Source organism: Luteipulveratus halotolerans (assembly GCF_001247745.1).
GTDB lineage: Bacteria > Actinomycetota > Actinomycetes > Actinomycetales > Dermatophilaceae > Luteipulveratus > Luteipulveratus halotolerans.
This window is the reverse complement of sequence record NZ_LAIR01000002.1, coordinates 2,605,020-2,717,287: the sequence shown is the minus strand read 5'-3', so window position 1 is coordinate 2,717,287 and position 112,268 is coordinate 2,605,020. Positions and strand designations below refer to the sequence as shown.

Annotated in this window: 114 protein-coding genes, 1 pseudogene and 1 riboswitch (1 of these 116 only partly in view); of the genes and pseudogenes, 70 read left to right on the top strand and 45 right to left on the bottom strand. The window is 70.9% G+C overall.

Annotated features, from left to right (window positions below):
- The 7 genes from VV01_RS13650 to VV01_RS13620 all read right to left on the bottom strand — a co-directional run.
- A protein-coding gene (locus VV01_RS13650; protein WP_050670363.1) for an LLM class flavin-dependent oxidoreductase crosses the window boundary here: on the bottom strand, positions 1–584 show its 5' portion. Its footprint begins 535 nt before the window's first position; the window shows 584 of its 1,119 coding nt (coding positions 1–584); its start codon is at positions 582–584; its stop codon lies beyond the left edge, outside the window.
- The gene (locus VV01_RS13645; protein ID WP_071606385.1) at positions 574–2,487 is read right to left on the bottom strand and encodes an FAD/NAD(P)-binding protein; all 1,914 of its coding nucleotides are present in this window, start codon (positions 2,485–2,487) and stop codon (positions 574–576) included. Before VV01_RS13645 ends, VV01_RS13650 begins: the two co-directional genes overlap by 11 nt.
- The gene (locus tag VV01_RS13640) at positions 2,484–3,494 is read right to left on the bottom strand and encodes an ABC transporter substrate-binding protein (protein WP_050670361.1); all 1,011 of its coding nucleotides are present in this window, start codon (positions 3,492–3,494) and stop codon (positions 2,484–2,486) included. The genes VV01_RS13645 and VV01_RS13640 overlap by 4 nt, the downstream gene beginning before the upstream one ends.
- Before the next feature lie 24 nt (positions 3,495–3,518).
- Entirely contained in the window at positions 3,519–4,301 is a 783-nt protein-coding gene (locus VV01_RS13635) for an amino acid ABC transporter ATP-binding protein (protein WP_050670360.1), read from the bottom strand.
- Positions 4,298–5,275, bottom strand: a complete 978-nt coding sequence (locus tag VV01_RS13630; RefSeq protein WP_050670359.1) for an amino acid ABC transporter permease — start codon at positions 5,273–5,275, stop codon at positions 4,298–4,300. The genes VV01_RS13635 and VV01_RS13630 overlap by 4 nt, the downstream gene beginning before the upstream one ends.
- Before the next feature lie 223 nt (positions 5,276–5,498).
- Positions 5,499–5,610, bottom strand: a riboswitch (SAM riboswitch).
- A gap of 121 nt (positions 5,611–5,731) precedes the next feature.
- Positions 5,732–6,226: a transcription elongation factor GreA gene (greA, locus tag VV01_RS13625; protein WP_050670358.1), complete on the bottom strand. Its 495-nt coding sequence runs from the start codon at positions 6,224–6,226 to the stop codon at positions 5,732–5,734.
- Positions 6,227–6,394: 168 nt separating this feature from the next.
- Positions 6,395–6,760 carry a DUF4307 domain-containing protein gene (locus VV01_RS13620; RefSeq protein WP_050670357.1) on the bottom strand — a complete coding sequence of 122 codons (366 nt, stop codon included), beginning with the start codon at positions 6,758–6,760 and terminating at the stop codon, positions 6,395–6,397.
- Between the two features lie 168 nt (positions 6,761–6,928).
- Here VV01_RS13620 and mca point away from each other — a divergent pair, with 168 nt between their 5' ends.
- Together mca and VV01_RS13610 are read left to right on the top strand one after the other, a co-directional pair.
- Entirely contained in the window at positions 6,929–7,873 is a 945-nt protein-coding gene (gene mca, locus VV01_RS13615) for a mycothiol conjugate amidase Mca (RefSeq protein WP_050671940.1), read from the top strand.
- 1 nt (position 7,874) lies between these two features.
- Entirely contained in the window at positions 7,875–8,084 is a 210-nt protein-coding gene (locus tag VV01_RS13610; protein ID WP_050670356.1) for a hypothetical protein, read from the top strand.
- Here VV01_RS13610 and VV01_RS13605 read toward each other — a convergent pair.
- Positions 8,076–8,519 (bottom strand): HIT family protein, encoded by a 444-nt coding sequence (locus VV01_RS13605; RefSeq protein WP_050670355.1) that lies wholly within the window; start codon positions 8,517–8,519, stop codon positions 8,076–8,078. The genes VV01_RS13610 and VV01_RS13605 overlap by 9 nt on opposite strands.
- A 43-nt stretch (positions 8,520–8,562) precedes the next feature.
- Positions 8,563–9,483: a helix-turn-helix domain-containing protein gene (locus VV01_RS13600; protein WP_050670354.1), complete on the bottom strand. Its 921-nt coding sequence runs from the start codon at positions 9,481–9,483 to the stop codon at positions 8,563–8,565.
- 145 nt (positions 9,484–9,628) lie between these two features.
- Between VV01_RS13600 and VV01_RS13595 the strand changes: the two genes are divergently transcribed.
- Positions 9,629–10,021: a hypothetical protein gene (locus VV01_RS13595; RefSeq protein ID WP_050670353.1), complete on the top strand. Its 393-nt coding sequence runs from the start codon at positions 9,629–9,631 to the stop codon at positions 10,019–10,021.
- 19 nt (positions 10,022–10,040) lie between these two features.
- Here the strand turns inward: VV01_RS13595 and trhA are convergent, their stop codons facing one another.
- Positions 10,041–10,733 (bottom strand): PAQR family membrane homeostasis protein TrhA, encoded by a 693-nt coding sequence (gene trhA, locus VV01_RS13590; RefSeq protein WP_050670352.1) that lies wholly within the window; start codon positions 10,731–10,733, stop codon positions 10,041–10,043.
- Positions 10,734–10,893: 160 nt separating this feature from the next.
- On the opposite strand from trhA, the gene VV01_RS13585 reads away from it, so the two are divergent.
- From VV01_RS13585 to VV01_RS23920, 8 genes are all read left to right on the top strand, one after another.
- Positions 10,894–11,658, top strand: coding sequence for an isoprenyl transferase (locus VV01_RS13585; RefSeq protein WP_050670351.1), 765 nt, complete (start codon positions 10,894–10,896; stop codon positions 11,656–11,658).
- A 101-nt stretch (positions 11,659–11,759) separates the two neighbouring features.
- A complete protein-coding gene (locus tag VV01_RS13580) occupies positions 11,760–12,815 on the top strand; it encodes an NAD(P)-dependent alcohol dehydrogenase (protein ID WP_050670350.1) in 1,056 nt (351 codons plus the stop codon).
- Positions 12,816–13,145: 330 nt separating this feature from the next.
- Positions 13,146–14,039, top strand: coding sequence for an ectoine/hydroxyectoine ABC transporter substrate-binding protein EhuB (ehuB, locus tag VV01_RS13575; protein WP_050670349.1), 894 nt, complete (start codon positions 13,146–13,148; stop codon positions 14,037–14,039).
- Between the two features lie 37 nt (positions 14,040–14,076).
- Positions 14,077–14,775: an ectoine/hydroxyectoine ABC transporter permease subunit EhuC gene (ehuC, locus tag VV01_RS13570; RefSeq protein WP_050670348.1), complete on the top strand. Its 699-nt coding sequence runs from the start codon at positions 14,077–14,079 to the stop codon at positions 14,773–14,775.
- 5 nt (positions 14,776–14,780) lie between these two features.
- Positions 14,781–15,458 (top strand): ectoine/hydroxyectoine ABC transporter permease subunit EhuD, encoded by a 678-nt coding sequence (gene ehuD / locus VV01_RS13565; protein ID WP_050671939.1) that lies wholly within the window; start codon positions 14,781–14,783, stop codon positions 15,456–15,458.
- Between the two features lie 43 nt (positions 15,459–15,501).
- Positions 15,502–16,257, top strand: coding sequence for an amino acid ABC transporter ATP-binding protein (locus VV01_RS13560; protein WP_050670347.1), 756 nt, complete (start codon positions 15,502–15,504; stop codon positions 16,255–16,257).
- Between the two features lie 476 nt (positions 16,258–16,733).
- Positions 16,734–17,969 (top strand): PhoH family protein, encoded by a 1,236-nt coding sequence (locus tag VV01_RS13555; RefSeq protein ID WP_231635333.1) that lies wholly within the window; start codon positions 16,734–16,736, stop codon positions 17,967–17,969.
- Between the two features lie 345 nt (positions 17,970–18,314).
- Positions 18,315–19,103, top strand: coding sequence for an aggregation-promoting factor C-terminal-like domain-containing protein (locus VV01_RS23920; protein WP_197275044.1), 789 nt, complete (start codon positions 18,315–18,317; stop codon positions 19,101–19,103).
- 102 nt (positions 19,104–19,205) lie between these two features.
- Here VV01_RS23920 and VV01_RS13545 read toward each other — a convergent pair whose 3' ends face one another.
- The gene (locus tag VV01_RS13545; RefSeq protein WP_050670345.1) at positions 19,206–20,600 is read right to left on the bottom strand and encodes a class II fumarate hydratase; all 1,395 of its coding nucleotides are present in this window, start codon (positions 20,598–20,600) and stop codon (positions 19,206–19,208) included.
- A gap of 102 nt (positions 20,601–20,702) precedes the next feature.
- On the opposite strand from VV01_RS13545, the gene VV01_RS13540 reads away from it, so the two are divergent.
- Positions 20,703–21,074: a hypothetical protein gene (locus VV01_RS13540; RefSeq protein ID WP_050670344.1), complete on the top strand. Its 372-nt coding sequence runs from the start codon at positions 20,703–20,705 to the stop codon at positions 21,072–21,074.
- Positions 21,075–21,078: 4 nt separating this feature from the next.
- On the opposite strand, the gene coaA is transcribed toward VV01_RS13540, so the two are convergent.
- Positions 21,079–22,059 (bottom strand): type I pantothenate kinase, encoded by a 981-nt coding sequence (gene coaA / locus VV01_RS13535; RefSeq protein ID WP_050670343.1) that lies wholly within the window; start codon positions 22,057–22,059, stop codon positions 21,079–21,081.
- 200 nt (positions 22,060–22,259) lie between these two features.
- Between coaA and glmS the strand changes: the two genes are divergently transcribed.
- The 10 genes from glmS to VV01_RS13485 all read left to right on the top strand — a co-directional run bounded on the left by glmS (position 22,260) and on the right by VV01_RS13485 (position 32,930).
- Complete coding sequence (gene glmS, locus VV01_RS13530; protein WP_050670342.1) at positions 22,260–24,113, top strand: glutamine--fructose-6-phosphate transaminase (isomerizing); 1,854 nt, start codon at positions 22,260–22,262, stop codon at positions 24,111–24,113.
- A 7-nt stretch (positions 24,114–24,120) separates the two neighbouring features.
- The gene (locus VV01_RS13525) at positions 24,121–24,471 is read left to right on the top strand and encodes a holo-ACP synthase (protein ID WP_050670341.1); all 351 of its coding nucleotides are present in this window, start codon (positions 24,121–24,123) and stop codon (positions 24,469–24,471) included.
- Between the two features lie 10 nt (positions 24,472–24,481).
- The gene (locus VV01_RS13520; protein ID WP_050670340.1) at positions 24,482–25,939 is read left to right on the top strand and encodes a bifunctional ADP-dependent NAD(P)H-hydrate dehydratase/NAD(P)H-hydrate epimerase; all 1,458 of its coding nucleotides are present in this window, start codon (positions 24,482–24,484) and stop codon (positions 25,937–25,939) included.
- A 173-nt stretch (positions 25,940–26,112) separates the two neighbouring features.
- Positions 26,113–27,270: an alanine racemase gene (alr, locus tag VV01_RS13515; RefSeq protein ID WP_071606383.1), complete on the top strand. Its 1,158-nt coding sequence runs from the start codon at positions 26,113–26,115 to the stop codon at positions 27,268–27,270.
- 70 nt (positions 27,271–27,340) lie between these two features.
- Positions 27,341–28,510 carry an alpha/beta fold hydrolase gene (locus VV01_RS13510; protein ID WP_197275043.1) on the top strand — a complete coding sequence of 390 codons (1,170 nt, stop codon included), beginning with the start codon at positions 27,341–27,343 and terminating at the stop codon, positions 28,508–28,510.
- Between the two features lie 88 nt (positions 28,511–28,598).
- Positions 28,599–28,991, top strand: a complete 393-nt coding sequence (tsaE, locus tag VV01_RS13505; protein WP_231635332.1) for a tRNA (adenosine(37)-N6)-threonylcarbamoyltransferase complex ATPase subunit type 1 TsaE — start codon at positions 28,599–28,601, stop codon at positions 28,989–28,991.
- Between the two features lie 40 nt (positions 28,992–29,031).
- Complete coding sequence (gene tsaB / locus VV01_RS13500) at positions 29,032–29,706, top strand: tRNA (adenosine(37)-N6)-threonylcarbamoyltransferase complex dimerization subunit type 1 TsaB (protein WP_197275042.1); 675 nt, start codon at positions 29,032–29,034, stop codon at positions 29,704–29,706.
- The gene (gene rimI, locus VV01_RS13495) at positions 29,703–30,164 is read left to right on the top strand and encodes a ribosomal protein S18-alanine N-acetyltransferase (RefSeq protein ID WP_231635236.1); all 462 of its coding nucleotides are present in this window, start codon (positions 29,703–29,705) and stop codon (positions 30,162–30,164) included. The genes tsaB and rimI overlap by 4 nt, the downstream gene beginning before the upstream one ends.
- Entirely contained in the window at positions 30,157–31,203 is a 1,047-nt protein-coding gene (gene tsaD, locus VV01_RS13490) for a tRNA (adenosine(37)-N6)-threonylcarbamoyltransferase complex transferase subunit TsaD (protein ID WP_050670337.1), read from the top strand. Before rimI ends, tsaD begins: the two co-directional genes overlap by 8 nt.
- A complete protein-coding gene (locus VV01_RS13485; protein WP_082220973.1) occupies positions 31,200–32,930 on the top strand; it encodes a glycoside hydrolase family 3 protein in 1,731 nt (576 codons plus the stop codon). The genes tsaD and VV01_RS13485 overlap by 4 nt, the downstream gene beginning before the upstream one ends.
- A 125-nt stretch (positions 32,931–33,055) precedes the next feature.
- Here VV01_RS13485 and VV01_RS13480 read toward each other — a convergent pair whose 3' ends face one another.
- The 3 genes from VV01_RS13480 to VV01_RS13470 all read right to left on the bottom strand — a co-directional run bounded on the left by VV01_RS13480 (position 33,056) and on the right by VV01_RS13470 (position 35,341).
- Positions 33,056–33,274, bottom strand: coding sequence for a hypothetical protein (locus tag VV01_RS13480; RefSeq protein ID WP_050670336.1), 219 nt, complete (start codon positions 33,272–33,274; stop codon positions 33,056–33,058).
- Between the two features lie 105 nt (positions 33,275–33,379).
- A complete protein-coding gene (locus tag VV01_RS23915) occupies positions 33,380–34,087 on the bottom strand; it encodes a DUF4064 domain-containing protein (RefSeq protein ID WP_050670335.1) in 708 nt (235 codons plus the stop codon).
- A 30-nt stretch (positions 34,088–34,117) separates the two neighbouring features.
- Positions 34,118–35,341: a class I SAM-dependent methyltransferase gene (locus VV01_RS13470; protein ID WP_050670334.1), complete on the bottom strand. Its 1,224-nt coding sequence runs from the start codon at positions 35,339–35,341 to the stop codon at positions 34,118–34,120.
- Positions 35,342–35,387: 46 nt separating this feature from the next.
- Here VV01_RS13470 and VV01_RS13465 point away from each other — a divergent pair, with 46 nt between their 5' ends.
- Positions 35,388–36,746, top strand: coding sequence for a TrkH family potassium uptake protein (locus VV01_RS13465; RefSeq protein ID WP_071606382.1), 1,359 nt, complete (start codon positions 35,388–35,390; stop codon positions 36,744–36,746).
- A gap of 57 nt (positions 36,747–36,803) precedes the next feature.
- Positions 36,804–37,496, top strand: coding sequence for a potassium channel family protein (locus tag VV01_RS13460; protein WP_050670333.1), 693 nt, complete (start codon positions 36,804–36,806; stop codon positions 37,494–37,496).
- 243 nt (positions 37,497–37,739) lie between these two features.
- On the opposite strand, the gene VV01_RS23910 is transcribed toward VV01_RS13460, so the two are convergent.
- On the bottom strand, positions 37,740–38,258 hold the full coding sequence (locus VV01_RS23910) for a hypothetical protein (protein WP_197275223.1): 519 nt from the start codon (positions 38,256–38,258) through the stop codon (positions 37,740–37,742).
- Between the two features lie 18 nt (positions 38,259–38,276).
- Here VV01_RS23910 and prs point away from each other — a divergent pair.
- Positions 38,277–38,786: pseudogene (gene prs / locus VV01_RS13450) on the top strand (ribose-phosphate diphosphokinase); the annotation flags it as partial.
- A 57-nt stretch (positions 38,787–38,843) separates the two neighbouring features.
- Here prs and VV01_RS13445 read toward each other — a convergent pair.
- A complete protein-coding gene (locus VV01_RS13445; protein ID WP_050670331.1) occupies positions 38,844–39,743 on the bottom strand; it encodes an NADP-dependent oxidoreductase in 900 nt (299 codons plus the stop codon).
- Between the two features lie 82 nt (positions 39,744–39,825).
- Between VV01_RS13445 and VV01_RS13440 the strand changes: the two genes are divergently transcribed.
- The 5 genes from VV01_RS13440 (at position 39,826) to groL (ending at position 44,290) form a co-directional block, all read left to right on the top strand.
- Positions 39,826–40,260: a winged helix-turn-helix transcriptional regulator gene (locus VV01_RS13440; RefSeq protein WP_331456447.1), complete on the top strand. Its 435-nt coding sequence runs from the start codon at positions 39,826–39,828 to the stop codon at positions 40,258–40,260.
- A 33-nt stretch (positions 40,261–40,293) separates the two neighbouring features.
- Positions 40,294–41,550: a hypothetical protein gene (locus VV01_RS13435; RefSeq protein WP_050670329.1), complete on the top strand. Its 1,257-nt coding sequence runs from the start codon at positions 40,294–40,296 to the stop codon at positions 41,548–41,550.
- Positions 41,471–42,028: a hypothetical protein gene (locus VV01_RS23905; RefSeq protein WP_197275041.1), complete on the top strand. Its 558-nt coding sequence runs from the start codon at positions 41,471–41,473 to the stop codon at positions 42,026–42,028. The genes VV01_RS13435 and VV01_RS23905 overlap by 80 nt, the downstream gene beginning before the upstream one ends.
- Before the next feature lie 219 nt (positions 42,029–42,247).
- Positions 42,248–42,541 (top strand): co-chaperone GroES, encoded by a 294-nt coding sequence (gene groES, locus VV01_RS13430; protein WP_050670328.1) that lies wholly within the window; start codon positions 42,248–42,250, stop codon positions 42,539–42,541.
- 135 nt (positions 42,542–42,676) lie between these two features.
- Positions 42,677–44,290, top strand: a complete 1,614-nt coding sequence (gene groL / locus VV01_RS13425) for a chaperonin GroEL (protein ID WP_050670327.1) — start codon at positions 42,677–42,679, stop codon at positions 44,288–44,290.
- A gap of 95 nt (positions 44,291–44,385) precedes the next feature.
- Here the strand turns inward: groL and VV01_RS13420 are convergent, their stop codons facing one another.
- Positions 44,386–44,625 (bottom strand): RNA-binding S4 domain-containing protein, encoded by a 240-nt coding sequence (locus VV01_RS13420; RefSeq protein ID WP_050670326.1) that lies wholly within the window; start codon positions 44,623–44,625, stop codon positions 44,386–44,388.
- 245 nt (positions 44,626–44,870) lie between these two features.
- On the opposite strand from VV01_RS13420, the gene shbA reads away from it, so the two are divergent.
- The 4 genes from shbA to VV01_RS13400 all read left to right on the top strand — a co-directional run bounded on the left by shbA (position 44,871) and on the right by VV01_RS13400 (position 49,098).
- Complete coding sequence (gene shbA / locus VV01_RS13415; protein WP_050670325.1) at positions 44,871–45,488, top strand: RNA polymerase sigma factor ShbA; 618 nt, start codon at positions 44,871–44,873, stop codon at positions 45,486–45,488.
- Positions 45,485–46,585 carry a hypothetical protein gene (locus VV01_RS23365; RefSeq protein WP_157508835.1) on the top strand — a complete coding sequence of 367 codons (1,101 nt, stop codon included), beginning with the start codon at positions 45,485–45,487 and terminating at the stop codon, positions 46,583–46,585. Before shbA ends, VV01_RS23365 begins: the two co-directional genes overlap by 4 nt.
- Before the next feature lie 161 nt (positions 46,586–46,746).
- A complete protein-coding gene (guaB, locus tag VV01_RS13405; protein WP_082220972.1) occupies positions 46,747–48,288 on the top strand; it encodes an IMP dehydrogenase in 1,542 nt (513 codons plus the stop codon).
- Between the two features lie 210 nt (positions 48,289–48,498).
- A complete protein-coding gene (locus tag VV01_RS13400) occupies positions 48,499–49,098 on the top strand; it encodes a dihydrofolate reductase family protein (RefSeq protein WP_050671932.1) in 600 nt (199 codons plus the stop codon).
- Between the two features lie 82 nt (positions 49,099–49,180).
- Here the strand turns inward: VV01_RS13400 and VV01_RS13395 are convergent, their stop codons facing one another.
- The 3 genes from VV01_RS13395 to VV01_RS13385 are packed head-to-tail and all read right to left on the bottom strand — an operon-like array spanning position 49,181 to position 50,819.
- Complete coding sequence (locus VV01_RS13395) at positions 49,181–49,594, bottom strand: VOC family protein (RefSeq protein WP_050670323.1); 414 nt, start codon at positions 49,592–49,594, stop codon at positions 49,181–49,183.
- 48 nt (positions 49,595–49,642) lie between these two features.
- Positions 49,643–50,071 (bottom strand): helix-turn-helix domain-containing protein, encoded by a 429-nt coding sequence (locus VV01_RS13390; protein ID WP_050670322.1) that lies wholly within the window; start codon positions 50,069–50,071, stop codon positions 49,643–49,645.
- Between the two features lie 49 nt (positions 50,072–50,120).
- Complete coding sequence (locus VV01_RS13385; RefSeq protein WP_050670321.1) at positions 50,121–50,819, bottom strand: GntR family transcriptional regulator; 699 nt, start codon at positions 50,817–50,819, stop codon at positions 50,121–50,123.
- Between the two features lie 182 nt (positions 50,820–51,001).
- On the opposite strand from VV01_RS13385, the gene VV01_RS13380 reads away from it, so the two are divergent.
- From VV01_RS13380 to VV01_RS13365, 4 genes are read left to right on the top strand one after another with little or no spacing between them, the layout of a single operon-like run.
- Positions 51,002–52,240, top strand: coding sequence for an NRAMP family divalent metal transporter (locus VV01_RS13380; RefSeq protein ID WP_050671931.1), 1,239 nt, complete (start codon positions 51,002–51,004; stop codon positions 52,238–52,240).
- An 8-nt stretch (positions 52,241–52,248) separates the two neighbouring features.
- Positions 52,249–53,019: a LamB/YcsF family protein gene (locus tag VV01_RS13375; protein WP_050671930.1), complete on the top strand. Its 771-nt coding sequence runs from the start codon at positions 52,249–52,251 to the stop codon at positions 53,017–53,019.
- Complete coding sequence (locus VV01_RS13370; RefSeq protein ID WP_050670320.1) at positions 53,016–53,630, top strand: 5-oxoprolinase subunit B family protein; 615 nt, start codon at positions 53,016–53,018, stop codon at positions 53,628–53,630. The genes VV01_RS13375 and VV01_RS13370 overlap by 4 nt, the downstream gene beginning before the upstream one ends.
- Positions 53,627–54,499, top strand: a complete 873-nt coding sequence (locus VV01_RS13365) for a 5-oxoprolinase subunit C family protein (protein ID WP_050670319.1) — start codon at positions 53,627–53,629, stop codon at positions 54,497–54,499. Before VV01_RS13370 ends, VV01_RS13365 begins: the two co-directional genes overlap by 4 nt.
- Before the next feature lie 115 nt (positions 54,500–54,614).
- On the opposite strand, the gene VV01_RS13360 is transcribed toward VV01_RS13365, so the two are convergent.
- From VV01_RS13360 to VV01_RS13330, 7 genes are all read right to left on the bottom strand, one after another.
- Positions 54,615–55,226, bottom strand: a complete 612-nt coding sequence (locus tag VV01_RS13360) for a DUF2867 domain-containing protein (RefSeq protein ID WP_050670318.1) — start codon at positions 55,224–55,226, stop codon at positions 54,615–54,617.
- Positions 55,223–55,858 (bottom strand): DUF2867 domain-containing protein, encoded by a 636-nt coding sequence (locus tag VV01_RS13355; protein WP_050670317.1) that lies wholly within the window; start codon positions 55,856–55,858, stop codon positions 55,223–55,225. The genes VV01_RS13360 and VV01_RS13355 overlap by 4 nt, the downstream gene beginning before the upstream one ends.
- 165 nt (positions 55,859–56,023) lie before the next feature.
- Positions 56,024–59,452 (bottom strand): error-prone DNA polymerase, encoded by a 3,429-nt coding sequence (locus VV01_RS13350; protein ID WP_050670316.1) that lies wholly within the window; start codon positions 59,450–59,452, stop codon positions 56,024–56,026.
- Positions 59,453–59,604: 152 nt separating this feature from the next.
- Entirely contained in the window at positions 59,605–61,233 is a 1,629-nt protein-coding gene (locus VV01_RS13345; RefSeq protein WP_082220971.1) for a DNA polymerase Y family protein, read from the bottom strand.
- Positions 61,230–61,835, bottom strand: a complete 606-nt coding sequence (locus VV01_RS13340; protein ID WP_050670314.1) for a hypothetical protein — start codon at positions 61,833–61,835, stop codon at positions 61,230–61,232. The genes VV01_RS13345 and VV01_RS13340 overlap by 4 nt, the downstream gene beginning before the upstream one ends.
- Entirely contained in the window at positions 61,832–62,179 is a 348-nt protein-coding gene (locus VV01_RS13335) for a hypothetical protein (RefSeq protein ID WP_050670313.1), read from the bottom strand. The genes VV01_RS13340 and VV01_RS13335 overlap by 4 nt, the downstream gene beginning before the upstream one ends.
- Positions 62,124–62,714 carry a hypothetical protein gene (locus tag VV01_RS13330; RefSeq protein ID WP_050670312.1) on the bottom strand — a complete coding sequence of 197 codons (591 nt, stop codon included), beginning with the start codon at positions 62,712–62,714 and terminating at the stop codon, positions 62,124–62,126. Before VV01_RS13330 ends, VV01_RS13335 begins: the two co-directional genes overlap by 56 nt.
- 144 nt (positions 62,715–62,858) lie before the next feature.
- Here VV01_RS13330 and VV01_RS13325 point away from each other — a divergent pair, with 144 nt between their 5' ends.
- From VV01_RS13325 to guaA, 8 genes are all read left to right on the top strand, one after another.
- Complete coding sequence (locus tag VV01_RS13325; protein WP_050670311.1) at positions 62,859–63,107, top strand: AbrB/MazE/SpoVT family DNA-binding domain-containing protein; 249 nt, start codon at positions 62,859–62,861, stop codon at positions 63,105–63,107.
- Positions 63,104–63,532 (top strand): PIN domain-containing protein, encoded by a 429-nt coding sequence (locus VV01_RS13320; protein WP_050670310.1) that lies wholly within the window; start codon positions 63,104–63,106, stop codon positions 63,530–63,532. The genes VV01_RS13325 and VV01_RS13320 overlap by 4 nt, the downstream gene beginning before the upstream one ends.
- A gap of 43 nt (positions 63,533–63,575) precedes the next feature.
- Positions 63,576–64,697: a GuaB3 family IMP dehydrogenase-related protein gene (locus VV01_RS13315; protein WP_050671929.1), complete on the top strand. Its 1,122-nt coding sequence runs from the start codon at positions 63,576–63,578 to the stop codon at positions 64,695–64,697.
- A gap of 144 nt (positions 64,698–64,841) precedes the next feature.
- Positions 64,842–66,446 carry a succinic semialdehyde dehydrogenase gene (locus VV01_RS13310; RefSeq protein ID WP_050670309.1) on the top strand — a complete coding sequence of 535 codons (1,605 nt, stop codon included), beginning with the start codon at positions 64,842–64,844 and terminating at the stop codon, positions 66,444–66,446.
- Positions 66,443–68,179, top strand: a complete 1,737-nt coding sequence (locus tag VV01_RS13305) for a GMC oxidoreductase (protein ID WP_231635235.1) — start codon at positions 66,443–66,445, stop codon at positions 68,177–68,179. Before VV01_RS13310 ends, VV01_RS13305 begins: the two co-directional genes overlap by 4 nt.
- A gap of 214 nt (positions 68,180–68,393) precedes the next feature.
- Positions 68,394–69,191: an SURF1 family protein gene (locus VV01_RS13300; protein WP_050670308.1), complete on the top strand. Its 798-nt coding sequence runs from the start codon at positions 68,394–68,396 to the stop codon at positions 69,189–69,191.
- On the top strand, positions 69,184–69,552 hold the full coding sequence (locus tag VV01_RS13295) for a DUF3817 domain-containing protein (protein ID WP_050670307.1): 369 nt from the start codon (positions 69,184–69,186) through the stop codon (positions 69,550–69,552). Before VV01_RS13300 ends, VV01_RS13295 begins: the two co-directional genes overlap by 8 nt.
- Before the next feature lie 9 nt (positions 69,553–69,561).
- Positions 69,562–71,142 (top strand): glutamine-hydrolyzing GMP synthase, encoded by a 1,581-nt coding sequence (guaA, locus tag VV01_RS13290; RefSeq protein ID WP_050670306.1) that lies wholly within the window; start codon positions 69,562–69,564, stop codon positions 71,140–71,142.
- Positions 71,143–71,192: 50 nt separating this feature from the next.
- Here guaA and VV01_RS13285 read toward each other — a convergent pair whose 3' ends face one another.
- On the bottom strand, positions 71,193–71,885 hold the full coding sequence (locus VV01_RS13285) for a polysaccharide deacetylase family protein (protein ID WP_082220969.1): 693 nt from the start codon (positions 71,883–71,885) through the stop codon (positions 71,193–71,195).
- A 170-nt stretch (positions 71,886–72,055) separates the two neighbouring features.
- Here VV01_RS13285 and VV01_RS13280 point away from each other — a divergent pair, with 170 nt between their 5' ends.
- Positions 72,056–72,904, top strand: coding sequence for a phosphatase PAP2 family protein (locus tag VV01_RS13280; protein WP_050670305.1), 849 nt, complete (start codon positions 72,056–72,058; stop codon positions 72,902–72,904).
- 64 nt (positions 72,905–72,968) lie between these two features.
- Entirely contained in the window at positions 72,969–73,430 is a 462-nt protein-coding gene (locus VV01_RS13275) for an SRPBCC family protein (protein WP_050670304.1), read from the top strand.
- A gap of 58 nt (positions 73,431–73,488) precedes the next feature.
- On the opposite strand, the gene VV01_RS13270 is transcribed toward VV01_RS13275, so the two are convergent.
- Entirely contained in the window at positions 73,489–74,568 is a 1,080-nt protein-coding gene (locus tag VV01_RS13270) for a lysylphosphatidylglycerol synthase transmembrane domain-containing protein (RefSeq protein WP_082220967.1), read from the bottom strand.
- A complete protein-coding gene (locus VV01_RS13265; protein WP_050670303.1) occupies positions 74,568–75,380 on the bottom strand; it encodes a PIG-L deacetylase family protein in 813 nt (270 codons plus the stop codon). The genes VV01_RS13270 and VV01_RS13265 overlap by 1 nt, the downstream gene beginning before the upstream one ends.
- Before the next feature lie 35 nt (positions 75,381–75,415).
- Here VV01_RS13265 and VV01_RS13260 point away from each other — a divergent pair, with 35 nt between their 5' ends.
- Positions 75,416–76,537, top strand: a complete 1,122-nt coding sequence (locus VV01_RS13260; RefSeq protein WP_050670302.1) for a glycosyltransferase family 4 protein — start codon at positions 75,416–75,418, stop codon at positions 76,535–76,537.
- Positions 76,538–76,540: 3 nt separating this feature from the next.
- Positions 76,541–77,254, top strand: coding sequence for an NUDIX hydrolase (locus tag VV01_RS13255; protein ID WP_050670301.1), 714 nt, complete (start codon positions 76,541–76,543; stop codon positions 77,252–77,254).
- Here the strand turns inward: VV01_RS13255 and VV01_RS13250 are convergent.
- Positions 77,235–77,771: a hypothetical protein gene (locus VV01_RS13250; protein WP_050670300.1), complete on the bottom strand. Its 537-nt coding sequence runs from the start codon at positions 77,769–77,771 to the stop codon at positions 77,235–77,237. The two genes, VV01_RS13255 and VV01_RS13250, sit on opposite strands and share 20 nt — an antisense overlap.
- A complete protein-coding gene (locus tag VV01_RS23360) occupies positions 77,768–79,240 on the bottom strand; it encodes a PspC domain-containing protein (protein WP_197275040.1) in 1,473 nt (490 codons plus the stop codon). The genes VV01_RS13250 and VV01_RS23360 overlap by 4 nt, the downstream gene beginning before the upstream one ends.
- Positions 79,241–79,365: 125 nt before the next feature.
- Here VV01_RS23360 and VV01_RS13240 point away from each other — a divergent pair, with 125 nt between their 5' ends.
- Both VV01_RS13240 and VV01_RS13235 read left to right on the top strand, forming a co-directional pair.
- Positions 79,366–80,592: an ATP-binding protein gene (locus VV01_RS13240; protein WP_231635234.1), complete on the top strand. Its 1,227-nt coding sequence runs from the start codon at positions 79,366–79,368 to the stop codon at positions 80,590–80,592.
- Positions 80,589–81,272 (top strand): LuxR C-terminal-related transcriptional regulator, encoded by a 684-nt coding sequence (locus VV01_RS13235; protein ID WP_050670298.1) that lies wholly within the window; start codon positions 80,589–80,591, stop codon positions 81,270–81,272. The genes VV01_RS13240 and VV01_RS13235 overlap by 4 nt, the downstream gene beginning before the upstream one ends.
- 167 nt (positions 81,273–81,439) lie before the next feature.
- Here VV01_RS13235 and VV01_RS13230 read toward each other — a convergent pair whose 3' ends face one another.
- On the bottom strand, positions 81,440–82,327 hold the full coding sequence (locus VV01_RS13230; RefSeq protein WP_050670297.1) for an endonuclease domain-containing protein: 888 nt from the start codon (positions 82,325–82,327) through the stop codon (positions 81,440–81,442).
- 206 nt (positions 82,328–82,533) lie between these two features.
- On the opposite strand from VV01_RS13230, the gene VV01_RS13225 reads away from it, so the two are divergent.
- From VV01_RS13225 to VV01_RS13210, 4 genes are all read left to right on the top strand, one after another.
- On the top strand, positions 82,534–83,721 hold the full coding sequence (locus VV01_RS13225; RefSeq protein WP_050670296.1) for a helix-turn-helix domain-containing protein: 1,188 nt from the start codon (positions 82,534–82,536) through the stop codon (positions 83,719–83,721).
- A gap of 110 nt (positions 83,722–83,831) precedes the next feature.
- Positions 83,832–85,079, top strand: coding sequence for an iron-containing alcohol dehydrogenase (locus VV01_RS13220; protein WP_231635233.1), 1,248 nt, complete (start codon positions 83,832–83,834; stop codon positions 85,077–85,079).
- On the top strand, positions 85,076–86,491 hold the full coding sequence (locus VV01_RS13215) for a MadS family sensor histidine kinase (protein WP_071606380.1): 1,416 nt from the start codon (positions 85,076–85,078) through the stop codon (positions 86,489–86,491). Before VV01_RS13220 ends, VV01_RS13215 begins: the two co-directional genes overlap by 4 nt.
- The gene (locus VV01_RS13210; protein WP_269431125.1) at positions 86,478–87,182 is read left to right on the top strand and encodes a MadR family response regulator transcription factor; all 705 of its coding nucleotides are present in this window, start codon (positions 86,478–86,480) and stop codon (positions 87,180–87,182) included. The genes VV01_RS13215 and VV01_RS13210 overlap by 14 nt, the downstream gene beginning before the upstream one ends.
- Here the strand turns inward: VV01_RS13210 and mftM are convergent.
- From mftM to mdo, 4 genes are all read right to left on the bottom strand, one after another.
- Positions 87,132–88,082 carry a mycofactocin oligosaccharide methyltransferase MftM gene (gene mftM / locus VV01_RS13205; protein WP_050670295.1) on the bottom strand — a complete coding sequence of 317 codons (951 nt, stop codon included), beginning with the start codon at positions 88,080–88,082 and terminating at the stop codon, positions 87,132–87,134. The two genes, VV01_RS13210 and mftM, sit on opposite strands and share 51 nt — an antisense overlap.
- Complete coding sequence (locus tag VV01_RS13200) at positions 88,079–89,608, bottom strand: VWA domain-containing protein (protein WP_050670294.1); 1,530 nt, start codon at positions 89,606–89,608, stop codon at positions 88,079–88,081. The genes mftM and VV01_RS13200 overlap by 4 nt, the downstream gene beginning before the upstream one ends.
- Positions 89,609–89,612: 4 nt before the next feature.
- Positions 89,613–90,830 carry an AAA family ATPase gene (locus VV01_RS13195; RefSeq protein ID WP_050670293.1) on the bottom strand — a complete coding sequence of 406 codons (1,218 nt, stop codon included), beginning with the start codon at positions 90,828–90,830 and terminating at the stop codon, positions 89,613–89,615.
- 99 nt (positions 90,831–90,929) lie between these two features.
- Complete coding sequence (gene mdo, locus VV01_RS13190) at positions 90,930–92,222, bottom strand: NDMA-dependent methanol dehydrogenase (RefSeq protein ID WP_050670292.1); 1,293 nt, start codon at positions 92,220–92,222, stop codon at positions 90,930–90,932.
- Between the two features lie 357 nt (positions 92,223–92,579).
- On the opposite strand from mdo, the gene mftA reads away from it, so the two are divergent.
- From mftA to VV01_RS13150, 9 genes are read left to right on the top strand one after another with little or no spacing between them, the layout of a single operon-like run.
- Entirely contained in the window at positions 92,580–92,729 is a 150-nt protein-coding gene (gene mftA / locus VV01_RS22370; protein WP_231635232.1) for a mycofactocin precursor MftA, read from the top strand.
- On the top strand, positions 92,729–92,998 hold the full coding sequence (gene mftB, locus VV01_RS13185) for a mycofactocin biosynthesis chaperone MftB (protein ID WP_050670291.1): 270 nt from the start codon (positions 92,729–92,731) through the stop codon (positions 92,996–92,998). The genes mftA and mftB overlap by 1 nt, the downstream gene beginning before the upstream one ends.
- On the top strand, positions 92,995–94,191 hold the full coding sequence (mftC, locus tag VV01_RS13180; RefSeq protein ID WP_050670290.1) for a mycofactocin radical SAM maturase: 1,197 nt from the start codon (positions 92,995–92,997) through the stop codon (positions 94,189–94,191). The genes mftB and mftC overlap by 4 nt, the downstream gene beginning before the upstream one ends.
- Complete coding sequence (gene mftE, locus VV01_RS13175) at positions 94,191–94,943, top strand: mycofactocin biosynthesis peptidyl-dipeptidase MftE (RefSeq protein ID WP_050670289.1); 753 nt, start codon at positions 94,191–94,193, stop codon at positions 94,941–94,943. Before mftC ends, mftE begins: the two co-directional genes overlap by 1 nt.
- Positions 94,940–95,722: a mycofactocin-coupled SDR family oxidoreductase gene (locus VV01_RS13170; protein WP_050670288.1), complete on the top strand. Its 783-nt coding sequence runs from the start codon at positions 94,940–94,942 to the stop codon at positions 95,720–95,722. The genes mftE and VV01_RS13170 overlap by 4 nt, the downstream gene beginning before the upstream one ends.
- Positions 95,719–97,149, top strand: coding sequence for a mycofactocin biosynthesis glycosyltransferase MftF (mftF, locus tag VV01_RS13165; RefSeq protein WP_197275039.1), 1,431 nt, complete (start codon positions 95,719–95,721; stop codon positions 97,147–97,149). Before VV01_RS13170 ends, mftF begins: the two co-directional genes overlap by 4 nt.
- Entirely contained in the window at positions 97,149–98,360 is a 1,212-nt protein-coding gene (gene mftD / locus VV01_RS13160; RefSeq protein WP_050670287.1) for a pre-mycofactocin synthase MftD, read from the top strand. Before mftF ends, mftD begins: the two co-directional genes overlap by 1 nt.
- Positions 98,361–98,403: 43 nt before the next feature.
- On the top strand, positions 98,404–99,927 hold the full coding sequence (gene exaC / locus VV01_RS13155; protein WP_050670286.1) for an acetaldehyde dehydrogenase ExaC: 1,524 nt from the start codon (positions 98,404–98,406) through the stop codon (positions 99,925–99,927).
- 4 nt (positions 99,928–99,931) lie between these two features.
- On the top strand, positions 99,932–100,315 hold the full coding sequence (locus VV01_RS13150; protein ID WP_050670285.1) for a DUF779 domain-containing protein: 384 nt from the start codon (positions 99,932–99,934) through the stop codon (positions 100,313–100,315).
- Positions 100,316–100,438: 123 nt separating this feature from the next.
- On the opposite strand, the gene VV01_RS13145 is transcribed toward VV01_RS13150, so the two are convergent.
- A complete protein-coding gene (locus VV01_RS13145; protein WP_050670284.1) occupies positions 100,439–100,858 on the bottom strand; it encodes a hypothetical protein in 420 nt (139 codons plus the stop codon).
- 238 nt (positions 100,859–101,096) lie between these two features.
- Between VV01_RS13145 and VV01_RS13140 the strand changes: the two genes are divergently transcribed.
- Genes VV01_RS13140 through VV01_RS13130 form a run of 3 tightly spaced genes read left to right on the top strand, consistent with a single transcriptional unit; the run spans position 101,097 to position 103,478 of the window.
- Positions 101,097–102,101: an IS481 family transposase gene (locus VV01_RS13140; RefSeq protein ID WP_050668343.1), complete on the top strand. Its 1,005-nt coding sequence runs from the start codon at positions 101,097–101,099 to the stop codon at positions 102,099–102,101.
- 9 nt (positions 102,102–102,110) lie between these two features.
- A complete protein-coding gene (locus VV01_RS13135) occupies positions 102,111–103,097 on the top strand; it encodes a glycerophosphodiester phosphodiesterase (RefSeq protein WP_050670283.1) in 987 nt (328 codons plus the stop codon).
- A gap of 24 nt (positions 103,098–103,121) precedes the next feature.
- Entirely contained in the window at positions 103,122–103,478 is a 357-nt protein-coding gene (locus VV01_RS13130; RefSeq protein WP_050670282.1) for a hypothetical protein, read from the top strand.
- 4 nt (positions 103,479–103,482) lie between these two features.
- On the opposite strand, the gene VV01_RS13125 is transcribed toward VV01_RS13130, so the two are convergent.
- The 5 genes from VV01_RS13125 to VV01_RS13105 all read right to left on the bottom strand — a co-directional run bounded on the left by VV01_RS13125 (position 103,483) and on the right by VV01_RS13105 (position 107,240).
- Entirely contained in the window at positions 103,483–104,130 is a 648-nt protein-coding gene (locus tag VV01_RS13125) for a DedA family protein (RefSeq protein WP_050670281.1), read from the bottom strand.
- 15 nt (positions 104,131–104,145) lie between these two features.
- Positions 104,146–105,510, bottom strand: a complete 1,365-nt coding sequence (locus VV01_RS13120) for a serine hydrolase domain-containing protein (RefSeq protein ID WP_050670280.1) — start codon at positions 105,508–105,510, stop codon at positions 104,146–104,148.
- 34 nt (positions 105,511–105,544) lie between these two features.
- Positions 105,545–105,997, bottom strand: coding sequence for a hemerythrin domain-containing protein (locus tag VV01_RS13115; protein ID WP_157508833.1), 453 nt, complete (start codon positions 105,995–105,997; stop codon positions 105,545–105,547).
- A gap of 96 nt (positions 105,998–106,093) precedes the next feature.
- Positions 106,094–106,633: a GNAT family N-acetyltransferase gene (locus tag VV01_RS13110; RefSeq protein WP_050671921.1), complete on the bottom strand. Its 540-nt coding sequence runs from the start codon at positions 106,631–106,633 to the stop codon at positions 106,094–106,096.
- Between the two features lie 43 nt (positions 106,634–106,676).
- Entirely contained in the window at positions 106,677–107,240 is a 564-nt protein-coding gene (locus tag VV01_RS13105) for a TetR/AcrR family transcriptional regulator (protein WP_050670278.1), read from the bottom strand.
- A 91-nt stretch (positions 107,241–107,331) separates the two neighbouring features.
- On the opposite strand from VV01_RS13105, the gene VV01_RS13100 reads away from it, so the two are divergent.
- Entirely contained in the window at positions 107,332–108,594 is a 1,263-nt protein-coding gene (locus tag VV01_RS13100) for an MFS transporter (protein WP_071606378.1), read from the top strand.
- 76 nt (positions 108,595–108,670) lie between these two features.
- Complete coding sequence (gene pcrA, locus VV01_RS13095; RefSeq protein ID WP_050670277.1) at positions 108,671–111,103, top strand: DNA helicase PcrA; 2,433 nt, start codon at positions 108,671–108,673, stop codon at positions 111,101–111,103.
- 238 nt (positions 111,104–111,341) lie between these two features.
- Here pcrA and VV01_RS13090 read toward each other — a convergent pair whose 3' ends face one another.
- Entirely contained in the window at positions 111,342–112,217 is an 876-nt protein-coding gene (locus VV01_RS13090) for a M23 family metallopeptidase (protein ID WP_157508832.1), read from the bottom strand.
- Positions 112,218–112,268 lie beyond the last annotated feature (51 nt).

Here is a 112,268-nt window from a genome sequence, read left to right as displayed (position 1 = left end):
AGGGCGAAGACGTCGGCCTCCTGCGCGCCCACGTCGTACGCCGCCGCGGACGAGCCGCCGAACGAGATGCGCGGACGCGGCTGCTGGAGCGGCCTGATGTCGGCCAGGAAGTTCTGCAGGCGGTAGTGCTCGCCGGCGTAGTCGAACGGCTCGGCGGAGGTCCACGCCTGCTTGAGGATCTGGATGAACTCGCGGGTGCGGCCGTAGCGGGCGTCCTTGTCGAGGTGATCGCCCTCAGCCGCTTGGTCGGCCGTGGAGCCACCGGTGATGACATGGACCTCGACCCGGCCGCCGCTGATGTGGTCGAGCGTGGCGAGCGTCTTGGCGGTGAGCGTCGGCGCCGCGGTGTTGGGGCGGTGGGCGACGACCAGGCGCAGGTGGTCGGTCTGGCCGGCGAGGTACGCCGCGACCTGGGCCGGGTCGGGTGACCCGGAGTGGTAGGCGAACAGGATCCGGTCCCAGCCGTTGTCCTCGTGCGCCCGGGCGAGCTTGGCGGCGTAGGCGAGATCGAGCGCGCCGCCCGTGCGGGCGTGCGTCTCGGTGCCGTCGTGGTTGGCGGCCATACCCAGGAACTCAACTGGCATGACGGTGCTCCTTGTGCGGTGATCGAAGGACGCTCGCGGCGGGATGCGCGAGCCGGGTGAGCAGGTGGCGGGCCAGCGCGTCGTTCTGGCGCAGGCCCGCGCCGTTGAAGCGAGGTCGGGTGAAGCCGCCGGCCCCGACGCTGCCCGAGACGGACGGTCCGACGAGGAACCGGCTCGGGTGCGAGGTGCCGTCGGCGCGGACCGCGCGGCAGTGCTCGTCCGACAGGAGCTGACCACCGCGCACGCGGCCGCCCTCGGCGTCGTACACGCTGTCGGCCGCGAGCTCGCCGCGCCGCAGCAGACCGCGGATGAGGGGGTCGGTGCTGGCGAGCACGTCCGGGCGGGGCAACCGCGCGTCGACCAGCGCACGAGACTCGACGGCGCCACCGACCGCGGGCGACTCCGCACGAAAACCGTTGTCGGTCAACGAGACTCGCGTGTCCGGCCCGATGAACCGCAGGACGCCGGCGCGGTGCAGAGCGAGCAGCTCGGCGAGCCGACGCGGCGGCGGACCACTGGCCAGGAACGAGAAGAAGCCGTGGAACTCCTGCTCCAGCCGCAGCACGCGGTCGGTGGGGGTGAGCCGCCCGGCGGACGCGAGACCGGCGATGACCGCGTAGATCGACAGCAGCCCGTCGAAGACCGCCCGGTCGCTGGAGTACGCCGGATCGGCTCGGCGGCGTACGTCGTCCTCGACGTGACGCACGACGTCCTGCTCGTACGCAGACCGGTCGGCCCACCGACCCGCCCCCATCGGGCGGTCCACGAGTGCGAGGTCGAAGCGGTCACGCGGGTCGGGCACCTGCCGGGCCGCCGCGTCGAGGAACCCCTGGGAGGTGACGTCGGAGGTCGCGATGAGCGCCTCGAGGTCGTCGAACGAGCCGACGGTCCGCTCCGGGTGGGCCTGGAACAGGCGGCGGTAGTGCAGATCCGTCATCTCGCGCGCGACGAGCGGTCGGACCTGAGCGTCGAAGTCGAGTGTGCCGATGCCGGCGAGAGCCTCGGGTCGCAGGTGCCGGGTCGGGGCCGGACCGGTCGCGCCGATGTCGTAGCCGAGCTTGGAGTGGTACGGCACCCCGCGCCGCGACCCGGCGTACAGCACCGGCTCCCGACCCGACGGGTGGTAGGTCAGCTCGGAGCCCGAGCCGCTGAACCGACCGCCGCGTCCCTGGGCGACCAGCACGCACAGGTCGACGAACGCCAGGCCCATGCCGCGCACGATCACCGGCTCGCCCGGACGCAGCCCGGACAGGTCGAGGTCGGCGGTGTAGCCGGGCGGCACGTAGGTCAGCCCGCGCGAGGTGCTCGCGCGCAGCCACTGCGCCTGCTCGGACGTCGGCTCGTGGTCGAGGTAGCCCTGCGCGAGCACGACCAGGTCGGCGTCGATCTGCTGACCGGACTCCAGCGTGACGCGCTGACCGGCGGGCCGCCCGCCCCGGCGTACCTCGTCGAGGGCGACAGCGCGCTCACCGTGCTCGTACAGCCGCACCGAGTCGGGCAGGTCGGCGACGAGGCGGTCCCAGACCCAGCGCAGGTACTCCGCCTGGACCCAACGGGGCGCGAAATCGCCTGGCTGCACGGGAGACTCGAGGCCGAGGGCGTGCAGACGGACTCGGCCGGGACCGGCCGCCCACTCGGCGAGCGAGGGACCGGGCCGCACCGGGCCGTCGCACGTCACCGACTCGTCGGTGAACACCGTGATGTCCGCCGCCGTCGAGTTCATCCACAGCAGCTCGGACTGCTCGCGCCGCCACACGCGCCCGCCGCCGACCGGGTGCGGGTCGATCACGTGCACGTCGAGCACCAGGCCCGGTGCGAGCCCGGGAAGGCTCGCGGAGAGGCGTTCGAGCACGCCGAGGGCGCGCGGACCACCACCCACGAGGACCAGCTGAGCCGGGCTCACGACCCCGCCGGCTTCGGCAGACCGGGCGGGTTGAGCTCGGACGTGGGCACGGACTCGGACGTCAGCCCCCAGCGCTTGAGCACCTTGGCGTACGAGCCGTCGGCGATGGCCTTGTTGAGCGCCTTCTGCGCCAGCGGGGCGAGGCCGCTGCCCTTCTTGGTGAGGACACCGACCTTGCCCTGCACGGGATAGCTCGACGAGACCGTGCCGACGATCTTGGTCTTGCCGTCGGTGGCGACGTGGTAGGTCGCGGTGGGGTTCGGCCCGAGGAACGCGTCGATGCGGCCCGACGCGAGCGCGAGGTAGTAGTCGGCCTGGTTCTGGTAGTAGACGACCTTGGCCGGCGCACGTCCGGCCTTGGTGTTCTCGGCGTTCCAGCGCAGCAGGACGTCCTCCTGCAGGGTGCCCGAGCTGACGCCGACCCGCTTGCCGGACACGTCCGCGGCACCGCGGACCTTCAGGGTCGAGTCCTTCGGCACCTCGAACGCGTGCAGACCGAGGCGGTAGGTCGCGAAGTCGTACTTCTCCTTGCGCTGCTCGCTCACGCCCACGTTGGACAGGGCGACGTCGTAGCGGTCGGAGTCGATGCCGACGAACAGGTTCTCGAACGACGTCGTGCTCACCTGCGGCTTGACCCCGAGGATGTCGCTGATCAGGTGCGCGATGTCGGTCTCGACGCCCACCGGCGTCTTGTTGTCCGTGGCGGTGAACCCCAGCGGCGGGCTTCCGCCCGCAGCGGACCCGCTGCCGACGATGATCGTGCCGCGCTTGCGGATCGCCTCGGGCAGCTGGGCGTTGAGCGCCGCGTCGCGCACGCCCGTGATGCGCTCCGACTGGGCCGGTGAGGTGTCGTAGCTGACGACCTGTGCCTTCGCCTCACCGGCCGCCGGCGCGATGGTGGCCTTGGTCGCGGCCTCCTGCGGCTCGGAGCAGCCGGCCAGCGCGGTCAGGCCGAGTCCGATGACGGCGGCGATCGTCGTACGACGTCGAACAGCGTTGGTGTGCATGGTTTCTCGCTTCGTGAGTGCGTGTCAGAGGACGCGGCGGATGAAGGCGCGGGTGCGCTCGTGGGTGGGGGAGTCGATGACCTGCGCAGGCGGCCCGGACTCGACGACCTGGCCGTGGTCCATGAACACGACCGTGTCGGCGATCTCGCGGGCGAAGCCGATCTCGTGCGTGACGACGACGAGCGTGGCGCCCTCGTCGGCGAGTGACCGGATGACGTCGAGCACCTCGCCGACCAGCTCGGGGTCGAGCGCCGAGGTCGGCTCGTCGAACAGCAGCACCTTCGGCTCCAGGGCCAGCGCTCGGGCGATGGCGACGCGCTGCTGCTGACCGCCGGACAGCTGCCGCGGATAGGCAGAAGCCTTGTCCGACAGGCCGACTCGGGCGAGCAGCCGCTCTGCCAGCGCCTCGACCTCGGCACGCTTGCGCCCTTGCGCGGACACGGGGGCCTCGGCGACGTTCTGCAGCACCGTGAGGTGCGGGAACAGGTTGAAGTCCTGGAAGACGAACCCGATCCGCGAACGCTGACGCAGCACGTCCCGCTCACGCAGCTCGTGCAACCGATCGCCTTGACGGCGATAGCCGATGAGGTCGCCGTCGACGTGGATCTGTCCTCGGTCGACCTTCTCGAGATGATTGATCGTGCGCAGCAGGGTCGACTTCCCCGAGCCGGACGGACCGAGCACGACGGTGACGCTGCCCTGCTCGACGCTCAGCGAGATGTCGCGAAGGACGACATGGTCACCGAAGGACTTGGTGACGTGGTCGACGTCGACGACCGGCCGGCGTACGGCCTCGGCGGCGCTCATCGGGTCACCTCGCCACGTGCGGCGGCGGCATCAGTGCGGCAGGCCGAGATGCGAGAACGTAAGCGCTGCAACGGTGTTGGCGGTACGACTCGGGTGCTGCCCTTGGCGTAGTGCCGCTCCAGGTAGTACTGCCCGATGGACAACGCGGTCGTGAGGACGACGTACCAGATGGTGGCGACGATGAGCAGGGGTACGACGCGCGAGGTCCGTCCGTAGATCACCTGCACCTGGTAGAAGAGCTCGGGGATCGCCAGCACCGACACGATCGAGGTGCCCTTGAAGAGGCTGATCACCTCGTTGGTGGCGTTGGGCAGGATCGAGCGCATCGCCTGCGGGAGCACGATCTTGAAGAACTGCCTGCGGCGCGGAATCCCCAGTGCCGCAGCGGCTTCCAGCTGTCCGGGGTCGACGGAGGCGATGCCGCCCCGGATGATCTCGGCCGCGTACGCCGCCTGGTGCAGGGCGAGGCCGAGCACCGCTGCGCCCATCGCCCCGATGACGTTGCTGGTGCTGAAGGTGAACAGCTCCGGTCCGAACGGCACGCCGATGCTGAGCTGCTTGTAGAGGTAGGCGATGTTGAACCAGAACAGCAGCTGCACGATCAGCGGGATCGAGCGGAACGCCCAGACGTAGGTCCAGGCGACCCCTTGCAGGAACGCGCTGCCCGACAGCCGCATCGCCGCGAGCACGACGCCGAGGGCGAAGCCGAGCACGGTGCCGAGCACGGTCAGCTGGATCGTGGTGAGCAGCGCACGCAGGATCGTGGTGGTGAACAGGTAGTCCCCGACGGTCGACCACTCCCAGGCGGGGTTGGTCACCAGGCCGTTGACCAGCTGCGCGAGCAGGACGACGACGAGCGCGGTGCCGACCCAGCGCCAGGGCCGACGGCGGGGCACGACCTGCAGGGCCGGGCGGGCGTCGGGTGCGGGTGGGTCGAGCGTGGCGGGTGCGGGCAGCGTCGATGACGTGGACATGGCTGTCTCCCAGGGGTCGGTCCGGTGAGGCGGAGCGAGAGGTGGGTGCGTGGGCGGGCGGAGGCCCGAGGTGAAGGCGTGCGGTCAGCAGGACCCGGCGCAGACGCGCATCAGGTCGATGTGCAGGCGGTACGCCGCCCGGTGGGCGTGCGCCGCGAAGAGACGTGAGCCGTGGTGAGCGGTCATCGTCGAGCTCCCTCGGTGAGGAGGACCCTCGGGGGAGAGTCCGCGCTTGCGCCGACCGGATGGTCGGGCCAGGTCGTCACCCGGAGCACCCCACCGCGGTGGAGGGTTGCTGTCCAGCAAGCCGGGGCTGTGCGCTGGAGCTCAAGACCTAAGTGAAAGTTATGCAATGCATAAGAGTCAGGCAAGTTGGCGTCTCGGGTGACGAGACGCAACGCAGAAGGCCCGGTCCCGCGAGGTGCGGGACCGGGCCTTCGAGTCGTGCTGGGGGCCTCAGGCGGCGTACGGCGTGGCCGCGATGACCTTGACCGCGATGGTCTTGCCGTTGGGCGCCTCGTAGGAGGTCTCGTCGCCGACCTTCTTGCCGTTGATGGCGGCGCCGAGGGGCGACTTCTCGCTGTAGACGTCGAGGTCGGAGTCGCCGGCGATCTCCCGGCTGCCGAGCAGGAACTTCTCCTCGCCGCCGAACATCTCGACGGTCACGACCATGCCGGGCTCGACGATGCCGTCGTCCTTGGGGGCCTGGCCGACGGTGGCGTTGCGCAGCAGCTCGGTGAGCTGGCGGATGCGGGCCTCCATCTTGCCCTGCTCCTCCTTGGCCGCGTGGTAGCCGCCGTTCTCCTTGAGGTCGCCCTCCTCGCGAGCCGCCTCGATGCGCTTGGCGATCTCGGTGCGGCCCTCGCCAGACAGCTGCTCGAGCTCGGCCTTGAGGCGGTCGTAGGCCTCCTGCGTCAGGAAGCTCGCCGATGCACTGGCGGTGTCGGTCACGATGGTTCTCCTTGCATGGGTACGGGGTCTGGCCGCACACCCCCGAAACGGTCGGCGGCCAAACAACGAGGCCCGGGTCGCTTCGCCTCGCGAAGTCGATCCCAGACCCTCGGTGAACCTACGAGTGTAGCAACTTCTGTGGCCAAAGCCACTCCGAAGCGTGGTCGCTCAGGGCGTGTAGTCGCAGGAGTCGACGGTCGCGGTGGTCGCGCGCTGGGTCGTCGCGATCGTCTCGACGTAGCGCGTGGAGCTGTGCTTGCTCGGCGGGTAGGTGACCTGCTTGGACCCGACCACCGAGTGGTCGACGGCGAGGGCCTTCACCTTGCACGTGACGCCCTTGCTGGTGTCGGCCGTGACGTCGAAGCGGACCTGCACCGACCGGTCGGAGACCACCTTGTTGCCCGCGTCGTTCCACGACACACCCTGGGTGGCCGACACACCCCACCAGGTCGCGAGCACGACGCCCAGCAGGACGCCGATCGTGCCGAGGACCCACCACTTGCCCTCACCGGGCGCTGGGCGGGAGATGGCCACGGCTGCTCCTCGTGCTCGGGTGGCCAGGCGGTCTGGCGCGGGACCCGAGTGAGAGGATAGGAGGCGTTGTTGTCCTGCTCGTGACCGGGCGAGCGGGAGGTGCGGCTGCTGCCCTGACCGGGCGGGAGCCGCATGACGACGTCACTGACTGACCACGAGGGGCCTTTCGTGTCTGACCGCCTGCGGCTGATGGCCGTGCACGCGCACCCTGACGACGAGTCGAGCAAGGGCGCGGCGACGCTCGCCCGCTACTCCGCCGAGGGCCACGAGGTCATGGTGGTCTCGTGCACCGGCGGCGAGCGCGGCGACGTGCTCAACCCGCGGCTCCAGGGCGATGCCGAGATCGAGCGCGACCTGCCCAAGGTGCGCCGACGTGAGATGGCGGCGGCGCAGGCGATCCTCGGCGTGCAGCACACCTGGCTGGGCTTCGTCGACTCCGGTCTGCCCGAGGGCGATCCGCTGCCGCCGCTGCCCGAGGGCTGCTTCGCGCTCGAGCCGCTCGACGTCACGACCGAGGCCCTGGTGCGCGTGATCCGCGAGTTCCGCCCGCACGTGATCACGACGTACGACGAGAACGGCGGCTACCCCCACCCCGACCACATCATGTGCCACGTGGTGTCGGTCGCGGCGTTCCGGGCGGCGGGCGACGCGTCGGCGTACCCGCACGCAGGCGAGCCGTGGCAGCCGCTGAAGCTCTACTACGACCGCGGGTTCTCGCGGGCCAAGCTCACGGCGTTCCACGAGGCGCTGACCGAGGCGGGCATCGAGTCGCCGTACGCCGAGTGGATCGCCAACTGGGGTGACCGGCCGGAGGGGCGCATCACCACGCGCGTGCCCTGCTCGGACTACTTCGGCAAGCGCGAGCAGGCGCTGCTCGCCCATGCCACCCAGGTCGACCCGGACGGCAACTTCTTCCGCATCACCAAGGAGATGCAGGCCAGGGTCTGGCCGACCGAGGACTTCGACCTGACGTTGTCCTACGTCCAGCCTGGCGAAGGCGTCGAGGACGACCTGTTCGCCGGCCTGGGCTCGGCGGACGACGCCGACCAGCTGGCCACGACGGGCGATCGCACGCTCGTGGTGGATGACGTACGCGCGCGCGAGGAGGCCTGAGATGGGTGGTTCGGGTGCAGCGAGCACACAGATCACGGCGGGCCTGGGTGGCTTCGTCGTGCTGTTCGGTCTCGCGGTGGTCTGCTTCTTCCTGTTCCGCAGCATGAACAACCGGCTGCGCGGTGTGCGCTACCGCGAGGAGCAGGAGGCGCAGCAGCGCGAGGAGAGCAAGGGCGCTGACGGCAGCACGCCGGAGCCCGGCTCACACTGAGGCGCTCAGTGCGTCGCGGATACGGGCGGCGGTCTCGGTCGCGCGCTCGGGCGTCGTACCGCCGCCGGTGACGACGGCGTCGACGAGGCGACGCGGCCCGCGCAGCGGTGACGTCTCCCACCAGGGCACCAGCCAGAGGTGGAAGTGGGCGTACGCGTCCATCGTCGCCCACCTGTACACCCGGTCGCAGCCGGTCGCCCGCGTGACGGCCTCGACCGTGCGAGCGGTGACGTCGGCCAGTGTGGCCCGTTCGGCGTCGGACATGCCGCGCTCGTCGGCGACGTGCCGACGTGACTCCAGGATCGTCGTCCCCGCGACGGCGTAGGACGCGGGGGCGTGGCCGACGCGCCAGTGGGCGTCGTCGTACACCCAGCCGCCCGGGGGCGGGTCGGTGCGGACGTCGTCGGAGCAGAACCAGCAGGTCGGATCGGTCATGCGGACCAGCGTCCACGCACCGGAGGACGGCGGTTTGACCCGTTTAGCGCTGGTCGGTGAGCGGCTGGATGAGCCACTCCTTGGGGTCGCCGAAGCCGAGGTCGTCGATGCCGCAGGCGCGCAGCCGGTCGAGCGCGAGCAGCCGGTGGTGTGCCGCGAACGTCAGGACGTGCGCCACCATCGCGCCGTAGGTCACGACCATCGGCGGTGACGCGAACGCGTCGACGAACGTCTCGTCGAACCTGCGCTCGCGCGCGACCTCGTCGACGGACCGGGCGAACGCGGGCCCGACGGTGGCGATCCGGCGCCGCATCGAGGTGAGCGACTCGGCCTGCTCGACCCCGAAGTCGTACTCGCGGTCGTGCATCGCGGCGAGCCACATCTCCATCTGGCCGATCAGCCGCGACAGCAGCCAGCGCAACGACTCGCCGTCGATGCCGTCGACCGGGGCGCTCAGCGGCGCGTCGAGCTGCTCGTCGTCGAGGCGGCGCGCGCGGTCGACCAGCTGCTCGACCACCCAGACGTGGTGGCGTACGAGGAGCTCGACGAGGTCCATGCTGCTCATCTCCGTCCGGGCGGGCAGTCGCAGGCCCGCGGGTGGGTGGAAGTGCACGTCGTTGGGGCTGGTGAGCTGGTACTTCGTGGGGCGGCGGCGCCAGGTGGCGGGTGCCACGTCGTACGCGCGCTGGAACGCCCGGGTGAACGCCCTGTGCGAGCCGAACCCGGCCTCGAGCGCGATGTCGAGCAGGGGGCGGTCGGTGGTGATCATCCGGTACGCCGCGCGCTCCAGCAGGATGCGCCGCCGGAACGCCGTCGGGCTCTCACCGGCGATCGCGGTGATCATGCGTTCGTAGTGGTAGCGCGAGAAGTGCGCGTCGGCAGCGAGCGTCGAGGCACTGTCGGTGAGCCGGTCGAGGTCGCCCGACAGGCGGATGACCAGCTGCTCGAACACCTCGTCCGCCACTCGCGCATCGTAGGCCGGTGGCGGTCGCTCAGCCCGGGTTCGCATGACCGCTCGGCCAGGATTTCGGACGCAGCCGGCGGTGACGTCGTCGCGGGGTCGCCGGTCGGTCGACGATGTGAGGAGTCGAGTTCGAGGAGGCCACCGCATGGTCAAGGGCGTGCTCACGGCGGCGGCGGTCTACGTCGGCGCGATCGGTGCCGCGCTGCTGATCGTGCCCGCGCAGTTCGGCGTGGACGCGGTCCCGGACGACCCGTCGCCGGCTCTCATCGCTCTGCTGCGGCTGCTCGGCGGCCCGCTCATCGGCATCGCGGTGCTCAACTGGCGGTCGCGCTCGATCGACGGGTCGCAGCTGCGCGGCACGGTGCTGCTGGCCAACCTGGTCGCGTTCGCCCTCAGCACGATCAACGACATCGAGGGTGTGATCACGGGCGACGCCCGGGACGCGGCCCGGGTGTTCGTGGTGGTGCACCTGGCGTTCACCGTCGCGTTCGCGGTGGCGTGGACGCGCGATCGTACGACGCCGGTGAGCTCTCCCTGATCGGCGCGGTGGCGAGGGCTCAGCGGTGGAGGGCGAGCGACACGGCGATGTAGTGCACGACGAACGCCGCGATCGTGAACGCGTGGAAGACCTCGTGGAACCCGAACCAGCGCGGTGAGGGGTCGGGCCGCTTCGTGCCGTAGACGACTGCGCCGAGGGTGTAGAGCGCGCCCCCGACCACGATCAGCGTCACGACCGCGGCGCCGCCGGCGTGCAGGAGCGGCTCGAAGTAGAAGACCGCGACCCAGCCGAGCGCGACGTAGACCGGGGTGTAGAGCCAACGAGGCGCCCCGACCCACAGCACCCGGAACAGCACCCCGAGGACGGCGCCGCCCCAGACGATCGCGAGCAGCTGGGTCGCCTGGTGATCCGACAGCAGCGTGAGCGCGAACGGCGTGTAGGTGCCCGCGATGATCAGGAAGATGTTGGCGTGGTCCATGCGCTTGAGCAGACCGTGCACGCGGGGCGACCACGTGCCGCGGTGATAGACCGCTGACGTCGTGAACAGCAGCACCGCCGTGATGCCGAACACCGTCGCACCGATACGTCCCCGCGTGGTCGGCGCGAGCGCGACGAGCACGATCGAGGCGGCGAGCGCGAGCGGCGCCATCCCGGTGTGCAGCCAGCCGCGGAGATGGGGCTTGACGAGGCGTACGAGCTCGGACGCGGTCTCGTGGACCTCGTCGAGCGGGCGGCCGGAACGGGCGATCATGGGGAGCCAGCCTAACTTACGCGAGCGTAAGTTGTGGATCGCTCGGGTCGGCGCGCAACCGCACCGGTCTGTCGAACGTCCTGATGACGGCTCACGTTCCGACGGTAACGTCAGGGTGACATCGGGGCGGGCGATCAGTGGTTGACGAGGAGATCTATCGATGCGCGGGTTGAGCGACCTGGTGTACGGCGCCTACGAGCGGCAGCTCACCAGGGCCCTTCCTCAGGAGCGGCTGCCCCGGCACGTCGGGGTCATGCTCGACGGCAACCGCCGCTGGGCCAAGCTGCGCGGTCACGACACCGAGCACGGCCACCGCGCCGGCGCCGACAACATCGAGCCGTTCCTCGGCTGGTGCGAGGACCTCGACATCGAGGTCGTCACGCTCTGGCTCCTCTCGACCGACAACCTCAACCGTCCGGCGGCCGAGCTCGCGCCCCTGCTCACGATCATCGAGGACGTCGTCGGCGACCTCGCCGCCGCGCGTCGCTGGCGCCTCAACGCGGTCGGTGCGCTCGACCTGCTGCCGCAGCGCACGGCCACCGTGCTCAAGGACGCCGCCGACGCGACCCGCGACGTCAGCGGCCTGGTCGTCAACATCGCCGTCGGCTACGGCGGTCGCCGCGAGATCGCCGACGCCGTTCGTTCGCTGCTGCAGGAGCACGCCGCCAAGGGCACGTCCATCGAAGAGCTCGCCGAGGTGCTCGACGTCGACCACATCGCCGAGCACCTCTACACCAAGGGCCAGCCCGACCCCGACCTCGTCATCCGGACCTCCGGCGAGCAGCGGCTCGGCGGGTTCCTGCTGTGGCAGAGCACCCACTCGGAGTTCTACTTCTGTGAGGCGTACTGGCCCGACTTCCGCAAGGTCGACTTCCTGCGCGGGCTGCGGGCGTACGCCGAGCGCGAGCGCCGCTACGGCTCCTGACGTGATCTGAGACGCAGCCGGGAACAGTCCCGGCCGGGTGCGGTGTTGTCTCAACGGGCCCACGGCCTCACGCACACGTCGAGCACGAGGAGACAGACCACGTGACCACCACCGTTCCCGCCCTGGCCGTCCCGAAGGCCGGGGCTCCGTTCGAGCCCGTCGACCTCACGCGACGCGACCTGCGCCCCGACGACGTCCGCATCGACATCACCTACGCCGGCATCTGCCACAGCGACATCCACACCGTGCGCGGTGAGTGGGGCGACCAGCCGTTCCCGGTCACGCCCGGCCACGAGATCGTGGGCACCGTGGCCGAGGTGGGCGCTGACGTCACCCGCCACGCGGTCGGCGACGTCGTCGGTGTCGGCTGCTTCGTCGACGCCTGTCTCGAGTGCGCCGCGTGCAAGGACGGCGAGGAGCAGTTCTGTGAGCGCGGCGTGATCCAGACGTACGCCAGCACCGACTACTACGGCGAGGTCACCCAGGGCGGTTACAGCGGTCAGGTCGTCGTCCGCGACCACTTCGTCGTGAGCATCCCCGACGGTGTCGACCTCGCCGGCACCACGCCCCTGCTGTGCGCCGGCATCACGACGTACGCACCCCTCAAGCGCTACGGCGCCGGTCCGGGCCGCAAGGTCGGTGTGATCGGCCTCGGTGGCCTCGGCCACGTGGGGGTCAAGATCGCCGCGGCCATGGGTGCCGAGGTCACGGTCTTCAGCCGTACCGACTCCAAGAAGCAGGACGGCCTGGAGTTCGGCGCAGCGGACTACCGCGCGACGCAGGACGGCACCGTCTTCGGTGAGCTGGCCGGCTCCTTCGACCTCATCCTCAACACGGTGGGCGACGCGGTCGACCTCGACGCCTACATCGGGCTGCTCGGTCGTGGCGGCACGATCGTCAACCTCGGCGCGCCGAGCGACTCGCTCACCGCCAGCGCCTTCTCGCTGCTGGTCAACCGTCGCTCGCTCGCCGGCTCCCTGGTCGGTGGCCTGCCCGAGACCCAGGAGATGCTCGACTTCTGCGCCGAGCACGGCATCACCGCGACCGTCGAGGTCATCGGCGCCGACCAGGTCAACGAGATGTACGACAAGGTCGTGAGCGGCGGGGTCCGCTATCGCGCGGTCATCGACGCCAGCACGCTGACCGGCGCGGCCTGACGGCTGCAGCGCGCTCGCCGCAGAGGCTCGTCCTTCCTCGGGCGTACCGGTCCGGTACGACCACGGGGAGGGGCGGGCCTCTCGTCGTACCCGGGGACGGCGCGTACGACGGCGTGTCCCGGGCGACACGCCGAGGCGCGGTGGGTGGGACTCGTGTGACGGGTGGGATTTGGTCACGGACCGGTAACTGATCCGGCGCGAGTGACGTGGCTCACAGTCACACCACTAACGTCGAGAGGGATCGAGGCCGTCGCGGATGCAGGGGAGCCGCGCGCACGGGCGGTCGGACGCAGCACCTACGAGGATCCACCTACGAGGAGACGAGTCCGCATGACACTCGAGATCTCACGACGCACGCTCATCCGCTCGGCCGGCCTGGTCGCCGTCACCGCGCCACTGGTCGCCTGCAGCGACTCCAGCGATCCCGCCCGTGGGGGCGGAGGCGGCGCCACCGCCGGCGAGGACCTGCTCGCCAAGGGCAAGAAGCAGGGCTACCTGCGGGTCGCGATCGCCAACGAGCCGCCCTACACCAAGGTCGAGCCCGACGGCACGGTCACCGGCGCCGAGCCCGACATCTTCCGGGCCGTCTGCAAGCTGCTCGGCATCAACGACATCCAGGGCACCGTCGCCGGCTACGACGCGATGATCCCGGGCCTCAACGCCAACCGCTGGGACGCCGTCACAGCGGGCCTGTTCATGAAGCAGTCGCGCTGCGCGCAGATCGACTACTCCGAGCCGACCGTCGTCTCGACCGAGTCGTTCGGCGTCAAGAAGGGCAACCCCAAGAAGATCCTCACCGCCGCCGACGTGGTCAAGAACAAGGACCTCAAGATCGCCGTCATCGGTGGTGGCTTCGAGGAAGGCATCCTCAAGGGCAAGAAGGTCCCGACCAGCCAGCTGCTGCCCGCCAAGGACGGCCGCACGGGCATCGAGATGGTCAAGTCGGGCCGCGCTGACGCGTTCTTCCTGCCGACCCTCTCGCTCAACGACCTCGCCAAGACCGACAAGGACTTCGAGGTCACCGCGCCCGTGCAGGACGTGCCCGTGACCGGTGCCGGCAGCGGCTTCCGCAAGGGCGACGCGAAGTTCGTCGCGGCGTACAACGTGCAGCTGAAGAAGTACAAGGCGACGCCGGAGTTCGACGCGCTCATGAAGAAGTGGGGCTTCGACGCCGACGCCTCGCGCAAGGCCACCAAGGCCGAGCTGTGCAAGGCGGAGGGCTGAGCCTGTTCGCTCGGCCACGACCGGTCAGGCCCGTGCGATGAGCGCGTTGTGGGAGTACCGCAGCCTGCTCCTCGACGGGCTCTGGCTCACCGTCCAGGTCTTCGTGGTCGGGCTCGCGCTCGCCGTCGTCGTCGCGTTCGTGCTCGGCATCGCCGGGTTGTCCGAGTACCGCTGGGTGCGCTGGCCGGTCGTGGCGTGGGTGGAGTTCTGGCGGGGCACCTCGGTGCTCGTCCAGATGTTCATCCTGTTCTACGTGCTGCCGCCGTTCGGGCTGGAGTTCACACCGTTCACCTGCGCGGTGCTGGCGCTGGGGTTCAACGAGGGCGCCTACGCGTCCGAGATCGTCCGCGGCACCATCGCGGCCCGTGCCAAGGGCCAGGACGAGGCCGGCATCGCACTCGGCATGAGCAAGTCACTGCGGATGCGGCGCATCCTCATCCCGCAGTCGATCCCGGCGATGCTGCCGCCGTTCGGCAACGTCGCCGTCGACACGTTGAAGGCGACGTCGCTGGTGTCGCTGGTGACCGTCGGTGAGCTGACCTACCAGACCCAGCAGGTCTGGAAGTCCGAAGGTCACACCGTCGCGATCTTCACCGCTTTGCTGGTCTTCTACTTCGTGCTGGCAATGATCGTCGCCGGGCTCATGTGGTTGATCGAACGCCGCTTCGCCGTCGACTCCGGGAGTCGGCTGTTCAACAGCAGGTTCCTGCGTACAAGTGCCGGGCCGGGGGTGTGATCGTGATGATCCCGTCCGAGTTCCAGTGGGACAACGACTTCGCCGCCGACGCGCTGCCCATGCTGCTCCAGGGTCTGAGGCTCACGGTCGAGATCAGCCTGCTCGGGTTCGTGCTCGCGGCAGTGCTGGGACTGGTGGTGGCCGTCGTACGCCGGTCGAAGGTCCCGGTGCTCTCGCACCTGTTCAGCTTCTACGTGCTGTTCATCCGCGGTACGCCGTTGCTGGTGCAGGCGATCTTCGTCTACTTCGTGCTGCCCAAGCTGCCCGGCAGCATCAGCCTGAGCCTGTTCCAGGCCGGCGTCGTCGTGCTGGGCGTCAACTACAGCGCCTACTGCGCCGAGGTCTACCGCGCGGGGATCGAGGACGTCCCGGTCGGCCAGTGGGAGGCCGCGACGGCGCTCAGCCTGCCGAGCGCGACGACCTGGGGCCGCATCGTGCTGCCGCAGGCGATCCGCCGGGTCATCCCGATCCTCGGCAACTACCTGGTGCAGATGTTCAAGGACTCCGCCGTGCTGCTCGGCATCGGTGTGGTCGAGCTGCTGAACTCGGCCAACATCTTCGGCCAGGACAGCTATCGGTTCGTCGAGCCCATGGTGCTGGCCGGCCTGCTCTACCTGGTCATCAGCATCCCCGCCAGCATCTTCTTCCGAGTGATGGAGCGTCGCTTTGCCGTCAACGCCTGACACACCGACCGCGGGAAGCGGCGGACTGCCGGCCGGAGAGCCGATGATCACCTTCGAGGGCGTCAGCAAGTCGTGGGGCGACAACCACGTGCTGCGCTCGCTCGACTTCCAGGTGCAGCCCGGCGAGAAGGTCTCGATCATCGGGCCGTCCGGCTCGGGCAAGACCACCATCCTGCGCATCCTGATGACCCTCGAGACACCTGGCGAGGGCGTTGTCCGCGTCGGGGGCCGGACGTTGTGGGACGTGCCGCAGGGTGGCAAGGCCAAGGAGACCGGCGAGACCCGTGCTGCCCGTCGTGACATCGGGATGGTCTTCCAGTCGTTCAACCTGTTCCCCCACATGACCGCGCTGGCCAACGTCATGGAGGCGCCGGTCAAGGTCGCGAAGGTGCCCAAGGAGCAGGCCCGCTCCGAGGCCCTGGAGCTGCTCGACGTGGTCGGCCTCGCCGACCACGTCGACAAGAAGCCTCCGAAGCTCTCGGGCGGTCAGCAGCAGCGGGTCGCGATCGCACGCGCCCTGGCGATGAAGCCGCGCGTGCTGCTGTTCGACGAGCCCACCTCCGCCCTCGACCCCGAGCTGATCGGCGACGTGCTCGCGGTCATCCGCGACCTCGCGCACCGGTCGGACATGACCATGCTGATGGTCACGCACGAGATGCGGTTCGCCGAGGAGATCTCCGACCAGGTCGTGATGTTCGACTCCGGCTCGGTGGTCGAGCAGGGGCCGCCCGCTCAGGTGCTCAAGGCACCCCAGCACGAGCGCACCCAGCGCTTCCTGCGCGCCGTCCTGGAGCACTGACGGTTCGGCACTGACGCGTACGCCGGGGCCCGGGCTTCGGCGTACGCGCCGTTGCTGTGACGGGTGTGACGCGTGGTGCCGGCGAGTCTGAACGGGCGGCAAACGCGAACGCAACTTCCGCGGCGCGCGGCCTCGAGTGCTCCCCATTGTCGGTCCGCCGTCGTACCGTCGCCGTAGCGCGGAGGCACCCGTCACCGCGTTCGGGAGGCCCACCACATGGAGCGATCGTTGCTCCGGACGGAGGGCCGGCACCGGCTCCACCGTCCGCGGTCGGCCCGGTCCCGGCACCTCGTCCGAGAGTAGGTCCGCACAGCGGCAACGCTGTTGCGGCAAGGAGATCGACCATGGCATCTGCCCGTCAGTCCTCCCGTTCCTCGTCCTCGCAGCCGCGCGCCCGAGCCAAGGCGAAATCCGCCCCGGCCGGCAACCGCACGTACGTGCTCGACACCTCGGTGCTCCTGTCCGACCCCCGCGCGATGAACCGCTTCGCCGAGCACGAGGTCGTGCTGCCGGTCGTCGTGGTCACCGAGCTGGAGGCCAAGCGGCACCACCCCGAGCTGGGCTACTTCGCCCGGCAGGCCCTGCGCACGCTGGACGACCTGCGCGTCACGCACGGTCGCCTCGACGACGCGGTGCCGATCGGTGACGAGGGAGGGACGCTCCGGGTCGAGCTCAACCACACCGACCCCGAGTCGCTGCCCGCCGGCTTCCGGCTGGGCGACAACGACACGAGGATCCTGGCGGTCTCGCGCAACCTGGCCAACGAGGGCCGCGACGTCACGGTGGTCAGCAAGGACCTGCCGATGCGGGTCAAGGCGTCCGCGGTCGGCCTGCACGCCGAGGAGTACCGCGCCGAGCTCGCGGTCGAGTCGGGCTGGACGGGCATCGCCGAGCTGGAGGTCGACGACGCGCAGATGTCGACGCTGTACGACGAGGCGCGGCTCGAGCACGACGCGGCCGCCGAGCTGCCGTGCAACACCGGCACGGTGCTGCTCGGCCCGAACGGCAGCGCCCTCGGCCGGGTCATGGCCGACAAGTCCGTCCGCCTCGTCCGCGGCGACCGTGACGCGTTCGGGCTGCACGGGCGCAGCGCCGAGCAGCGCATCGCTCTCGACATGCTGCTCGACCCCGACGTCGGCATCGTCAGCCTCGGTGGCCGCGCCGGCACCGGCAAGTCGGCGCTCGCGCTGTGCGCCGGCCTGGAGGCGGTCATGGAGCGGCGTCAGCACCGCAAGGTGCTGGTGTTCCGTCCGCTGTACGCCGTCGGCGGCCAGGAGCTCGGCTACCTCCCCGGCAGCGAGAACGACAAGATGGGGCCGTGGGCGCAGGCGGTGTTCGACACCCTCAACGCCGTCGTCTCGCGCGAGGTGGTCGAGGAGGTCGTCGACCGTGAGCTGCTCGAGGTCCTGCCGCTGACGCACATCCGTGGCCGGTCGCTGCACGACGCGTTCGTGATCGTCGACGAGGCACAGTCGCTCGAGCGCAACGTGCTGCTGACCGTGCTGTCGCGCATCGGTCAGAACTCGCGGGTCGTGCTCACCCACGACGTCGCCCAGCGCGACAACCTGCGGGTCGGCCGGCACGACGGCGTGGCCGCCGTGATCGAGAAGCTCAAGGGCCACCCGTTGTTCGGGCACGTCACCCTGCACCGCTCCGAGCGCAGCCCGATCGCCGCCCTGGTGACCGACCTGCTGGAGGGCGGCGAGGTCTGACCGCCACCGCCTGATCACGGCGCCCTGCACCTCTGTCACCAGAGGTGCAGGGCGCCGTCTCATACCGCATCGGATTGGACGATCTGCACGGGGTACTGCACAGTATTGGCGCTGGTCACGGTTTGGTAACGGCGTCGCGGCTAACGCGCCACGCGCCCGTCCACAACCGGTAGACCTTTCCTGGCGTCTCGCCAGAGGGACCGAAGTAGTTCCCCGCGACGAGGCGCTTGCGCCGGTCTGCAGCGTCCCCCAAGGCTGCCGGCCAGCATCCCCCGTTGCATCACTGCTCACCCTGTTCGGGCGTGGCTCCACAGCGCCATGACCGAGCTCAGGAGGTCCCCCGGTATGTCTTCACCCGTCGGACGGCATCGCGCCCCTCGGCAGGCCACACTGCGTCGACCCGCGGTCGCGGCCACCGCAACACTCTCCGCGCTCGCCGTCTCGGCAGCCGGCTACGCCTCGGCCACCGATCTGGAGCCCGCCAGCGCGGCCGGCAGCATGACCGGGGTCGACGGACTCTCCTCGGCTCCCAAGGCGCAGGCCTACCAGAGCTTCGACCGCTCGAGCGTGCTCGCCTCCAAGCAGAGCGCCTCGCGGTCGCGTTCGGCCGTCACCGCGCGTGACAAGAGCCTGCTCGCCAAGCGCATCGCCGACTCCAAGCGTCTGCAGGCCTCGGCCAACCAGGCCAGCGTGAGCGCTCTGCGCAGCATGGTGAGCAGCCGCACCAGTCAGGCGCAGGACATGGTGGCAGCCAAGGTCGCACCCAAGCCCAAGCCCAAGATCGTCGAGCGCGCTTCCCGCGCCGTCGAGCGCACGGTCGAGCGTGTCCGCCACGGCGACCCGCGCAGCATCGCCCGTTCCATGCTCTCCTCCTACGGCTGGAGCTCCAGCCAGTTCAGCTGCCTCGACAAGCTGTGGACCAAGGAGAGCGGCTGGAGCACCTCCGCCGACAACCCGAGCTCCAGCGCGTACGGCATCCCGCAGGCGCTGCCCGGCAGCCGGATGGCCTCGGCCGGTGACGACTGGCGTACCAACCCCGCCACGCAGATCGAGTGGGGCCTGGGCTACATCAAGGAGCGCTACGGCACCCCCTGCTCCGCATGGGGTCACTCGGTCGACGTGAACTGGTACTGAGGTTCTCCGCGCTTTCCTCGACCGGAGTGTGATCGCTCCATCATGGCGTCGGCGGCCCGTCTCCCCTGAGGGCGGCGGGCCGCCGTCATGTGTGAGGGGCGGTCAGTCCCGGGCCGGCCGCGCCATCGCCAGGACGTCGAGCGCCGCGTCGAGCTGGGCCTCGGTCAGCTCACCGGACGCGACGTGGCCGCGGTCGATCACGACCTCGCGGATCGTGCGGCCCTCCTTCAGCGCCTGCTTCGCGACCGCGGCCGCGGCCTCGTACCCGATCGCGGAGTTCAGCGGTGTGACGATCGAGGGTGAGGACTCGGCGTACGTGCGGCAGCGCTCCTCATCGGCGGTGATGCCGTCGACGCAGCGCGTCGCGAGGGTGCGGGCCGCTCCGGCGAGGAAGGTGATCTGCTCCATCACAGCGCGACCGATCACGGGCAGCATGACGTTGAGCTCGAACGCGCCGCTCGCACCGGCCGCCGTGATGGTCGCGTCGTGACCGATGACCTGCGCGCACACCATGAGCGTCGCCTCCGGAAGGACCGGGTTGACCTTGCCCGGCATGATGCTCGACCCCGGCTGCAGGTCGGGCAGGTGGATCTCGGCGAGGCCTGCGCGTGGGCCGGAGCCCATCCAGCGCAGGTCGTTGCAGATCTTGGTCAGCGACACCGCGAGCGTGCGCAGTGCGCCGGACAGCGCGACGACAGCGTCCTGGGTCGACTGCGCCTCGAAGTGGTCACTCGCCTCGCGCAGCTGCAGGCCGGTGTCCTGGGCGACCCGTTCGATCACCGCAGCGGCGAACCCGGGGCGTGCGTTGAGGCCGGTGCCCGCTGCCGTACCGCCCAGCGGGAGCTCGTGCACGTACGCCGCCGCCTCGGCGATCCGCGCGCGGCTCAGCTCGATCTGCCGCGCATAGCCGCCGAACTCCTGACCCAGGGTGACCGGGACGGCGTCCATCAGGTGGGTACGGCCGGACTTCACGACGTCGGCGAACGCCTCGGCGCGACCGGTGAGCGACGTCTGCAGCGTCGCGAGCGCGGGGTCGAGCTGCTCCGCAAGCGCCAGCGCGGCCGCCAGTCGGATCGCGCTCGGGAACGTGTCGTTGCTGGACTGGCCGGCGTTGACGTGGTCGTTGGGGTGCACCTCGACACCGGCGAGGTGTGCGAGCCGCGCGACGACCTCGTTGACGTTCATGTTGGTCGAGGTGCCCGACCCCGTCTGGAACACGTCGATCGGGAAGTGCTCGTCGTGTTGCCCGTCGGCGACCTCGGTCGCGGCGGACGTGATCGCGTCGGCCCGCTCACGGTCGAGGACTCCGAGGTCGGCGTTGACCTGCGCAGCAGCCGCCTTGAGCCGCGCGAGCGCGTGGACCACGGCCCGGGGCACCCGTTCGCCGGAGATCGGGAAGTTCTCGACCGCACGAGCCGTCTGGGCGCCGTACAGCGCGTCGGCGGGTACTTCGACCTCGCCCATCGAGTCGTGCTCGGTCCGCATCTGATCAGCCATGCGTCCATCATGCGCCCGGCAGGTGGGCGGCCCTCGATGAGCCCAGAGGGCTGAATCGCGGGACGAATCGCGAACGTCGGGGCGAGCCGTCATTATGGGGGCATGCAGCATCTGTGGCGCCGCCCCGTCGCGATCCTCTACTGGGTCGTGGCGTTCGTGCTGTCCGTGCTCGCCGGGGTCGGTGGGGCTGTGCTCGGCCGGTCGTGGGCGCCCGAGCTCGGCACCGTCGAGGAGGGCGCGGCGGCCACGAGCGGCGCGCGATTCCTGTTCGGAGTGATCGGGTTCTGCATCGGCGCCGCGGCACTGGCGGCAGTGTTCGCCGGGGTGTGGATGCTCGCGTGGGCCCGGCACCGGCGTACGACCGAGCAGGTCCCGGAGCACGACGCCGAGGACGACCTGGCCGACCTGCTCATCGACGACGACGGCGCCTTCATCGACGACGTGAGCGAGAGCGACCGCCGGCTCGCCGAGTGACGCCTCAGAGCTTGCGCAGCAGCACCTGCTGCACCGTGTGGTCGGCGCCCTTCTGCATGACCAGCGTCGCGCGCCCGCGGGTGGTCTCGATGTTGTCGATCAGGTTGGGGTAGTTGATCCGCTGCCAGATGTCAGTGGCGAGGGCGACGGCGTCCTCGTCGGACAGTGACGCGAACCGGTGGAAGTAGGACTGCGGGTCGGCGAAGGCGGTCTTGCGCAGCGACAGGAAGCGGTCGACGTACCAGCGGCGGATGTCACGCTCGGAGGCGTCGACGTAGACCGTGAAGTCGAAGAAGTCCGACAGCGCGACGGTCGAGCGCAGCTCACCACTGCTCGGCGCCGGCTGCAGGACGTTGAGGCCCTCGACGATCAGCACGTCGGGCTGACGGACGACGATCTTCTCGCCGGGGACGATGTCGTACGACAGGTGCGAGTACACCGGCGCGGTCACCTCGGGACGGCCGGACTTCACCTCCGAGACGAACCTGATCAGCGCGCGGCGGTCGTAGGACTCGGGGAAGCCCTTGCGCTCGAGCAGCCCGCGCTTCTCCAGCTCGGCGTTGGGCAGCAGGAACCCGTCGGTGGTGATCAGCTCGACGCGTGGGGTGTCCTCCCAGCGCGACAGCAGCTCGCGCAGCACGCGGGCGGTCGTCGACTTGCCCGCGGCGACCGAGCCGGCGATGCCGATGATGAACGGCGTCTTGGTCTGGGCGGGCTGCTCGTCCAGGAACGCCGACGTGACCCGGTGCAGGCTCGACATGGCGCCGACGTAGAAGTTGAGCAGCCGCGAGATCGGCAGGTAGACCTCCTCGACCTCGAGCAGGTCGACGGGCTCGCCGAGGCCGGACAACCGCTGCACATCGGCGGCGTCGAGGCTCATCGGGTGGGCCTTGCGCAGCCGGGCCCAGTCCTCACGGTCCAGCTGCACGTACGGGGAGGGCAGCAGGGGGATGGCCAGCTCGCCGGTGTGTCGAGTCACCCGCATATGGTGCCAGGCGACGATGCCGGCCCGCCGGAGCCTGCGACGGCGGCCGGAGGAGGAGCCTGGCGAGAAGGCTCAGGGGTGCCAGGCGACGATGCCGGCCCGCCGGAGCCTGCGACGGCGGCCGGAGGAGGAGCCTTGGCCAGCGGGATCAGGGGTGCCAGCAGTCCGGGGCGGTGCAGTGAGGCCTTAGGCTTCCGGCCATGTGTGGAATCGTCGGATACGTCGGCCCGAGCGCTGACGGCAAGGCCCTGGACGTCGTGCTGGAGGGCCTGGCCCGCCTGGAGTACCGCGGCTACGACTCGGCCGGTGTGGCGCTCGTCGACGGCGATGCGGTCGCGACCCAGAAGAAGGCCGGCAAGCTGGCCAACCTGCGCGGCGCCCTCGAGGAGCAGCCGCTGCCCGCGTCCGGCACCGGCATCGGGCACACCCGCTGGGCCACGCACGGCGGCCCGACCGACGCCAACGCCCACCCGCACCGTGGTGGCACCGACGGCAAGCTCGCGCTCATCCACAACGGCATCATCGAGAACTTCCACGCCCTGAAGTCCGAGCTGCTCGAGGCGGGCGTCGAGTTCACCTCCGAGACCGACACCGAGGTCGTCGCCCAGCTGCTCGCGCAGGCGTACGACGGTGACCTGACGGCCGCGATGCGTGAGGTCGTCGCCCGGCTGGAGGGTGCGTTCACGCTGCTGGCCGTGCACGCCGACCAGCCCGACGTCGTCGTCGGCGCCCGCCGCAACTCGCCTCTGGTCGTGGGTCTGGGCGAGGGTGAGAACTTCCTCGGCTCCGACGTCGCGGCGTTCATCGGCTACACCCGCAACGCGATGGAGCTGGAGCAGGACCAGATCGTCACGATCACGCCCGAGGGTGCGACCGTCATCAACTTCGACGGCACGCCCGCTGAGGGCAAGGCGTTCGAGGTCACCTGGGACGCCGCGGCCGCCGAGAAGGGTGGCTACGACACCTTCATGGAGAAGGAGATCCACGAGCAGCCGCAGGCCGTCGGCGACACGCTGCTGGGTCGTACGGACGAGGACGGCCGGCTCGTCCTCGACGAGCTGCGCATCTCCGAGGAGCAGCTGAAGAACGTCGACCGCATCACGATCGTCGCGTGCGGCACCGCGGCGTACGCCGGCATGGTCGCCAAGTACGCCATCGAGCACTGGACCCGCATCCCCGTCGAGGTCGCGCTCGCGCACGAGTTCCGCTACTGCGACCCGATCGTCAGCGAGCGCACGCTCGTGGTCTCGATCAGCCAGTCCGGCGAGACCATGGACACGCTGATGGCGGTCAAGCACGCCCGCGAGCTCGGCGCGCTGACGGTGTCGGTCTGCAACACGCACGGCTCGACGATCCCGCGCGAGTCCGACGCCGTCCTCTACACCCACGCCGGCCCCGAGATCGCGGTCGCCTCGACCAAGGCGTTCCTGGCCCAGATCACCGCCTGCTACGTCCTGGGCCTCTACCTCGCCCAGCTGCGCGGCGGTTCGTACGCCGACGACGCGGCCGCTGTCCTCAAGGACCTGCACGAGGTGCCTGACAAGATCGCCGAGCTGCTCGGCTCGATGGACCGCGTCCAGGAGATCGCCCGGTTCATGGCCGACACGCGGTCGGTGCTGTTCCTGGGACGCCACGTGGGCTATCCGATCGCGATGGAGGGCGCGCTCAAGCTCAAGGAGCTCGCCTACATCCACGCCGAGGGCTTCGCCGCCGGTGAGCTCAAGCACGGCCCGATCGCGCTGATCGAGCCCGGTCAGCCGGTGTTCATCGTCGTGCCCGGCCCCGACACCCCGCACGGGCTGCACGGCAAGGTCGTCTCCAACATCCAGGAGATCCGCGCCCGCGGCGCCCGCACCCTGGTGATCGCCCAGGAGGGCGACACCGCGGTCGAGCCGTTCGCCGACGAGATCATCCGGGTGCCCGCGACGTCGCCGATGCTTGCGCCGCTGCTGACCGTCGTACCCCTGCAGGTCTTCGCCCTGCACCTGTCGACGGCCAAGGGCCTGGACGTCGACCAGCCGCGCAACCTCGCCAAGTCCGTCACGGTCGAGTGAGCCACGCGTGATCGTCGGGGTGGGCATCGACGTCGTCGACGTGGCGCGGTTCGAGCAGACGCTCGAACGCACGCCGGGGCTGCGCGCGCGGCTGTTCACCGCCGACGAGGCCGACCTGCCGATCAACTCGCTCGCCGCCCGGTTCGCGGCGAAGGAAGCGCTGGCCAAGGCCCTCGGCGCACCGGCGGGTCTGCACTGGACCGACGTGACCGTCGTACGCACCGACGCCGGCCAGCCCTACCTCGTCACGCAGGGCACGGTGCGCTCGCGTGTCGACGCCATGGGTGTCAACACGCTGCACCTGTCGATCAGTCATGACGCAGGCATCGCGTCGGCCGTCGTGGTCGCCGAAGGCTAGGAGCCACACCGTGATTCGCGCGTACGCCATCGACGACGTCCGGGAGGCCGAGGCCGCCACCGACGGGTTCGGCGAGGGCGAGCTCATGCAGCGTGCGGCCGCGGGTGTGGCCGCGGTCGCAGCGGCGCGTCTGGACGAGCAGGGTGGCGAGCGGGTCGTCGTCCTGGTCGGTTCTGGCGACAACGGTGGTGACGCGTTGTACGCCGGTGCCGAGCTCGCGAACGACGGCCGGTCCGTGGTCGCGGTGCTCGTCGGTTCGAGCGCCCACGAGAGCGGTCTGGAGGCCGCCAGATCGGCCGGCGCCGTGGTCGCCGAGTGGCGCGACGGCGTACCGGCCGGCGAGGTCGTGGCGGCGCTCGCCGACGCCGACCTGGTCCTCGACGGCGTCACCGGCATCGGCGGACGCCCCGGGCTGCGGCCGCACCTGCTCGCGCTGCCCGACCTGATCGGCGACGACGCCTACGTCCTGGCCGTCGACCTGCCCTCGGGCACTGACCCGGCCGGTCTCCAGCGGTCCGACGCGGTCTACGCCGACGAGACGGTGACGTTCAGCTTCGCCAAGCCCGTGCACCTGATGCCGCCGACCGAGCCCGCGACCGGCCTGCTCACGGTGGTCGACATCGGGGTGGCCGAGCCCGCTGTGCCGGCGGTCGAGCGGCTGACCCACGCGGACCTACCTGCCCTGTGGCCGGTGCCCGGGCCGGACGACGACAAGTACTCACGGGGCGTCCTCGGCATCGTCTCCGGGGGAGAGCGCTACACCGGTGCGCCCCTCATGAACGTCACCGCCGCCGTCACTGCCGGTGTGGGGATGGTCCGGTACGTCGGGCCGCGGCAGCCCACCGACCTGCTGCGCTCGCTCGTGCCCGAGTGCGTGTTCGGTGAGGGGCGTGTGCAGGCGTGGGCGATCGGGTCTGGCCTCGACGTCGAGCATGCCGACGACGAACAGCTGCGCATCGCACGCGAGGCGCTGGAGTCCGACCTGCCGGTGCTGCTCGATGCCGGCGGTCTCGACCTGATCGACGAATCCCGTTCGGCACCAACACTTCTCACGCCTCACGCCGGCGAGCTGCTGCGCCTGGCGCGACGTCTTGAGGTGGGCGATCTCGACGACGACGCCGTACGCCGTGCGCCGGTCTCGATCGCGCGCCTGGTCGCCGACCGGCTCGACGCGACGGTGCTGCTCAAGGGGGCGGTGACCGCCGTCGTACCGCCGAGCGCATCCGGCCTGCCCGTGCGCACTCAGGCCGACGGTCCGTCGTGGCTGTCGACAGCGGGGTCAGGTGACGTGCTCGCCGGGCTGGCGGGCGCATTGCTGGCGGCCGGGTTGTCGCCGCTCGACGCGGGTTCGTTGGCCGCGCTCGTGCACGGTGTGGCTGCCGACGACGCCAACCCGGGCGGGCCGGTGCGCGCGATGGACGTGGCTCACCAGCTCGGCCGCACGGTCGCCCGCCTGCTGTCTCGCTGAGGCTACGCGGGCTCGGCGTTCGCGACCCGACTGCTCACCTGTCCGGCCGAGTGCGCATGTCGTGCTGGTTCGGAGCCGCGCGAACCAGCACGACATGCGCACTCGACGAGAAGCGCGGGCGCGCGACATGCGCACTCGACCGGCCGAGGCGGGAGGCGTGTCCCGACGGTGGGATGCTTGGCCGGGTGAGCACTGAGCAGATGACCGCGTGGGTGACCATCGACCTCGACGCGATCGCGCACAACGTCGGTGAGCTCAAGCGGCGGGCCGGCAACGCCGAGGTGATGGCCGTCGTCAAGGGTGACGCGTACGGCCACGGACTCCTGCCGAGCGCACGCGCCGCTCTGCGCGGTGGGGCGTCGTGGCTGGGTGTGGCTCAGATGGCTGAGGCGCTCCAGCTGCGGGCCGCCGGCATCCAGGCCCCCGTGCTCACCTGGCTGCACGCACCCGGCACCGACTTCGGCCCGGCCGTGCAGCAGGGCATCGACATCGGCGTCCCGGCCGTCTGGGAGCTCGACGAGGTCGCGGCCGCGGCCAGGGCTGCCGGCACCACCGCCCGCGTCCAGCTCAAGGCCGACACCGGGCTGGCCCGCAACGGCGCGTACGGCAAGGACTGGGACCTGCTGCGCGACGCCGCCGCCCGTCTGCAGGCCGAGGGCGTCATCGACGTCACGGGCCTGTTCACCCACTTCGCCTACGCCGACTCGCCGCAGCACCCGACCGTGCTGCAGCAGCAGGAGCTGTTCGCCGAGCGCGTGGCCGACGCCGACCGTGCGGGCCTGGCCGTCGGCGTACGCCACATGTCCAACTCCGCAGCCACCCTCACCACACCGGGCGCCGCCTGGGACATGGTCCGGCCGGGCCTCGCGGTCTACGGCCTGAGCCCCGTACCCGACCTGGGCGACCCGGCGTCGTTCGGGCTGCGGCCCGCCATGACCGTGACGGCACGCGCGACCGTCGCCAAGCGCGTACCCGCCGGGCAGGGCGTGAGCTACGGCCACACCTACGTCACCCCGCGTGAGACGACGCTGGTCGACGTGCCGATCGGCTACGCCGACGGCGTCCCGCGCCACGCCTCGGGGGTCGGGCCGGTCCAGGTCGACGGGCACCGGTTCACCGTGTCGGGGCGCGTCTGCATGGACCAGTTCATGATCGATGTGGGCGACCTGCCGGCGCAGGCGGGGTCGGAGATCGTGCTGTTCGGAGCGGGTGACCGTGGTGAGCCGACCGCCCAGGACTGGGCCGAGGCGATCGGCACGATCTCCTACGAGATCGTCACGCGCATGAGTGGCCGGCTGCCGCGCCGCTACGTGGGTGACGGGGCTCACTAGGACCGACGCCACATCGCCGACGCGGCGGGTGTGACCGCGGCCACGGCCCGGCGGTGCGACACTGGCGGGCGTGACTTCGACCAGACAGAACGTGCTGCGCTGGGGCGTCGGGGCGGCCGTGGCCGGTGCTGCTGGCGTCGCCGGTGTCGCCGTCGGGCAGCTCGTGCGTCGTGATCGCACGGCCCGCCCCGAGGGCGAGGACGTCGACTACGTCGAGACGCCCGACGAGGAGCGCGTCGTCATCGCCGACGACGGCGTCCCTCTGCACGTCGAGATCGACCACCCACGAGGCGACTCGCCCCGGCGTACGACGGTGGTCCTCACCCACGGCTACACCCTCAACCTCACCGGCTGGGTCTTCCAGCGGCGGGCATTGCGTGAGGCCGGCTACCGCGTCGTGCTGTGGGATCACCGCGGGCACGGGCGTTCGGAGGAGGGCGAGGACAGCTCGTACGACATCGCCCAGCTCGGTCGTGACCTCGGCTCGGTCATCGGGGCCGCCGCACCCGAGGGGCCGGTCGTGCTGGCCGGGCACTCGATGGGCGGGATGACGATCATGGCGTTCGCCGAGCAGCACCCGGAGGTGCTGCGCGAGCGGGTGATCGGTACGGCGCTGCTGTCGACGAGTGCCGGTGAGCTGCGCAACGTCCACTGGGGCCTGGGGCAGCACGTCGCGGCCGTCGTGCACCGGCTCGGCCCGGCCGCGATGACCCGACTGTCGGACCAGCAGGCGCTGGTGGCGCAGGCGCTGAAGGCCGGCAAGGAGGTCGAGGAGCTCGCGGTCCACCACTTCTCGTTCGGGTCGCACGTGCCGCAGTCGATCATCCGGCTCACGGCCGACATGATCTTCGCGACGCGGCTGCACGTGATCGGCCAGTTCCTGCCGACGCTGATGGAGCACCACCGGTTCGACGGGCTGGCGGCGTTCGACGGCATCGAGACGCTGATCATGAACGGCACCGAGGACCGCCTGACGCCACCTGCCCACTCCGAGGCCATCGTCGCAGCGGTGCCGGGTGCCGAGCACGTCGTGGTGGCCGACGGTGGGCACGTGCTGATGCTCGAGCACCCCGACGTCGTCAACGACCAGCTGCTCGACCTGCTGCACCGGGCCGAGCGGGCGCTCGAACGCCCCGCCAAGCGCCGGACCACTCGCGTCCGCCGCACGGTCACCGAGCTCGCCGGGCGTCGCCGGGGTGCGTCCCCGTCCGGTCGTGCCAAAGGCCGCGCCGGTGTCTGAGCCGCAGGCGACTCCCCAGCCCGACCCGGTCGTCGTACGCACCGCTGACGCCGAGGCGACGCAGGCGTTCGGTGAGCGGCTCGGCGGCATGCTGCGGGCCGGCGACCTGCTGGTGCTGACGGGCGGGCTCGGCGCAGGCAAGACGACGTTCACGCAGGGTCTCGCGCGCGGTCTCGGCGTACGCGGTCCGATCACCTCGCCGACGTTCGTCGTGGCGCGCGTGCACCCGTCGCTGACCGACGGCCCCGAGCTGGTGCACGTCGACGCGTACAGGCTGGGTGGTGCGGCCGAGCTCGACGACCTCGACCTCGACGCCGAGCTCGACGAGGCGGTCACGGTGGTCGAGTGGGGCGCCGGTCTGGCCGAGAGCCTGAGCGAGACCTACCTCACGCTGGTGCTCACCGGGGACGACGAGCGGCGCATCGAGATCCACGCCGTCGGCGAGCGCTGGGACGACGTGCTGTCCGCGCTGCGCGCGTGAGATTCGGTCGCGGACGGGGTCGCTGGATAGCCTGACGGGCGTGCTGCTCGCCATCGACACCGCAACCCAGGCGGTCACCGTCGCCGTTCACGACGGCGCCACGGTCGTCGCCGAGCAGGCCCACGACGACACCCGCCGCCACACCGAGCTGCTCGCGCCGACGATCAGCGACGTGCTGCGCGAGGCCGGCCTGCGACCGCGCGACCTGAGCGCGATCGCGGTCGGGGTCGGACCCGGGCCGTTCACCGGTCTGCGCGTCGGCGTGGTCACCGCCCGCACGATGGGCCTCGCCCTCGGCATCCCGGTCCACGGCGTCTGCAGCCTCGACGCGATCGCGCACGCCGTGCTCGCCGCCGGCCAGCAGCAGCGTTTCCTCGTCGCGAGCGACGCGCGCCGCAAGGAGGTCTACTGGGCGGCGTACGACGTCACCGAGCAGGGCGTCCGCCGCACCGACGGCCCTGATGTCGCGCGCGCGGTCGACCTGCCCGCACATCTGCGTGGTCTCCCGACCGCGGGTCGAGGCGTCGACCTCTACCCCGAGGCGCTGCCGCACGCGCTCCCGCAGCGTGACGTCAGCGCCGGTGCACTCGCGACGTTCGTAACAGGTGCTCTGCGCCGAGGCGAGACGCTGCTCGACCCGCAGCCCCTCTACCTGCGCCGCCCCGACGCCGTCCCTCAGGCCGAGCGCAAGCCGGCCACACCGGTGACGTCGTGAGCCCGGTGACGCTGCGCGAGATGCGCTGGGGCGACATCGACACGCTCGTGTCGCTGGAGCAGGCCCTCTTCGCGGGTGACGCCTGGACCGCCGAGAGCTGGTGGGGCGAGCTCGCGGGCCGTCCGCGGCGGGCGTACGTCGTCGCCGAGAGCGCCGGCGACCTCGTCGGGTACGCCGGTGTCGACCAGGGCGGTGACGTCGCTGACGTGATGACGGTGGCGGTGGCGCCGGCCGCCCAGGGGGCCGGGCTGGGGCAGCGGCTCATGGACTGGATGACGGCGACCGTGCGCGACAGCGGCGCCGAGTCGCTGCTGCTCGAGGTCCGCGCAGACAACGACGCAGCCCGAAAGCTCTACGACCGCAACGGTTTTGAGCAGATCTCCGTGCGTCGTCGCTACTACGGCGACGTCGACGCCGTGATCCTGCGACGCCTGCTCAAGGAGGAAGACCGTGGCTGACCAGCCTCTGGTACTCGGCATCGAGTCGAGCTGTGACGAGACCGGTGTGGCGTTCGTGCGCGGCACGACGCTGGTCGGCGACGCGCTCGCCAGCAGCGTCGACGAGCACGCGAGGTTCGGGGGAGTCGTGCCCGAGGTCGCGAGCCGCGCACACCTGGAGTCGATCATCCCGATGCTGGAGCGCGCGTCCGCCGAGGCCGGTCACGACCTCGACGACGTCGACGCCATCGCCGTGACGTCCGGGCCCGGGCTCGCCGGAGCGCTGATGGTCGGTGTCGCCTCGGCCAAGGCGCTCGCGCTCTGCCTCGACAAGCCTCTCTACGGCGTCAACCATCTCGCCGCCCACGTGTGCGCCGACGTGCTCGACCACGGCCCGCTGCCCGAGCCGACCGTCGCGCTGCTGGTCTCGGGTGGTCACACCAACCTGCTCGTCGTCCGCGACATCGCCTCCGACGTCGAGGAGCTCGGCTCGACGATCGACGACGCCGCGGGGGAGGCCTACGACAAGGTCGCCCGCGTGCTCGGCCTGCCCTACCCGGGTGGCCCGCACATCGACCAGGCCGCTCGCGAGGGTGACCCCGAGGCGATCGCCTTCCCGCGCGGGCTGACCTCGCGCAAGGACATGGAACGGCACCGGTTCGACTACTCGTTCTCGGGTCTCAAGACCGCCGTGGTGCGGTGGGTCGAGGCCCGCGAGCGTGCTGGTGAGCAGGTGCCCGTCAACGACGTCGCCGCGAGCTTCAGCCGCGCGGTCGCCGACGTGCTCACGCGCAAGGCGGTGCTGGCGTGCACCGAGCTCGGGATCTCCGACCTGCAGATCGGCGGCGGCGTGACCGCCAACTCCCAGCTGCGCGCGATGGCCGAAGAACGGTGCGCCGAGGCCGGCATCCGCTTGCGCGTCCCCCGGATCCGCCTGTGCACCGACAACGGCGCGATGGTCGCTGCGCTCGGGTCGCAGATGGTGATGCGTGGCCTGCCGCCGTCGGATCTGGCGCTTCCGGCCGACTCGTCGATGCCGGTCGCGACGGTGCAGGCATGACATTCCCCGTACGCCGAGTGGCTGGGTTCGCCTGTGCCGCAACGCTTCTCGCTGGTTGCTCGGGCAGTGACGGCAGCGCGGACCCGAGCGGGGCGAGCGCGAGCCCGACGTCGTCCACGGTCGCTCCCTCGGCCGCCGCGAGCGCTTCGTCGACGTCAGCGCCGGCAGGGCAGCCGACGAAAACTCCTGCGCCTGCAGCGAAGTCAGGCATCGGCGTACCCACGGAAGCGGAGCTGGCCAAGGCCCGTGCCGACGTCAGCAAGCTCCCCACCGACCGGCTGGCAGCCCAGCTGATCGTCGGCTTCTTCGACGGCAAGGGCTCGGAGGCTGCCGCCAACGTCATCCGCAACCAGCACCTCGGCGGTGTGATCCTGTTCCCGGGCAACGTGCCCGATCGCGAGTCGCTCGTCTCCGGGCTGCGCACCAACGCCGCCAACGCTCAGCGTGCGATGAAGGCCGACGGCCGTGACTGGCCGGCCATCATCTCGGTCGACCAGGAGGGCGGTCCGGTGGCCCGGCTGGGTGCTCCGGTCACCGAGCTGCCAGCAGGGATGGCGTACGGCGCCGCGCACGACCCCGCGCTGTCGACGCGCGTCTCGCAGGGCATCGGTGCCGAGCTGCGGGCGCTCGGCATGACGATGGTGTTCGCGCCCGACGCCGACGTCACGATCGGCGTCCAGGACCCGACCATCGGCGTACGGTCGCCGGGATCGGACCCGCAGCGGGTGGCGCAGACGGCGGCGGCGCAGGCTCGCGGCTATACCCAGGCGGGCGTCGTACCCGTCGTGAAGCACTTCCCGGGCCACGGCTCGGTCACCACCGACAGCCACGTGGGTCTCCCGCGGCAGCGCGCGTCGCTCGACGCGCTGAAGCAGCGCGACCTGGTGCCGTTCCAGCAGCTCGTCCGCAGTGGTGCGCCGGCTGTGATGTCGGCCCACGTCGTGCTCGACGCCGTCGATCGCCAGGCGCCGTCCACCATGAGCCACGGCGTCCTGACCGGCCTGCTGCGCCAGCAGCTCGGGTTCAAGGGGCTCGTGATCACCGACGCGCTGCAGATGGGCGCGGTCGACCAGCGTTACGGCTCGGGCCGTGGTGCCGTCGCGGCGGTCAAGGCCGGAGCCGACGTGCTGCTCATGCCGGCCGAGCCGAGCCAGTCGGTCGCGGCGCTGACGAAGGCGGTCGACTCCGGCGAGGTCACGCGCGACCGGCTCATCGAGTCGGCGGCGCGGATCGTGGCGACCATGCGGCGTACGACGTCGGCGCAGCCCGCCGCGTCTGCCGTGGGCTCGCACCGGGCTGACGCCCTCGCGCTCGCTCGCGCATCCGTCACGCAGATCTCCGGCACCTGCGGAAAGCCGTTGGTGTCCAAGGGTGTTCGCGTCTCGGGCGGCACGGCGCAGGACCGGTCCCGCTTCTCCGCCGCGGCGCGCAGGGCTGGCCTGTCGGTCGGGTCGGGTACGACGGTGCGGCTGCTCGGCGGCGGTGCCTACAACGCCGGCAGCGGCAAGGCGAGCGGTGCGGAGGGCGGCAGCGGCGACGTCATGGTCGGGCTCGACACGCCGTACGCCCTCGCCGGCGGGCCGTCGGGCTCAGCCAGGATCGCGGCGTACGGGCGGACGCCGGCGACGTTCGAGGCGGTCATCGAGGTGCTGACCGGCAAGCGCACCGCGCCCGGCACACTGCCTGTCGACGTCGGCCGCTGGAAGACCGGCTCCGGCTGCTCCTAACCCTTCATCACCGGCTCCTCACCAGGGCCCCACCCGATGACGACCACCCCGACAGATGTCAGTGTACTCGTCAGTGCACAGGGCAGGCTGCGTCGCCTGCGCATGTTGATCGACCTTGTGGGAGCTCAGCTGCGCCGTGCAGCCGACGCGCGGCGCACCGTGATCGAGAGCAGGCCGTACGCGAAGCCACCGAGCATGCCCATGGCTGAGGTGCCGATGAGTGAGTCGGTCCGCTCGTAGGCGTCAGCACCGGTCAGTGCGACCACCGCGCCGGCGCCGATCAGCGCGCCCAGGAAACTGAACAGCAACAGGGCCCTGAGGCTGGAGCGCGGGTGCCAACGCATGGCGTCAGCCTACGGCTTACTGACAAGGCGAAATGTGACTTCGAGAGTGCGCATAGCAGCCCTCGAAGTCACATTTCGCCTGGTGAGTGGGGCTTCGGTGGAAGGTCAGGTGCGCTTGTAGTACTCGCGTGACGGGGTGGCCCAGAAGAGGCCGATCGCGAGGCCGATCCACACGATGCTCACGATGCTTCCAAGGGAGCCCTGCGCCAGCGACGTCAGGCCGCCGAGGATGAGGAGACCGCCGAGCACGGTGAGGACGATCGCCGCCCACATCTTGCCCTTGAAGGCCAAGACCGCCATGACGATCGCGACCAGGCAGAACACCGCCACGATGCCGCCGACGACGGTGATGACGCCGGTGTCGGCGGTGTCGAGCTCGTCGCTCAGCTCACTCGACCCGGACGCGGCCATGATGACGAGGCCGAAGAGCAGGCCGAACGCACTGCCGATCCAGGTGAGGATGCTCGCGGCCATCAGGGTGCCGGGTCGACCGACCGGGCCGGCGGGATAGCCCGGCTGGCCGGGATAACCGCCACCGGCGTACGGGTAGGGCTGCTGGCCGTACGCCGGTGCCTGGCCGTACGCCGGTGCCTGGCCGTACTGCGGGGCCTGGCCGTACGCCGGCGCCGGGTTCTGCCCGTACTGCGGGGCGGGCGGGTTCTGGCCGTACTGCGGGGCCGGCGGGTTCTGGCCGTACTGCGGCGCGGGCGGGTTCTGCCCGTACTGCGGCTGTGGCGTCGGCGGGCCCTGGTCGTGGTTCGGCTGCTGGCCCGCGGGCGGCGGCGCGAACGGGTCGTCGGAAGGATGAGACATGGCCGCGAGTCTAGGCGGCGTCCTCGCAGGTCAGAACGGTGTGACGACCAGGGCGACCTGGGTCTGGCGCAGCCTCGTCAGCACGATCGTGACCTCCTGGTTGCCTGTCAGCCGCAGCTGGCGGCGCAGCTGGTCGGCGTCGATGGTGACGCCGCGCTTCTTGATCGTCACGCGGCCGGCGTCGCGGTCACGCAGCAGCGCGCGAAGTCCCTTGACGTTGAACGGGATCACGTCGGTGATCGCATAACGGCGCGCCCACGGCAGCCGGACGTCGCGCGCGGCGTTGACGTAGCCGAGGCCGGGCGACAGCTCGCGACCGTCGACGGCGTTGGTGAGCGCACCGACCAGCCCGGCGCGGATGATCGCCCGATCAGGTTCGTACAGATAGGGATTCATGCGGTCGAGCTCGGCGAGTGTCGGGTCGGCGTCGGCGGCGTCGCTCTCGTGGACGGTGGTGTCGACCCGGGCTCCGAGCACGCGCGCGGACCGACCGGTGCGGCGTACGAGCGAGCCCCACCACAGCGCGCACTCGACGACCTCGCCGTCGTACGACGTCCACTCGGCCTCGGCGTCCGGCGGCACCTGCGCGTGCGGGAAGCCCGGCGACAGCTTGGCGCCCGCTGCCGGCACGCGGCCCGCGAGGTCACGCACGGTCTGCCAGGAGGGGCTGAGCTCGTCGAGCCGGAACAGTCGCCGGGTGCGGCCGTTGACGTCGGCGACCCCAGGAGTGCGGCGTGCGGGGTCGAGCCACACCCCGGTCGTACGCGCCGCCTCACCTCGGGGGAGCGTCACGTCCTCGGCGCGCCCCTGCTCGGCGCGGGCGCGCTCCCACGGACGCAGGTTGACCGCCGCGATCGCGGCGGTGACGTCGTCGGCGTCGATCGCGTCGACCTGCAGGCCTGCAGCGGCGAAAGCCATGGCGTCCGAACCGATCCCACAGCCGAGGTCGTGCACCTGACGCACCCCGGCGTCGACGAACCGCGCGGCGTGGGAGTCGGCGACCGTACGCCGGGTGGCCTGCTCCAGACCGTCGCGGGTCAGCAGCATCTCGGCCGCCGACGGGCCGAGCTTGTCGGCGGCGCGCGCTCGCAGCTCGGACTGGGTGAGGGCCGCCGCGATCAGGTCGGGGGCGAAGCCGGCGTCCCGCAGCCGGGCGCCGAGCGACAACGCCGACCGGGCGTCGTACGGCGGCAGCGACTGCAGCAGGCCCCAGCCCTCACCGGACGTGAGCCGCTGCACCAAGGAGCGGTCCATGGTGCCATCCTGGCGCACGACCGGGAGCGCGACGTGAGGAGGTGCGATGGCCGACGAGACCGGCGCCGACACGCGGTCGCGTCGCGCGTGGGGCCCGACGCAGCTGGTGAGCATGGCCTACCTCGCCGTCGCCCTGATCGGCACCGTGCTGCTGCTCCTGCCCATCGCCTCGTCCGGGCCGGGCAGCCCGCCGATCATCACGGCGATGTTCGCGTCGGTGTCCAGCGTCTGCATCACGGGGCTCTCGACGGTCGACATCGGCACCTACTGGACGCCGTTCGGGCAGGCCGTCATCCTCGGGCTCGTCCAGGTCGGCGGTCTCGGGATCGTCACCCTCGGCACGCTGGCCGCCCTGTTCGTGCGCGGCCGCCTCGGTGTCCGCGACCGGATGATGGCCCAGCGCGACGCGCACACCCTCTCGCCCGGCGACGTGCGCGGGCTGCTCGCGCGGATCGTCCGCTTCTACGTCGCGCTCGAGCTGTTCGTCGTGGTGGTGCTGACGCTGCGGTTCGCGCTGGCGTACGACATGTCGTGGGGCAAGGCGTCCTGGTACGGCCTCTTCCACGGCGTCTCGGCCGGCAACTCCGCGGGCATCGCGCTCTACCCCGACAGCATGGTGCGGTTCGTCGGCGACTGGTGGGTCGTCGGCGCGATGTGCGTCGGCGTCTTCGTCGGCGGTCTCGGCTACCCGGTGCTGTTCGAGCTGCGTGAGCGGTGGCGGCGTCCGCGGAGCTGGTCGGTGCACACCCGGATGACGTTCTGGGGTTCGGTGGGGCTGCTCGTCATCGGGTGTACGAGCTTCCTCGCGTTCGAGTGGACCAACCCGGGCACGATGGGGCCGCTGTCGGTGCACGACAAGGTCGTCGGTGCACTCGCCGGTGGCATCTTCCCGAGGACGGCCGGGTTCAACACCGTCGACTACGGCGCGATCTCCGACGAGTCGATGCTGACGCACATGGTGCTGATGTTCATCGGTGGTGGCAGCGCCGGCACCGCGGGCGGCATCAAGATCACGACGTTCCTGGTGCTCGCGTACGTCATGTGGGCCGAGGTGCGCGGTGAGCGTGACGTCGTGATCTCCCACCGCCGCATCCCCGAGGACACCCAGCGCCAGGCGATCACGATCGCCCTCGGCGGGATCGGCTGTGTCATGGCCGGCACGATCGCGCTCACGCTGCTCACCGAGCAGCCGTTCCAGATCGTCGCGTTCGAGGCGATGTCGGCGTTCGCGACGGTCGGTCTGTCGGCCAACCTGACAGCACACCTGCCTGCATCGGCCGAGGTGGTGCTGATGGTGTTGATGTTCATCGGTCGAGTCGGCACGATCACCGTGATGACGTCGCTGGCGATGAACCGGCGGCACCGGCGGTTCAGGCTGGCCGAGGAGCGCCCGATCGTCGGGTGACCCCAGCAGCCGGGTGAGCCCGGCCGTCGGGTGAGTGCGAGAGAGGGACGACGTTCGATGGGATTCCGCAAGGCGCCTGCGCCGACCGAGCGCGCGGTGCTGGTCGTCGGGCTGGGCCGGTTCGGCACCGCGACCGCACGCAGCCTGGTCGAGCAGGGCTGGGACGTCGTGGCGGTCGACGAGGACCCCGAGCTCGTCCAGAAGTGGGCCGACGACCTGACCCACACGGCCGTCGTCGACTCCACCGACGAGGAGGCCCTGCGCCAGCTGGGCGTCGCCGAGATCAGCCGCGGCATCGTCGCGATCGGCACCGACGTCGAGGCGAGCGTGCTCACGGTCGTCAACCTGGTCGACCTCGGCGTCCAGGTCATCTGGGCCAAGGCCATCACCAAGCAGCACGGCAAGATCCTCGAACGCATCGGCGCCCACCACGTCGTCTACCCCGAGTCGGCGATGGGGGAGCGGGTCGCCCACATGGTCGGCGGCGCGCTGTCGGACTACATCGAGTTCGACGACGGGTTCGCGATCGCCCGTACGACGGCGCCGTCGTGGGCGTGGGACCAGACGCTCGCCGAGGTCGCGCTGCGGACGAAGTTCGACGTCACCGTCGTGGGCGTCAAGAAGCTGCACGAGGACTTCACCTACGCCCGGCCAGAGACGCTCATCCAGCGCGGGCACGAGCTGGTGGTCTGCGGCTCGACGGCCAAGGTCGAGCAGTTCAGCCGGGCCGCCACTCGCAGCAAGGTCTGACCCGCCGCCGACCTGCGGCAGCCAACTGCTGTCGAAAGGTGTGTCATGACACCCCCTTTCGACACCGCTGATCCGCCAGTACGACCGAGGGTGTCTGACACTCCCATCGGCTTCGGCGCGACCGATCATCAGTCTGAGAACTGCCCACTGGGCGCGGTTCTCAGCGGCGACCGGTGGCTGCGACCTGAGAACTGCCCGCTCGGTGCAGTTCTCGGCGCGGCCGTGCGGCCAGGCAGCCGCCGATCAGGCCCACCGCAGACAGCACGACGGCGGCCGCGATCGACGACACGCGCGCGGCCGGGCTGTCGTGCGCGGAGGCTTGCCACCACCCGGTGCCCCGGCCGGTACGACGAGGCGGGCCACGTAGCCCCACCGCCTGGCCGAGCGAGCGGCCGCGCCGACGAGGCCGAGCGGTCCGCCGGTCGCCGCCGCGATCACGAACCACGACGCGTTGGCGCCGAACGAGCCGGTCGGCAGGATGCCGGTGACCTCACCCAGCGAGTAGTGCACGATCAGCGCGCCCGAGCCGGCCAGCAGCCCGGCGGCCGCAGCCGGCACAGGCCGACGCAGCAGCCACCCGGCCAGCACCGAGATCCCGGCCCACGCGGTGCCGGAGTTGAGCACGAGGCTCAGCGTCCGGCGTACACCGAAGAAGATCTGGTCGTCGGCGTCGGTCGTGATGTTCGACAGCAGCGAGCCGATGCCGAGCGCGAGCACCGACACCAGAACCCATCGCCAGGCCCGCGCCTGTTCCCCCGTCATGGAGCGTCACCTCATCAGCGTGACCTCACCGACACGGTCGTGGTCTCACCGGACCTCGGCAACGCCAAGACCGCCACGCAGTTCGCCCGCCTGCTGGGGCTGCCCGTCGCCGCCGGCAGCAAGCAGCGCAAGGCCGACGACAAGGTCGTCATCGACGCGATCGTCGGTGACGTGGCCGGCAAGCGGGCCATCGTGCTCGACGACGCGATCGCCACGGGCGGCTCGGTCGTCGAGCTGATGGAACGGCTCAAGGAGTTCGGGTGCACCGAGGCGGCGGTGGCCTGTACGCACGGGTTGTTCGCCGGGCCGGCCGTCGAGCGGTTGAGCAGTCACCCGATGATCAGCGAGGTCGTCACGACCGACACCGTCCCGGCGCCGGACTGGCCCGATCTGCAGGTGCGTTCGGTCGCAGACCTGTTCGCGCAGGCCATCGCACGCATCCACGCCGGCGAGTCGGTGAGCAGCCTGTTCGACGGGGTCGACCCCACCCACGCGCCACCGCCCCAGGCCAAGCTGCCGCTCGGCTGACGGTCGCGTACGGGTGTAGGAGCGCACGTCCCGACACCCGTACGCGACCGTGCGAGATCACGGCACCAGCACGTACCGCCCCCGTACGCCACCCGCTGCGACCTTGTCGTGCACGGCTGCGAGCTGGTCGAGCGGTACGACGGCGTGCACGCGCGTGGGCAGCTCGCCTGCCGCGGTCCACGCCAGCAGCGTGGCCAGCGCCTCGCCGTCGGCCTGCACGTCGACCGCCTCGGTGGTGATGCCGCGCTCCGGCTCGGGGACGGCGGGTGGGAGCACACCGACGTAGTGGCCGTCGTCGCGGACGGCTGCGACCGCGTCGCCCGCCAGCGCCGCGGTGTCGAGCGCGGCGTCGAACGGTGCGGTCCCGTCCAGTGCGGTCACGTGCGTCGCACCCGCTGCGGTCACGGTGGCCTCGTCCGTCGGGCGAGCCAGGCCGGTGACCGTCCAGCCGCGTGCGGCGGCCAGGCGGACGGCGTACTCACCGACCGCACCTGCGGCTCCGGTCACGAGGAGCGTGCGGCCGTCGGGGTCGCCGAGCAGGTCGAGCGCCTGCTGGGCCGTGAGCGTGTTGAGCGGCACGGTCGCCGCGTCGGTGGGGGAGAGCCCGGCCGGGAGCGCAGCCGCGGCGTGGGCCGGGACGACCACCTCGTCGGCGTACGGGCCGAGGGCCTTGTCGACACCCGCGGACAGGGCGGCGACGCGGTCGCCGACGGCGAACCCGGTGACGGTGGACCCGACGGCGGACACCTCGCCGGCGACGTCCCAGCCGAGGCCGGTGTGCTCGGGCTGGTCGATCCAGCCGAGCTCGTGGAACACGCCCTGTGCGGTGCCGACGTCGACCGGATTGACGGTGGCGCCGAGGACACGGACACGGATCTCGTCGGGGCCGGGCTCGGGGACGGGCGTCTCGATGATCTCCACCGGGGTTCCGGGTCGGCGGACGACGGCTGCGCGCATGGGATGGACCTCCTGCTCGGGTTGCTGGTTACGCGCACCACTATCGGTGATCTACTCTCTGCTGGTAAGTAGGCACCTCCAAGTGCGTAAGTCTCTCGAAGGGCACGTGATGGCGACCAAGACCGCAGCCCGCAGACGGGCCGAGGCCAAGATGGAGTACGACGTGTTCCTGGCTCAGTGCAAGAGCCGCCAGCTGCTCGACCGGCTGTCCGACAAGTGGGTCACGCTCGTGCTGTGCACGCTGGGCGACAGCGGTGAGTCGATGCGCTACTCCCAGATCGCCCGGCACATCGCCGGCGTCAGCCAGAAGATGCTGACGCAGACGCTGCGCTCGCTGGAGCGCGACGGGCTCGTCACGCGCACCGTGACCCCGACCGTCCCCGTCACGGTCGACTACGCCGTCACCGACCTCGGTCGTTCGCTGCTCGTCGTCGTCGCCCAGATGAAGCAGTGGGCCGAGACCCACATGGACGACGTGCAGGTCCACCGCGACGACTACGACCGGCGTACGGCCTAGGAACCGCCCCGAGCGGTGCGGCGTCGCAGGCCCATGACCGACGTGCCCGACGACCTCACCGCGATCCGCCCTCGCCGGCGGGCGGTTCGGTGGGTGGCGCTGCTCGCGGTGGTCGCGGCGCTCGTCGCCGGCATCACCTACGCCGTCGTCGAGAAGGGCCGTGTCGGCGTCGGGAAGGTCGAGCAGGGCTACCGCATCTGGGGCGGAAGCAGCAGCAGCACCGACGTCCAGCTCAAGACGCCGTCGGGTTCGGTCACCGCGGCCGTCGAGGTCGGCGACACCATCACTCCTGACGACTACGACGACGATCGCGGCGACCTCAGGGCGCCTCGCGGCGGGCACTTCGTCTCGGTCCAGTGGGCGATGCCGCGGCCCACCACGTACGAGCAGCCCGGCGAGCCGCCGGTGCCGGACGAGCCCGCCCGCCTGGCGCTGCGTACGCACGGGCGCACGTACGTGCTCGACGACCGGCTCGTGCCGCACCCGTCGGGTGATGACGACGACGACCGCTCGGCGGTGGTGGCGGTCGAGGGCGATGTCGACGACCTGGAGATCGTGCTGCACTACGACGGCCGGGGCCAGAGCGTGCACGCCTGGTCCGGCCGCCGCGTCCTGGGCGACTTCGCCGGGCTTTATCGCACGGAGACCCGCGAGGTCTACGCCCGCGCGACCGGATCGGTCCGGGCTTCGGAGCACAGTGGTTTCGACTGGTACGGGTCGGCGAGTCGCGGGCTGGTCACGCGCACGCCGTACGCCGCCGGACTCGGCTGGGCGCCCCACGGTCAGGAGTGGGTGCTCGTGCGAGGCGCTCACGCGGCGCTGCTGAGCGGCTCGTACGACGTGAGCTGGACGTCCGGTCCGAATGCCACCGAGTCCACCTACTACAAGGCCGGCACCGTGCGGGGCTCGCTCACGGTCAACGGCAGCGGGCCCGTACGCACCCTGGCCCCTCCCGACGGGAGCGCGCCCACCGGGACTCACCGGTTTGCGCCCGGGACGGTGGCGTTCAAGGCGCCGTACGGCGACGCGCTCGATGTGCGCGTCCGGGCGACGGTCCCGCTGACGGTCCAGGACGCCGTTCATCTGGCCCGGCGCCACGGCTGCGCAGCGCACCGAGGTCCCGAGCGAGGTCGCGGTCGTGGTCGGCGGCCACCGCTACGTCGTCGCACCGCGCGTGTACCCCAGCAGCAACGGCGGCTCGGCGCGGGCCGTGATCCTCGCGCCCGACGAGGCCGGGGTCGAGGTGCACACGACGTCCGCTGGGCGGGAGGACATCGCCCGCGGCCGTGACTACTCCTCCCACTCCGCATCGCCCCCGGAGAGCACGACCCCGCACACGACGACAGGATTCGTCCCCGTCTTCCAGGCAGAGCGCGCGCCGTGGGTCGCGGGGCTGGGCTGGGCGCCCGCAGGCAAGGACTGGCTGGTGGTCAGGGACGCCCGGGCCCACACATCCCGGTTCTCCGTGCCCTCCATCAGCGCCGCAGGCGGCGAGGACGTGCAGGCCAGGGCGGCAGGCCCGGGCCGGCTCGACCTCACCGTCAGCGACGTCGGCGCACCGTCGCGGACCGTGGGAACGGCGGCGGTGTCGGCGAGCTCGGTGACTCGTCCGACGGCGGCGTACGTCATCGACAGCGACGCGTCACCGACCATCTCCCTGACCTACACGCAACGACTGGTGGCCGACCCGACCGACAAGGACGCTGCCGCCGTGACCGCACCGGTCACGGCCATGGACAGCTTCTCCCGGACAGTTCCGCCGACCTGAGCAGCGCGACCCGCAGAGAGCACTTCTGGCACTCGAGTTGACCGAGTGCCAGCGTCGACTTAGATTCGGACCTGGCACTCGCCTGGGGCAAGTGCCAGCCACGGTACGAGCGTCGACCCCCGCGACGGCGGCGCCCGCGACCGGTCGGCACGACCCAGGCGGCACGCATCCATCCCTGCCCGTCTGGGCAGGCCTTTCACGCACAAGGAAGGTCACACCGTGTCGGTGAACATCAAGCCGCTCGAGGACCGCATCGTCGTCAAGTCGGTCGAGGCCGAGCAGACGACCGCATCCGGTCTGGTCATCCCGGACACCGCCAAGGAGAAGCCCCAGGAGGGCGAGGTCCTGGCCATCGGTCCGGGTCGTATCGACGACAACGGCCAGCGCGTTCCGCTCGACGTCAAGGTCGGCGACAAGGTCATCTACAGCAAGTACGGCGGCACCGAGGTCAAGTACTCCGGCGAGGAGCTGCTCATCCTCTCGGCCCGCGACGTGCTCGCGGTCATCGGCTGATCGACCGCCTCCGAGCGGTCGGCTGACGCCGATCTCCTTCAGTACGACGGTCGCCCCGGTCCCGCCTGCACCCAGGCCGGGAGGCCGGGGCGTCCGTCGTACACCCCCTGAGAGACCACTCCGAAAGGAAGCCACATGGCTAAGCAGCTGGAGTTCGACGACTCCGCGCGCAAGTCGCTGGAGCGGGGCGTCGACGCCCTCGCCAACGCGGTCAAGGTGACGCTCGGCCCCAAGGGCCGCAACGTCGTCATCGACAAGAAGTGGGGCGCCCCCACGATCACCAACGACGGTGTCACCATCGCTCGCGAGGTCGAGCTGGACGACCCGTACGAGAACCTCGGCGCGCAGCTCGCCAAGGAGGTCGCGACCAAGACCAACGACGTCGCCGGTGACGGTACGACGACCGCGACCGTCCTCGCCCAGGCCCTGGTCAAGGAGGGCCTGCGCAACGTCGCCGCGGGCGCCGGTCCGGCCGCGCTCAAGCGCGGTATCGACCAGGCGGTCGAGGCCATCAACGAGCGTCTCGTGAGCAACGCGCGCGAGGTCGAGGGCAAGGACGAGATCGCGCAGGTCGCGACTCTGTCCGCGCAGGACTCCACCATCGGCGGCCTGATCGCCGAGGCGTTCGACAAGGTCGGCAAGGACGGCGTCATCACCGTCGAGGAGTCCTCGACGACGGCGACCGAGCTGGAGTTCACCGAGGGCATGCAGTTCGACAAGGGCTACCTGTCGCAGTACTTCGTGACCGACGCCGAGCGCATGGAGACCGTCCTCGAGGACGCCTACATCCTCATCAACCAGGGCAAGATCTCCGCGATCGCCGACGTGCTGCCGCTGCTGGAGAAGGTCGTCCAGACCGGCAAGCCGCTGCTGATCATCGCCGAGGACGTCGAGGGCGAGGCCCTGTCGACGCTGGTCGTCAACAAGATGCGCGGTGCGTTCAACGTCGCCGCGGTCAAGGCTCCCGGCTTCGGCGACCGTCGCAAGGCGATGCTGCAGGACATCGCGATCCTGACCGGCGGCCAGGTCATCGCCGAGGAGGTCGGCCTCAAGCTCGACCAGGCCGACCTGGACGTGCTGGGCCAGGCCCGCCGCGTCGTCCTCACCAAGGACACGACCACCATCATCGACGGCTCCGGTGACGGCGCCGACGTCGACGGTCGCGTCAAGGAGCTCAAGGCCGAGATCGAGCGCACCGACTCCGACTGGGACCGCGAGAAGCTCCAGGAGCGCCTCGCCAAGCTCGCCGGCGGCGTCTGCGTGATCAAGGTCGGTGCCCACACCGAGGTCGAGCTCAAGGAGAAGAAGCACCGCATCGAGGACGCCATCTCGGCGACCCGTGCGGCCATCGAGGAGGGCATCGTCGCCGGCGGTGGCTCGGCCCTGGTGCACGCCTCGGCCGCGCTGCAGAACCTCGCGCTCGAGGGCGACGAGGCCACCGGTGCCACGCTGGTCGGCACCGCGGTCGTCGAGCCGCTGCGCTGGATCGCCGAGAACGCCGGCCTCGAGGGCTACGTCGCGGTGTCCAAGGTCAAGGAGCTGGAGGCCGGCAGCGGTCTCAACGCCGCCACCGGTGAGTACGGCGACCTGATCAAGGCCGGCGTCATCGACCCGGTCAAGGTCACCCGCTCGGCGCTCATCAACGCCGCGTCGATCGCGTCGATGGTGCTCACCACCGACACGCTCGTCGTCGACAAGCCCGAGGAGGAGGAGCCGGCGGCCGCCGCCGGTCACGGCCACGGTCACTGATCGTCGCCCGCCTCACGGACGAGGGCCGGGTCCGCAGCACGCGGACCCGGCCCTTCGTCGTACCCGGTGAGAGGTGGTTCAGCGGGGTTGAGGCGTCAACTTTCTGTTCCGGCGTGAACGACGGTGAGGACGACTCCCGGGAGCTCCACCCGGGAGCCCGGTGCGACCTGGTGGGCGCGGCGGGTCTCGACCTCGCCATCGACGCTCACACGCCCGGTCTGGATGAGCTCTCGCGCCTCGGCGCCGTCCTCGACGACCCCGGACAGCTTGAGCAGCTGGCCGAGCCGGATGGCGTCGTCGTGAATGGGGACCTCGATGACCGGTTCGGACGTCATGGCCGCATCGTCCCACCGAACCGCTTGCCGATCGACCGGGCGTCCGTCACTGTGGTGCACCGGGCCGCCTGGACCCGGTACGACGCAGGCGTTTTGACGCCACCGTGGGAGGTCTGCCTACGGTGGCCCGCGGTCGCGATGGCCATGGAGAAGATCTGATCGGAGGCCTGGTGCGTTCGGGGAGCACAGGAGCAGGAGAGCTGACCACGGCTGAGGAGCCGTGGCGCGCATCCGCCGACTCCGACATGTCCAGTCGCGTAACGCTTTATCAGTCCCAGGCGATAGACGGACAGATCGCTCAGGTTCCGCTGGGTGATCTCGCGGCCGCTGCCCGTGAGGGCGACCAGGCTGCGACCGATCAGCTCATGGGGGCCGTTCACCAGCTCGCGGTGCGTTATGCCCGCGCCCGTCTGGGAGCGTTCGCCGGAGCAGCAGATGCCGCCCAGGACGCGGCCCAGGAGGTGTGCGTGGCCGTGCTGACAGCACTCCCTCGTTATGCCGACCGTGGGGTCCCGTTCGAGGCCTTCGTCTATCGCATCGCCTCCCACAAGGTCGCCGACGTGCAGCGCGGAGTCATGCGCCGCCCCGTGCCGACCGAGGAGGTCCCCGACAGTGTCGACGGCTCTGTCGGGCCCGAGGAGCACGTCCTGCGCAACGACCAGGCCGCTCAGGTCTGGTCCCTCATGGACAAGCTCTCACCGCAGCACCGTGAGATCCTCACGCTGCGCATCGCGGTGGGCATGTCCGCAGAGGAGACCGCTCAGGCGCTCGGAATGACGGCCGGTGCCGTGCGTGTGGCACAGCACCGGGCCCTCGGACGGCTGCGAGACATGGTCAAGGCCGGCGCCGAGGGACTTTCATGACGCCACCTTCCATCGACCGTATTCGCAAGGACGACCAGCTGCTCGACTCGCTCGGCGGGCGCAGCGGAGCCGGTGACGGCACCGACGTCGCCGGCATGCTGCAGGCGTGGGTCGACGAGATCGACCGAGAGCCGCAGGCCGCGTCCACTCACAGCGCCCGGCTGCGTCGCCGTCTGCTGCAGACGGGTGCCGCAGCCGGTGTCGCGTTCGCCGGTCTGTCCCTGTCGTCGGTCGCTGCAGCGGTGACCGGTGCCCAGGTGCCCGTGCTGCACCAGCTCGGCACGATGGGCGGCATCTTCGGCGGCACCACCTCGGCGACGCCGGGTCCCGGTGGGGCCCTGGACTCCTCCAGCTCCGACGAGCACACCCACGTCTCGGGTGACGACAGCGCCGCCAGCACGACGGTGCCGTCCTTCTCCGCCACGGGTACGCACTCCGCGACGTCGGGTACGGGCGCGGCCTCTCTGCCGCCGACCCTCCCGCAGACCTCGGCGCGCGAGACCACGTCGGAGCGTCGCGCGCAGCCGCAGCCGGTGCCGCATGACACCCCGGCGCCGCCGTCGCGTCCGTCGAGCGCGTCCACACGCAGGACCAGCTCCAGCACGAGCGCCCAGGACTCGTCCACGTCGTCCAGCACGCCGTCGACCACGCGTCCGAGCGGTACGACCACGGCCCCGTCGACGACCACGACGCCGCCTCCGTTCCCGACGCCGTCGACCACGGCTCCGTCCGGCACGACGACACCGAGCCCGTCGAGCAGTCGCTGGAAGCTCCCGACGCTGCCGCCGATCAGTGGGTTCACCCCGCAGCAGGCGCCGGAGTCGGCCGACGGTGCCGCCGAGGCGTCGCCGCGTACGCAGTCGGGCACGTCCTCCTCGACCACCGCGCCGAGCAGCACGTCGTCGCAGAGCCCGACCTCGACGGCGGCTCGACCCGGGGCGAGCGGCACGGCGCCGGGCCATGAGCAGTCCGACGGGTCGTCCTCGGCAGGCACGACCTCGTCCGGCAGCAGCACGCCCGCGCCGTCGCAGAGCGGCGCGACCGACGGCTCGTCCGCGACGCCGTCCGGCTCGACCGCGAGCAGCGACAAGCCCTGACGCGGCGTCGGTCGTGAGCAGAGCGGTCTCGGCCGCACGCACGCACCCGGCCAGACGCGCACGGCGCTGCCCGAGGTGCTCTCGGCCGCCAGCGTCGCCGCTCGCTGAGCGCTCGCCGGACCGTGGTCCGGAGCGCTCCCCGCGGCGCCTACAATTGGGCAATGGCCACCTCGCCCGACCCGTCGCCCATGACCGAGCAGCCTTCGATCCCAGCGCATTTCGGTCAGCTGGGACTCACTTACGACGACGTCCTCCTGCTTCCGGGAGAGACCGACGTGATCCCCAGTGAGGTCGACACCACGACCCGCCTCACACGCGAGCTGTCGCTGCGCGTGCCGCTGGTCTCGGCGGCCATGGACACGGTCACCGAGTCGCGGATGGCGATCGCGATGGCGCGTCAGGGCGGCATCGGCGTCCTGCACCGCAACCTGTCGATCGAGGACCAGGCCGAGCAGGTCGACCTCGTCAAGCGCACCCAGACCGGCATCATCTCCAACCCCGTCACGATCGGCCCCGACGCGACGCTCGAGGACCTCGACGAGACCTGCGGCCGCTACCGCGTGTCGGGTCTGCCGGTGGTGGACGTCGACAACCACCTGATCGGCATCTGCACCAACCGCGACCTGCGCTTCACGCCCGTGGCCGAGTGGGCGACCACCAAGGTCAGCGAGGTCATGAGCACGATGCCCCTGATCACCGGGCACGAGGGCATCAGCCGCGACGAAGCCACCGCTCTGCTGCGTCAGCACAAGCGGGAGCGGCTGCCGCTGGTCGACGACGACGGTCGCCTGGTCGGCCTCATCACCGTCAAGGACTTCGTCAAGTCCGAGCAGTTCCCCGATGCGTCCAAGGACGCCGACGGCCGCCTGCTCGTCGCCGGCGCGATCGGATACTTCGGCGACGCCTGGGAGCGCGCGACCACGCTGGTCGAGGCCGGCGTCGACGTGCTCGTGCCCGACGTCGCCAACGGCCATGCACGCCTCATGCTCGACATGATCCGCAAGCTGAAGTCCGACCCGGCCACCCGGCACGTGCAGATCATCGGCGGCAACGTCGCGACCCGGGCCGGCGCGCAGGCCCTCGTCGACGCGGGCGTCGACGCGGTCAAGGTCGGTGTCGGCCCCGGCTCGATCTGCACCACGCGTGTCGTCGCGGGCGTGGGCGTCCCGCAGGTGACGGCCATCTACGAGGCCGCGCAGGCCTGCCGGCCGGCCGGCGTACCCGTCATCGGTGACGGCGGTCTGCAGCACTCCGGTGACATCGCCAAGGCGCTCGTCGCCGGCGCGGACACCGTCATGATCGGCTCGCTCCTCGCCGGGTGCGAGGAGTCGCCCGGTGAGCTGATGCTGGTCAACGGCAAGCAGTTCAAGATCTACCGCGGTATGGGCTCGATGGGCGCGATGGCCTCGCGCGGCAAGAAGTCCTTCTCCAAGGACCGCTACTTCCAGGCCGACGTGGCCAGCGACGACGAGCTCGTGCCCGAGGGCATCGAGGGCCGGGTGCCCTACCGCGGTCCGCTCGGCACGGTGGTCCACCAGCTCGTCGGCGGACTGCACCAGTCGATGTTCTACACCGGTGCGCGCACGGTGCCCGAGCTGAAGGAGCGCGCTCAGTTCGTGCGCATCACGACGGCCGGGCTCAAGGAGTCCCACCCGCACGACATCCAGGGCATCGTCGAGGCGCCCAACTACGCCGGCCGCTGAGCCGCCGCTGACACCAGGCACGCCGCCGGTCTCCCTCGGGGAGGCCGGCGGCGTCGTCGTACCGCCGGCTCCCAGGCGAGATGTGACTTCCAGAGTGCGCACAGCAGCCCGTGAAGTCACATTTCGCATGGTATTCAACCAAGTAGTTGACGACCGCGAGCGGGGCGCGTAGCGTCCGACTCAACCTCTTGGTTGAGAAAGGTGATCGCGATGAGCACGGTGATCCTGCAGGCGGTCTGCTCGGTGGACGGCTTCATCGCCGATGACCAGGACGACGTCGGGGCGATGTTCGCGTGGTACGAGAACGGCGACGTCGACGCGCCGCTGTTCGGGGGCGATCAGCCGCTGCGCATCTCGCGGGCGTCCGCCGACCATCTGCTGCCGATGTGGGACCGGATGCGGGTGCAGGTCATCGGGCGCCACCTGTTCGACATCACCGGCGGCTGGGGCGGCAAGCCACCGACCGACGGAGGTCGGGTCATCGTGGTCAGCCACCACCCGGAGCCGACGGACTGGCGGGCCGAGCACCCCGATGCGCCGTACGAGTTCGCGACCGATGTCGAGACGGCGCTCACGCGGGCGAAGGCGCTGGCCGGGGACGACCTGGTCTGCGTCTGTGCGGGCGACGTCGGCGGCCAGGCGTTCGCGGCCGGACTGGTCGACGAGGTCGAGATGGACGTCGCGCCGGTCGTGCTCGGCTCGGGCAAGCGGTTCTTCGGTGCGTACGCCGGGGGAGAGCGACTCCTGGACGACCCGACGGTCGTCCAGGGCGAGCGGGTCACCCATCTGCACTACCGCGTACGCCGATAGCGCCCACTGACAAGGCGAAATGTGACTTCACGAGTGCGCACAGCAGCCCTTGAAGTCACATTTCGCCTGGGGGGTGAGGGTTTCAGCCCTCGTTGAGCTGGCCGATGCGGATGTTGTTGCCGAACGGGTCGCGGATGCCGAAGTCGGTGCCGTACGGCTGCTCCATCGGCTCCTGCGTGATCTCGACGCCCTTGTCCTTGAGCTCGGCGAACGTCGCGTGCACGTCGTCGGTCGTGAACGCGAGCCACCCGCCGCTCGCGCCCTTGGTGACCATCTCGCGGATCTGCTCGGCGGTGGCGTCGTCCCACCCGGGCGGGCCGGGCTTCTCCAGGAAGATCTCGTGCGAGTCGCCGGGCACCCGCACGCTGAGCCAGCGCATCGGGCCGAAGTCCATGTCGGCCGACACCTCCAGGCCGAGCACGTCGACGTAGAACGCCTTGGCCTCGTCCTGGTCGAGGACGAAGATCTGGGACAGGTTGTTGCGGCCGAGCTTCATGGCGTACTCCTTGAGTCCGAGTTCCGTTGCTGTTCAACGGGACTGACGTTATTCGCCCGATCGGCCGCGGGCTTCTCCGAAACTGCTCGGCCGGTTCCACCGCATCGCGAACATCGTCGGCGCGACATGGGGCAGGCCGCGGGTGCGGACGCGGTACGCCGTCGGCGACTCACCGACGATCGCCGTGAAGGTGCGGCTGAACGTCCCGAGGCTGGCGAACCCGACCGCCATGCAGATGTCGGTGACCGGGGTGTCGCGGTGCTGCAGCAGGAACATGGCCCGCTCGACGCGCCGCCGCTGCAGATAGCGGTACGGCGGCTCGCCGAACACGCGCTTGAACTCGCGGATGAAGTGCGCGTCGGACATGTACGCGACCCGTGCGAGCGCGGCGACGTCGAGCGGCTCGGCGAACGTGCGGTCCATGAGGTCGCGGGCGCGCAGCAGGCGCCGGTTGATGTCCTCCTGCTCGCGGCTCACGCCGCTCAGGTTAGGACGTCGCGGACCGAGCCGGTCGTCGTACGAGCGGTCAGGCCATCGCGTCGAGCAGCTGCTGCTCGGCGCGGTCGAGGTACGCCGACAGCTCGTCGACCGCGTCGTCGTAGCGGCCGGCGTCGAGCAGGTCCAGCAGGGCGCGGTTCTCGACGAGGTAGGGCTGGTGGAACGCGTGCGGGTCGTTCATCACGTGGAAGACCAGGCGCAGCTCGGCGAGCAGGTGCTGCATGGACTCGTCGATGCGGGCGCTGCGGGCGAGCGCCCCGATGGCCTGGTGGAAGTGCATGTTGGCGGTGCCGACCGCGGGCCAGTCCTGTGCCTCGCCGGCCTGCTCGCCGTCGGCGACCGCAGCGCGCACGGCGGTGAGGTCGACGCCGTCGGCCGCGGCGGCGTACCGCAGCGCACCGCACTCCAGCATCCGACGGAGCTGGTAGAGGTCGCGGATGTCGTCGCTGGTGAGCGACCGCACGAACACGCCCCGGTTGAACTGGTGCTCCAGCAGGCGTTCGTGGGTGAGCAGGCGGAACGCCTCGCGCAGGGTGTTGCGCGAGACGCCGAGCGCCTCGCCGATCTCCTCCTCGGACAGGCGGGTGCCGGGGGAGAGCAGGCCCTCGATGACGCGGCTGCGCAGGACGTCGGCGACCCGCGCCGCCGTGCTGGACCGACCGATGCTGCTGCGGTCGTCGGCGAGCGTGCTGATCCACGGCGCGGACTGCGTGGGCGAGGGGGGCATGCGTCTCCTGGGCCGACTCGACGTGGCGTGGGTCACGACGATCTTAACGACGATTCGTGGATCGACATATTGCAGGATTGTTCAACAACCAGTACGGTCACGTGACCGGCGCCACACTGGAGACGCAGCAGCGCCCAGCCCGCACACCCCGTTCCGGCGCCCCGACCCCGGGAGACCGAGTCATGGCACACCCCACCACCGAACCGCCCAGCACCGAACCGGACGAGCTGAGCTCCGCCTCGGGCAAGGGCGCCCTGCTCGGCGCGATGTTCCTGATGGCCACGAGCGCGATCGGGCCGGGCTTCATCGCCCAGACCACCGAGTTCACGGCCGAGCTCGGTGCGGCGTTCGCGTTCGCGATCCTGCTGTCGGTGCTCGTCGACATCGCCGTGCAGCTCAACGTGTGGCGGGTCATCGGCGTCAGCGGGATGCGCGCTCAGGACCTCGCCAACCGGGTCGTGCCGGGGTTCGGGTACGTCCTCGCCGGGCTCGTGGTGTTCGGCGGGCTGGTGTTCAACATCGGCAACATCGGCGGCACCGGGCTCGGCGTCAACGCGATGATCGGGGCGGACGCGCGCGTCGGCGGCGCGATCTCGGCGCTGGTCGCGATCGCGATCTTCCTCAGCAAGCGAGCGGGCGTCGCGATGGACCGCATCGTCGTCGTGCTCGGCGCGCTGATGATCGTGATGATCGCGGTGGCCGCGGTGACCACCGACCCGCCGTACGGCGACGCGCTGAAGCAGACGGTCGCCCCCGACACGGTGGACGTCCTGATCATCACGACGCTGATCGGCGGCACGGTCGGCGGCTACATCACGTACGCCGGCGCCCACCGGCTGATCGACTCCGGCATCAAGGGGCCGGGTCAGGTCGCCCAGATCAGCCGCGGCTCGGTGATCGGCATCCTGGTGACCGCCGTGATGCGCGGTCTGCTGTTCCTGGCCGTGCTCGGTGTGGTCGCCGGCGGGACGAAGCTGGTCAGTGACAACAAGCCCGCCGAGGCGTTCCAGCACGCTCTCGGCGACGCCGGCCTGCACCTGTTCGGCGTCATCCTGTGGGCGGCCAGCATCACCAGCGTGATCGGCGCGTCGTACACCTCGGTGTCGTTCCTCACGACGTTCAGCGCGGGGCTGTCCAAGCACCGCAACGCGGTGGTCGTCGCGTTCATCGCGATCTCGGGGCTGGTCTACGTCGCGCTCGGCAAGTCGCCGTCGACGCTGCTCATCCTGGCCGGCGCGCTGAACGGGCTGATCCTGCCGTTCGGCCTCGGCATCCTGGTGTGGGTGGCGCTGTGGCGCCGTGACCTGCTCGGTGGCTACGCCTACCCGAAGTGGCTGGCGCTGATCGGTGTCGCAGCATGGGCGCTGACCGTCTATCTCGGCTGGGAGTCGCTCAGCGGCATCGCCGACCTGTGGAAGTGAGCAGCGCCATGACCCGCATCGATCTCAACGCCGACCTCGGCGAGAGCTTCGGCCAGTGGACCCTCGGCGACGACCGCGCGCTGCTCGACGTCGTCACCAGCGCCAACGTCGCATGCGGCTTCCACGCCGGCGACCCGACCGTGCTGCGGCAGGCGTGCGACTGGGCGGCCGAGCGAGGCGTGGCGATCGGGGCGCAGGTCGGCTATCGCGACCTGCCCGGGTTCGGCCGCCGGTTCATCGACGTCGCACCGGCCGAGCTGACCAACGACGTCCTCTACCAGATCGGCGCGCTCGAGGCGTTCGCCCGCAACGCCGGCACCCACGTGCGCTACGTCAAACCGCACGGCGCGCTCTACAACGCGATCGTCCATCACGAGGAGCAGGCCGCAGCCGTCGTCGACGCCGTACGCCGGTACGACGCGTCGCTGCCCGTGCTCGGTCTCCCGGGCTCGGCGTGGCTGCGGCTGGCGGGGGTGGCCGGACTGACCGTCGTACAGGAGGCGTTCGCCGACCGTGCGTACACCCCGGAGGGCACGCTGGTGTCGCGCCGTGAGGCGGGCGCGGTGCTGCACGACGCCGACGAGATCGCCGAGCGGTGCGTCGCGATCGCGCAGACCGGTCGGGTGACGGCCGTCGACGGCTCGTCGGTCGCCGCACCGGCCGCCTCGTTGTGCGTGCACGGCGACACCGCCGGCGCGGTCGAGGTGGCGCGCCGCGTCAGGGCGGCGCTCGACGCGGCGGGCGTCGAGGTGCGAGCGTTCGCCGAGGAGACACCGTGAGGTTGCTGCCTTGTGGCGACGCAGGCCTGCTCGTCGAGCTCGCCGACCGCGACGAGGTGCTCGCGCTGTTCGCCGGGCTCGACCGAGAGCGGCCCGATGGTGTGATCGACCTCGTGCCGGCCGCTCGTACGCTGCTGGTCACCTTCGCGTCCGACGTCACCGACCTCGGCCGCGTCGCGACGGCCGTGCGCTCGGTCGAGCTGCGTGGTGGTGACCGCGGCGACGCCGAAAAGCTCGACGTACCAGTGGTTTACGACGGAGCTGACCTCGCGGACGTCGCATCTCTCACCGGCCTGAGCGAGCGCGAGGTCGTCGCCGCGCACACCGGTCAGGAGTGGACCGTGGCGTTCTGCGGGTTCGCTCCTGGATTCGGCTACCTCGTCGGTGAGGACGACCGGTTGCACGTGCCTCGACGCACCGACCCGCGTACGAAGGTCCCGACCGGATCCGTAGCACTGGCAGGCGAGTTCAGCGGTGTCTATCCGCGCGAGTCGCCGGGTGGCTGGCAGCTGATCGGCCGCACCGACCTGGTCTCGTGGGACCTGCACCGCGAGCCGCCCGCGCTGCTGTCGCCCGGCGTACGCGTCCGGTTCGTGGAGGTCGCGCGATGAGCATCGAGATCGTGCGTACGGGCGCGCTCGCCACCGTGCAGGACCTCGGCCGGCCGGGCCTGGCCGGTCTCGGTGTCGGGGTCAGCGGTGCCGCCGACCGCGGCAGCCTCCGGCTCGCCAACCGGCTCGTCGGCAACGACCCGGGTGCGGCAGCGATCGAGGTGACGTTCGGCGGGCTGGCGTTCCGTGCGGTCGATGACCTGGTCATCGCCATGACCGGCGCGCCCTGCCCGGCGACGGCCGGCGGGTTCGGGATCGGGCCGAACGCTCCCGTACGCGTGCCTGCCGGTGCGCAGGTCGAGCTCGGCGTGCCGCCCGTCGGCCTGCGGACCTACGTCGCCGTACGCGGCGGCCTCGCCGTCGAGCCCGTGCTGGGCTCACGGGCGACCGACACGATGTCGGGCATCGGTCCTGCGGTGCTCGCGCCCGGGGCCGTGCTGCCCGTCGGCGCTCCGACCGGACCCGTGCCGGGTGTCGACGTCGCCCCCGTGCGCACGATGCCGGCCGACGAGATCGAGGTGCGGGTACTCGCCGGTCCGCGGGCCGACTGGTTCGCCGGAGACGCCGTCGCGAGGCTGGGCTCGTCGGCGTACGAGGTGACGGCCGACAGCAACCGGGTCGGGATGCGCCTGTCCGGGCCGGTGCTCGAACGCGCCCGTGACGGCGAGCTGCCCAGTGAGGGCATGGTGCGTGGGGCGCTGCAGGTGCCGCCGACCGGTCAGCCGACGCTGTTCCTCGCCGACCATCCCGTCACCGGTGGCTACCCGGTCATCGGAGTGGTCGTCGGTGATGACGTCGACCGCACAGCCCAGGCGCGGCCGGGCCAGCACCTGCGCTTCCGGGTCATGTCGGGCGTCGGCCCGCAGTAGCACGGGTCGATCGTGGTCGCTGCTCGCGGTGGGTCACACCGAGTGGCGCTGCTCGCGGTGGGTCACACCGGGAGTGCCGGTCAGCCGAGCCGGCCAACCCGGCTGACCGGCGGTCTCAGGCGGTCTGCTCTTTGAGGCGGCGCCAGTCGGCCGCGATGCGGCGCATCATGGCCGGGTAGACCAGGTAGTAGCGGAACGGCTTGATCGCCGCCATGTAGAGCGCGCCCATGCGGCCGTTCGGCTTGACGTAGACCGCCATCTGCCCGTGGTAGCCGCCGTCCGGCGTACGCACCCATCCGGTGTGCCCGATCAGGTGCATCGTCTTGTTGGCATACTCGTCGACCGACTCGTCATCGGTGAGGTAGACCGGTTCGAACGGTGCGTTCGGCGGGTTCGGACCGCGCGGCCCCTCGCGCAGGTCCTGTGGCAGCCGATCGCGCAACGAGGTGACGCGGTGCCCGATGCCGTCCTCGTCGCCGTCCCAGCCGAGCATCGCGCCGAGCTTCCATCTGATGCCCAGCATGATGCGTTCGACGAAGCCGGGGTTGTCGTAGGCGTCCGCCTTCTCGAGCAGCTGCAGCAGCAACGGGAAGTCGCCAGGGCCGCCCGGAGTCGGCAGCGACCAGACGTCCTCGAGCTCGAAGTCGGTCGTGAGCTCATGGATACGCCAGGGCTGCTCGGTGTGGGCGGACTTCGGCAGGCGTACGCCGAGGGTTGCGTTGGTCATGCGGCTGCTCCGATCTGCTCGGCCTTCAGGCGGCGCCAGTCGCCGGCCATGCTGCGCATCAGCGCCGGGTAGACCAGGTAGTACCGGAACGGTTTGATCGCCTTCATGTAGAGGCTGCCGAACCGTCCGTTGGGCTTGACGAGCATGGCCATCTGGCCGCGGTAGCCGCCGTCCGGCGTACGCACCCAGCTGATGTGACCGACCAGATGCACGGTCTTGTTGGCGTACTCGTCGGCGAACTCGGTGTCGGTGAGGTACAGCGGCTGGAAGAGGCCGTTCTTGCTCTCGTGACCGCGCGGGCCGTCGCGCAGGTCCTGCGGCAGCCGGTCGCGCATCGACGGGACGCGCTGCCCGACGCCGTCCGCGTCGCCGTCCCAGCCGAGCAGCGCGCCGAGCCGCCAGCGCAGGTTCATCATGGTGCGCACGACGAGGCTCGGGTGGTTGTACGCGTCAGCGCCGGAGTTCATCTGCAGCAGCAGGGGGAAGTCGTCCGGGCCACCCGGAGTCGGCAGCGACCAGACGTCTTCCAGCTCGAAGTCGGGCGTGAGCTCGTGGATGCGCCAGGGCTGCTCTCGGTGGGCGGCCTTCGGCAGTCGGGTTCCGGTCCGTACGTCAGCGGTTGCGGTGCTCATGCGAGTCACTGTCCGGCGGTGTCGGGTGCCTGCACATCGCGCGGGCGAGCGGCCGTCGTACGCCGACGTCCCCCGTCCGAGGGAGCCAGACGACGCTCCTCGGCGCAGACGACGCGCACATGTCAGCGTCGTCTGCGCCGATGAGCGTCGTCTGTGAGCGCGGCGTCAGCGGAAGTCGCGCGAACGCATCTGTACCGTGAGCGGCAGGTGCTCGATGCGGTCGGCGAGCAGGTTGACGACGCCCTCCTCGGAGCGTTCGACGATGCCGCGGATCACCATCGCCTTCGAGGTGCGGGCGATCCGTCGGTAGCGGTGCCAGACCCCTTTGCTGACAACGACATTCAGGATGCCGGTTTCGTCCTCGAGGTTGACGAACGTGATGCCGCTCGCCGTCGCCGGACGCTGCCGGTGGGTGACGACACCGCCCACCTCGAACCGGCGCCCCGACTCGGCCGACATCGTCGCCTCGATGCTCAGCACCCCACGAGCCGTGAGCAGGTCGCGACAGTGGCGCATCGGGTGGTCCTCGGGACTGATGCCGGTCGACTGCAGGTCCTGCACGAGGGTCTCGCCGGGTGTCATGAGCGGCAGCAGCGGCGGTTGGTACGCGACCGGCACGTCGAGCTGACCCGGTCGGGCGGCCGCGGCCTCACCCGACTGCCACAGGGCGTTGCGGCGTGAGCCGGCGAGGCCGTCGAGCGCGCCTGACATCGACAACGCCTCGAGCTGTTCGGTGTCGAGCTCGGCCCGGCGCGCGAGGTCGGCCAGGTCGGTGAACTCGCCGTCGCGCTCGCGGGCGGCCACGATGCGCTCGGCCGTGCGCTCACCGAGCCTGCTGATGTCGGCCAGGCCCAGGCGTACGGCGTACGGCTCGTCGCGCCGGTGAGCGGCGGTGTCGTCGGGTGCGCTCGGGTCGAACGGCGGGATGTCGTCCTCGACCCGGTCGAGCAGGCAGTCGTCGCGACCGCTGGGCTCGGGCACCGTGTCAGGGGTGAGCAGCTCGAGGTCGGCGTGCACGCCGGACAGGGAGAGGTCGGGCGGGCGTACGACGACACCGTGCCGGCGCGCGTCGCCCACCAACGTCTGCCCCGAGTAGAACCCCATCGGCTGCGACCGCAGCAGCGCCGCGAGGAACGCCGCGGGGTAGTGCAGCTTGAGCCACGAGCTGGCGTAGACGAGCACGGCGAAGCTGAGGGCGTGCGACTCGGCGAAGCCGAAGTTGGCGAACGCCTCGATGCGGTGGTAGATCTCGTCGGCCAGCCGGCCCTCGATGCCGTTGGAAGCCATTCCGGCGTAGAGCTTTTCGCGCAGCGCGTCGATCTTCTCGACGCCGCGCTTGGACCCCATCGCGCGGCGCAGGGCGTCGGCGTCGGCGGGTGAGAAGTTGCCGACCACGACCGCCATCTGCATCAGCTGCTCCTGGAACAGCGGCACCCCCTTGGTGCGACGCAGGACGGGCTCGAGCAGCGGGTGCGGATAGGTGATGGGCTCCTCGCCGGTGCGCCGGCGGATGTACGGGTGCACCGCCCCTCCCTGGATCGGGCCGGGGCGGATGAGCGCGATCTCGATGGTGAGGTCGTAGAAGCTGCGCGGCTTCAACCGGGGGAGCGTGCCCATCTGAGCGCGGCTCTCGACCTGGAACACCCCGATCGAGTCGGCCCGGTCGAGCATGTCGTAGACGCCGGGCTCGGCCTTGGGGATCGTCTCGATGCGCCACTTCTCACCCAGGTGCACCGCGATCATGTCGAACGTGTGCTGCAGCGCCTGCAGCATGCCGAGCCCGAGCAGGTCGAACTTGACCAGGCCCATCCAGGCGCAGTCGTCCTTGTCCCACTGCAGGACGGTGCGGTCCTCCATGCGCGCGTGCTCGATGGGGCAGACCTCGCCGACGGGCCGCTCGGTGAGCACCATGCCGCCGGAGTGGATGCCGAGGTGGCGAGGAAAGCTCAGCACCTGCGATGCGAGTCCGATGACGTCCGAAGGGATCTCGTGGTCCTGGCTGCTGACGTCGGCACCCCAGCGCTCGACCTGCTTGGTGTACGCGTCCTGCTGGCCCTGGCTGTGACCGAGCGCCTTGGCCATGTCGCGGACGGCGTTCTTGGGACGGTAGGTGATGACGTTGGCGACCTGGGCGGCCTGGCGCCGGCCGTACTTCGCGTAGACGTACTGGATGACCTCCTCGCGGCGGCCGGAGTCGAAGTCGACGTCGATGTCGGGGGCCTCCTCACGCAGCTCGGACAGGAAGCGCTCGAACGGCAGGCCGTAGTGGATCGAGTCGATGACGGTGATGCCGAGGATGTAGCAGACGACGGACGCAGCCGCGGATCCTCTCCCCTGGTACAGGATTCCGTGCTCGCGGGCGAACGTCACGATGTCGTGGACGATGAGGAAGTAGCCCGGGAAGTCCTTCTCCTCGATGACCCTCAGCTCGCGCTCGATGCGCTCCCACGCGGCGGTGTTGTCGCGCGGGTAGAACTCCGGGCCGCGGGTCTCGACGAGCTCGCGCAGCCAGCTCATCGGCGTACGGCCGTCGGGCAGGTCGACCTTGGGCAGGCGCGGTGAGGCCGAGCGCAACGGGAAGCCGCAGTCCTGGGCGACGTCGACGGTGAGCTCGACCGCTCCCGGAAAACGTGCGAACCGGCGTGCCATCTCGGCGCCGCTGCGCACGTGAGCCTGTGAGGAGGCGGGCAGCCAGCCGTCGAGGTCTTCGAGGCTGCGGCGTGCTCGTACGGCCGAAACCGCTGTGGCCAAAGGGAATCGGTCGGGTGTGGCGTAGTGGACGGTGTTGGTGGCGACGACGGGGACGCCGGCCAGCTGAGCCACCTGGGCGAGCTGGTCGTTGCGGTGGCTGTCGCGCGGGTCGCCGTGGTCGGTGAGCTCGACGAGCACGCGGTCGGCGCCGAAGGCGTCCTTGAGCTGCTCGACCTCGCGGACGGCTGCCTCGACGCCGCGGTCGGCGAGGGCCTGGCGTACGGCGCCCTTGCGGCACCCCGTGAGCACCGTCCACTGACCGGCCGCCTCGTCGGAGAGGCGGGCGAGGTCGTAGACCGGGCGGCCCTTCTCGGCGCCGTCGGCGAGATGAGCCTCGGTGAGCGCACGCGCGAGGCGGCGGTAGCCCTCCTGCTGTCGGGCGATCACGACGAGGTGGCTGCCCTCGGGGTCGGCGTTGCCGTTCTGCGGGCCGCTCAGCCCGAGGGACAGCTCGGCGCCGAAGCAGGTGCTGATCCGCGGCGGGCCGTCGGTCGGGTTGTAGGCCTCGGCCGCCTCGGCGAAGCGCACCACGCCGTAGAGCCCGTCGTGATCGGTGAGCGCCATGCCCTGCAAGCCCTGCCGGACGCCCTCGGTCATGAGGTCCTCGGGGGAGGACGCGCCGTCGAGAAAGCTGTAGTGCGAGTGGGCGTGCAGCTCGGCGTACGGCACATGTGGTCGGCCGTCGTCGCGAATCTGCTTGGGGCGGAACGGCATGCGCTTGCGCGACCAGCCCGGCCCGTCGCCGCCGTCAGCGGGGTAGGCCGACCAGCTCGCCGGTCGTACGCCGTCGGACAGCGCCTTCTCGAGCTGCGACCACGGGATCGGTGGGTTGTCCCACCCCATCGCTAGCTCACCCCTCCCAGCCTGTACGAAAACCGTCTGCCCGGCAGTGCATGGAGTGCCGACCAGTCGAGATTCGAACGAGGGTGCGGCGAAGTCTGTCTGTTCGGCAGTGCATGGAGTGCCGACCAGACAGTTTTTGTACGAGGGAGCGGTCAGTCATAGCGAGCCTCCGCCCACCATCGGCGGCCGTCGGTCAGCAGCAGCCACGCCCGCCCGCCGGCGTCGACGACCTGGAACCGGTGGTACGCCGCCCCGCCGCGCCACCACCGCTGCTGCACCGGCCAGGGCCCGGCCCATGCGGTGATGCGCTGCGGGCCGTCGCTGGCGAGCACAGTGGGGGCAGCACTGACCTCGCCGCGGTCGTCGACGACGACACCGGCACGGTCGTCGGTGAGCACCTGCACCGGGCGTGCCTCGGCGAACACCGTCGCGGGCGGTGGCCCGGGAACGGTGCCCGGCCAGGGCTGCTCGAGCCGGCGTTCGCGCGGGACGGGCAGCGCGTCGCCCCACGGCCGCAGCACTCGACGCTCGTCGAGCAGGCGGCCTCCGCTGACCGCCGACACGAGGACGCCCTCGTGACCGAGCTGGTGCTGCAGGCCGGTGAGGGTCTGCACGACGTGCTCGTCAGGGCGGTCGCCCCACAGCCCGGGTGCGTGATGGGCTGCGGAGTCGACGGACTCGGGCTCGACGTGGACCGAGGTGATCATGCGGGTGAGGAACTCGCCGGTGAGGTCGTCGCACTCGCTGTCGGCCGACAGGTCGTCGAGCTGCCAGCGCACCCGGTCGAGCACCTCGGCGGCGGTGAAGTGCCACGGGTGACGCCACACCCGTCGGCTGACGCGGCCGTCGTCGGTGTGGATGACGACGCGAATCCCGTTGCACAGCAAGGCATCAGAGGTGAGCGACGCCATCAGGTCGTCGACGCTCGGTGAGCACGTCGCGACGATGTGCTCGACCTGGTCGGTGCCCGGCTCGAAGGTGGTCGCAGCGGTGAGGTCGCGTGGCACCCGGCGCGGGTCGAGGGCCGGCGCGTCGGCCCCCTGAGCCAGCTGGTGAGCCCGCAGCCCGGCGGCTCCGAAGCGTGAGTGCACGTCGGGGCGGGGGAGCGTGGCCAGGTCGCCGAGCGTGCGAATTCCCATGCGCCGCAGGACGTTCAGCATGCGCGGGCTGCTGATCTCGTGCTCGAGCGCACTGATCGGCAGGTGGGCCAGGAAGGTCGCCGACTCGCGCGGTGCGAGGTGGGCGACCGGCGACTCGATGCTCGTGGTGTACGCCGCCTGCTCGGCCGCGAACAGGCCGTCGGCGACGGCGACCCGGACGTCGTGGTCGACGTACGAGCGCAGGTGGGTGAGCAGCGTCTGCGCGGCTGCGCGGTCGCTGCCGTAGAACCGGCTGGCGCCTTTGGACCGCACCGCGGCGAGGCCGGGCCGGACCAGGTGGACGCCCGGGATCTTGTCCTCGATCGCCCGCATCACCGGCTCGAACTCGTGCAGCTCGAGCGCCGGATCATGAGGCAGCACAGTCATGTCGGGGCAGCGGTGCTGCGCCTGACGCACACGCAGCCCGGGCTCGACGCCCTCCTCGCGAGCGGTGGCCGAGCAGGCGACGACGATGCCGCGGTCGACGAGGGCGAGCTGCTCGTCGGGGTCGAACCCCTGCGCCCGCTGAACCGCCCCGATCGACCAGTCGGGGCACCACACCAGCAGCACTCGCAGTGCCCCGCTGCGGCCGGGTGCTCGTCCCTCGCCCCCAGCCTTCGCTGCATCCTCCTCGCCGCTCATGGCTGCTCCGGGATGGTCAGGCACACGCTGCGCCGCTGGTGACGCTCGGTGATGTCGAGGCGGACGTGCTGGCGGGTGAGCGCGCCGTGCCCTTGGGCCAGGCCATCCCAGCCGACGGTCGTGGCGTGCACCGTCGCGGCCGCTCGCGGCCAGTTGCCGATGACGACCAGAGACGTACGCCGCGTGCGCAGCCGAGCGGTCAGCCGCTGCACCTCGCCCGGGCTGAGCCGCCCCGGAGCCGACGCCACGACCAGACCGGCGACCTCGGCCAGAGCCGCGACGGTGGAGACCCACTGCTCGGTCGGAGCAGGCACCAGCACCAGCCGGTCGAGGTCGACACCCCAGGCGGCGGCCGCCTCGACACCCAGGTCGGGCAGCCCCACGACACCGCACCAGGCGCCACGCTGAGACGGGCCGGCGAGCAGCGCGAGCGCGATCGAGACCGACCCGAGCAACGAGTAGACGACGCCCGGACGCAAACCGGAGGGGAACGCCGGGGCCAGCCGCGGGTGCACCGGAAGCGCGGGCGCACCGGTCGTCGTACCGCGCTGCTGGAGCTGCTCCTGCAGGGCGGAGACGACGTCGCCGGCGGTCTGGGTCACCCCTCCATGATCGAACGGGTGTTCGATCTGGTCAACCCGGTGCCCGTGTCGCGGGCCTGCGCGACCACCCGGCCGTCGTACGCCGCACGTTCACCCTCGGTCAGCTGGCCGACGTCGCCCGCAGCCTGCCTCGGCTGCGCGGCGCTGCGCTCATCGAGGAGGCCGGGCAGCAGCGGCAGGCCGCGCGTGAGGACGACGACGTCCAGGACCCGTACGGCCGCGGCGGTCGGATGGCGATCCGTACCAGCCTGCGCATCACCGAGCTGCTCGACGACCTGCTCCCGCGACTCACTCTCGCGTGAGGTCGTCTGCGGCCAGCCGGTTTTCGTAGGCCAGCACGGCACGCAGGAGTGCGAGTACGACGGTCGGCAGTGTCTCGGGCGGCAGGTCGTCTCGCTCGATGAGAGCCGTGCGCTCCGGGATGCCGCGGATCGCGGCTTGGAGGCGGTGGCTTTCAGCGCGCTTGATGGCGTAGTCCGTGTCGACGACGGCCAGGACCTCGCGTAGATCGTCGCGTGCCGTGCCCTCCAACCGGGCGAGGACGTCGAGCGCGGCGTCGAGCCAGGTCGAGTCGTCCTCGGGGCAGCGCTCCAACGCATCCATCACGACATTGAAGAGCGCCATGTGCGCTGAGAAGAGTGCGGGCCGGGTGTGCTCGTGCTCGTCGTACGGCAGGCTCAGGGCGCGGTCCACAAAGCGCTGCGCGCGCTGGTCGTCGCCTGCGGCGAGAGCGCGCTTGGCCTTGCGGAGCAGGTTGTCGGCCGCCTCCATGCCAGCCCGGCTGAAGGGTTGCAGTGCGTGCCCTGACACCGAGCCCACCGCCCCGAGCGGTCGGTCGGGGTCGTACAGGCGCAGGACATCGTCGTTCGTGGGAGCCATGGTTGACACGCTATGGCCCTCGGCGCCCTGAGCTGAGGCGCTGATTTCCGCGCCGAGCGATCACGGCCGAGTCACGAGGGATCCGAGCCAGAGCAATTTTTCCGACCCGTGCGATCTGTGCTTACCGAGAGTAGAATTTCTTACATGCATGCAACGGTCACGATCAGCACCAAGGGCCAGCTCACTGTGCCTGCGGCGATCCGCGAAAGGCTGCGGATCCGCGACGGGGACCGCTTGTCGGTGACCGTCGACGAGGGCGGTGACTCGATGCGCATTGAGCGGGTCCCTGACCTCGACGAGCTGTCCACGAAGTTCACGGCGCTCGCAGCACAGGTGGATCCCGTGCGCAGCGTGGGCGACTACATGGCCGAGCACTGGGACCCCGAGGCGTGAGCGACGGCTCGCTCGACGCCAACGTGCTGCTTCGAGCCCTGATCGACGACATCCCCGATCAGGGTCGCGCCGCCCGCGACCTGATCCGCGCAGGGTCGCAGTGGTTCGTGGATGACGTCGCCGTGATCGAGGTCGTCTTCGTCCTCGGCCGCGCATACGGCCTCGACAGGTCACAGCAGCGCGAGGCGACGATGGGCGTGCTGAGGCAGCCGTCGATCTCCGCGAGCCTGGACCTGTTCGAGGACGTCTTCGATCTGTACGTGGGACACCCCAAGCTGTCGATCCAGGACTGCTATCTCGTCGTTGCCGCCGGGCAGCGGCGCCGTGCGCCGCTCCACACGTTCGACCGCAAGCTCGCCAACCAGACCGACGCGGTGCTCGTGACGTTGCCGGGGTCGCCGCCGAAGCCGAAGCCCGCCCGGTGAACCGAGGCGGTCGTCGTACGCCGTCGGCCAGTAGCCTGTGCCGGTGACTGAGATCGAGATCGGCAGAGGCAAGCGCGGCCGTCGCGCGTACTCCTTCGACGACATCGCGGTGGTGCCTTCGCGCCGGACCCGTGACCCGGAGGAGGTCTCGACCGGCTGGCAGATCGACGCCTACCACTTCGAGCTGCCCGTGATGGCCGCCCCGATGGACTCGGTGATGTCGCCGCAGACCGCGATCGCGTTCGGTCAGCTCGGTGGCCTGCCCGTGCTCGACCTCGAGGGCCTGTGGACCCGCTACGAGACGCCCGAGCCGCTGCTCGCCGAGATCGCCGGTCTCGACCCGGCCAACGCCACCGCGCGGATGCGTGAGATCTATGCCGAGCCGATCAATCCTGAGCTGATCACGTTGCGGCTCAAGGAGATTCGCGACGCCGGCATCACCGTCGCCGGTGCTCTGAGCCCGCAGCGCACCCAGGAGCACTGGAAGACCGTCGTCGACGCGGGCGTCGACCTGTTCGTCATCCGCGGTACGACGGTGAGCGCCGAGCACGTGTCCGGCAAGGCCGAGCCGCTCAACCTCAAGCGCTTCATCTACGAGCTCGACGTGCCGGTGATCGTCGGTGGCGCCGGCACCTACACCGCGGCCCTGCACCTCATGCGTACGGGAGCGGCCGGCGTTCTCGTCGGGTTCGGCGGGGGAGCGGCGCACACCACGCGCCAGACGCTCGGCCTCCACGCGCCGATGGCGAGTGCGGTGGCCGATGTCGCGGCCGCGCGTCGTGACTACATGGACGAGTCCGGCGGCCGCTACGTCCACGTCATCGCCGATGGCGGGATGGGCCGGTCCGGCGACGTCGTGAAGGCTGTCGCGTGCGGTGCCGACGCCGTGATGCTCGGTGCGGCACTGGCGCGCGCGAGTGACGCACCGGGCCGCGGGTTCCACTGGGGCTCCGAGGCGCACCACCACGACCTGCCCCGAGGTGAGCGGGTCGAGGTCGGCACGGTCGGCACCCTGCAGGAGATCCTCAACGGACCGGGCCGGGGCGCCGACGGCACCACCAACATGCTCGGGGCGCTGCGTCGTGCGATGGCGACGACCGGCTACTCCGACCTCAAGGAGTTCCAGCGCGTCGAGGTCGTCGTCGCGCCGTACCAGCGCTCCTGACCGACCACCAGACGAAATGCCCGGGTCCCGCCGACGCTGATGTCCGGCGGGATTCCGGGCTTTTCTGCGCGACTTTACAGAATAGTCTCAACTGTCGAAACGTGATCTGGCCCACGAACGGCTGCGCACGGTTACCGTGGGGTAATGACCGACTCGCTCGTCGCCCCGACCGCGCCCGCAGCTCCGAAGCCGTCGCCCGCGCCGTACGTCGTCCCCGCTGGTCTCGCAGACCGCCTCGCGCGCCGCGTCGTCGCGCCGGCCCGGGCCGAGACCCAGGCCTGCGTCACCCCGCTCACGGGTGGCCACCTCGCTGACCTGCCGGTCAGCACCATCGACAGCGTCGACCACGCCTACCGCACGGCGCGCGAGGCGCAGACGCGCTGGGCCGCCCAGCCGGTCGCCGACCGGGCCAAGGTGCTGCTGCGCCTGCACGACCTGGTGCTGCGCCACCGCGACGAGCTGCTCGACCTCATCCAGCTGGAGTCGGGCAAGACCCGCCGCCAGGCCTTCGAGGAGGTCATGGACGTCGCGGGCGTGTGCCGCCACTACGCGCGCAAGGCCGACGACTACCTCAAGCCGCGCAAGCGCCTGGGTGCGCTGCCCGTGCTCACGCAGACCGTCGAGCTGCGCCACCCCAAGGGCGTCGTCGGCGTCGTCGCGCCGTGGAACTACCCGCTGTCGATGTCGGTCACCGACCTGATCCCTGCGATCCTCGCCGGCAACGCCGTCGTCGTACGCCCCGACGAGAAGTCCGCGCTCACCGCGCTGCGCTCGTTCGAGCTGCTCGACCAGGCCGGCGTGCCCGAGGGCCTCGTGCAGGTCGTCCTCGGTGACGGCCCGACCGTCGGCAAGGCGGTCCTCGACCGCGCCGACTACGTCATGTTCACCGGCTCCACCAAGACCGGTCGGGGCGTCGCCCGCGACGCCGGCGAGCGCCTCGTGGGGGCATCGCTCGAGCTGGGCGGCAAGAACCCGATGTACGTCGCCGCCGACGCCAACCTCAAGGCTGCTGCCGACGCCGCGGTGCGCTCGGTGTTCTCCTCGGCCGGCCAGCTGTGCATCTCCATCGAGCGACTGATCGTCCACGAGGCGGTGGCCGACGAGTTCACCGCGCTGTTCGTCAAGCGCGTCCGCAGCATGAAGATCGGCCCCGAGCTCGGCTGGGGCAACGACATGGGTTCGCTCATCTCGCAGCAGCAGCTCGACACCGTCGTCGCGCATGTCGAGGACGCCCGCAGCAAGGGCGCGACCGTGCTCGCGGGCGGCCGAGCCCGGCCCGAGATCGGCCCGTACTTCTACGAGCCGACCGTCCTCGAGGGCGTGACCGCTGTGATGAAGTGCCGCGACGAGGAGACGTTCGGCCCGCTCGTGTCGATCTACCGCGTCGCCACCGACGACGAGGCCGTCGAGCTCGCCAACGACACGACGTACGGCCTCAACGCCTCGGTCTTCACCCGCGACACCGCGCGCGGTCGGGCGCTCGCCGCACGCATCAAGGCCGGCACGGTCAACGTCAACGAGGGCTACGCCGCAGCCTGGGGCAGCAACGGCGCCCCGATGGGCGGTATGCGTCAGTCCGGCCTCGGTCGTCGCCACGGCGCTGAGGGCATCCACAAGTACACCGAGGCGCAGACCGTCGCGGTCCAGCACCTCGTCCCGATCGCCCCGCCCAAGGGCGTCCCCGAGAAGGCCTGGGCCGGCGCGATGGCGCTCGGTCTCAAGGCCATGAAGGCAGGTCGCATCTCGTGAGCACCCCCCTGAGCACCGCGACGTCGTCGCGCACGTATGACCACGACGTCGTGGTCATCGGCTCCGGCTTCGGCGGGGCGGTCACCGCACTGCGCGCCGTGGAGAAGGGCTACGACGTCCTGGTCTACGAAGCCGGTCGCCGGTTCGAGGACGACGACTTCGCCAAGACCTCCTGGAACCTCCCGCGTTATCTGTGGGCGCCCAAGCTGAAGTGCTTCGGTGTGCAGCGCCTGCACCGGCTGCCCGATGTGATGATCCTCGCCGGCGCGGGCGTCGGTGGTGGTTCACTCAACTACGCCAACACCCTCTACGTGCCGCCGACGCCGTTCTTCAAGGACGCCCAGTGGAGCGACATCACCGACTGGGAGACCGAGCTCGCGCCGCACTACGACACCGCCAAGCGGATGCTCGGCGTGGTCGAGGAGAACCCCTGCTTCGGGCCGATCGAGCAGCTGATGAAGGACACCGCGGACGAGCTCGGCGTCGGTGACTCCTTCCGCAAGACGCCGGTGGGCGTCTACTTCGGTGAGCCCGGTACGACCGTCGACGACCCCTACTTCGGCGGCGAGGGTCCGGCACGCACCGGCTGCACCGAGTGCGGCAACTGCATGGTCGGCTGTCGGGTCGGCGCCAAGAACACCCTGATGAAGAACTACATCGCCCTCGCCGAGCGCAAGGGCGTCGAGATCCGCGCCCGTCGTACGGTCGTGTCCGTCGAACCGTTGGGGGACAAGGGTTTTCGGGTCGTCACCGAAGAGACCGGAGCATGGGTCGCCAAGCGCCAGGAAGTCGTCACGGCCGAGCAGGTCGTGTTCGCGGCGGGCACCTGGGGCACCCAGACGCTGCTGCACAAGCTGCGCGACGAGGGCGTGCTGCCCGACGTCTCCGACCGGCTCGGTGTGCTGACCCGCACCAACTCCGAGGCCATCGAGGGCGCGGCCGCCATCACGGTGCCCGAGCACATGGAGGTCGACAAGGGCGTCGCGATCACGACGTCGTTCCACGTCGACGAGACCACGCACATCGAGAACGTCCGCTACGGCAAGGGCTCCAACGCGATGGGCCTGCTGCAGACGCTGCTCGTCAACGGTGACGAGCCTCCGGTCAAGCGTGCGGTCGGCTTCGGCAAGGAGCTGCTCGGCAACTTCGTCCCCAACATGCGCGCCCTGCTGTCGCCGCACTGGAGCGAGCGCACGGTGATCGCCCTGGTCATGCAGACGCTCGACAACTCGATCACCGTGTCGCCCAAGAAGCGCTTCGGCCGACGGGTCCTCACCAGCCGCCAGGGTCACGGCGTCCCGAGCCCGACCTACATCCCGGCCGGTCAGCGGGCCGTGCGTGCGCTCGCGAAGAAGTTCGGTGAGCGCGCCGAGACCCCGGTGATCGCCGGCGGCAACTGGGCGGAGGTGTTCGGCGTCCCGATGACCGCGCACTTCCTCGGAGGCGCGGTCATCTCCGAGTCGCCGGCGAGCGGTGTGGTCGACCCCTACCAGCGCGTCTGGGGCTACCCCGGCCTGCACGTCGTCGACGGCACCGCCATCTCCGCCAACCTCGGCGTCAACCCGTCCTTGACGATCACCGCGCAGGCGGAGCGGGCGCTGTCGATGTGGCCCGCCAAGGGTCAGGCCGATCCGCGACCCGTGCAGGGTGAGCCCTACCGCCGCCTTCCGAGCGAGCCGGCCCGGGTGCCGGGTGTCGACCTCGGCCTGCCGGCGGTGCGTCCCGCCAGCTGAGCGACCGTCGTACGCCGACAGGGCCGGTCTCCCCGTGCGGGGAGGCCGGCCCTGTGCGTACGACGACAACCCCGCCTCTCGAGGAGACGCCCCGTCCCGCTGACGAGAGCCCCGTCGGACGTCGGGGTCCTCGTCAACGGCCGGGGTGGGGCCGGCAGACACCGGGGGACCGGCGGTGACCGGCCGCTCAGGCGCGCGACTTACTCTGGAGGGCGTGCTGCAGACCGCGCGCCGACCGCGCAACATCGTGCTGCTGGCGGTCGCGCTGATCGCCGCGGTGGTGTTCGTGCTGCTCGGTCGCTGGCAGTGGGGCGTCGCCGGTGACGACGCGCGCGCTGATGCGCTGCGCAAGGGCCCGCAGCAGCCCGTCGTCGCCCTCACCGACTACGTGCAGCCGCACGCCGACTTCCCGAAGGACGGGTCGCTGCGGCGCGTGCGCGCCACCGGCAGCTACGACGTCGCTCACCAGGTGCTCGTCCCGGACCGCCGACTCGACGGTCGCGACGGACTGTGGGTCGTGACGCCGCTGGTGGTGGACGGCACGAACGCCCGCCTCGCGGTGGTCCGCGGGTTCGTGACCTCGCCCGCGCAGGCGACACCGCCCGTCGTACGCCGCACCACCGTGGTGGGGGCGCTCGCACCGAGTGAGTCACCCGCCGAGGGGGAGCAGGCCTATCCCGCCGGGCAGATCGGCTCGGTCGACATCGGCGCCCTGCTCAACGTCTGGGGTGGCAACGCGTACAACGCGTTCGTGTTCGGCATGAGCGAGCAGCCCGTCGCCACTACGGCCACGATCACCAAGGTGCCACCGCCGCAGCCCGACGGCGGCAGCCGCGACTGGCGCAACGTCGGATACGCCCTGCAGTGGTGGGCGTTCGCGGCGTTCGCGCTGTACTTCTGGTGGCGCAGCGTCCAGGAGGACCACCGCGACGAGCTCGCCGCGCGTGCTGCCGCCGAGCCCGACCCCGAGACCGACCGCTCGCCCCACACCACGAAGGATGTCCATGTCTGACCCCGTCGCCCAGCCCGCCCGCATCGACGCCGACAAGGCGCGCAAGCGGCTGACCTTCTTCAAGGTGATGGCGTTCATCGTCGGCATCGGGCTGCTCGTGCTCTGCCTCGAGATGGTGCTGCACTACGGCTTCGACAACGGCGCCCTCGACTGGTGGCCGCAGCCGCACGGCTTCATCTTCATCGTGTACGTCCTCGCGACCGTGCTCCTCGGGCTCGAGCTGCGCTGGCCGCTGGGTCGTACGGTGCTCGTGGTCCTCGCCGGGTGCGTGCCGTTCCTGTCGTTCTGGGTCGAGCGCAAGGTGGCCGGCGACGCCGAGGCGCAGCTGGCGGCCGCGCCGTCCCAGCAGGCCGCCCGGTAGCCTGACCCGGTGAGCGAAGCCCCCCTCCAGGACCGTCCCGTCCTCGTCGTCGACTTCGGCGCCCAGTACGCCCAGCTGATCGCGCGCCGCGTGCGCGAGGCCGCGCTCTACAGCGAGGTCGTCCCGCACACGATGCCCGTCTCCGAGATGCTCGCCCGGCAGCCGCAGGCGATCGTGCTGTCCGGTGGCCCCTCGTCCGTCTACGCCGACGACGCCCCGGGCATCGACGCAGCACTGCTCGACGCGGGCGTGCCGGTCTTCGGTATCTGCTACGGCTTCCAGGCGATGGTCAACGCCCTCGGCGGCACGGTCGCTCAGACCGGTCTGCGCGAGTACGGCGCGACGATGGCCGCTGTCATCGACACCTCCTCGACGCTGTTCAACGGCCAGCCCGACCAGCAGTCGGTGTGGATGTCGCACGGCGACTCGGTCAGCGAGGCGCCCGACGGCGTACGCGTCACGGCCCGCACCTCCGGCACCGAGGTCGCAGCGTTCGAGGACGACGAGCGCAAGCTGTACGGCGTGCAGTGGCACCCCGAGGTCCTGCACTCCACGTTCGGCCAGCGTGTGCTGGAGAACTTCCTCCTGCGCGGCGCCGGGCTGGAGGCCGACTGGACTCCGGCCAACATGGCCGAGGAGCTCGTCGAGCAGGTGCGTGAGCAGGTGGGCGAGTCGCGGGCGATCTGCGCGATGTCCGGCGGCGTCGACTCCTCGGTGGCCGCGGCGCTGGTGCAGAAGGCCATCGGCGACCGGCTCACGTGTGTGTTCGTCGACCACGGGCTGCTGCGCGACGGTGAGGCCGAACAGGTCGAGAAGGACTTCGTCGCGGCGACCGGTGTCGACCTGGTCGTCATCGACGCCAAGGACCGCTACCTCGAAGCGCTCGCCGGTGTGAGCGACCCCGAGGAGAAGCGCAAGATCATCGGGCGCGAGTTCATCCGCGTGTTCGAGCAGGCCGCGCGCGACATCGTGCAGGACCGAGGCGACAACGAGCACCCGGTCGAGTTCCTGGTCCAGGGCACGCTCTACCCCGACGTCGTCGAGTCCGGCGGCGGCGCCGGCGCGGCCAACATCAAGAGCCACCACAACGTCGGCGGCCTGCCTGACGACCTGAAGTTCTCGCTGGTCGAGCCGCTCAAGGCGCTGTTCAAGGACGAGGTACGCCAGGTCGGTCTCGAGCTGGGCGTGCCCGAGGGCATCGTGTGGCGTCAGCCGTTCCCCGGCCCGGGCCTCGGCATCCGCATCGTCGGCGAGATCACGGCCGAGCGCCTCGAGATCCTGCGCGCCGCCGACAAGATCGCCCGCGAAGAGCTCACCGCCGCCGAGCTCGACCGCGACATCTGGCAGTGCCCGGTCGTGCTGCTCGCCGACGTGCGCTCGGTCGGGGTGCAGGGTGACGGCCGCACCTACGGCCACCCGATCGTGCTGCGCCCGGTCTCGTCCGAGGACGCCATGACCGCCGACTGGACCCGCCTGCCGTACGACGTGCTCGCCAAGATCTCCAATCGCATCACCAACGAGGTGCCCGAGGTCAACCGCGTCGTGCTCGACGTGACGAGCAAGCCGCCGGGCACCATCGAGTGGGAGTGACCAGCGCACGCTGAAGACGGGCGCGCAGCGCGAGCCGGGCGTGAGGCGGGTCAGCAGTACGGGATGTACCTGAACGTGTAGCCCCGTGACCGCAGGTTGGCGAGCGCGCGGTCGAGGGCGGCCACCGTCTGTGAGCGGTCGCCGCCGCCGTCGTGCATCAGGACGATCCGGCCGGGCCGGGCGTTGTAGACGATCCGGTTGTAGATCGTCGTCGTCCCGGGCCGCGACCAGTCGCGGGTGTCGATGTTCCACAGCACCTGCCGCTGGCCGCGGGCGCTGATGATCGAACGGATCCGGTCGTTGGTCGCACCGTACGGCGGCCGCACGCACTTGCGTCGCGTGCTGCCCATCGCTGCGTCGGTCTTGTTCAGCTGCCAGGTGACGCTCGCGGTGCTCAGCTGGGTGAGGTTCGGGTGCGACCAGGTGTGGTTGGACGTGTGATGCCCGTAGGCGCGGACGCTGCTGAGCAGGTACGGATAGCGGACGACGTTCTGGCCGACCATGAAGAACGTCGCCCTCGCGTTGTACTTGCGCAGCACGGCGAGCACGCGTGGAGTCCACGTCGGGTGCGGGCCGTCGTCGAACGTGAAGTAGATGTCCGTGAACGCGGCCGTCGCAGCCGGTGCCGCCGAGGTCGTGGCCGGCGTACCCGAGGCCCTGGCCGGTACGACGGTCGCGCCGCCTGCGACGACGACGGCTGTTGCGGCTGCGCAGACGGCAGCAGTGATCGATGCGTGTGACATGACTTCCCCCGAGGTCACGGGCACCGCGCCCCCGTGGTGCGGTGCTTCGACATCAAGGACGCCCGGGCGAGCGGCGCCGTTGACAGGGTTCAGGAGTGCGCGCAGATCGAATGAATACCTGCCCAGGTGCCATCCAGGAGACGTTCAAGACCGGCACGCACACTGGGGACATGACCATCCGTGCCGTACGCCGACCGACGCAGGCCGCGGTGCCTGATGCGTCGCGTCGTGTGGCGGTGACGACCCCGTTGCTGATGATCGTGTTCGGGGTCGGCCTGGTCGCGGCGTGCGTGACGTTCGGGCTGCGCTCCGGGCGCGGCATCACCCTCGACGACCGGATGATGCGCTCGCTCGGCGACTCGGCGGTGGCGTGGATGAAGATGGTCGACGTCCTCACCTCGGTCACGATGCTCAGCGTCGGGCTGTGCCTCGTGGGGTGTACGACGGTGGCGCTGCTGCGCGGTCGGTTCGCGCTCGCGGCCGGTGCGGTGGTGCTGATCGTGGGCGCCAACGTCACCACGCAGGTGCTGAAGTACAAGGTCTTCGAGCGCATCGACGACGTCAGCAACAGCTCACCGAGCGGGCACACCACGGTGTCGTTGTCGGTCGCCGTGGCCGCCGTGCTCGTCGCGCCGGCCGTGTGGCGCTGGGTGATCATCCCGGCTGCGGGCTTCGTCGCGACGTTCGTCGCCGCGGGCACGATCGTCGGTCACTGGCACCGCCCCTCCGACGTGGTCGCGGCGGCCGGTGTCGTCCTCGCCTGGACCGGCCTGGCGCTCCTGCTCGTCTCGGCGGCCCAGCGTCGTCGTACGGTCGCACCGGAGGTGCCCACCGCGCGGTCGTGGCTGGCACTGGTCGGAGGAGCGTTCGTCGGGATGCTGCTGGTGTCGTGGGGCATCCGCCCGGCCGACGGCGACGTCAACCTCGGGCTGGCCGTGGTGGCGCTCGGGGCCATCGGGCTCGCGGTGTCCGGCACGATCGTGTGGGCCGCGTCGTACGCCGACCGTCACCTCACCTGACCGGTCCGTCCCGTACGCCGGTCTCGGCCTCACAGGGGCACGTCGGGCCTGACAGGATCGGGCCATGACGAGCCCGAGCGCCTCCGCCCAGATCGACATCGACGCCCCCGCCGAGGCGGTCTACGCCATCGTGAGCGACCCGCGCGGCCTCGCCGCGATCTCCTCCGAGACGACGAAGGTGCTGCACCGTCGCCAGGACGCCGGCCGTCAGGGTGCCTACTTCGTCGGGCTCAACCAGAACGGCTGGCGCCGCTGGCCCACGATCAGCCGGATCGCCGACGCCGAGCCGGGCCGCCGGTTCGCGTTCGACGTCAACGAGCTCGGCATCCCGGTGTCGCGCTGGGAGTACGCCATCGAGCCGACCAGCACCGGCTGCCGCGTCGTCGAGAGCACCTGGGACCGGCGTCCGGGCTGGTTCAAGCCGGTGACGACGCCGTTCACCGGTGTGAGCGACCGGGTCACCACCAACACGGCCAACATCCAGGCCACCCTGCAGCGACTCAAGGAGCGAGCCGAGCGCGGTTGAGGGCCGCCCCACCGACCACCCGCCCGTCTGCGAGTGCCGCGCGCGACGGCGACCTGCCTCAGTCCGGTGGGACGACCTTCGGGGTGAGGCTCCAGCCGAGCCAGCCCAGCGCCCCCAACGGCACCTCGGCGATGTGGGTGAAGATCGCGAACAGCAGCACACCCGCGGCCGCTGCCGGCTTGTCGGCGCCCCACGCCACCAGCACCGCCAACGTGCCGGCCTCGGTGACGCCGAGCCCGCCGGGCGTCACCCCGACCGCGGTGAGCAGCCGGCCGATGGCGTACGCGGCGAACAGCTTGGGGGTCGGGATGTCGACACCCACCGCGGCCATCGTGCGCCAGAACAGCACGAAGTAGATCCCGAGGAAGCCGGTCACCCCGACCGTCATCGGGAACCAGCCCGTCTTGGTGACGCTCGCGAGCCGCGAACGCTGGTTCTGCAGGACGGCCTTGAGGTCGATGCGCTCGCCCTTCTTGTCACCCCGGCGCAGTCGGGCGATCCAGTGGCCGAACCACCGGTCGAGCAGGACACCCAGGCGCCCCGCCCAGCGCTCGCTGACGACCATCGCGATGAACACCAGCAGGACGATCAGCCCGCCGAGACCGCCGATCAGCGCGCCCTGCCGTACGGACCTCGGTAGTGCCGTCTGGTCGAGCGAGAGCATGGCGATGCCGAGGAACGGCAGACCGACCCGCGCCAGGACGTTCCAGACCCCGCTCACGATCACCGACGTCGAGATCGCCAGGCGTGAGAAACCCCAGCTGCGGCCGAACAGATAGGTGACGGCCACCCCGGCTGCGCCGCCTCCGGGCAGCAGGTTGCCGACGGCCGAGCCGGCGACATTCATCATCAGAGCCTTGCCGTGCGTGAGCCCCGGCAGCGAACCGGTCAGCGTGAACGTGTAGAGCCACAGCCCGAAGAACACCAGGCCCAGCAGCTCCAGCGTCACCATCCAGCCGACCCGGTCCAGGTGGTGGCCGATCTGGCTCCAGCTGGTCTCGGCGAAGTGCGGCAGCCCCCACGCGATGATCGCGACGGCGAGCGACAGCCCCACGACCGCCTGGATGATCGTGCGCGGGCTCAGCTGCGGCATCGTCGGAGCCTCGGCCGGGTCGACCTCGAGCTTCTCGTCTGCCATCACAGTCCCTCGAAGATGTCGCGCCGCACGCGCCCGTCGTACGCCGGGTCGACGAACCACTCCCGACCGAACACCACGTCGTACAGCGGGCGGGGGATCTTCAGGAACATCGCGAGCGTGCGGTCCGCGCCGTCGTCGGCCGAGGCCTGTGACGCGTGCGCCCGCATCGCCGCCCGCTTGGCCGCGATGTGTCGGCGTACGGAGATGCGGTCGGTGATGTCGGCGCGTGCGCTGAACGAGCGCTGGAACGCCGGCAGGTCGAAGTCGGGCGGGAACCGGTAGACCTTCGCGACCAGGCCGACGGCCCGGGCGATCAGGTCACGCGGCACCGTCGCCTGCAGCACCCGCGGTGTGCCGGCGAGCTCGGCCGCACGCGTGCCGACGCGGTGGACCTGGACGTGGTCGCGGTGGCCGTAGCCGCCCGCAGGGTCGTAGTGCATGAGGACGTCGGCCTGCTCCTCGCGCAGGATGTCGGCCAGGCGCTGCGCCGACTCCTCGACCGGTGCGCGCACGAACCGGGTACGGCCAGGAGGGTCCTCGTACAGCTCAGGCCCGAGGCCGCTGTCGGCATAGCCGAGGTGCTCGACCCGGTGGACCCCGATCGCTGCGGCGCTCTCACGCAGCTCGGCGAGGCGTCGTGAACCGAGGGACTCACCCGAGCCGTACGACGACGCCGCCAGTCCGAGGTCGCCGTCGGTGGCGACGACGAGCACGACCCGGTGCCCCTCGGCGGCGGCGCGCGCCATCGTGCCTGCGGTGAGCAGCGCCTCGTCGTCAGGGTGGGCGTGAAAGGTGACCAGCGTGTGCGGCATCAGGAGACATCCTGACGCATGACAGGCTGTGACCCGTGAAGGTGGCCCTGCTGTCGGACTGCTACCTGCCTCGGCTCGGTGGCATCGAGGTCCAGGTCCACGATCTCGCGCGCCATCTGCGTGACGCCGGGCACGAGGTCGAGGCGTTCACCGCGACCCGCGCCGCCTCGGGCGAGCGCAAGGTCACCGAGGTCATCGACGACATCCCGGTGCACCGCCTCGCGATCCCGCTGCCCGGTGACCTGCCGGTCAACCCCTTCGCGCCGCCCGAGCTGCGCAGGCGGCTGCTCGACGGCGGCTTCGACGTCGCCCACGTCCACATGGGCGTGGTCAGCCCGTTCGCGATGGACGCCACGCGCGTGACTCTCGGCCTCGGGATGCCGACGGCGGTGACCTGGCACTGCGTCCTGGCCTGGGCCGCACCTGCCGTGCGCACGCACGGATACCTCGGCCGCTGGGCACGCCGGGGCGCCGCACTGTCCGCGGTGTCCGACGTCGCTGCCGAGCCGCTGCGGGCGATGGTGCCCGGCGTACCCGTGTCGGTGCTGCCCAACGGCATCGACGTCGAGCGCTGGGTCTCGGTCGACAAGAAGCCCCACGACTCCGTACGCGCCGTGACGGCGATGCGGCTCGCGGTGCGCAAGCGCCCGGTCGAGCTGCTGGAGGTCATGCGCCAGGCGCGCGCGCTGGCGCCCGGCGTCGACCTGCACCTGGAGGTCCTCGGCGAGGGCTCGCAGCGCGGCCGCATGGAGAAGTGGGTCGAGCAGCACGGCGCCCACGACTGGGTGAGCCTGCCCGGGCGTCTCTCGCGCCACGAGCTGCACCAGCGCTACGTCGAGTCCGACCTCTACATCGCGCCCGCCGACCTCGAGGCGTTCGGCATCGCGGCGCTCGAGGCGCGCACGACGGGGCTGCCGGTCATCGGCCCTCACCACAGCGGCATCACCGAGTTCGTCGACGACGAGGTCAACGGTCTGCTCGTCGACGACGACAGCCAGATGGCCGGAGCCATCGCGCGGCTTGCTCGCGATGAGGTGCTGCGCTCGCGGATGCGGCGGCACAATGTGCAGACGCAGCCGCGTCAGGCCTGGCCGCGGGTCGTCGACGAGACGATCGCGCTGTACTCCCGGGCCGCGCAGCAGCAGACAGGGGGATGACCGATGGCGACCCAGGGTGCCCACGCGGCACCACAGGTGCTGGTGCGCGGCATCGACCGCGGCGGCAGCGTCTGCGTCGAACGCCCGCTGCGGCACGGCGACGACCCGCAGACCGCACTGCGCGAGCAGGGCTGGGAGGCCGGTCAGCTCGTCAGCATCGCCTCGGCCCGCACGCCACAGGTGCAGATCGTCGTGACCTACCGCGTCACACGCGTGCCCGCCCGGCCCCGGGCGGCGCGGTCGGTGCCCCACGCTCCCGGTCTGGTGGTCGGCGACAACGAGCTCCCGGTGCGCTACCAGCGCGTCGCGGCGTACGCCGTCGTCACCAGCTCGCGCGGCATCCTGGTCAGCCAGGCGTCGCGGCGTACGGGTGTGGCCGGTCAGTGGGGCCTGCCCGGTGGCGGCCTCGACGACCACGAAGAACCCGACGACGCCGTGCTGCGTGAGGTGTGGGAGGAGACCGGTCAGCACGTCCAGCTGACGGGCCCCCTCGACGTCGTCACCCAGCACTGGGTCGGGCGTGCGCCCAGCGGCCGGCTCGAGGACTTCCATGCGATCCGCCTCGTCTACGGCGCCGAGTGCCGCACGCCCACCGACCCCGTGGTCCACGACGTGGGCGGTACGACGGCCGCGTCGGCCTGGATGGACGGCGTGCAGCTGTCGCGCGCCCGCCTCTCGCGATGGGCGCAACCGCTGCTCAGTCGGACGTACGCCTGACCGCGGCTGCGACACCCGCGGCGGCCAGGAGCAGTCCGATCGCCGCCACCGTGCCCGGGCCGACAAGCGCCCAGTCGGGGTCCCAGTCCTGGGTCATCGCGATGATCGCGAGCACCGCACCGACCAGGAACATCACGCCGACAGCCACCGTGAACGGTGACGGCCCGCGGACCCACTGCTGGGTCGGCGGTGCGGGCGGTACGACGGGTGCAGGCCCGTCGTCCGGCACCGCCGCCGTGGCGCCCCCGTAGGAGTCCGCATCCTCCTGAGCTGCGGGTCCTTCCGGGGGCGCCGCCTCGTCGGCGACCGGCTGCTCGACCGGCGCCTCAGTGGTCTGGTCGTCCGAGATCTGTTGCGTGTCAACGGTTTCGGCGGGCTTCGGCTCCGCGTCGACTGCATCGGTGCGCTCCGGCGCCGCGGGCTCAGCCGTGGCGTACGTCGGGGTGTCACGCCACGTCGGCAGCATCGGGTCGTGCCCGGCGGAGTCGGCCGGCTGCGGGGTCTGGGGCGTGCTCATCGGGCGGGCTTCCTCTCGATCGAGATCGCGCCGATGCCGACGTTGGCGTCGACGACCAGCGTGGCGGGCTGCGCGCCCAGGCGGATGGTGCGGTCGACGTCCTTGCCGCCGGTGTCGGACTTCCAACCGATCTCATGCTCGATGCCGTCCTCGACCTCGAGTGCGCCGAGTCCGACGTGGGTGCGGATCTCGACGGGGACGCCCGCAGGGACCACCACGGTGAGCTGCCCGAACGACACCTTCGCGGGGACGACGACCTGCGACGTCGGAGCCGCCACACCCGTCAGGTCGAGACGGCCGTCGCCGGTGGCGAGCTCGTACTTCTGCGTCGTCGCGGCGCTGGGCGTCCAGGTCGCGTCGCCGTACTCGCCGTTGAGGGTGAGGTCCTTCGGCAGGATCACCAGCACGGCGGTCACCAGCGCGAGGAGCCAGCCGACGAAGGCGACGCCGGCAGCCTTGCGCCCGGCGAACCCTGCGGCGAGCAGCCCCGCGCCGATCGCGCCGAGGGCGGCCGCGATGCCGACCCGGCCCGCGACGTCGTCCTGAGCGGTCTGCTGCAGGACGACCGAGGTCACTCCGCCGACAGCTGCGGCGAGGCCGAGCAGCGCCCACGAGAGCGCGGCACCGAGCGGGCGCCGACGCGGCCGCGGCGGCTGAGGCTCGATCCGTGTGCGCGGGACGGGAGCTGGGGGAGGAGTGCGGCCGTCGCCCGACGTCCAGGACGACGGCGGCGCGGTCGACGCGTACCGCGGCTGTGTGGTCGGGGCCGCGGCACTGGCGTACGCCGGTGCTGCCGGAGCCTGCGTCATGTCGGGTGTCGGCATGCTGCCGCCGCTGCTGTAGGGGGAGTCGCTCGTGGGCGCCACGCCGGGCTGCCCGGTGCGGGAGGACAGGTACGCCCAGACGCACAGGCCGATCACGAGCAGCGGGATCAACGGGCCAGGGCCCCAGCCGCTGCCCCAGCCCCACATCCAGCCGAAGCCGCTCGACACCACGAGGACGGTGACGACCATGAGCGTGATCGCGCCGCCGTCACTGTGTCGCACGGCCCGCTCCAGCAGGATCGTGCCGCGGCGGTCGGGCAGCAGCAGCCACGCGATCAGGTAGAGCGTGACGCCCGCGCCGAGCACGAGACCCAGCAGGATGAAACCCGCGCGCACGATCAGCGGGTCGACCCGCAGGCGCTCGGCGATGCCGGCGCACACGCCGCCGATCCACTTCTCGTCCGAGCGGTGCGGCAGCCCGCGGTCTCGCAGCGCGCCGAGGAACCGGTCGAACGAGATGTCGTGCCCCGAGCCACCGGTGCCGTGCGACCACGTGCCGGTGCGGCCGTCGTACGACGCACCGCCATGGGCCTGTCCGTGCGGCTGGCCGTGGGACTGCCCGGGTGCGGCGCCCTGGCCGTCGTACGACGTCGAGCCGGTGGGTGGCCCCTGCTGCGGGGGCGGAGGCGGAGTCTGGTCTGTCACGCTCTCCACTCTGGCGGCGCGTGCCGTCCGCTGCCATGAGGGTCGACCCTGAACCCGCCCTGACCGACCCCTGGTCGGGCCTCTCACGGTCGTTCGGGGCGCGTGACGTGGGTCAAGATGGAGCCATGACCACACCGATGCACGCCGCACCCGGCGGTCCGGGCGCCGGGGTCCAGGAGCGCCCAGCGCTGCTGCGGCCCCGCCACGGCCGCTACCTGGGCGGCGTGGCGGCCGGTGTGGCCCGTCACCTCGGCCTCCCGGTCGAGGGCGTCCGCGTCTTCTTCGTCGTGACCGGCATCTTCGCGGTCGGCTGGGCCGTCTACGGGTTCTTGTGGCTGACGATGCCCGAGGGCGAGCACAACGTCTCGGCCCCACCCACCAAGAGCGTCCCCAAGACGGCGCTGCTGATCGGCGGGGTCGTCGCGCTGGGCGCTGTGGCCTCGAGCGCGTTCGTCGGCGCGCGGATCGCGCCGCGGGTCGTCCTGCCGTTCGTGGCGATCGCGGTCGGACTGCTGATCACCTGGTCGATGCTCGACCGGTCGCGTCGTGAGCAGTGGCTCGCCAGCCGCGACCTCACCCGCCGAGAGTCGTTGCTACGCATCGGGATCGGCGGATTCCTCGTCCTCGGCGGACTCATCCTGGTCGCGTCCCAGGGGCGCGGACTCGCCGGCCTGCGCGACGTCCTGCTCGCGACGCTCGTCGTCCTCGTCGGGACGGTCCTGCTCGCGGCGCCGTTCGTGATCCGTGCCTGGGACAACTTCCGCCAGGAGCAGACCGCGCGCATCCGTGCCACCGAGAAGGCCGACATCGCCGCCCATCTGCATGACTCCGTGCTGCAGACGCTCGCGCTCGTGCAGCGTCGGGCCGACGACCCCACCTCGGTGCAGCGGCTCGCACGCGCACAGGAGCGCGAGCTGCGTCAGTGGCTGTACGCCGACGCCGCGCCGTCCGCCGCCACCCTCGCCACCGCAGTCGCCGAAGCGGCCCATGAGATCGAGGACCTGCACGGTGTGCCGATCGATCTCGTCGTCACCGGCGACCGGGCGCTCGACGACGACGGCGCCGCGCTCGTACGCGCCTTGCGTGAGGCCCTCGCCAACGCGGTGCGACACGCGGCCCCGCCCATCTCGGCGTACGTCGAGGTCGGGGTCCGCGAGGTCGAGGCGTTCGTGCGCGACCACGGCGCCGGGTTCGAGCTCGACGACGTGCCGAGTGACCGCGCCGGCGTACGCGAGTCGATCGTGGGACGTATGGAGCGGCACGGCGGCTCGGCTACGGTGCGACGACGCGAGGACGGCACCGAGGTCAGCCTTCACCTGCCCATCCCGACGGCCGAGGAGGCCACGCCATGACCGCACAGCCTTCGGCGGCGAGGACCCGAGTCGTCCTGGTCGACGACCACCGGATGTTCCGCTCAGGGGTCAAGGCCGAGCTCGACGACATGATCGAGATCGTGGGCGAGGCACCCGACGTCGACACCGCGATCGCCGTCGTCCGTGAGACCCGACCCGACGTCGTGCTGCTCGACGTGCACCTGCCCGGAGGCATGGGCAACGGCGGCTCCGACGTCGTCCGCGGATGCCCCGGCCTGACCACCGAGTCCGGCAAGCCGGTGCGCTTTCTCGCCCTGTCGGTGTCCGACGCCGCCGAGGACGTCATCGCCGTGATCCGTTCTGGCGCAAGGGGATACGTCACCAAGACGATCTCGCCGGCCGACCTCATCCGGTCGGTCCATCGGGTCGCCGACGGTGACGCGGTGTTCTCGCCGCGGCTGGCCGGTTTCGTGCTCGACGCGTTCGGGGCGGCGGCCGGTGAGGTGGCCGAGGTCGACGAGGAGCTCGACCGGCTGAGCGCCCGCGAGCGCGAGGTCATGCGGCTGATCGCGCGCGGCTACCAGTACAAGGAAGTCGCCAAGGAGCTGTTCATCTCGGTCAAGACGGTCGAGACCCACGTGTCGTCGGTGCTGCGCAAGCTGCAGCTCTCGTCGCGGCACGAGCTGACGTCGTGGGCGATGTCGCGCCGCCTGCTCTGAGGTGAGCCCCGGCTCCTGGCCGCCTCCGCGCCCGGCAGCCCCGCCCTTTCTGGCCGAGTGCGCATGTCGCGCTAGTTGAGATCGCCGCGAACTAGCGCGACATGCGCACTCGACGCGGAGAGTGGGGTCGGTGAAGGTGCGCGACATGCGCACTCGGCGTGTGTGGGTCAGGCTGCGAGCAGGCCGGCCACGTCACGGACGACCTCGTGAGCCCGGCGTGGGATGTCATCGCGGGTCAGGACGATCACCCGCCATCCCGCTGCGATCAGCTGCCTGCGGCGCTGGGCGTCCTTGCGGCGCTGGGTCGCATCGGCGTGAACCTCGCCGTCGTACTCGACGATGACCCGCTGCTCCCGCCAGAGGAAGTCGACCTGTGCGAGCCACCCGCCGTGCTCGTCCAGGACGTCTGCGTTGAGCTCGGGCTCGGGCAGCCCGCCCTGGGCGAAGATCACGCGGGTCAACGACTCGCGGGGTGAGCGACTGCCGAGCCGTACGAGGTCGAGCGCGTCGCGAGCGCGTACAACGCCGCGAATGCCACGGCTTCGGCGTACGAGGTGGCGCAGGGCGAGCAGCTCGTCGGCGTCGGTGCCAACCACGGCGTCGCCCAGGATGACGAGGTCCTCCAGCGAAAGGTGCGGCGCGAGGTCGAGCCAGGTGTCACGGCGCGACGTCACGCGGAGGTGGTCGCTGACGGGTACGCCGGTCCTGAGCTCAGCCCCGCGATGACCGATGACACCAGCCCGCCGGACCGCCGGCGTACCCGTCGGTGTCATGACGTGCAGCGGACGATCAGTGCGGTCGAGCCGCGCCGGGAGCGGGAGCCCCAGCAGACAGGCAGCGGTTTCGTGGCTGAGCATCGCGTCGTGCGGAAGGGTCGGAGCGAACGCGCGGGCACGATCGGCGACGGATGAGGCTGCGGTCGTGGTGCGTACGCCGGGCGTCGGCGTGTGCAGGGTGCGTGCTCGCAGGCGGTGGAGCGGGACGCCGAGGGCGGTGACCTCGCGCACGAGGAACACCGCACCGCAGGCGGCGGGCAGCGGGCGCGGCGGATGCATGCGAGCACCTTGGGTGCTGCGCGATGGCCCTGACCGATATCCACAGGCACGACTTCGTCCTCTCCTGGCCGAGTGCGCATGTCGCGCTCGTTGAGATCGCCGCGAACTAGCGCGACATGCGCACTCAGCGGTGAGGCCGGAACGGGTGCGTCATCGGATGGCGGGCTTCGGTCGCGGCGGTCGCGCCGACGAGGTGTACTAGTGACATGGGTCACACATCCAGGCCGCTCGTGGCGGACTCGTGGCTGCGGTCGGCCGCAGCCGGGGTCGAGGTCGACCTCGCCGAGGCGCCCATCACGATCGCCCGCGACGAGATCAGCGACTACCGCGCTGCACACCCGTTGGCGCGGGCGTTCCCGGTGCTGGAGGACGTTCTCGCCGACGCGGCGCGGGCCAGCGACGCGCTCATGGCTGTCTCCGACGAGCACGGCCAGCTGCTGTGGGTGTGCGGTACGCCGACCACCTTGCGTCGCGCCGAGGAGATCGGCTTCGTCGAGGGCAGCTCCTGGGACGAGCGCGTTGCCGGCACCAACGCGCCCGGCACGGCGCTCACGCTCGATCGCCCCGTCCAGGTCGTGCGCGCTGAGCACTTCCGCTCGTCCGTGCAGGACTGGTCGTGCGCGGCGGTCCCGATCCACGACCTGCGCTCGGGCTCGCTGCTCGGCATCCTCGACGTGACCGGTGGCGACGAGATCGTCGTACCCCAGACGATGGCGATGCTGCGGGCGGCCGCTCGGCTCGCCGAGGTCGAGCTCTCTCGGCCCGACGCCGGCGGCGGTCTCACCGTCGTACGGGAGTCCCAGGGCGGGGGTTCGCGTCTCGAGGTCGTCGGTCTCGGGCGGGACGAGATGCGGCTCACGATTGGCGGTCGCACGACCCGGCTGAGCCCGCGCCACAGCGAGGTGCTGGCCCTCCTGATCGATGCTGAGCGTGGGTTGTCGGGCGACGAGATCGCTTGCGGTCTCTACGAGTCCGGCACGGCTGACTCGACGGTGCGCGCCGAGCTGATCCGGCTGCGGCGGGTGCTCGGCGACGACGTGCTGCGCTCGCGCCCCTATCGCCTGCACGCCGACATCGTCACCGACTGGACGGGTGTCGAGGCGCGGCTGGCGGTCGGCGACGTGGTCGGGGCCGTGCGTGCCTATCGAGGGCCGTTGCTGCCGCACTCGGTAGCACCGGGGGTCGTCCACGTGCGTGATCGCGTCCACGCCGCGATGTCGTCGGCGGTGCTCACGAGTGGCCGGGCCGACCTGCTCTCGTCCTGGACCCGCAGCACCTGGGGCGCGGACGACAACGGCGCCTGGGGCGCGCTGCGCGAGGCACTGCCCACGGCCTCGCCGATGCGGCGACTCGCACAGGCGCAGATCGACCGCATCGACGCCGAGCTGCGCTGAGGCGACCGGCCACAATCACGCCGCGGTCACCGTGAACGGTGAGCGCAACCTGTATGCAACGTCGCCGTGGGTAGTTTTGTGAGACACATCACAACGGCGATCGGAGACCTGTGACGGATCTGGCGTACGACCTCGCGGCGCCGCTGACCTTGCCGGCGACCGAGCCGGTGCCCGCCCAGGGAGCCGAGCAGGTGGGGGTCGACGCCTCGGCGGCGCTGGTGAAGTTCCACGCCCCGGAGATCGTGTTCGGTCCGGGGTCGCTGGGTGAGGCGGGCTTCGCAGCGACGCGGCTGGGTGCTCGCCGCCCGTTCGTCGTCACCGATCCCGGGATCATCGAGGCCGGTTGGGTCGATGAGCTGCTCGACCACCTCACCGACGTCGGGTTGCGCCCGCGCATCTGGTCGGCGGTCACGTCCAACCCCAAGGACCACGAGATCACGGCGGCGTACGACGCCTATCGGGAGCACGAGGGTGACGTCATCGTCGGCATCGGCGGAGGCTCCTGCCTCGACGCGGCCAAGGGTGTCGCGGTGCTCGCGGGCAACGGCGGCGACATCCTCGCCTACCGCGGTGTCGACCAGCTGCATGACGCGATCCCGCCGCTGCTGATGATCCCGTCGACGTCCGGGACAGGCGCCGACGTGTCGCAGTTCTGCATCGTCACCGACACCGAGCGCGCGGTGAAGGTCACGATCATGGGCCGTGCGCTCGTACCCGACATCTCGATCACCGATCCCCGGCTGCTGGCGACGATGCCGACGGCGCTCAGCGCGGCCACGGGTCTGGACGCGCTGACCCACGGCATCGAGGCGTTCGTCTCGCTCGCGCACAACCCACTGGCCGACATCCATGCGCTCTCAGCCGTACGAGGGGTGCTGGCTCACCTGCGCATGACGGTCGACAAGCCGGCCGAGCAACCTGCACGGTGTGCGATGGCCGAGGCGAGCCTCAACGCGGGACTGGCGTTCAGCAACGCGATCCTCGGTGCGACGCACGCCATGAGCCACCAGGTCGGCGGCCTGCTCGACGCACCGCACGGGGTGATCAACGGTGTGCTGCTGCCGCACGTGGTGCGCTACAACGCCAGGGCGACACCCGACCGGTTCCTCGACGTGGCGCTCGCAGCGGGCCTGCCGGTGCACGGGATGCCCGGTGAGGAGGCCGCCGAGGTGCTGGCCGAGCGCATCCGCCGCCTGTCCGACGACGTCGGCGTACCCGCAGGCCTGTCGGCCCTCGGTGTGACCGAGCAGGACGTGCCTGTCCTCGCGCTCAACACCCTCGAGGACGCCTGCCTCACCACGAACCCCCGCAGCGCGTCGGTCCGCGAGATCGAGGCCCTGTTCCGGGCGGCGCTGTGAACGAGAGGCGGCCCGACCTCGCCGCGCTCACCGGCGTCCGGTCCGGCAAGCGGTCCTACTACCGCGAGTACCGCCGCTCGGACGAACGGCTCCAGCGTGCGGTGCATGCGCTCGACTCGATCTCGCAGGCACTGGTGCGCACGGCGGAGGGGCCGCGCGGGCTGCTCGAACAGGTCGCCAGGGCGGCGTGCGCGCACCTCGATGCCGACTGGACCGTGCTCGGTCTCGCCGATGGTCGGCTGACGGGGGCCCGACCGAGATTCGTCGCGGTCGACGGCGACGCCGGGGTGGTCCAGGACGAGGCCGAGCTGCCCGCGTCGATCCGCCGCGAGCTCGGGATCATCCGCGCGGGGCATGCGCTGTCCGCCGTTGACGACACCGGCTGGGTGCGGGTCGCGATGACACTCGACGGTACGACGGTCGGCCGGCTCGTCGCCCGCCACCGCCTGTCCGCCGACCCGGAGCCCGGCGACCTGACCGTGCTGCGCATCCTGGCCAACCAGGCCGCGGTCGCTCTGCACACCAGCGAGCAGTTCCAGGCCGGGCTCGCTCTGCATCGCCGGGCGCAGCAGCTCAACGACGAGACGGCGATCCAGGCGCGCGACCTCGCCGAGCGCACCGCGTCGTTGCGCCAGGCCGAACGCCGCCTGGTCGTCGCCAACCAGCACCGCGTCGTCGACGCCGAGCGGCATCGCATCGCCCGCGAGCTGCACGACACCGTGTCGCAGCAGGTGCTGTCGGTGGGTATGGCGGTCGAGCTCGCCCGCGGTGAGGCAGCCGCGCTGGGTGCCGGAGCGCAGTCGGTCGTCGATGGACTGGGTCGGGCCAAGGACCTGTCACAGCACGCGGTCGAGCAGCTGCGACGAGCGATCTACGCGCTGCACCAGGACGACGAGGACGCGTTGCGCACTCTGCCCGAGCTGCTCGAGCAGGTCGCCCGCCAGCACCAGCAGACGCTCGATGTACGCCTCGTCGTCGAGGGCGACGTCATCGAGCTGCCCGAGGGAGCCGGGCACGAGGTCACCCGTGCGGTCGGCGAGGCGTTGTTCAACGTGGCCATGCACGCCGTGGCGACCCGCGCCGTCGTACGCCTGCGCTACCGCCCTGAGGCCATCACCGTCACCGTGGCCGACGACGGTCGAGGCGACCCGCGGCGCGTACGACAGATGCTGCGCCTGGCCGCAGCGGCGGACGGCGACGGCCGCCACCGCGGACTCGTGAGCATGCAGCGTCGCATCGCAGACCTGGGCGGCTCGATCGCGCTGCGGCGCGCCCGCCTCGGCGGCCTGCGGGTCGAGATGCGGCTGCCCCTGCCGATCGTCGGCCACGGCGACGGCGTCCTCATCGACCATCTCGTACGCCGCGAACCGACCGGACGGAGAACCGACCATGCAGACCGTGTCGAAGCCTGAGGCCTGGGCGACCACGACGTTCGACCCGGCGGCCGACCGTGCGCCCGGTGCGGTCGCAGTCGGGGTGATGCTCGTCGACGACCACGCGATCCTGCGCCAAGGGCTGCGCTCGATCCTGGAGCGCGAGCCCGACCTGCGCATCGTGGGCGAGGCATCCTCCGCCTCGGAGGCGCTCGCGGTGGTGGCGCACTGCCGGCCCCGCGTCGTGCTGCTCGACCTCAAGCTCTCCTCGGCGTCCGACACCGAAGGCCTCGACCTGTGTGCGCGGCTGCGTGAGGAGCATCCGCAGGCGGCGGTCCTCGTCCTCACGACGTTCCTCGACGAGCAGCTCGTGCTCAAGGCGGTCCGCGCAGGAGCGCAGGGCTACGTCGTCAAGGACGTCGACACGAGTGGCCTCGTGCGGGCCATCCGCGATGTCAGCCGGGGCGAGAGCGCTTTCGACGCGTGCAGCGCGGCGGCGATGGTGCGTGGTCTGAGCGCACCACCGCAGCAGCGCGCCGAGGACCTCACCGACCGCGAGCGTGAGGTGCTGCAGATGCTGGCTCGTGGTCTGTCCAACAAGGACATCGGTGCGCAGCTGTTCATCTCGGAGGCGACGGCGAAGTTCCACGTCGGCAACATCCTGCGCAAGCTCGGCGTCTCACGTCGGGCCGAGGCGGTCTACGAGGCGAGCAAGCTCGGCGTGATCTGAGCGGTCCCGGTCGATCACCAACCAGCCGCCGTGCAGGTCGTGCACGTCGTACGCCGACCCGCTCGCCCGACCCCACCGCCGCAGGTCCGCAGCGTCGACCGTGCGGACGTGCCCGAAGGCCTCGTCGGCCACCTCCTCGTAGGGGACAGCGACCACGACGCGCCTGCGGGCGATGCGCACCGCCTCGGCGACGACTCGGTCGCCATGGCCGTGATCGAGGTGTTCGAGCAGATGGATCGCGAGCACGGTGTCGACACTGCGGTCGGGCAGCGGCACATGGGCCGCGTCGGCGGTGAGGGTGCGCACGTGCGCACCGAGCCGTGGCGCGACGGCCGACACCAGACGGACCGTCCCCGCCGACACGTCAGAGGCGATGACGTCGTGTGAGACTGCCAGCCGCAACGACAAGAACCCGAAGCAGCAGCCGAGCTCGAGCACCGAGCCCGCCGGCGTCAGCTCCGCGACGTGGTCGTAGACCGGGGCGAAGCCTTCGATGCTCCCGTGGATGCTGTCGGGCACGCCGGCCCCAGCCTCCCCAAAACGACGAATCGTGTTGCGGTAGAACGCTTCCCACGCCACAGCAGGGTCGTCATCGATGGTGCGGACGACCCCGGTGAACAGCCGCTCGAACAGGTCGGAGCCGCGTACCCAGCCGGGGTCGAACAGCTCGGTCGTGAGCAGTGCGGTGAGGTCTTCGTCGATGTGGGCGGGTGCGAGGCGGTGTGTGAGGCGCAACCGGCCGCCGAGCGACTCCAGGTCGAAGTGGCGGGTGTGCGTGATGGCTCGTGCCTCGCGCCGTGGCACTCCGCCGGCGCGCACCACCTCGACCCGCCCGTCGCGGTAGACGCCTCCGGTGGTCGGCCCGAGGGGATCGATCGGTACGCCGGTGACCTGGCTCATCGCACCGGCTCGGACATCGCGTGCGACAGGTCCTCAAGGGTGTCGAGGCCGCGCACGACCTGCACCCGGTCGCAGTGCTCGGCGTACAACGGCAGATCGCACCGGCCGAGCCCCCATGAGTACCTGGGCTCGGGCGTGAGCCACAGTGTGTGCCGTGCGCGCCGGCCCATCTCCTCGAAGGACCGCAGACCGGGGTCGTGGCCGTTGCCGCGGCCGTCGCCGAGCACGAGCAGCGTCGTACGCCGGGTGAGCACCGAGCCGAACTCGTCCAGGAACGTGCCGAAGGCGCGGCCGTAGTCGGAGTCGGCGTCCACGTCGAGCGGACCGCCGGCGGCCTGGCCCGACATGATGCGGGTGAGAGCGTCGTCGATGCGGTGCTCGGCGAACATGTCCGTCACCTCAGCGACGTCGTCGACGAACACGAACGTGCGTACCGACGCGGCGACGGACTGCAGAGAGTGCACGAGGTTGAGGGTGAACCGCGCGGTCGCACGCACCGACAGGGACGCGTCGGCGAGGACGACGAGTCGCGGCCGGTCGTGCGCCTTGCGCACGGTGACCGGACGGAACGGTACGCCGTCGTAGCGCATGTTGCGCCTCATCGTTCGACGTGCGTCGACGACTCCCTGAGCTGCGACCGAACGACGCGGGCGAGGTGAGCCGTGCAGGTTGCGCAGGATGCGTCGGATCGACTCCTCGAGCGCGAATCGGTCTGTCTCGTCGATGGACTCGGCCCTGGCGGCCTCGTGCTCACGCGTCTCGATCTCGTGCTCCACCGACATCAGCTGTTGCAGGTGCTCACGCAGCCGCTCGGGCAGATCGGCGAGCAGCGGAGCGAGCCGGGCGCGCAGTGCGGCGAGGTCAGGTGCCTCGTCGTCGAGCTCGTCCGGGAGGTCCTGCTCGCCGAGCCAGCCGAGAAGGGCCATCTCCTCGGCGACCGACAGGTCGGCGTCCACCTGCATACCGGGCTGCTTGGCGAGCTCACGGGGGACGCCCGGGTTGTGCAGCCGTGTGGTCGACAGCTGGACTCGCGCCACCTGCGCGGTCTGATCGAGTGCGTCCTTGGACAGCACCACCTCGTCCGTGGTGGAGGCCATGTCGAGCTTGTTGGCCTCCTGGTGCAGGTTGTACTGCTGAGCCAGGTCCTCGGGCCTGAAGAACTGGCGGATGTCCTGCGGCTTGCCGTGCTCGTGCCCCTGGGCGGGGAGCTCGCCAGGGGCGTCCGACAGCGTGAACTGCTCCAGGTCGCCCTCGTCGCTGAGGTCGTCGTGCTCGTGCGTGTGGTCGTGCTCGCCGTCCTCGACGACCGGTGCGAGCGCGAAGAACCGGTCGAAGACCCGCTCGAACGTCAGGAGGTCTCGTCGGTCCTTGACCAGGGTCGAGACGAGCGCCGCGCGCAGCACGTCACGGTCGATCAGGACGCTCGGCTGCGCGGCGGCCTGCATGGCGTCGAGCGACTCGGCGACGCTGATGCGTACACCGTGCAGCCGCAGCAGTCGGATGAACCGGTGAAGCGCCCCCTCCACGACGTCACAGCTTCCGCTTGCGGGCGCTGCGGGCGGTCGAGGACGAGGGGTCCGGAGTCCGCGTCCGAAGCGTGGATCCCGGTGCGCCGTAGTAGTTGTCGTCGTGCCGACCGGGTTCGTCCTTGGATCGTCGGACGGCAGCTCCGTCCGGTCCGTCGTCGTGCGCGTGGTCCTCGCCCACGTGGCTGTGTGAGTGGTTGCCGTGCGAGTGCCCGTGGCCGTGCCCGTGCAGATGGTCGGGCACATCGGCGTTGGGGTCGACCAGACGGGGGAGTGACCGACCCGCGGTGGCAAGGTCGCGCTCGTACTTCACGACGACGTTGAGGGTGTCCGACAGCAGCTGGGCGGTCAGCTCGGAGGCGCCGAGCACCGACAGCGTGCGTGCCCAGTCGATCGTCTCGGAGATGCTCGGCGACTTGCGCAGGTCGAGCTCGCGCAGCCCGCGGACGACCTCGACCAGCTGAGCGGCGAGCGCGTCGGGCAGGCCGGTGTCCTTGGAGCGGATGATGTCCAGCTCGCGCTGGGCGTCGGGATACTCCAGGAACAGGTGCAGGCAGCGGCGTTTGAGCGCGGCCGACAGGTCGCGGGTGTTGTTGGAGGTCAGGATGACCAGCGGTTGGTGGTTCGCCGTCACCGTGCCGATCTCGGGGATGGAGATCTGGAACTCCGCGAGCAGCTCGAGCAGCACCGCCTCCAGGGCTTCGTCGGCGCGGTCGATCTCGTCGACGAGCAGCACGACGGGCTCCTCGGAGACCAGCGCCTCCAGCAGCGGGCGGTGGGCGAGGAAGCGCGAGGAGAAGAACACGCTGTCCTGTGCGGCGATCCGGTCGACCGCCTCCTCCAGGGTGGCGGTGTCCTCGACGACCTGGCCGATCTTCTCGCGCAGGATCTGGGTGTAGAGCAGCTGCTTGCCGTAGTCCCACTCGTACAGCGCCTTGCTCTCGTCCTGACCTTCGTAGCACTGCAGGCGCAGCAGTCGTCGGCCGGTGACCTCGGCGAGCGAGGCCGCCAGCTGGGTCTTGCCGACACCGGCCGGTCCTTCGAGCAGCAGGGGCTTGCCGAGCCGGCTCTGCAGGAACACCGTGGTGGCGAGCCGGTCGTCGGCGAGGTAACCACCTTCTGCGAGCCGGGTCCGTGCGTCCTGCACGTCGGCGAAGTCGGGTGTGGTCGGAGCGTCGACGGCGTCGAGGACGGCGGCGTCCGAACAGGCGAGTTCACTCACGGGTGGCTCCTTCGGGGGCGCGGGCGGCAGCGGAAAGGTGGGGGCGGCGTACGCCGGCCGGCTCGTGGCTCAGTCGGCGTACGCCGGGTCTGGGACCTGTCAGGTGAGCAGGTCGTCCAGGTCGCCGTTCATGCAGTGGTCGACGACGGGCGAGACCGTCTCGAACGTGCACTCGCGGGCGTTGCCGGGCGTGCACGCGTCACCGAGCACGTGGTTGGTGATGCGCTCGACGTCCTTGGCGTCGCCGACGATCTTGGACGCGTTCTCGTAGTACTTCGTCGGGCCCTGGCCGAGGCGGTTCTTGGAGTAGCTGTCCTGGGTGACGTCGGTGAACTTCTCCGGGATGCCCACGTCGCGCAGCAGCCGGATCGCGGCGGCGAGGGCGGCGTCGGCGGCCTGAGCCTTGGTCATGCCGTGGGTGTCGATGCCCATGGCCTCGGCGATGTCGGCGAATCGCTCGTAGTTGGCGGCCATGTTGAACGCCCAGACACGGGGCAGCGCGATCGCGTTGTTGAGCCCGTGGTGGGTGTCGTAGAACGCGCTGACGGCGTGCGAGATGGAGTGGATGATGCCGAGACCGCCGGAGTTGAACGCCTGCGCGGCGATGTACTGCGCGTACATCATCCCCTCGCGGCCGGCGAGGTCCTGACCGTTCCAGGTCGCCTGACGCAGGTGCTCGCTGGTCAGCTTGATGGCGTGCAGCGCGTTGCCGAGCGACGGCTGGAAGTTGAGGCGCGAGACGTAGGGCTCACTCGCGTGGGCGAGCACGTCGAAACCGCACTGGGCGGTGTAGTCCGTCGGGCAGTCGTAGTACAGCACGGGGTCGTCGATCGCGAGCGTCGTGACGGAGGCGTCGTCGAACGCGACGTACTTGTGCGGGTTGTCAGGATCGGTGGTGGTGTCGGTGATGACGTACGCCCATGAGGTCTCGGATCCCGTTCCAGCAGTGGTGGATACGGCGATGTGGGGCGGGTTCTTCGGGTTCTCCGACTTGTTGAAGCCCTCGAACTCATTGACGTTGCGGCCGTCGTGCGCGACGGAGATGCGCGCGCCCTTGCATGCGTCGTGGGACGAGCCGCCACCGATGGAGACGAACGAGTCGCACTCGTTCTCCTGGTAGAGCGCGACGGCGTCCATCGTGTTGTAGTCCTTGGGGTTGGACTCGACCTTGTCGTAGACCACGACCTCCAGGCCGTGATACTTCATCGACTCCACGATCTTGTGGACGATGTCGGTGCCGCGCAGGCCCGACGTCATCACGAGGGTCTTGCGAAACCCGATCTTCAGCGCCTCGGGGCCGATCATCTCGTGCGCGCCGGGGCCCATCAGGGCACGCGGGAACGGGTGGAACTCCTTGATGGGGAACGGCTTCAGCAGCTCGTCAACCTGCATGGCGACCTCCTTGTCGGTTGCGATGTCGACTCGGACGCTAGGTCGCGCTGTGATGTGGGGCACAGTCCAGGACGCAAAGACTGGCCGGTCTCGCGGTGGTCACCTGGCCGGGTGGCGCGGGGCGACCTGGCCGAACGGGTAGGTCGCCCCCTGAACCGTTGCGGCGTTGTCATCGGAGCACCCTTTGAGGAAGTGGGAGCTGGAGCTCACGACACCTCAAAGGGAGCGCGCGAGCAGCCGACCGGCCGCCGCTCCCGACCCCACCGAACTCGCCGAGGCGAGGCCGCCGAACCTGCCCGTTCGGGCAGGGCGAACCCACCGTGCGGAGGGTGATGTGGATCACGTGCGCTTCCTAGCGTGAGTCACACCAGCCCCACCGACGGCGAGGAGAGAGCCATGCCGGAGCACAACGAGGACACCGCCCCCGAGGAGTCGACCGAGGTCGAGGTCCTCGAGGACAGCCTGGTCGAGGACGTCTCGATCGACGGCATGTGCGGCGTCTACTGATGCTGCACGAGACCTGGGCGCTGAACGGCTCGGTGGCGCTACGTCCCGAGCCGTTCGGCGCTCTCGCCTACGACTTCACGACCCGACGTCTCACCTTCCTGAAGTCGACCGAGCTGGTCGACGTCGTACGCCGGCTGGCCGACTCCGGCGACGTCGCCCACGCGTTGAGCGCGGCCGGCGTGCAGGAGAGGGAATGGGACCGCTACGTGGAGGCGCTCCGTTCGCTGGCCGCGACGGGGATGCTGACAAGGACAGGAGCAGCGGCATGACCGTCGTACAGGAACGTCCCCGCACCGGCCGTCTGGTCGACCGGTTCGAGGAGGGGCTGCAGGCCCCGATCTGCCTGACCTGGGAGCTGACGTACGCGTGCAACCTCGCCTGCGTGCACTGCCTGTCCTCGTCGGGTCGGCGCGACCCGCGTGAGCTGACGACGCAGGAGTGCAAGGACCTCATCGACGAGTTCCAGCGGATGCAGATCTTCTACGTCAACATCGGCGGTGGTGAGCCGACCGTGCGTCCGGACTTCTGGGAGATCGTCGACTACGCCGTCGCGCACGACGTGGGAGTCAAGTTCTCCACCAACGGATTTCGGATCACGCCCGAGCGGGCGCGCCGGCTTGCGGCGACCGACTACGTCGACGTCCAGATCTCGCTCGACGGCGCGACGGCAGAGGTCAACGATGCCGTCCGCGGTCGCGGCACGTACGACAAGGCCTTGGAGGCGCTCGGCAACCTGCAGGCAGCGGGTATGAAGGACATCAAGATCTCGGTCGTATGCACGCGCCACAACATCGGCCAGCTCGACGAGTTCAAAGCAATCGCAGACCGATTCGGCGCCCAGCTGCGGCTGACACGACTGCGTCCGGCGGGTCGTGGCGCGGACAGCTGGGGCGACCTGCACCCGCTGCCCGAGCAGCAGCGCGAGCTCTACGACTGGTTGATGGCGCACGGCGAGGACGTCCTGACCGGTGACTCGTTCTTCCACCTGTCGGCGTACGGCGAGGCGTTGCCCGGGCTCAACCTGTGCGGCGCCGGTCGCGTCGTCTGCCTCGTCGACCCGGTCGGCGACGTCTACGCGTGCCCGTTCGCGATCCACGACAACTTCCTTGCGGGCAATATCCGCGAGGCCGGGTTCGGTGCCGTCTGGCGCGAGTCGGAGCTGTTCACGCAGCTGCGTACGCCGCAGACCGGTGGTGCGTGCACCCAGTGCTCCGCGTTCGACAGCTGCCGTGGCGGCTGCATGGCGGCGAAGTTCTTCACCGGTATGCCACTGGACGGGCCTGACCCGGAGTGCGTCAAGGGCAACGGCGTGATCCCGGCCGACGCGACCCTGCCGGCGCCGTCGCAGGACCACTCGCACAAGAGCCCGGTCCGCAACCAGCCCGTGCCGGTGACCATCGGACGCCGCCCGCCCGACCGGGCGTGCGACGAGAACCCGCTCGCGGGTTTCACGGCGCGCTGATGGACGTCGCCGCCCACCCGCCGGCCGTCCTGGCCTGGCAGCGTTCACCACAGGTCGCCGATGCGGCGCCTCTGGTGCTCGTGCCGGTCGGGTCGGTCGAGCAGCACGGCCCGCACCTGCCGCTCGGCACCGACACGCTCGTCGCTCAGGCGGTCGCAGCCCGCGCTGCCGCCCTGGTCGACGATCCCGAGCACCCGGTCACGGTCGCGCCCGCGATCGCGTTCGGCGCCTCGGGTGAGCACGAGGGGTTTGCGGGCACGGTGTCGATCGGGCAGGACGCGCTCGGCGCCGTGGTGCTCGAGCTCGGGCGCTCGGCATGCCGATGGGCGCGTGGCGTGGTGCTCGTCAACGCGCACGGCGGCAACGCCGTCCCGCTGGCACGAGCGGTGGAGCGGCTGCGCTTCGAGGGTCGCGCGGTCGCGTGGGTCGCGGCCGGCGTCGCCGACGGCGATGCCCACGCGGGTCGCACCGAGACCAGCCTGATGCTGCACCTGCTGCCCGACGCCGTACGCCTCGACCTCGCCGAGGCGGGTCCGACGGCGCCCGTGAGCACCATGCTCGGTCGGCTGCGTGCCGGGGGAGTGCACGAGGTCTCGCCCAACGGTGTCCTCGGTGACCCCGCGGGCGCGACCGCGGCGGAGGGCGGGCACGTGCTGGCTCGCGTGGTCGACGACGTGGTCGCGCGGCTGCGACTGCTCGAGGTCGGTGAGCACGGGATGCTCGCAGCGCCGAGCGGGGTGACGGCTTCATGACCGTCCAGGTCGCACTCGTGACGGGCGCCGCGCGCGGCATCGGCGCCGCCGTCGTACGCCGGCTGGTCGCCTCCGGCTTCGTGGTCGTCGCGATCGACTCGTGCGAGGGCTCCGAGGCGGACGTGGCATACGACCTCGCCACCAAGGCCGACCTCGACGCGCTGGCTGACAGCACGGACCGCGTGACCGGCGTCGTCGCCGATGTGCGTGACCCGGACGCGCTGGCCGACGCCGTGCGCCTCGCGAACGACCTCGGCCCCCTCACGGCCGTCGTCGCAGCAGCGGCCGTGGTCGATGGCGGCGATGACCTCTGGTCGACGAAACCCGCTGTGCTCCAACGACTGTGGGATGTCGACCTCGTCGGGGTGTGGAACACGGCGGTGGCGACAACGCCGACCCTGCTCGCCACAGCCGACGCCGGAGGACAGCCGTCGTTCGTGGCGATCGCGTCGACTGCCGGCCACCGTGGCCTGTGGCACCTGTCGGCCTACTGCGCGGTCAAGCACGCCGTGGTCGGGCTCGTGCGTGGTCTTGCGGCCGACCTGCACGGCAGGGGAGTGACCGTCGCCGGTGTCTCACCCGGCTCCACGGCCACCGCGATGCTCGACGCGACCGCCGCCCTCTACGGGCTCGACGACAGCACGCAGCTCGCTCGTACCCAGACGACCGGTGCCCCGTTGGATCCGGATGAGGTCGCCCGTCTCGTCGAGACCGCGTGCACGGCAGGACCGGTCGTGCACGGCTCGGTGCTGAGCGCCGACGGAGGGTTCGCGGAGTGACTGTGCTGACGCCCCATCGACTCGCGAAACCGGCTCTGCCGCAGGGGTTTCGGGTTGAGCTGTCCGATGACACCAAGGTGTGTGACGGTGGACGTCTGCTCCTCGGCACCTCCAGCGGAGTCGTGCTGCGGCTGCGTCCGCACGCGGTCGAACGACTCCGCGGTCGCGCGCTGGTCGTCAGCGATGCGACCTCGGCCACGCTGGCCCGCGCGCTGCTGGTGCGCGGTCTTGCCGACCCAGCGTGGTCGGACGACTCGTCCCGTCGCGACCTGTCGGACCTCACCGTGGTCGTGCCGGTGCGTGACCGGCCGCGCCAGCTGGACCGCCTGCTCGCGACCGTGCCGGCCAGCGTACCGGTGATGGTCGTCGACGACGGCTCGACCGACCCGTCATCGGTCGCAGCGGTGGCCGCCGAGCACGGCGCCGGCCTGCTCCGGCACGACCGGTCGCGCGGTCCCGCGGAGGCGCGCAACGCCGGAATCCGTTCTGCTACAACCGGACTGGTCGCTCTCATCGACTCCGACGTCCTGCTCGAGCCCGGCACGCTGACCACGCTCCGACGTCACCTGGACGACCCCGCGGTCGCCGTTGTCGGACCGCGCGTGCTGTCCATCGAGCAGCGCCCCACCGGCTGGATCGCGCGGTACGAAGCAGCGCGGTCCTCGCTGGACCTCGGCCCCCGGCCCGCCCGAGTGGCGCCGGGGACACGCGTCTCCTATCTCCCGAGCGCTGCCCTGCTCGTACGCCGCGCCGCGCTCGGCGACGGGTTCGACGGGTCGATGCAGGTGGCCGAGGACGTCGACCTCATCTGGCGCCTCACCTCAGCAGGACACGAGGTGCGCTACGCACCCGAGGCGGTCGTCCGCCACGAGCACCGCATCGACGTTCGCGACTGGATGAACCGAAAAGTGTTCTACGGCAGCGGTGCTCAGCTGCTGGCCGAGCGGCACGGCGACCTCGTCGCTCCGATGCGACTGAGTGCGTCGTCCGCACTCGCGGTAGCTGCGGTCCTCGCCCAGCGTCCATGGTCGGCGCCCGTCGCGGTGACCGCACTCGCCGCGGGGGGCACGCGGTCGGCGTACCGGCTGCGGTCGGTCGACCACCCCGTCCGCACGGCCGCGGCACTCACCGCGATGACCGGCGCGGGTGCGCTCTGGCAGACGGCCTCGTCCCTGACTCGTCACCACTGGCCGGCGGCCGTGGCTGCCGCCCTCGTCTCGCAGCGTGCGCGCCGGGCGGTCGTCGTGGCAGCGGTCGCCGAGGCCGTCGCCGATCACCGCCGGGTCCGTCCGGACCTCGACCTCGCGCGTTACGCCGTCGCGCACCGCCTCGACGACCTGGCCTACGGCTGGGGCCTGTGGGCGGGTGCCTGGCGCGCCCGCTCGGCACGCGCTCTGCTCCCGAGCCTCCACGAAAGGAAACTCTGATGTCCGAGCACAAGTGGTTCGAGACCGTTGCGATCGCCCAGGAGCGAGCGCGCCGTCGTCTGCCCCCGTCGGTCTACAAGGCGCTCCTCGCCGGCACCGAGAAGGGCGTGACCTACCAGGCCAACATGTCCTCGTTCGGTGACATCGGCCTCGCTCCGCACGTCGTCGGCCAGCCCGCCGAGCGAGATCTCGCGACCCGGGTCCTCGGGCAGGACGTCTCGATGCCGGTGATCATCTCGCCGACCGGCGTCCAGGCCGTTCACCCCGACGGTGAGGTCGCCGTCGCGAGGGCCGCCGCCGCACGCGGAGTGGCGATGGGCCTGTCGTCGTTCGCGAGCAAGCCGGTCGAGGAGGTCGTGGCCGCCAACCCGCAGACGCTGTTCCAGATGTACTGGATGGGCGACCGCGACTCGATGGCCCGGCGAATGGAGCGTGCGCGTGCCGCGGGAGCCGTCGGCCTGATCGCCACCACCGACTGGTCCTTCTCCAACGGTCGCGACTGGGGCAGCCCGGCGATCCCGCAGAAGATGGACCTCAAGACGATCCTGCGCCGGGCCCCGGAGGGCTTGCGCCGCCCGAGCTGGTTGCTGGAGTACGCGCGCACCGGCCGCCCGCCGGGCCTGCTCGCGCCCAATCTGGTCGAGGGCGACGAGCCGGCGCCCGGGTTCTTCGACGCGTACTTCCAGTGGATGCAGACCCCGCCGCCCACGTGGGACGACATCGCCTGGATGCGCGAGCAGTGGGGCGGCACGTTCGTCCTCAAGGGGGTGACCCGCGTGGACGACGCCAAGCGGGCGGTCGACGCCGGCGTCTCGGCGATCTCGGTCTCCAACCACGGCGGCAACAACCTCGACAGCACGCCCGCGGCGATCCGCTGCCTGCCCGCAGTCGCGGACGCGGTCGGCGACCAGGTCGAGGTGCTGATGGACGGCGGCGTACGCCGGGGCAGTGACGTCGTGAAGGCACTCGCCCTCGGGGCCCGCGCTGTGCTCATCGGCCGGGCCTATCTGTGGGGTCTCGGCGCGGGCGGACAGGCCGGCGTCGAGAACGTCCTCGACGTCCTGCGCGGCGGTATCGACGCCACGCTCATGGGCCTCGGCCGCGCGAGCGTGCACGACCTCGTACGGGACGACGTCCTGCTGCCCGAGGGGTTCGTGCAGACCCTTGGTGCGGGCGCCTCAGCGCGCAACCTGCATGCAACGTCAGCGTGACTAGCGTCACAAGGAAGCACACAACGGTGATGGGAGAAATGCCATGACGGTCTACGAGCGGCCCGGTACGTCCGGGTCCAAGATCAAGGTCGAGGAGAAGTACGGCCACTTCATCGGTGGCGAGTTCGTCGACCCGAAGAAGGGCGGCTACTTCGAGAACTACGCGCCGCAGACGGGTGAGGTCTTCACCCAGGTCGGCCGAGGCACCGAGGAGGACATCGAGGCGGCGCTCGACGCTGCGCACAACGCCGCCGACGCGTGGGGTCGTACGAGCACGACCGACCGCGCCAACGTCCTGCTCAAGATCGCGGACACGATCGAGGCCAACCTCGAGGATCTCGCGGTCATCGAGTCGTGGGACAACGGCAAGGCCGTGCGCGAGACCCTCGCGGCCGACCTTCCGCTGGCCGTTGATCACTTCCGCTACTTCGCCGGCACGCTGCGGGCGCAGGAGGGCGGCATCTCCGAGATCGACGAGAACACCATCGCCTACCACTTCCACGAGCCGCTGGGCGTGGTCGGCCAGATCATCCCGTGGAACTTCCCGCTGCTCATGGCGACCTGGAAGCTCGCGCCCGCCCTGGCCGCCGGCAACGCCGTCGTCCTCAAGCCGGCCGAGCAGACGCCGTGGTCGATCCTGAAGCTGGTCGAGCTCATCGGCGACCTGCTGCCGGCCGGAGTCCTCAACGTGGTCAACGGTTTCGGGGCCGAGGCGGGCAAGCCGCTGGCGTCCAACAAGCGCATCGCGAAGGTGGCGTTCACCGGTGAGACCACGACCGGGCGGCTGATCATGCAGTACGCCAGCCAGAACCTCATCCCGGTCACGCTGGAGCTCGGTGGCAAGTCGCCGAACATCTTCTTCGACGACGTCGCTGCCGAGCGGGACGCGTTCTACGACAAGTCGCTCGAAGGCTTTGCGATGTTCGCGCTCAACCAGGGCGAGGTCTGCACCTGCCCGTCGCGCGCGCTCGTCCAGAGCAGCATCTACAGCGACTTCATGAAGGACGCCGTCGCCCGCGTCGAGAAGATCAAGATGGGCAACCCGCTCGACACCGAGACCACGATGGGCGCCCAGGCCAGCAACGACCAGCTGGAGAAGATCAAGTCCTACCTCGACATCGGCAAGCAGGAGGGCGCCAAGGTCCTCACCGGCGGCGAGCAGGCCACGCTCGAGGGCGACCTCGCGGGTGGCTACTACGTGCAGCCCACCGTCTTCGAGGGCGACAACTCGATGCGCATCTTCCAGGAGGAGATCTTCGGACCGGTCGTCTCGGTCGCGCAGTTCAACGACGAGGCCGATGCCCTCAAGACCGCCAACGACACGTTGTACGGGCTCGGTGCCGGGGTGTGGTCGCGCGACGGTGGCCGGGCGTACCGGATGGGCCGCGGCATCAAGGCCGGCCGAGTGTGGACCAACTGCTACCACCAGTACCCGGCGCACGCCGCGTTCGGTGGGTACAAGCAGTCGGGCATCGGCCGCGAGAACCACAAGATGATGCTCGACCACTACCAGCAGACCAAGAACCTGCTGGTGTCCTACTCGCCCGACGCCCTCGGGTTCTTCTGAGCCGATGACCACACCCACGCGGGTCGAGCTCACCGGCGAGGCGGCGGACCTGCTGCGCCGTCTCGCCGGTACGCACGGACCGCTGATGTTCCACCAGTCGGGCGGCTGCTGTGACGGCAGCTCACCGATGTGCTTCGCGGCGGGCGAGTTCATCACCAGCGACGCGGACGTGCACCTGCAGGACCTGGTGGTCGAGGGCGTCGCCGAGCCCATCCCGTTCTGGATGTCGGTGTCGCAGTACGAGTACTGGAAGCACACCCACCTCACGGTCGACGTGGTCCAGGGACGGGGCAGCGGATTCAGTCTCGAGGCGCCCGAAGGCGTACGATTCTTGATCCGGTCCCGGTTGATGACCGAGCCGGAGCTGAGGGCGTACGACCTCCTGTAGTCGGTACAAGCGGTCTACGTTCGCGGAGCGCTGCGGCGCCCCGTTGCTCGTGGCGTCATGCCACGAACGCGAGCGCCCCACCCGAGTGATCGGGTGGGGCGCTTGTGCGTGCGGCGGACGCGCTCAGACGCGGTCGGCAGCGCGCTGCGCATGCAGCGCACGGAAGATCAGGACGCCGCTCAGCAGACCGATCACGAACCCTGCGACGCCGCGCCCGAACGCGACCCAGTCGCCCTGGAACACCACGGCGCACAGGGCCACGAGGATCACGCCGGCGGCCACGATCGCGAGCGACGGGGCCTTGATCCGGTGCGGCTGGATCACCGCGGCCACGATCAGTCCGAGGACCCAGCCGAGCACCGGCGCGGTCAGCCAGGCCGGGCCGGGCAGCGAAGAGTCGTCAGGAGGGAACACGGCGCTGAGCACCAGGAGGATCGCGAGGAAGCCGACCGACGCGACACTCCACAGCACGAACTCCTGCCGCGCGTTGAGGTCCGAGCTCGGGGCGGCCTTGGGGGCACCGGAAGGTGTCGGATGAGCCATGTTCGTCTCTCCCTTGTCACGGGGCCCGCGGGACGTCGTCGGGCCTACTGAACGGTCACGTTACTGCTGCGGCAACGTTGCGTGATGGAAGTCACGCGGACACTTCTCGGTGGCTAGTTGTTGCGGCGCATGAGGTTGGTGACACGGCCGGGTAGCTAAGGGCGGGCAGGTCCCTGCGGCGACAGGATGAAGGTGTCAAGCCGTTCATCACGTCGAGTCAGCCGAAGGAACCTGCCCTATGCCCCACAGTAAAGCCGCCCTGTCGTTCGAAGGACGTCGTCGCCTGGTGCGCCGGTGCCAGCACCGCCCGATCGCGCACGTCGCAGCGGAGGCCGCGGTCTCGCGGCAGTGCTTGTCGAAGTGGTACGCCCGGTGGCGTGAGCACGGCGACGAAGGGTTGCACGACCGGACCAGCCGGCCCCGCCGTTCCCCGACCGCCACACCGCCGCAGGTGGTGGAACAGGTCATCGCGTTGCGCAAACGCAAGTGGTCCGCGCGGCGGATCCATCTGGAGCTGAGCGCCCAGGGCGTCAGGATCGCGGTGTGCACGATCAGCCGGATCCTGGTCCGGCACGGACTGAACCGGCTGCGGCACCTGGACGTTGACGGGGAACCGTTGCGGGCGCCGGGAAAGATCACTGCCCGGTACCCCGGGCACATGACCCACCTGGACGTGAAGAAGGTCGGGCGCATCCCCGACGGCGGCGGGTGGCGGGTGCACGGTCGCGGGTCGGCCCAGGCCAAGGCCGCCGACCGGGCCAAGACCCGTGGCGCCCGCACCGGGTACACCTACCTGCACTCCGCCCTCGACGGGTTCTCCCGGCTGGCCTACACCGAAGCCCACGACGACGAGAAGGCCGTCACCGCGATCGGGTTCTTGTTCCGTGCCCGGGTGTTCTTCGCCGCGCACGGCATCACCCGCTTCACCCGGATCGTGACTGACAACGGGTCCTGCTACCGCGCCAGTGCGTTCACCCGGGCCGTGCACTCCTTCGCGGCCAAGCATCAGCGGATCAAGGCGTTCACGCCCAAGCACAACGGCAAGGTCGAGCGCTACCAGCAGACCTACACCCACGAGGTCCTCTACGCCGCCGCGTACGAGTCCGAGCAGCAGCGTCGCGACCAGCTCCAGGTGTGGCAGGTCCACTACAACTACCATCGCCCCCACACCGCCGCGGGCGATCAGCCGCCGGCCTCACGACTGCCAGCCGGCGTCACCAACCTCATGCTCAGTTACAGCTAGTCTCGGGCCATGCGCGCTCGTACCCTTCTGGTCGCTCTCCTCGCCCTCGTGCTCACGGCGTCGGCGACCACCACGGCCGGCGCCACGCCGCCCAACCCGTGGCTCGCGCAGCGGGTCATGAACATGGCGCACTCCGGTGGTGAGGACGAGGCGCCGATGAACACCATGTACGCCTTCCGCCGGGCTGCCGCCCTCGGCGCCGACATGCTCGAGCTCGACGTGCAGTCGACCGCTGACGGCCAGGTGGTCGTCATGCACAACGCCACGGTCGACGAGACCACCAACGGCACCGGCCGCGTGGTCGACAAGACGCTCGATGAGATCAAGAGCCTCGACGCGGCGTACTGGTTCGTCCCGGGGCGCAGCGCCGTGCACGGGCTGCCCGACGACGCGTACGTCCTGCGCGGTGCCCGCCACAACCACCCGAAGGTGCCGGGCTACAAGCCCCAGGACTTCACCGTGCCGACGTTGCGCGAGGTGCTGAAGGCGTTCCCGACGACGCCGATCAACATCGAGATCAAGGGCACGTCCGACGCCGACACCGCGTCGTTCCTGCGTACGGGCCGCCTGCTCGCCGACCTGCTCGACCGGTCCGGGCGCACCGACGTGATCGTCACGTCGTTCAACGACGCGGCCATCGCCGACTTCCACGAGCGCGCGCCGCAGGTGCCCCTCGCGCCGGGGATGAACGGCCTGCTGCAGTACGTCCTCGCCGGCGTGCGCCCGATCGAGGGCACCGTGGCGCTCCAGGTGCCGGTCACCTACGCCGGATTCCCTGTGGTCACACAGGAGTTCGTCGCCAAGGCGCACGCCGACGGCTACGCCGTGCACGTGTGGTTCAGCGGCACCGCGCCCGACGACGAGGCGACGTACAACCGGATGATCGACACCTGCGCCGACGGCCTGATGCCCGCGCGGCCGACGCTGCTGGAGCAGATCCTCGACGCGCGCGGGATCGAACGACCGGGTGTGCCGGGAGTTCATCCCTGCGCGTGATCGCACTGGCTAGGCTCACCGACCATGGACCTGGTGTACGACGTCGTCGTGATCGCTCACCTGCTCGGGATGGCCGCCCTGGTGGGTGGGTGGTTCGCGGTCGTGAAGGAGCCGCGAGTCACCGCACCGATGCTCTGGGGCGCTCGGCTGCAGATCGTCACCGGGCTCGTCCTGGTCGGGCTCGCCGAGGGCGTCGACTCGCTCGACAAGGACCCCGACCACGCCAAGATCGGCCTCAAGCTGCTGATCGCGCTCGCGGTCGTGGCGTTCGCCGAGATCTCGGCCGCGCGGGGCAAGCGCGGTCGCGCCGAGCCCGGTCTCGCGAGCGCGGCCGGGTGGCTGGCCGTCCTCAACGTCGTCGTCGCAGCAGCCTGGAACTGACGCCTCAGGCGACCTCGCCCGCGCGACGGCGCGCGGCGTACGCCTCGACGTTGCGCTGCAGCCGGTGGCGCAGCACCGTCGAGATCGCGACGCCCAGCGCGAGCGCGACGGCGAGGCCCACGAACGAGAAGCCCTTGAGCCAGGACTCGGCGGCCGTGCCGAGGTAGTACACGAGGTAGGTCGTGCCGCCCGCCCAGGCGATCGCGCCGCACACGTTGGCGACCAGGAACCGCGGGTAGTGCATGTGCAGCGACCCCGACAGCGGGCCCGCGAAGATCCGCAGCAGCGCCACGAACCGCCCGAAGAACACCGCGACCATGCCGTAGCGGCCGAAGACGTGGCGCGCGTACGCCAGCACGTCGTCGTCGACGTGGTCAGGGAACCGGCGGCCGAGCACCGCGAACAGCCGCTCGCCGTAGCGCCGTCCGATGCCGTAGCCGATCGAGTCGCCGACCACCGCGCCGACCACGGCAGCGAGCGCGACGCCGTGCGGGCTGACGTCGAGCTCGTGCCGGCTGGAGAGCACGGCCGCGGCGACGAGGACGACCTCGCCGGGCAGCGGGATGCCGAGGCTCTCGACGCCGACGAACCCGCCCGCCAGCAGGGAGACCGCGATCGGCGGGATCGTCAGCAGCCAGTGGTCGATGTGCACGCGAGCATTGTCGTCTCAGGAGTGCCAGCCGACGTCCTCGACCCCGCCCGGGATGTCGGCGTCGGGGTCGTAGGGGTCGCGGGTCAGGCGGAACGAGCCGAGGTCGAGGTACGCCGGTCGCTCGCCGTCGCCGAAGGGCCGCAGGGTCTCGCCGGCCCAGTAGTCGTCGCGTCCGGTCCAGGTGCCGTCGGCTGCGGCGTCGAAGCGGGACCAGACTCCCGAGCCGCCGGCCAGGCTGAGCTCGAGCCCGCCGCCGGGCGTGGTGCGCAGGTCGTAGCGGCGCGGACCCCAGTGCCAGTGGCCGGCCAGCCGCGCAGCGTCGGCCGAGGCGGGGTCGGTGTGCCACGCCGCGGCCGGACGGGGGTCGTGCTGCTGCACGAGGTCGAGCAGGTCACCGACCAGGTCGCCGCCCGGCCCGGTCGTGGAGTTGGTGAGCACGGCGACGCCGTCACCGGTCCGGGTATCGACGCGGACCGCAGCCTGGAACCCGGGCATCGAGCCGCCGTGCCCGATGTAGCGCACGCCGTCGCGGTTGACGACGTCGAGCCCGAGGCCGTAGGCGCGGGTCCACGGCCGGCCCGGGGTGTCATCGACGACCGACGGCACGTGCATCGCCCGGCGCAGGTCGTCGGGCAGCACCCGGTCGTCGCCGCCCTGCACGAAGGCGCCCCAGCGGCACAGGTCGTCGCTCGTCGACCAGATCTGACCCGCGGGCGCCATCGCGCCGGTGTCCTGCGACGGCTCGTCGTGCACCTGGTCGGTGAGCGGGTGCACGGCCAGACCGGGAGCGCTCGGCGCCACGGCGTCGTACGACGTGCGGGTCATCGACAGGGGAGCGAACAGCTCGTCGGCGAGCACGTCGAACCACGGCCGGTCACGGACGACCTCGAGCAGCCGTCCGAGCACCGCGAACCCGACGTTGCTGTAGTGGAAGCGGCGGCCGGGGTCGTGCGCGAGCCGGATCGAGGGCAGGAGGTCGGCCCAGCCGACTCCGGGGGAGCGCTCCCACCACGGGCCGAGCGTCTCGGCGTACAGGCCGGACGACTGGGTCAGCAGCGCGGTGAGGCTGACCCCGTCGAACGCAGGGTCGAGCTCGGGCAGGTGGGTGCGGATCGCGTCGGTCAGCCGCACGTGGCCGTCGGCGACCAGTCGCATGACGCCGACAGCGACCATCGTCTTGGTGATCGAGCCGATGCGGTACTGGGTGTCGGGCGTGGCGGCCACACCGTCGGCCCGGGCGTCGACCGTGCCCGCAGCGCCCGACCACACGACCTCTCCGCCGCGCAGGAGGGAAGCGGTGATCGACGGAAGTCGTTGCTGCGCCTGCTCGTTCGCGAGTCGGGCGTCGAGGTGCTGGGCCGTGGTGGGCGTGAGCGGCATGCCGTCAAATCTGCCACAGGGCGCAGGTCGTGGCTCAGCCCGATCCGCCGAGGTCGACGTCGTACGCCTCGTAGACCAGGTCGGCGCCTTTCTGCCGGTGCCGGACCAGCTGTCCCATCAGTGTGGTGACCTCCTCGCGGAAGGCCGGCAGGTCGGCGATCGTCCCGCCGTGCTCCAGCACCGTGAGGTAGCCCTGGACGGCGTCGGCGTAGGTGCGGTGCTCACGGGTCAGCCGGTCGACGGCCGCGCTCAGCCGAGGCGCCTCACGCGACAGCTGGTCGTAGATCCCGCCCGGTCCCTCGGTCAGCTCGACGTGGTCGCGGAAGTCGTGGGCGAGCTCGGCGAGCGCAGCACGCACCCGTTCGCGCCAGGCGCCGCCGCGGGCGATGGGGGAGGCGAGCGCCTCGTCGACCGCCGCGACGGAGTCGCGCAGCTCGGCGCGGTGGGCGCGTACCCGATCGAGGTATGCCGAGAACTCGGCCTCCATGGCGCCCTCCGTCCGGCCGGGTGCGGTCACCGCCGACGGCGCGGCAGCCGCTCCGACCATGATCCTCCGCAGGTCGGACGGCGTCCACGGCTGCGCTCAGGTCAGGTCGATCCAGTAGCGCTCGATGCCTTCACGGGTGTCCTCCAGCACGCCTCCGCCGCGCACGATGGTGCGGCGCGAGGCCTCGTTGTCGGCGTCGCAGCTGACGAGCACCCGGTCCAGACCAAGGGCGCGTGCCTCGTCGAGAGCAGCGATGAGCGCTGCCGTCGCGACGCCGCGCCCGCGGGCGCTCGGCCGTACGCCGTAGCCGATGTGGCCGCCCGCGTTGAGGAGGAAGTCGTTGAGCTCGTGGCGCAGGCTCAGCGAGCCGAGCACGCGGTCGGGCTCGGTGTCGTCGACGATCCAGAAGATCGAGTCGTTGACCAGGCCGTCCGGCATGGGGGAGCCGGGCACGCTCCACTGGTTGCGGGTCTCGACGAAGTCGGCGAATCCCTCTGGTGTTGAAAGGGATTCGCGGCTCCAGGGCAGGATGCCGTAGCTGAAGCCGAACCCGTGCGGCTGACCTCCGTCGAACTCGTCGACCGCCTCCAGCCAGGAGGTGTGCAGGTCGGTGGTCGGCGCGATGAGACGGATCATGAGGGTGACCGTACGACGGCCGGTCACCTCGCGCGACGCGTTATCAGCGAGCGCTCAGTGCGACCACGTCGCGCACGAGGCGGTCGGCGTACGCGTGGTCGGCGCTCAGCCCGAACACCACGTGGTGGTAGATCGGCGCGATGAGGTGGTCGAGGACCTGGTCGACGGTCGGCACGAGCTCGCCGCGGTCCTGGGCGCGCTCGATGATCGTGCGGCTCTGCCCGCGGCGCTGCTCCCAGCACGGGCACGCCTCGACCTCGCCGCTGCGCGCGGAGACCATCGCGCGCAGGTAGCGGGTGCGGTGCGGGCGGGTGACGTCGTCGACGATGATCTGCGCCCACTGGGTGAGGTCGCCGACGAGTGAGCCGGTGTCGGGCGGCTGGTCGCCCTCGCGGGTCAGCGCGGCGACGGCGACCTCCTCGAGCAAGGTGTCGATGTCGCCCCAGCGGCGGTAGACGCTCGTCGGGTTGACCCCGGCGCGCTGGGCGACGGCGGGCACGGTGATCGACGCGGTGCCCTCACCCATCAGCTGGCCGACGGCGGTGTAGACCGCGTCGCGGACCTTGGCGCTGCGCCCGCCGGGACGTGAGGTGGTCGAGGAAGTCATGCCATGATTATTGCAAAGGTCTTGGCTTTAGCGCTGCACGTTGATAGCGTGATCGCGCTAAAGCCAAGATTTTTGCCTTAAAGAGCAGGTCGTGACCTCCACGCTCGACCGACGCATCGCCTTCGCGATCGCGGCGCTGACCCTGGGCGTGCTGCTCGGCGCATCCGCCGCACCCTCACCGCTCTACCCCGTCTACCAGCAGGCGTGGGGCTTCTCCTCGATCACGCTCCCGCTCGTCTTCGCCGTCTACGTCTTCGCGCTCCTCGGCGCGCTGCTCACGATCGGGTCGGTCTCCGACCACGTCGGGCGACGACCGGTGATCATCGCCGCGCTCCTGCTGCTCGCCGTGGCGATGGTGCTGTTCCGCGTCGCCGACGGCGTCGGTGGCCTGGTCGCCGCGCGCATCGTGCAGGGCATCGCAGTCGGGGCGGCCACCGGCACCCTGAGCGCCTCGCTCGCCGACCTGCAGCCGTCGCAGCGCGTCGGCACCAACGTCACCAGCGCGACCCCCGCGGTCGGCATGGCGTTCGGAGCCGTCCTGTCCGGTGGCCTGGTCGAGTACGCCCCCGAGCCGCGGCACCTCGTCTACGAGGTGTTCCTCGTGCTCGCCCTCGCCCTCGTCGTGGTCATGTGGTTCCAGCCCGAGGCCGTCCGCGACCAGCCGCGGTCGTGGCGTGCGCTCCTGGCGTCGTTGCGCCCCAGCGCCGGCGTACCCCGGTCGATGCGTGGGCTGTTCCTCGCGCAGGTCCCCGCGATCGCCGCCACCTGGTCGCTCGGTGGGCTCTACCTGTCCTTGGGCGCCTCGGTCGTCGGCCGCGAGCTGCACGTCGCCAACCACCTGCTCGCCGGGCTCGTGCTCGCGGCGATGTTCGGCGCCGGCGGTGTCGCGGTCCTGGTCAACGGCGCACTGCCCGAGCGCGTACGACGGTCGGCCGGCTTCGCGGCCCTCGGCGCCGGCATCGCGCTGAGCGTCGTCGGCGCCCTCGTCGGATCGCTCACGACCTACCTGCTGGCCTCGGCCGTCGCCGGGCTCGGCTTCGGCTGGACGTTCCAGAACGTCATGGGTGCCATCGCCGCAGCGACCCCGGCCACCGAGCGCGGCCGCGTGTTCGCGACCACCTTCGTGGTGAGCTACTCCGCGTTCAGCATCCCTGCCCTCGTGGCCGGGTTCGCGGTGCAGGAGTACGGCCTGCGGCCCACGCTCGTCGGGTACGGCGCGTTCGAGCTGCTGCTCGTGCTCGGCGCGGCGGCCGGTTCGACCCGAACGTCTCGCGGCCCGGCCGCGACCGTCGTACCTGCAGGTCGCGACCGCTGCCCGGTCGCCGAGGGTGCGTGCGAGCAGACGGTCGGTTGAGGAGACTGCGCCACCGTCGTACGACGTGCGGTCGGGGCGGGCGCTGTCGGCTGCGGACCGTAGGCTGGAGCGCGATATGAGCAGCCTGTTCGATGACCTTCCCCTGCCCGGACTCCAGCCGTCCCAGGCGGCCCCCACGACCGAGATCCTCGATCACCCGCAGCACCGCGCGGGTGAGGTCGACGAGCGCGGTGTGCCGACCTGGGCGAGCCTCGGGCACGGCCCCGACGAGGCCGGTGGTGGCCATGCCGGTCCCGACGCCGCACAGCTGCTCGAAGGCCTCAACGACCAGCAGCGCGAGGCCGTGGTGCACCACGGCACCCCGCTGCTGATCGTCGCCGGCGCCGGCTCGGGCAAGACCCGGGTGCTCACTCACCGCATCGCTTACCTGTTGGCCGAGCGCGGGGTGCAGCCGGGGCAGATCCTCGCGATCACGTTCACCAACAAGGCCGCTGCCGAGATGCGCGAGCGCGTCGCCGACCTGGTCGGGGGAGCGGCCAAGGCGATGTGGGTCTCGACGTTCCACTCCGCGTGCGTGCGCATCCTGCGACGCGAGGCCGGCAAGATCGGCATGAAGTCGACCTTCTCGATCTACGACTCCGCCGACAGCCAGCGGCTGATGGCGATGGTCCTGCGCGACATGGACCTCGATCCCAAGCGCTACCAGCCGCGTTCGTTCAGCAACCAGGTCAGCAACCTCAAGAACGAGCTGATCGACGAGGAGACCTACGCCTCGCAGGTCGTCGAGGGCACCCATCAGGAGCGGATGGTCGCCGAGGCCTACGCGTCGTACCAGCGCCGGCTGCGGCAGGCCAACGCGATGGACTTCGACGACCTGATCATGACCACCGTCAACATCCTGCAGGCGTTCCCCGACGTCGCCGAGCACTACCGCCGCCGGTTCCGGCACGTCATGGTCGACGAGTACCAGGACACCAACCACGCGCAGTACCAGCTCGTCAAGGAGCTCGTCGGTCACCAGGTCGACGACGAGGCCCTGGGCCAGGTGCCGCCGGCCGAGCTGTGCGTCGTCGGTGACGCCGACCAGTCGATCTACGCCTTCCGCGGGGCGACCATCCGCAACATCGTCGAGTTCGAGCAGGACTACCCCGACGCGCGCACCGTCCTGCTCGAGCAGAACTACCGCTCGACCCAGACGATCCTGCAGGCCGCCAACGCGGTCATCGAGAAGAACCCCGACCGTCGTAAGAAGAACCTGTGGACCGACTCCGGCGACGGTGCCGCGATCGTCGGCTACGTCGCCGACTCCGAGCACGACGAGGCCGCGTTCATCGCCCGGCAGATCGACCGGCTCGGCGACAAGGACGGCGTCAAGCCCAAGGACGTCGCGGTGTTCTACCGCACCAACGCCCAGTCCCGCGCGATCGAGGAGGTCTTCGTCCGGGTCGGCCTGCCCTACAAGGTCGTCGGCGGCACCCGCTTCTACGAGCGCCGCGAGGTCAAGGACGCGCTGGCGTACCTGCGGGTCGTCTCCAACCCGGCCGACACCGTCAACCTGCGCCGCATCCTCAACGTGCCCAAGCGCGGTATCGGCGATCGTGCCGAGGCGTGCGTGTCGGCCCTGGCCGAGCGCGAGCGCATCCCGTTCATCGCCGCGCTCGGGCAGGCCGAGGACGCCCCCGGCATCGCGACCCGATCGGTCACCGCCATCCGTGGGTTCACCTCGCTGCTGGAGGGCCTGCGCGAGACCCATGACGCGGGGGCGGGAGCCGGCGACCTGCTCGAGGCGATCCTCGACCGGTCCGGCTACCTCGCCGAGCTGCGTGAGAGCCACGACCCGCAGGACGAGACCCGCATCGAAAATCTCGCTGAGCTGGTCGCGGTGGCGCGTGAGTTCGACGAGGCCTATCCCGACGGCTCGCTCGAGGACTTCCTCGAGCAGGTGTCGCTCGTCGCCGACGCCGACGAGATCCCCGACGAGGAGGGCGCCGAGCAGGCGCAGGACGGCGGGGTCATCACGATGATGACGCTGCACACCGCCAAGGGGCTGGAGTTCCCGGTCGTGTTCCTCACCGGCATGGAGGACGGCACGTTCCCGCACCTGCGAGCGCTCGGTGACAACGCCGAGCTCGAGGAGGAGCGGCGCCTGGCGTACGTCGGCATCACTCGCGCGCGTGAGCGGCTGCACCTGTCACGGGCTCAGGTGCGCTCGGCGTGGGGTGCCCCGCAGTACAACCCGCCCTCGCGCTTCCTCGACGAGATCCCGACGCACCTGATCGACTGGGAGCGCATCGCGCCGACGGGTTCGGCGGGCTCCTCGACACCGGCCGTGGCGCGGCTGGCCGGCCGCCCCGGCGTCCGCAGCCCCGGCAACCGCCCGGTCATCTCGCTCGACTCCGGCGACAAGGTCACCCACGACTCGTTCGGCCTCGGCACGGTCGTGCGGGTGGAGGGCCAGGGCGAGCGCGCGATGGCGCACATCGACTTCGGCGGTGACACCGGTGTGAAGCGGCTGCTGCTGCGGTACGCCCCGGTCGAGAAGCTCTGAGTCTCACCCCGATCGGTCGCCCGCCGCCCGTCGCGGTGTGGCGGACCGCGTGCTGGTGGTGTCGGTGTGACCTGTCGCGACGTGGCGGCTGCGCGCTCGGTGTGACGGACTGCGTGCGGCTGGTCGCGGTGTGACCTATCGGCAAGGTGGCGGCCAGGGCCCGCGCCGGCGTACGACGAGAGGCCGCCTCCCGCGAAGGGAGACGGCCTCTCGTGTGGCCACCGAGCAGGGGGGCGGGTCAGATCAGACCGCGCGCCTCGAGCCAGGGGTAGGGGTTGATCGGCTCGCCGCCCACGTGGATCTCCAGGTGGAGGTGCGGGCCGGTCGAGTTGCCCGTGTTGCCGGAGTAGCCGAGGCGCTCACCCTTGGCGAGGCGCTCACCGACGGAGACGCTGATGCTGGACATGTGGGCGTAGACCGCCTGGGTGCCGTTGTCGAACTCGATGACAACGCGCTTGCCCTGACCGCCGTACCAGCCGGTGGCGATGACCTTGGCATCGTTCATCGCGCGCAGGGTCGTGCCGACCGGGCAGGCGAAGTCGACGCCGGCGTGGAGGCGACCCCAGCGGGTGCCGTAGCCGGAGGTGTAGGTGCCACCGATGAGCGGGCGGACCCAGCCGCTGCTGCGCGACTCACCCGAGTCGCTGGACGAGGAGCTGCTGGAGGAGGAGCTGCTGGAGGAGGAGCTGCTCGAGGGGCTGGCAGCCGCAGCAGCGGTGGTCCGCGACGGGCTGGGCTTGGGGGTCGGTGCGGTGTAGCTCGTCATCGCGCCGTCGCCGGAGTCGATCGCGGTGAGCGCGGCACGACGGGATGCGGCGTTCTTGGCGGTCAGCGCGCGGTTGGCGGCGTCGACACGAGCCTTGGCCTTGGCCGCCGCGGAGGTGCGGGCCGCAGTGGCGGCGGACGACGCAGCGGGGGACGTGGTCGAGGACTGCAGCGAACGCGACGAGGTGTCGACACCGCTCCGGGTCCACTGCGTGGTGTCCATCGCGCCGGTGGCGCGGTGGTCGGTCGCGGTGTCGGATCCCGACTCGGTGGCGAACGCGGTGCCGGCTGCAGCGACGGTCAGTGACGCCGCCGCGATGGCGGGGAGGGCGACACGTGCGGTCTGCAAGGGGGATGCCGGCAGAGCGCGGTGGCGGCCCTGGTAGTTCCGGGACAAGAG

Coding starts and splice junctions, on each gene's coding strand:
- VV01_RS13640 (WP_050670361.1), bottom strand. CDS start 3,494: ATGCACACCAACGCTGTTCGACGTCGTACGACGATCGCCGCCGTCATC.
- VV01_RS13635 (WP_050670360.1), bottom strand. CDS start 4,301: ATGAGCGCCGCCGAGGCCGTACGCCGGCCGGTCGTCGACGTCGACCAC.
- VV01_RS13630 (WP_050670359.1), bottom strand. CDS start 5,275: ATGTCCACGTCATCGACGCTGCCCGCACCCGCCACGCTCGACCCACCC.
- VV01_RS13610 (WP_050670356.1), top strand. CDS start 7,875: ATGGGTGGTTCGGGTGCAGCGAGCACACAGATCACGGCGGGCCTGGGT.
- VV01_RS13605 (WP_050670355.1), bottom strand. CDS start 8,519: ATGACCGATCCGACCTGCTGGTTCTGCTCCGACGACGTCCGCACCGAC.
- VV01_RS13595 (WP_050670353.1), top strand. CDS start 9,629: ATGGTCAAGGGCGTGCTCACGGCGGCGGCGGTCTACGTCGGCGCGATC.
- trhA (WP_050670352.1), bottom strand. CDS start 10,733: ATGATCGCCCGTTCCGGCCGCCCGCTCGACGAGGTCCACGAGACCGCG.
- VV01_RS13585 (WP_050670351.1), top strand. CDS start 10,894: ATGCGCGGGTTGAGCGACCTGGTGTACGGCGCCTACGAGCGGCAGCTC.
- ehuB (WP_050670349.1), top strand. CDS start 13,146: ATGACACTCGAGATCTCACGACGCACGCTCATCCGCTCGGCCGGCCTG.
- ehuC (WP_050670348.1), top strand. CDS start 14,077: ATGAGCGCGTTGTGGGAGTACCGCAGCCTGCTCCTCGACGGGCTCTGG.
- ehuD (WP_050671939.1), top strand. CDS start 14,781: ATGATCCCGTCCGAGTTCCAGTGGGACAACGACTTCGCCGCCGACGCG.
- VV01_RS13560 (WP_050670347.1), top strand. CDS start 15,502: ATGATCACCTTCGAGGGCGTCAGCAAGTCGTGGGGCGACAACCACGTG.
- VV01_RS13555 (WP_231635333.1), top strand. CDS start 16,734: ATGAACCGCTTCGCCGAGCACGAGGTCGTGCTGCCGGTCGTCGTGGTC.
- VV01_RS23920 (WP_197275044.1), top strand. CDS start 18,315: ATGTCTTCACCCGTCGGACGGCATCGCGCCCCTCGGCAGGCCACACTG.
- VV01_RS13545 (WP_050670345.1), bottom strand. CDS start 20,600: ATGGCTGATCAGATGCGGACCGAGCACGACTCGATGGGCGAGGTCGAA.
- VV01_RS13540 (WP_050670344.1), top strand. CDS start 20,703: ATGCAGCATCTGTGGCGCCGCCCCGTCGCGATCCTCTACTGGGTCGTG.
- coaA (WP_050670343.1), bottom strand. CDS start 22,059: ATGCGGGTGACTCGACACACCGGCGAGCTGGCCATCCCCCTGCTGCCC.
- glmS (WP_050670342.1), top strand. CDS start 22,260: ATGTGTGGAATCGTCGGATACGTCGGCCCGAGCGCTGACGGCAAGGCC.
- alr (WP_071606383.1), top strand. CDS start 26,113: ATGCTTGGCCGGGTGAGCACTGAGCAGATGACCGCGTGGGTGACCATC.
- tsaE (WP_231635332.1), top strand. CDS start 28,599: ATGCTGCGGGCCGGCGACCTGCTGGTGCTGACGGGCGGGCTCGGCGCA.
- VV01_RS13485 (WP_082220973.1), top strand. CDS start 31,200: ATGACATTCCCCGTACGCCGAGTGGCTGGGTTCGCCTGTGCCGCAACG.
- VV01_RS13480 (WP_050670336.1), bottom strand. CDS start 33,274: ATGCGTTGGCACCCGCGCTCCAGCCTCAGGGCCCTGTTGCTGTTCAGT.
- VV01_RS23915 (WP_050670335.1), bottom strand. CDS start 34,087: ATGTCTCATCCTTCCGACGACCCGTTCGCGCCGCCGCCCGCGGGCCAG.
- VV01_RS13470 (WP_050670334.1), bottom strand. CDS start 35,341: ATGGACCGCTCCTTGGTGCAGCGGCTCACGTCCGGTGAGGGCTGGGGC.
- VV01_RS13465 (WP_071606382.1), top strand. CDS start 35,388: ATGGCCGACGAGACCGGCGCCGACACGCGGTCGCGTCGCGCGTGGGGC.
- VV01_RS13460 (WP_050670333.1), top strand. CDS start 36,804: ATGGGATTCCGCAAGGCGCCTGCGCCGACCGAGCGCGCGGTGCTGGTC.
- VV01_RS23910 (WP_197275223.1), bottom strand. CDS start 38,258: ATGACGGGGGAACAGGCGCGGGCCTGGCGATGGGTTCTGGTGTCGGTG.
- VV01_RS13445 (WP_050670331.1), bottom strand. CDS start 39,743: ATGCGCGCAGCCGTCGTCCGCCGACCCGGAACCCCGGTGGAGATCATC.
- VV01_RS13435 (WP_050670329.1), top strand. CDS start 40,294: ATGACCGACGTGCCCGACGACCTCACCGCGATCCGCCCTCGCCGGCGG.
- groL (WP_050670327.1), top strand. CDS start 42,677: ATGGCTAAGCAGCTGGAGTTCGACGACTCCGCGCGCAAGTCGCTGGAG.
- VV01_RS13420 (WP_050670326.1), bottom strand. CDS start 44,625: ATGACGTCCGAACCGGTCATCGAGGTCCCCATTCACGACGACGCCATC.
- shbA (WP_050670325.1), top strand. CDS start 44,871: ATGTCCAGTCGCGTAACGCTTTATCAGTCCCAGGCGATAGACGGACAG.
- VV01_RS23365 (WP_157508835.1), top strand. CDS start 45,485: ATGACGCCACCTTCCATCGACCGTATTCGCAAGGACGACCAGCTGCTC.
- guaB (WP_082220972.1), top strand. CDS start 46,747: ATGGCCACCTCGCCCGACCCGTCGCCCATGACCGAGCAGCCTTCGATC.
- VV01_RS13400 (WP_050671932.1), top strand. CDS start 48,499: ATGAGCACGGTGATCCTGCAGGCGGTCTGCTCGGTGGACGGCTTCATC.
- VV01_RS13395 (WP_050670323.1), bottom strand. CDS start 49,594: ATGAAGCTCGGCCGCAACAACCTGTCCCAGATCTTCGTCCTCGACCAG.
- VV01_RS13385 (WP_050670321.1), bottom strand. CDS start 50,819: ATGCCCCCCTCGCCCACGCAGTCCGCGCCGTGGATCAGCACGCTCGCC.
- VV01_RS13380 (WP_050671931.1), top strand. CDS start 51,002: ATGGCACACCCCACCACCGAACCGCCCAGCACCGAACCGGACGAGCTG.
- VV01_RS13375 (WP_050671930.1), top strand. CDS start 52,249: ATGACCCGCATCGATCTCAACGCCGACCTCGGCGAGAGCTTCGGCCAG.
- VV01_RS13365 (WP_050670319.1), top strand. CDS start 53,627: ATGAGCATCGAGATCGTGCGTACGGGCGCGCTCGCCACCGTGCAGGAC.
- VV01_RS13360 (WP_050670318.1), bottom strand. CDS start 55,226: ATGACCAACGCAACCCTCGGCGTACGCCTGCCGAAGTCCGCCCACACC.
- VV01_RS13355 (WP_050670317.1), bottom strand. CDS start 55,858: ATGAGCACCGCAACCGCTGACGTACGGACCGGAACCCGACTGCCGAAG.
- VV01_RS13350 (WP_050670316.1), bottom strand. CDS start 59,452: ATGGGGTGGGACAACCCACCGATCCCGTGGTCGCAGCTCGAGAAGGCG.
- VV01_RS13345 (WP_082220971.1), bottom strand. CDS start 61,233: ATGAGCGGCGAGGAGGATGCAGCGAAGGCTGGGGGCGAGGGACGAGCA.
- VV01_RS13330 (WP_050670312.1), bottom strand. CDS start 62,714: ATGGCTCCCACGAACGACGATGTCCTGCGCCTGTACGACCCCGACCGA.
- VV01_RS13325 (WP_050670311.1), top strand. CDS start 62,859: ATGCATGCAACGGTCACGATCAGCACCAAGGGCCAGCTCACTGTGCCT.
- VV01_RS13310 (WP_050670309.1), top strand. CDS start 64,842: ATGACCGACTCGCTCGTCGCCCCGACCGCGCCCGCAGCTCCGAAGCCG.
- VV01_RS13295 (WP_050670307.1), top strand. CDS start 69,184: ATGTCTGACCCCGTCGCCCAGCCCGCCCGCATCGACGCCGACAAGGCG.
- VV01_RS13285 (WP_082220969.1), bottom strand. CDS start 71,885: ATGTCACACGCATCGATCACTGCTGCCGTCTGCGCAGCCGCAACAGCC.
- VV01_RS13280 (WP_050670305.1), top strand. CDS start 72,056: ATGACCATCCGTGCCGTACGCCGACCGACGCAGGCCGCGGTGCCTGAT.
- VV01_RS13275 (WP_050670304.1), top strand. CDS start 72,969: ATGACGAGCCCGAGCGCCTCCGCCCAGATCGACATCGACGCCCCCGCC.
- VV01_RS13270 (WP_082220967.1), bottom strand. CDS start 74,568: ATGGCAGACGAGAAGCTCGAGGTCGACCCGGCCGAGGCTCCGACGATG.
- VV01_RS13265 (WP_050670303.1), bottom strand. CDS start 75,380: ATGCCGCACACGCTGGTCACCTTTCACGCCCACCCTGACGACGAGGCG.
- VV01_RS13255 (WP_050670301.1), top strand. CDS start 76,541: ATGGCGACCCAGGGTGCCCACGCGGCACCACAGGTGCTGGTGCGCGGC.
- VV01_RS13250 (WP_050670300.1), bottom strand. CDS start 77,771: ATGAGCACGCCCCAGACCCCGCAGCCGGCCGACTCCGCCGGGCACGAC.
- VV01_RS13240 (WP_231635234.1), top strand. CDS start 79,366: ATGACCACACCGATGCACGCCGCACCCGGCGGTCCGGGCGCCGGGGTC.
- VV01_RS13235 (WP_050670298.1), top strand. CDS start 80,589: ATGACCGCACAGCCTTCGGCGGCGAGGACCCGAGTCGTCCTGGTCGAC.
- VV01_RS13230 (WP_050670297.1), bottom strand. CDS start 82,327: ATGCATCCGCCGCGCCCGCTGCCCGCCGCCTGCGGTGCGGTGTTCCTC.
- VV01_RS13225 (WP_050670296.1), top strand. CDS start 82,534: ATGGGTCACACATCCAGGCCGCTCGTGGCGGACTCGTGGCTGCGGTCG.
- mftM (WP_050670295.1), bottom strand. CDS start 88,082: ATGAGCCAGGTCACCGGCGTACCGATCGATCCCCTCGGGCCGACCACC.
- mdo (WP_050670292.1), bottom strand. CDS start 92,222: ATGCAGGTTGACGAGCTGCTGAAGCCGTTCCCCATCAAGGAGTTCCAC.
- mftB (WP_050670291.1), top strand. CDS start 92,729: ATGCTGCACGAGACCTGGGCGCTGAACGGCTCGGTGGCGCTACGTCCC.
- mftC (WP_050670290.1), top strand. CDS start 92,995: ATGACCGTCGTACAGGAACGTCCCCGCACCGGCCGTCTGGTCGACCGG.
- mftE (WP_050670289.1), top strand. CDS start 94,191: ATGGACGTCGCCGCCCACCCGCCGGCCGTCCTGGCCTGGCAGCGTTCA.
- VV01_RS13170 (WP_050670288.1), top strand. CDS start 94,940: ATGACCGTCCAGGTCGCACTCGTGACGGGCGCCGCGCGCGGCATCGGC.
- mftD (WP_050670287.1), top strand. CDS start 97,149: ATGTCCGAGCACAAGTGGTTCGAGACCGTTGCGATCGCCCAGGAGCGA.
- exaC (WP_050670286.1), top strand. CDS start 98,404: ATGACGGTCTACGAGCGGCCCGGTACGTCCGGGTCCAAGATCAAGGTC.
- VV01_RS13150 (WP_050670285.1), top strand. CDS start 99,932: ATGACCACACCCACGCGGGTCGAGCTCACCGGCGAGGCGGCGGACCTG.
- VV01_RS13145 (WP_050670284.1), bottom strand. CDS start 100,858: ATGGCTCATCCGACACCTTCCGGTGCCCCCAAGGCCGCCCCGAGCTCG.
- VV01_RS13140 (WP_050668343.1), top strand. CDS start 101,097: ATGCCCCACAGTAAAGCCGCCCTGTCGTTCGAAGGACGTCGTCGCCTG.
- VV01_RS13135 (WP_050670283.1), top strand. CDS start 102,111: ATGCGCGCTCGTACCCTTCTGGTCGCTCTCCTCGCCCTCGTGCTCACG.
- VV01_RS13130 (WP_050670282.1), top strand. CDS start 103,122: ATGGACCTGGTGTACGACGTCGTCGTGATCGCTCACCTGCTCGGGATG.
- VV01_RS13120 (WP_050670280.1), bottom strand. CDS start 105,510: ATGCCGCTCACGCCCACCACGGCCCAGCACCTCGACGCCCGACTCGCG.
- VV01_RS13115 (WP_157508833.1), bottom strand. CDS start 105,997: ATGGAGGCCGAGTTCTCGGCATACCTCGATCGGGTACGCGCCCACCGC.
- VV01_RS13110 (WP_050671921.1), bottom strand. CDS start 106,633: ATGATCCGTCTCATCGCGCCGACCACCGACCTGCACACCTCCTGGCTG.
- VV01_RS13105 (WP_050670278.1), bottom strand. CDS start 107,240: ATGACTTCCTCGACCACCTCACGTCCCGGCGGGCGCAGCGCCAAGGTC.
- pcrA (WP_050670277.1), top strand. CDS start 108,671: ATGAGCAGCCTGTTCGATGACCTTCCCCTGCCCGGACTCCAGCCGTCC.